Below are 113,898 nucleotides of genomic sequence, written 5' to 3' on the forward strand. Positions count from 1 at the left end.
CGTCGAGCACCTACCTGATCGGGGCGGTGACGCTGGGCGTGTCGTACAGCAACACGCAGTACAAGGCGAGCAGCTTCTCGCTCTTCAAGGGCAAGGAGACCTTCAACTCGGCGGGCGCGACGGCCTCGTGGCAGGTCAACCCGGCGCTGCGCGTCGCGGCGGGCTACGACTACACGGCGGGCACGTCGATCCAGGGCCAGTCGAGTCCGAAGTACAACCAGTTCAACCTGTCGACGTTCTACTTCCTGTCCAAGCGTACGGCGCTGTACGGTCTGGTCGGCTATCAGAAGGCGAGCGGCAAGACCCTTGACCAGTACGGCAACATCGTGAACGCGACGGCGTCGATCGGCGACGTGGCGAACGGCATCTCGTCGGCCGGCGACACGCAGACGCTGGTGCGTGTGGGTATCCGTCACACTTTCTAGGCATCGGTATTGAGGCGCACGCGTCTGCGACCTTTTGGACGATGAGCTACAGCAGGTCAGGCAGCCCGGGGTGTTGTAACCCCGGGCTGCTTTTTTTCAATGTACGCCCTCAACCGCCTGAATCATCCCGATCAACGACTTGCCCCGGGCGCCTCCGGCTCCCGAGATTGCGCATAGCAGCCAAGGGCGAAAGAAGAGCAGAATTTTTGCAACATTTTTATTTCGCCGCCGCAATGGGTTGGGCAGCGTGTATGCGAGGCATGACCGGCACTTTTTTTGATTGTTTCGAGTGCGGTTTATACGCTTCAGTCTCTCATTGACGCCGGATAGGCGAGAGGAGCAAAGGTGGCGCGACAGCCTGTGGCGATGACCCGGATGGCGCTCGGCACGGTGCATTCCATTATTGTGTACGAGCTTGCGCCTTGCAATCGAGGCGTCGTCATACTCTGGCAAAACGAGCGGACGGTAGGACGCCGCCGCCTGCGAGCCGATGAGTAATTTTCACTGCGCCATTGAGTTGCCATTGGTGTTCATTTAGGTATTATTCTGGATATTTTTTTAAAAATACTGATTTAGACAAACCTGTCTGGTTGACTTTTCATTTAAAATGACTACGTTTTTTGTTGGAGAGGGAATAACGTGAGCCAGGCATTTTTATGGCCCATTGTTTTAATCGAGGCAGATACATTGAATGAAGAGTCGAGTGTCGACGGGGGTTGTCGTGGGTGACTGGATCGAGATCATGATCGGGTTGATGATCCTGAATTTTGTGCTGTTCATCGTATCCTGCCTGCTGGAACTCCTTTCCATCAACAAGGAATCGCGGCGGCTGGACGAAATGCTCGACGGGCAACGCAGGGCGGCGGGGCTGGAGAGCCGCAAGCCGTCAACCGCAGCGAACCGTTGGCGTCGCTAGTCTCAGGTCTTGCGCCAAACTGTCGTTAACCCGATTGGCGCTCTCCCGATCGCCACTACAATCGATCGCCGCCACCTCGCGCCCCTTCGCCAGGCTGGGCGGCGCAACCATCGTAAATAGAGGGGACAACATGATTCGCACGTATGCCGTGCTGCTGGTTGCCATACTGCTTGCCGTGCTGGCAGGCTGCGGCAACAAGGAAGGCGACGAGTTTGTCGGCAAGTGGCAGAGCACCAAAAGCCGGGAAAGCATAGAGATCTCCCGCAACGACGACGGTTTCATCATTGCCAATACCACGTCAGGCGGTATGAAGGGCGCGATGGCCTCGGCCTCCTATCGTAATGGCGTACTGGAGGTCAATGCGACGGGCGGGGCTGAGAACGTCATCTACGACAAGCAGCACGACAGGCTCGTGTTGCCCACCATGACGGGCATGACGCCGTTCGAGCGGGTAAAGTAAACCCACCCCGCGCGGCGGGCGTGGCCGCCAGGGTCGGAACGCCCCCTGCTACTATACGGGTCGCCGCATCGGCGCTGCGTCCGTCCGGATGTGCAGCGCGGCCGTTACCGTCAAATCCATCATGTCGCTGATTCGCTTGCTTGATCCGTGGGAGCCGTCATTCGCTCTGGTCGCCGTGTTCGTCGTGGTGGCCGTGCTGTTTGCGCGCGGCTCGCGCCGCCTGCGGATCGGCATGGTCCGGCGGGTCGCGTTCTGGACCGGCCTTGGGCTGTTCTATATTGCGCTGCACACGCGGCTCGACTATTACGCCGAGCACCAGTTTTTCGTGCATCGGCTCCAGCACCTGATGCTGCACCACCTGGCGCCGCTGATCCTGATGGCCGCCTATCCGGGCGCCGCCCTGCGCGCCGGCTTGCCGCTGCGCTGGCGCAGTGCGCTGCGGCGCTGGCAGCACCGCAGGTTCGTGCGCTTCGTCGCGGCGATCGTGCTGCATCCCACCTTCATCTCCGCTGCGTTCGTCGTGTCGGTGGTGTTCTGGCTAATTCCGTCGGTTCAGTTCATCGCCATGCTGGACTGGCGCATCTACACGTTCATGAACTGGTCGGTGGCGGTGAGCGGGCTGCTGTACTGGTGGATGCTGCTCGATCACCGTCCCAGCCCGCCGAGCCGTACCCGGCCCGGTCTGCGGGTGCTGTCGCCGGTCATTACGATGACGCCGCAGATTCTGGTGGGCGCGATCATCACGTTTTCCTCGCATGACCTCTATCCAGTGTTTACGCTCTGCGGCCGCGCGTTTACGTCGCTGCCCGCCGTGCTCGACCAGAGCCTGGGCGGTCTCATCATGTGGGTGCCGGCAGGGGTGCTCGAAGCGATCGGCGCGATGATGGCGCTGCGTCACATGATGCGGCTGTCGACCCTGCCCGCGCGGGTGCCGCCCAAGGCCAAACGCGGCGGGCCCGGCGGCAAGGCGGCGCTGCAGGGGTGAGTGAGGCGGCAGGCGCGCTTTTTAGGGGCGCTCAGCCACTTTGTCGTACCGCCGGCCGCCTGCGATAAAGGTATGAAGATACCGCTGATGATTCCAGATCTCGAAACCACGGTCGCGATCGATGTGAAATCGGCGTCGATTTTGCCCCTGTCCGTTACCCTCCAAAGAGGGCGGCGACGCGTCCCATCCCCCTGCTAGCGACTTTCGTTTCAGATCGTCCTGGGGCATATTCTCAAGAGAACATAGACAGCCGGAGGGCAGAGCCTCGCCTCGCAAGCGCGCTCGCCCTCGTGCGGAGACAATCGCCACCGTGGGGAGTCAGGTACGTGTCGAGACAACGGGTTCTAACCTTGCGCTATCGGCTGGCCCGGCGGCTGGTCGAGAGGCGGGCACAGATGTTTCGGTGGATCGGACGGCACCCGTTGTTCGTGGGCATGTTCGGCATGCTCTCCGCCAGCCTGATGGCGGCGCTGACGTTCCAGGCGTTCTACAACGGCCGCGCGGAGGAACTCCGGCACGCCGCCGAGAACTCGCGCAATCTTGTTGCGATCATCGCCGCGGATCTGCAACGCAGTGTGGCGATCTACGATGTCTCCTTGCAAGGCGTGGTGGCCGATGCCGAGCGCCAGGAAACGTGGACCCTGCCGTTGTACATTCGCCAGCGCGTGCTGTTCGATCGCGGCATGAACTCCTGGTTCTTTGGCGACGCCTACGTGCTTGACGCGCAAGGCTACGTGAAAGCGTCGCAGAGCGGACGGACCTATCCTGGCGTCTCGTTCGCCAGGCGCGACTATTTCCTCGTGCATCAGTCCGACCCCTCGCTCGGAATGTACATTTCCCGGCCGTATGCGTCGCAAGTCCGCAATGGCGCGCTGGCGGTGGCAATGTCGCGGCGTATCAACGGTCCGAATGGCGCTTTCGCCGGGGTCGCGCTAGTCAGTTTCCGGATCGAGTATTTCGGGCAACTGCTGGAACGTATCGATCTCGGCCCGCAAGGCGGCGCCTTCATCATGCTCGACGACGGCACGCTGCTCGCAAGCCGGCCGGCGACGCGCGGCGGGGTTGGCGCCAACTATTCGAATACGCCTAATTTTCCGGCGCTGGTTCACGAGCAGTCGGGCACCTTTGTGTCGAAGGCGAGCGCCGACCGCGTCGAGCGCATCTATACCTTCGCGCATGTCCCGGGCGCGCCGCTGATCGTGGGAATTGCGCCGGCCGTGCACGATGTGCTCACGAGCTGGCGGCGGCGCAGCGAGCTCGCGCTGTTGATGACGGTGCTGCTCGGCGGCGCCTATGTGGCGGTGTCGTGGCTGTTCGCGTTCGCGCTGCGCGACAAGGTACTGGCCGAGGCCGAGTTGAAGCGGATTGCCTCGACCGACGCCTTGACCGGCCTCAATAACCGCCGCGCCTTCGACCGCCGGCTCGCCCAGGAGTGGCGGCGCGCGCTGCGCGAGCAGACGCCGCTGGCGCTGCTGTTCATGGACATCGACTATTTCAAGCGTTTCAACGACACCTATGGCCACGCGATGGGCGACGAGGTGCTGAGCGTCGTGGCCGAGCGCATTGTGTCCGGCACCCGGCGTCCGCTCGATTTTGCCGCACGCTATGGTGGCGAGGAGTTCGCGGTCGTGTTGCCTGACACCGCGCTCGAGGGGGCGCTCAAGGTGGCGGAAAAGATCCGCAAGCGCGTCGAATCCGCGGGCCTCGAACACAAGGGGGCGCAGAGCGGTCACGTGACGATCAGCGTGGGTTGCGCCGTGTGCCACCCGCCGGAGGGCGGCAGCGCGGCGGACCTGCTGGCCGCCGCCGATGCCCAGTTGTACGCCGCCAAAGCCGCGGGGCGCAATCAGGTGCGATGGCTGCAAACCGGTGTTGCAGACGGCGCCGGGGCAGTCGTGGCGAGCGTGCAGAAAAGCGCCGCGGCCGCAACGCCCGCGGCGGACGGCACGATGAGCCGCCGGGATCATGTGTGAACACGACCCCGCGCAGACTGGAATTACCAGTTTAAATTCGCCTGCAAACCATCCGTATAATCATTCGCAGTGCATAGGGAGTGAAAATCACCTAAGCTTTTAGCGCAGGTAAAGGTTACGTCCAACGATTGTTAAATCGCATCGGGTTGGAAAGCGTTACCGTCTGATGCATTGGTTCGGACAAAAGCACGCTCGGTCGCTCCGGCTAAGGCTCCACAGGTTCGAATTAACAATGTAAAGTTACGCCCGCTGGCTTTGAGCCAGATAATCAATGTTTAAATCGAGGGCAAAGGTAAATGGACGGCATCGCGAGGTGGAAATCGTTGCCGTGTTGCCAGTCCATTATGAACACCCGATCCAAAGGGAATGCCTGTGCGTATAGTTTCCATTTTCGGCACCCGGCCTGAAGCGATCAAGATGGCTCCGCTCGTGAAGCGGCTCGAGGCCGATCCGGACGTGCAGTCCGTGGTCTGCGTGACGGGCCAGCATCGCAGCATGCTCAAACAGGTGCTCGACCTGTTCGGTATCGTCCCGGCTCACGATCTCGAAGTAATGACGGCGAACCAGTCGCTCAATGGCCTGGCCTCGCGCCTGTTTGCGGGGCTCGACGATATACTCGTAGCCGAGCAGCCGGACCGCGTGCTGGTGCACGGCGATACGGCTACGAGCATGGCCGGCGCGCTCGCGGCGTTTCACCGGCGCATTCCGGTTGGCCATGTCGAGGCGGGACTGCGCACCGGTAACCTGATGGAGCCCTGGCCTGAAGAGATGAACCGGCGCGTGGTCGACGTGGTCAGCGACTTGCTGTTTGCGCCCACCGCCAGTTCGAAGGCCAACTTGCTTGCCGAAGCGCTGAGCGGTCAGGTGATCGTCACCGGCAACACGGTGATCGATGCGCTGCGCCTGATGTGCACGCGGCTCGATCAGGACGCGCCGCTGCGCGAGGCGATCGACGCACGCCTGCCGGCCATCGACCCCAGCTTGCCGTTGCTGCTGGTCACCGGGCATCGCCGCGAGAGCTTCGGCGATGGCTTCGACCATATCTGCGCGGCGCTCGCCACGCTCGCGCAGACCGGCAAGCTGCAGATCGTCTATCCGGTTCATATGAATCCGAACGTCCGCGGTCCGGTGCTGGCCGCGCTCGACAATATTCCCAACGTGTTTCTGACCGCGCCGCTCGAATATCCGGACTTCGTGCGCCTGATGCAGCGTGCCAGCATTGTGCTGACCGATTCCGGCGGCGTGCAGGAGGAGGCGCCTGCGCTCGGCAAGCCGGTACTGGTGATGCGCGACGTGACCGAGCGCCCCGAAGCGCTGGCGGCGGGCACCGTGCGGTTGGTCGGCACCGAACGCGATTCGATTGTCCGCGCCGTGCTCGAACTGGTCGACAACGAGCAGGAGCGGCGCGCCTTTGCGCGACGCGTCAACCCGTATGGCGACGGCCACGCTTCCGAGCGCATCGTCGCGGCGCTCACCGGTAAGCCGTTCGAAGCGTTTCCGAGCGACACCTTGCCGGGCTACCGTCATCCGCTATTCGTGTTGCAGGGCGGGACAGCATCGATGTAAGGCCCGCGCTGCAGCAACCGGCCTGATCTGCCGGTGCGATGCAGGTAACGCGCATCGCGCGCGCCAACTGCGAGATCCACACATGTATTCGATATGCCGGGCAATGAGCTGCGCGTTGTGCACTGCAGACGCCTGCTCCTTTGCCGATAACACAGATAACAAGGAACCCAGCCACGTGAGAGCCCAACCGATTTGGCGTCCCGATACGCCCCGCCTGTCGCACACTGCATGGCCTCGCGCCGCCAGCGCGCTGCGCATGACAGCGCTCGCAACCCTGCTCGCTGCACCCGCAGCGCAAGCAGCGCCCGGCGATCTCGCCGCTGCATTCGCGCAGCTTGGCCAAGGGCGGGTCGAATCGCGCACGGTGTCGCTCGCGGACCTCGGCTTGCGCGAGCCGCTGTTGCTGCGCGCCCCCGATGCGAGCCAGGAGCTGTATCTGCCGGTGCCGGCTGGCTTGCCTATCAGCGGCGCGGCCTTGCAGATCGACGGCAACTATCTGCGCGGCGATGGCGGCCGGACCACCATGCTGCTCACGCTCGACGGCTCGCCGGTGGTCGCGCGCAGTGTCGGCGAAACGCAGGGCGATGGCTCGATCAACATTGGTGTCGACGGTGCGCCGCGGCCCTCGGGTTTCGTGCGCGTCGGCATGCAATGGTCGTCGGTGCTCAACGACAACTTCTGTACCGATCAGACCGCGATCGGCAACCTGTGGCGCATCGCGCCGACATCGCGTCTCACCTATCAGTTCGATCCCTCGGCGATCCACGACGTGCGCACCGCGTGGAGCGCGCTACCTGCCGCGCCGGTGGTGCTGGTGGGCGGCAAGCGCCTGAGCGCAGCCGGCTACGACGCGGCGTGGCGGGTCGAGGCCCTGCTGATGCGCGCAGGGGCGAGCCCTGTGACGCAACTGTTGCCCGCTGTTGGCGACACGGTGAATCTGGCCAACCTGAGCGTGCCGGCCGCACTGCAAGCGGTGCCGGCATTTGCTGCACTGGCTGCGGGCGGCCAGCACAAGATTGCCAATCCGGCCGAACTGGGGGCCTTGCTCGCGCTAGCGCCGGCACCCGGTTTTGCACCGAGCGTGGTGGTGGCGGACGACACGCTGCGCGGCTCGGTGAATACCGCACTCGATGCGTTGCGCGCCCAGGTGGCGGGCGTCTCGGCGGACGCCGCGAGTGCCTTCGACACATGGCGCAGCGGCACACTTGGGCCGCTTGGCGCGCCGCTCGTGGCGGGTGAGGTGCGCCTCGCGCAAGTGGGCGGCCGTGCGGCGGTGGTGGTTGGCGACAGCAAGGGTGTGGCGGCCCTGTCGCGCACGTGGACTCCCATTGACGTCTCAAACCGCCTCGTCGTGCATGAGCTGGAGGATGCGCCGAACGTGAGTGCCGGCGGCACCACCGACAAGCTCGCGCTCTCGCTGGTGGGCGGCGAGCCGCGCTCGCTCGACGTGCTGACCAGCGCCGCGTGGGAGGCGCATTTCGATCTGGCCGCTGCGTCGCGCAACGGCAAGGTGCCGCGTAAAGTGGTGCTGGATCTGGCCGCCGCGCCTGCCTCGAATCGCAACGCACAGACCGCGTCGATCTTTTTCAATGGCGTGCTGATCGGCTCGCAACTGCTCGATACAAACGGCCGCGCCCAACGCGTGGTAGCAGACATCCCGGTGTACGCGCTCGGCGCGACCAACCTTCTGCGCGTGGTGTTCCAGCGGCAGCCGGAGGGCGGCTGCCAGCCGCGGGCGCAAGGCTATCCGGCGGCGGTCCTGCCCGGCAGCTATCTGCAGCTTGGCGAGGCGCCGCTCGGCGACGATTTCACTGGCATGGTGGTGCGCTTCTCGGGTGGTGCGGACCTGCTGGTGCCTGACGCGTATCTGAGCGATCCGCTCGGCTCGTTGCCGCGTGTCGCACGGGTGGCCAACGCCGCTAGCGTGTCGCCGGCCCGCGCCACGCTGACGGTGGTGCCGGACGGGCAGAGCGCAAAGGCCGGCAATGCGTTTCTTGCCTTCGACGTGGCGCTCGACAGCGAGACTGCCCACGCGAGCTTCGCGGCCGACCGCCTGACGCTCACCGGCCGCTCGGGCAACGTGCTGGCCGATCTGTCCGGACTCGACAAGCTTGGGGTGATCGAAGTCGTACGGGCGGGCGGTGCGCCCGGCGTCGTCTACCGTACGCTCGGCGCGGATGCGCCGGTGCTGCCGGCCACGCTCGCCTCCTTGCACGGCGACGTCGCGCTGGTCGATGCGAGCGGCGTGCTCAAGCAGTTCGACACCCAGCACGAGGGCGCCGTGCCGGCCATCGACGACCAGCGTAGCTGGTTTATCAGGCATTGGATCAGTTGGGTACTGCCGACGGTCGCAATCGTCCTCCTGCTGCTACTGTTGGCAGCCGCGCGCATCGCCCGGCGCCATGCCGCTGCACGCAGCGCGGCGCAGACGCAGCCGCCGGCCGATCCGGCCAACCCGGCGGACAACCAGCAACAAGGCTGACCGTGAGCTTCGACGCCTTCAAATGGTGGGCCGATTATTTCGCGGGCCACTACTACCACGGCATGCAGACCGCCACTGCCGTGGTGGCGGTGATCATCCTGATCTCGAGCCTCGACGATCTGTTCATCGACGCGTGGTACTGGATACGCCGCACGTATCGCTATCTGACGATCGAGCGGCGTTACCGGCCGCTTACCGCCGAACAGCTCTATACGCGCGAACAGCAGCCGCTCGCCATTATGGTGCCGGCCTGGCAGGAGGACGGCGTGATCGGCGCGATGGTGTCGGATCTCGTGCGCGTGCTCGACTACCAGAACTACGCGGTGTTTGTGGGCACCTACCGCAACGATGCGGCGACGATTGCGGAAGTGGAGCGCATGCGGCGCCGCTACAAGCAACTGCATCGTGTCGAGGTGCCGCATGACGGACCCACCTGCAAGGCCGACTGCCTGAACTGGATCATCCAGGCCATCTTCCGTGACGAAGAGGCGAGCGGCGTCGAATACGCCGGTGTCATCATGCATGACAGCGAGGACGTGCTGCATCCGCTCGAGCTGCGCTTTTTCAACTATCTGTTGCCGCGCAAGGACATGATCCAGTTGCCGGTCGCGTCGCTCGAAAGAAACTGGTACGAACTGGTTGCCGGCACGTATATGGACGAGTTCGCCGAGTGGCACGCGAAAGACCTGGTGGTACGCGAGAGCCTTTCGGGCGCCGTTCCGTCGGCAGGGGTGGGCACGTGTTTTTCGCGGCGGGCGATTCTCGGCCTGTGCGAGGCGACCCAGAATCAGCCGTTCAACACGGAGACGCTGACCGAGGACTACGACGTGGGTGAGCGGCTCGGCCGTATGGGCATGCAGTCGATCTTCGCGCGCTTTCCGGTGCAGTTCTCGACGCGCCGCAAGTCGTGGTTCGGCCTCGGCCCCGAGCGCGATGTGACGGTGACAATGCCCCTCTGTGTGCGCGAGTTTTTCCCCAACACGTTTCGCACCGCTTACCGGCAACGCGCACGCTGGACCCTCGGCATCGGCCTGCAGGGCTGGCAGCAGACCGGCTGGAAGGGCTCGCTCGGCAATCGTTATCTGCTGGCGCGCGACCGCAAGGGTATCGTCACCGCGTTCGTCGGCATTGTGGCGTATGCGCTGCTGATCCAGTTCCTGTTCTTCACCTACGCCGATATGCTCGGCTACATGCCGCATCTGATCGTATCGCCGTTCAACGAGTCGCGCTTTCTGATCGCCGTGTTGTGGGCGAACGGCTTTGCCTTCCTGCTACGCATCGTGCAGCGCGTGTATTTCGTCACCCGCCTGTATGGCTGGGAGCATGGCGTGTTGTCGGTGCCGCGCATGGTCGTGGGCAACTTCGTCAATTTCGTGGCCGTCGCGCGGGCGTGGAAGCTGTTTATCGGGCACCTGTTCACCGGCACGCGGCTGGTGTGGGACAAAACCATGCACGACTTTCCGTCATCGGACGGTTTCGACGACCACATCCCGCGTCTCGGCGAATTGCTGGTGTCGTGGCAGGCAGTGGGCGCGGAACACATCGAAAAGGCGCTCGGCGACGACTACGCCAAGGAGGCGCCCTTGGGCCGCGTGTTGATGGCGCACGGTTGGCTCGACGAGGAGACGCTCGCCGAGGCGATCGCGTTCCAGGCCGATCTGCCGCGCGGACGGCTCGACGCTGCGCTGCTGAAGGCCCATGCGGCGCAGTTGCCGCTCGAATTGATCGTGCGCAACCGGGTCTTGCCACAGGGGTTAGATGCCGCTGGTAACGCGGTGCTGCTGGTGGCGAGCCCGCCGACCGAGGAGGTACGCGCCGTCCTGCGGACGGCGCTCGCGCAAGCATTCGTGCTGCGGATCGTGCGCGAAGGTGAGATTGCGGACGGCTTGCGCTTGCTGCTTGGAGTGCCGGTGGTGGCGCGTCCTGCTGGGGAGCGTGCTGCGCCGTCTGCGGTTGCCGGCACAGGGACAGGCGAAGACGTCGGCCAGACGCTGCTATCAATGCCGCCATCGACGCCATCAACGACGCCGTCATTAACGCCCCAGTCGGTGCCGCTGCTTGGCGATCTGCTGATCGAGCGCGGCTATGTGCGGCGAGCGGCGTTCGAAGCGGCGCTGCAGCGCTATCGTCCGGACGCGCATGGCCGCATTGGCGACTACATGGTCGCGCGTGGTGTGATTTCGAACGACGCGCTCCATCGCGCGATTGAGGAACAGCAGCGCTTGCGTGACGAGGTGACAGCCGCGCGATGATGAACTCCAAATCGAAGTGGCTGGCGCGTGGTGTGCGTCGCATATCAGGCGTGTCTTCTGGCAGCTCTGTACGAGCATGGTCGCGGTTGTGCAATGGCGCGCCATGGATGTTGCTCGTGGGCGTGCTTTGGCTCGGCGCACCGGCTTCCGCGCAGACCGTGCCGTCTGGCGGCAGCCAGCCGCTGCCGTTAAGCGGTGCGGCTTACCGGGTCGCGCAGCAAGGCTACGACGCCTACCAACGGCATGACTATGCAGCAGCCGAGACCCATGCGCGCGAGGCGATCCGCCAGCGGCCCGATCTCGCCTCGTTGCGACTCCTGCTGGCGAATGCGCAGGCGGCGCAGCGCCGCTATAGCGATGCTAGCCGTACGTTGAACGATGCCATCCGCCAGTTGGGACCGGATGCGGCGCTGGTGGCAAGGCGCCGTGCAGTGGATGCGCAGATCGCCGGCGCCACGTCGGCACGCAAGGGCGGCAATGGCCGTACGGCGGGACGTACTGTGGGACGCACGGCGGTTGTGGCCGGGGCCGGCTCGCCGGATCAATTGACTGGGCGTGCCTACCTTGCCGCGCAGCGTGCGTACAAGGCATATGCGGACAAGGACTACGAGGGTGCGCTCAACGCAGTGAACGAAGCCGTTAGCTTGCGTCCCGACGTCCTGCGGCTGAGGTTGCTGGCGATCGATGCGGCCAATGCCGCAGGTGATCTCGATGCCGCCTGGCAAGAGGACCTCGATGCGGTGCAACGCTTCGGCGATAACGACGCGTTGCGCGGGCGGCGTTTGCTGATTGGTGCGCGGCTTGCGCCGAAGCCGGGCGGCGCGGCACTCGCTGCCTATCAGGGCGGCGCGTATGCGGAGGCCGCGACGCTGGCGCGTGAGGCGATTGGCTATGCGCCGGACAAGGCCGGCTACCGGATGCAACTGCTCGCCGCGCTGCTCGCGCAAAATGACCTGCCTGGGGCTGAGCAGGCCGCCACCGAGGCCATCGATGCGGGCATTCAACCCGCCGCGACGTTCCACGTGCTGCGCGGCTATGCACGCGCCGCGCAAGGGCGTGCGATGGATGCGGATGCCGATTTCGCGCAGGCGCTGCAAGGATCCGCTGATACTGCAGCCAACGCAGCCAACGCAGCCAACGCAGGAAGCGAACGCGATGCGCGTATCACGCGCGCGATCGTCGCTGACGTATGGACCGCCGAAGGCGAGCCGCAGCGCGCGCTCGATCTGCTGGCGCCGCTCAAGCCGGCCGGCGACGATACCGACACGCTCATCGACGCACGCCGTTTCGAGGCGCGCCAGAAGCTGGCGTCTGCCGCGACGGGGCAAGCCAGCGCGGAACCGTCGTTGCAGGTCGCGAACGCGGCGCGCCCGATCCTCGATTGCATTACCGACGCCTATGGTTCGTCCTGCTACGTATATCCAGCCGACCCGGGTTTCGCCGCGCGCCGTGCGTCGATTCTTGCCGCGCAGCGGGGCGACAAGGCGGCAGCGCTGGCCCATGCACGCGAGGCGGTGGCCGCCGCGCCACGCAACGCGCAGCACCGTGTCGAGCTGATCAATGCACTTGACGACGCGGGCGACCATCGGGGTGCGCAACAGGAAGCACGCGCGGCGCTGCACGACGGGCTGCTCGACGCGCTGCTGCCGCTGCAGGCCGCCTATATCGCACAGCGAGCCGGCAACGACCGCCGCGCGTTCGCTTACTTCGCACAGGCCGACGAGGCCGGACAACTGCCGGCGCGTGCGAGCGGCGACGCCGGTTACAGCGCGTACCGGGCCTGGTTCAATGAGGCGGCGGCGCGCTACATAGAGCGTGCGATCGACTATGGCACGGCGCCGCCCGACGGCGCTGCGCCCGCTACGCAGCAGCAGTTACAGGATCTGCGCAATGTGCACGCGGACGCGACCCGTACATGGGGTTTCACCACTTCGCTCAACTATCGCGGCGCAGGCTTGCAGCCGGGTGTCGCAAGCGGTTCGGCGCCCGGCACCTACAACAACTGGCAGGCGGGTCTAGAAGGCTACTGGCGGCCGTTCGGCGCGCTCGGCGATCGCATGTTCGAGGTCTATGCCCGTGCGTACGACGACTTTGCCGCGAAGGGCAATGTGCCGAGCGGCATTTCGACCGCGCTCGGCGCTGTCGGCGTGCGCGCCAAGCCGTTTGAGTCGGTCGATGCGATCGTTGCGTTCGAACGTCTGATTCCGCTTGGATCACGTGCGCCCGAAGACTGGCTGCTGCGGCTCGCGTATTCGGGCGGCCTCGGCACCGAACGGCGCCTGGATGTGCCGTCGTGGTGGACCGTGCAGGATTACGCGGAAGTGGGTCACTACGTGAGCCACGGCTGGAACTATGGCACCGGGTATGTCGAAGCGGGGCGTACCTACCGGCTCGATCAGATCAGCCCCAAGCTCACGGTGTTTCCGTACGGTGTGATCGGCGCTGACTACGATTCGAGTATCAATCACCAGATTCCGCTCGGCATGGGCGTCGGCGTGTCGACACGCTACTGGTTCCGCGACAGTTTCTATGACTCGCCGCGCTCGTTTGTCGATGTCTCCGTGCAGTACCGCTGGCGGATCACGGGGGACAATCGCGCGGGTGGGGTGTTCTTCGGCGCGGTTCTGTCCTATTGATGGAGTGCTGCCAATGAGGTCGAGTGTTGGGGGCCCACCAGTCGACGTGAATCGTGCGGACGGTAGCCACGCGGACGGCAACGTGGGCAAGAACGCGCGCGGCATGGCGCTGCCACGGCTGCTGACTGCCGCGCTGTGCGCGCTCGCCGCTGCCGGTTGCGTGCCGACCTTGCCGGAGTCCGCCCACGCCGACGCTCTGGCGCAGGGCATCGTATGGCAGTTGGACAACGAGCATCTAAACCCGCATGGCGACTGGAATCGGCTCGGCGTCAGTGAGTTGCTGGTGCAATGGACCGCCGTCGACGATGTCGCCTTCGTTGCGGGCACGGCTTTGCCGGCGCCGCGCGTGCCCGACTGGGTGCGGATTGCGAATGAGCCATGGGCGCGCGATGTGATCGTCGGCCTCGCCGGCTACGCGGACGAACAAAAGGCGCGCGCTCATGTGGCGGAACTGGTGGAGCGGTCGCTGCGGCTCGCTGCGGTGCGCCCGCCGGTGCATGTCACCGGCTGGTACTTTCCGGTAGAGGTGGATCCCAGTTGGACCGACGCGGCGAGCATCGCGCCGCAACTCGAACGTCTGCCAAAGCCACTCTGGATCAGCGTGTACGACAACCGCAATATCGGCGGGGCGGCGCTCGCGCAGTGGCTCGGTAGCTGGCTGCCGGGCGATGTCGGCGTGCTGTTGCAGGACGGCTGCGGAGTCTATGCGCGCGGCCCGGCAGCGGCACGTGAGTATGCGGACGCGCTGAGCGCAAAACTTGGCAACAAGCGCGTGCGCATCATTGCCGAAGCGTTCCGGCCGAAACAGGGCGGTGGATTTCGTGCAGCCACAGCGGCCGAGCTTGCGCCGCAGCTAGAGGCATATCGAGGCTACCGGGTCTATCTGTTCGATGGACCCCATTACGTGTCCGACGAACTCGTAGAGGGTTTGCTGCAGCAAGGGGCGGCGTCGAAGTAGGGCGGACAATCTGGGCGGAACCTTCGGGTTTTCATACCTCGCTTCGTAAGGGCTATCACTCACGGGCCAGACGAGTCCTAAGATGAACGCGCGGGTGGGCTCTTGTTCACCCGGCCAGATCCGCCGTGTTCACCTGAGGACGTAACGACGCGAATCGCGAGGCAGGCCGCGTGTTACGCCGACCCCATCGTCGACGAGATATCCCATGCTGAGTACTCGAAATATCGCTTCGCCCCCAGTGAGTGGGACTAACAGCAACCCCGTCGACAGCCAGCAGACGCAGCAGAACAAGAAACCCGATACGCGGCCGCAGACCGATTCGAGCGCGGTGTCATCCGAGCGTGTCCGCTTGCAAGAGGGTTTGGCCGCGCAGGCGCAAGGCAGCACCAGTTCGTCTCGCGGCGGGGCGGCGTTCGCGGTGAGTACAGCGACATCCTCGACGCCCCATGGCGGCGACGCATCGGCCAGACCTCCGCTGCCGCCAAAGTCGGCCAGGCGGATGCAATTGGCACGGGACGAGGCGCAACAGGGAGGGCTAGCGGGTTTGCCACAGACCACTGCCGTATCGGCGACACCCCCGCCCGTGCCGCCAAAGTCACCCCTGCGGGCGCAATTGGCACGGGACCCGGCACCGCAGCCACCTCGCGCACCACAAGAGCGGCCACAGACCTCGCAGGCCTCGCGGGCCTCGACATCGCAGCCAGCAAACCACACGGAGAGCGTCGCCGGCCCGTCGAACACAGGGCCGCGGGCTCCCCAGGAGCATCCGGCCGGCGACGCCGAAGCCGCTCCTGAGCAGAACACGGCCCCCGAAGATCCCGGCTTCAAACTGCCGGCCAAGCGCCAACGACTGGGGCAACCTGTCGATCGCGACAAGCCGGGCTTTTCGCTGCTCGAAACCAACAAGCTGCGCCCGGGTGCATCCGTGGCGGCTGCGGTCGGCATCAGCACGCACACCACGGCAGGCGCGATGGAGGGGGCATTGGTGGGCGGCGGCATGACGGCAGCCCACGAAACGCTCGGCGCGGCGATCAACGGTCATGCGTTTTTCGCCGCGTCGGAGCGTAAGAAGCGCTACGGCACGCAGCTCGACAGCCTGCTGAAGGATGATCTGCAGAAGTTCGAGACCAAGCGAGCCAGCGGAGACAAGTTCCATCCCGATACGCTAATCTTCAAGCGCAAGAATGCCATCAAGAAAGTCGGCGACGTGCGTAACGGCGGTGCGGCGCACAATAGCCACGTTGGGCTCGAATACGACATGGAGGCAGTGCAAAAGCTCGCCACCTCGGACGATCCCGCTTTGAAGACCGAGAGTGCTCACGCCAGGAATGTGCTGCTCACCGCATTCATTAAAGACGAAGTGTCGGGAAAGCAACGCAATCGCGCGGCGTATGAATTTATCCGCAATACCGTAGCAATCGGCGCCGCGACGGCGACTGCGATCGGCACACATGGCGCGTCGGTGGCGGTGGCCGGTTCGCATGCGGCCGGTGTAGCCGCGGGCCAGCGCATCGCGGGTAGCGCGCTGTCGGGTGTCAGCTCGCTCGATGTCGCGAAGGGTATTCGCGGCCTCAAGCAGCGTCTGCGCAACGACAAGGCGGAGGTGGTCGGCAGCCATGAGCTCCGGGCGCGTCACGCTTTTGCTGAGGAGTACGCAGGCCCGGACGCCACGGATGCGAACCAGCGCGTCATCGACGGTCTGGGCGACGGGAGCGACAAGCTGATCAAGGATGCTCATCTCGCGTTCCGTCAGGAGGCGCGGGCCAAGGCCAGCAAGGAGACCTTCGGCAGATTCTTCCCGGGTTCGATGATCAACGACAAGAAATCGACTGCCGCGAAGAAGGAAACGCGCGATGTGGTGGGCAAGCACGCGTACGCCGTGGTCGACTACCACATGGGTACAAGCGACCCGGCTAAATCCCCCCGGCTTGCTGAACAGTGGAACCAGATCATGAGTAAGGAGGGCAGCACCCGCAAGTCGCGCGAGAAACAGTTCTCGGCGATGATCGATAACGATCCCGGTATGAAGACTGCGTATCAACTCCTACGCGACACCGGCATGGGCCGTGGCGAATCGATCTACACGATGCAGCGGATGATCGAGATGTCGATGGAAAGGCGCATAGCGTCGAACCCGGCGATGAACAAGGTCGGCGGCAACCCCGATTTCGCCAAGGACGACGCCGAACAGAAAGCCACCACCAGCCGCTTGACGACAGCGTTCGCACGCCGTTGAGACGAACGCGGCGCTAAGGACAGGTCGTCGCTTCGGCCGAAGCCTCTGCACCGTCGAAGCGGTTCGAGTAAGCGCGCGATTGCATTTCGGCGAGCCGGCTCAAGGTGCGCGAGAGGTCATGCGCACCTTCCAGGCCGCTAAGCGCGGTGGCAATCGGCTGATCCGAGGCGATGAACAGCGCACGTTTGCGGTCGTAGAAAATATCGACCAGCCACACGAAACGTTGCAGCGTCTGCGCTTTGGCAAGCGCATCCGTATGCAACTGATCGACGATCAGGCCTTGCCAGCACTCGGCCAGATCCAGGTAGTCGAGATGCGAGCGGCTGGCGATGCAGAGTTCGTCGAACCCCGCCCACAGCAGCGCCGCGCCGGCAGCTTGCACGTGCAATGGACGGCCAGCCGCAGAGAGCGTCTGCGGTCCTAAGGCCTCTTCGCCTTCTGCCTGCACGAAGAGCCGCCGCACCTGCTCGCTGGTGCTTGCGTCGAGCGGCGCAAAAAAGCGCGGCCGTTGCGCTGCCGCGCCGCTAAAGCGATAGTCCCGCGCGCCGTCGAAATGAATCACCGTGAAGTGCTGTTCGATGCGAGCGATGGTCGGCTGGAAGCGCTCGTGGAATTCCGGATTCGGCAGCAGACCCTGCGGCGCATAGTTCGACGTCAGGACGATGCGCGTGCCGAGTTCAAGCGCGACTTCGAGAAAGCGGCCAATCAGAAACGCATCGGCGATATCGTGCACATGGAATTCGTCGAAGCACAGCAAGGTGACGCCATCCAGCCACTGCCGCGACACCGAGCCGAGCCGGTCGTCGCCGCGTGGTTCGTTGACGAGCCGCCGGTTCATCTCGCGCAGAAACTCGTGGAAGTGGATGCGGCGCTTGGCGCACCCGGCCAGCTCGAACACGGTATCGACCACGAGGCTCTTGCCGCGTCCCGGCAAGCCATGGCAATAGACGCCCAATGGCGCTCGTGCGTGGCCCGCTGCTTTGCGCCGCGTGGGGCCGCCGAGCAGCGTCACCAGTGCGGCGATCGCCGCGCGCTGGCTGGCGTCGGGCACGATCGCACGGGACGCCAGGGTGCTCACGACGTGAGCGTCGTCAATCATGGTGCTGGGACTCCGCGGGGGGAACGAGTTTTGGGGCGGCGCTAGAGCAGCACTTCGCGCGCCAGGCGCGATCTTCGCATGAACGTGCCGCGCTTGCCTTGAATCTCCCCGTCTGCTCGATTCACGTCCCTGGTAAAAATACCGATGGGCAAACAAAAGCCCGCCTGGCGGTCGCCTGTGCACGCAAATCGCATAGACCCGATATGAGGAAATGATCATAACGCCACTTGTTACGATCCTATCATTCGATGTACGATTGTTGCGAATAAACCATCAGCCGTTGCTGTGCGCTGCACAAAATCACGGACACCCAATGCCTGAAGCCCCTTCTTTGTCTTCCTCGGTCATCGCGCTGCGGCGCGGCGTGGCCGTTCATCCAGAACGCAATCCGGGCGTGCCGTTCGACGCCGCCTGGCTCGACGGTCTGCGCGTCAATCAGTCTGCGGTCGAGCGGCGCACGGCCACACTCGGTACGCGCCGCACCGTCAAGAAAGATGCGCAGGCGGCCTGGCTGTTAAAGGCCGTCACCTGCATCGACCTGACCACCTTGAACGGCGACGACACCGAAGGCCGCGTGCGGCGCTTGTGCGCGAAAGCGCGCCAGCCGGTGCGCGCCGACATCCTCAGCGCGCTTGGCATTGCGCCGCAAACCATCACCACCGGCGCGGTGTGCGTGTATCACCGCTTTGTCGCGGCCGCGGTCGATGCGCTGCAAGGCAGCGGCATTCCGGTTGCCGCGGTGTCCACGGGTTTCCCGGCTGGACTGATTCCACATCCGCTGAAGCTGAAAGAGATTGAAGCCTCGGTGGCCGATGGCGCGCAGGAGATCGACATCGTCGTGACCCGCGAGCATGTGCTGACGGGCAACTGGCAAGCGCTCTACAACGAAGTGCGCGACTTCCGCGCAGCCTGCGGTCCGGCGCATCTGAAAGCCATCCTCGCTACGGGCGACATCCGTACGTTGTCGAACGTGGCGCGCGCCTCGATGGTCTGCATGATGGCGGGCGCGGATTTCATCAAGACCTCGACCGGCAAGGAAGGGGTCAATGCGACGCTCGACGTGTCGCTGGTGATGGTGCGCATGATTCGCGACTATCACGAGCGCACCGGCGTCGTGATCGGCTTCAAACCGGCGGGCGGCGTTTCCAGCGCCAAATCCGTGCTGACCTATCAGATCCTCATGAAAGAGGAGCTGGGGCGCGCATGGCTCGAACCGGAGCTGTTTCGTATCGGTGCATCGAGCCTGCTGGCCGACATCGAACGCCAGCTAGAACACCACGTGAGCGGCCGTTATTCCGCCTTCAACCGTCACCCCGTTGCCTGAGCAGACCGATCCCATGAGCGTAGCCGAATATTTTTCTTCGATGGAGTACGGTCCCGCACCCGAGGACGATCAGCCCGCGCGCGCCTGGCTCGCGCAGCACGAGGCGAGCTTCGGGCATTTCATCGGCGGCGCCTGGCGCGCGCCGGCCTCGGGCGAGCGCTTCGAATCGCGCGAACCTGCCACGGGCGAGTTGCTGGCGCAGATCGCCCAGGGCGATGCGGCTGATATCGATGCGGCGGTGGCGGCCGCCCGCGCCGCGCAGCCTGGTTGGCTGGCATTGGGCGGCGCTGGACGGGCGCGTCATCTGTATGCCTTGGCGCGCATGGTGCAGCGCCATAGCCGGCTGTTCGCCGTGCTTGAAGCGCTCGACAACGGCAAGCCGATTCGCGAGACGCGCGACATCGACGTGCCGCTGGTGGCCCGCCACTTCCTGCATCACGCAGGCTGGGCGCAACTGCAGGACAGCGAGTTCGCCGACTTTGCACCGTTAGGCGTGGTCGGCCAGATCGTGCCGTGGAATTTCCCGCTACTGATGCTCGCATGGAAGATTGCCCCGGCCATCGCGACAGGCAACTGCGTGGTGCTCAAGCCGGCCGAATACACGCCGCTCACCGCCTTGCTGTTCGCCGAACTGGCGCATCGGGCCGGCTTGCCGGCGGGCGTGCTGAATGTCGTCACGGGCGATGGCCGCACCGGTGCGGCGCTGGTCGAGCATCCCGAGGTCGATAAGCTTGCCTTTACCGGCTCAACCGAAGTGGGCCGGCAGATTCGTTCGGTCACGGCGGGCTCGGGCAAGTCGCTGACACTCGAACTGGGCGGCAAGTCGCCGTTCATTGTCTTCGACGATGCGGACCTGGACGGCGCGGTCGAAGGTGTTGTCGACGCGATCTGGTTCAATCAAGGGCAAGTGTGCTGCGCGGGTTCGCGTTTGCTGGTGCAAGAAGGCGTCGAAGCGCGTTTCATCGAGAAGCTCAAGCGCCGCATGGAAACCCTGCGGGTGGGTTCGTCGCTCGATAAGAGCATCGATCTCGGTGCGATTGTCGACCCGGTGCAGCTCGAACGGATTCAATCGCTGGTCGAAGCGGGCCGTCGCGAAGGCTGCGCGGTGTGGCAGTCGCCGGATACCACGTTGCCTGCGCAAGGCTGCTTTTACCCACCGACTCTGGTGACCGGGGTGGCGCCGGCATCGACGCTTGCTCAGGAAGAGATCTTCGGCCCGGTGCTGGTGACGATGAGTTTCCGCACGCCGGATGAGGCGGTCGCGCTGGCCAACAACACGCGCTATGGTCTTGCGGCGAGCGTCTGGAGCGAGACGATCGGCCGTGCGCTGGATGTCGCGCCGCGTTTGGCAGCCGGTGTTGTCTGGATCAATGCCACCAACCTGTTCGATGCGGCGGTCGGCTTTGGTGGGTATCGCGAGTCGGGTTATGGCCGTGAAGGTGGCCGCGAGGGCATCTACGAATACCTCAAGCCGCGCGCGTGGCTTAAGCTCGCCGAACGTCCAGCGCACGCGGCATCTGTGCGCGTGGGTTCGGCAGAGGCGTTCGCGGCGGCGTCGAGCGCGGCCCAGCCGATCGCGGCCCGTTCGAATGTCACGCCGATCGATCGTACCGCTAAGCTCTTTATCGGCGGCAAGCAGGTGCGCCCCGATGGCGGCTATTCGTTGCCGGTTTATGGCCCAGATGGTGGGATCGTCGGCGAAGTGAGCGAGGGCAACCGCAAGGACATTCGCAATGCCGTCGAGGCGGCGCGCGGCGCGGCGAAGTGGTCGCAGGCCAGCACACACAATCGCGCTCAGGTACTGTATTACTTCGCGGAGAACCTGGCGGTGCGGGCCGACGAATTCGCCGGGCAACTGGTGGCGCGCACCGGTGTGACGGAAGCTGCGGCGCACGCGGAGGTCGAAGCTGCGGTGACACGGCTCTTTACCTACGGCGCGTGGGCCGACAAGTTCGACGGTGCGGTGCATACGCCGCCGCTGCGCGGCGTAGCGCTGGCCATGCATGAACCGCTCGGCGTGATCGGCGTGGCGTGTCCCGATGAGGCGCCGTTGCTTGGCTTCGTCTCGCTGGTGGGGCCAGCGCTGGCGATGGGCAACCGCGTCGTGGTACTGCCCAGCGAAACCGCTCCCTTGACCGCAACGGATCTATATCAAGTGGTCGAAACGTCGGACATGCCTGCCGGCGTGCTGAACATCGTGACGGGCGAGCGCGCGGCCTTGCTGCCCGCGCTGGCGAAACACGATGATGTCGACGCGCTCTGGTGCTTTGGCTCCGCTGCGGATTCTGCGCTGGTCGAGCGCGTGTCCGTAGGCAATCTGAAGCGTACCTTCGTCGATCATGGCCGACAGTTCGACTGGTTCGACCGCTCGAGCGAAGGACCGGCTTGGCTGCGGCAGGCCGTGCAGGTGAAGAATATCTGGATCCCTTACGGAGACTGACCGTCCGGGCTGGACGGGCAGCAGGCAGATCGAACATGGAGGAGACACTGTGCTAAAGAATCTGGACCCGCTGTTGAACGCCGATGTGCTGCACGCGCTGCGCGCGATGGGCCACGGCGACGAAGTGGTGATTTGCGACGCGAATTTCCCGGCCGACTCCGTTGCGCGTGCAACGGTGCTGGGCAAGCTGTTGCGTATGGATGGCGTTGATGCCGCGCGCGCGGTTCGGGCGGTGTTATCTGTGCTGCCGCTCGACACCTTTGTCGAGCATGCGGCGCTGCGCATGGAAGTGGTGGGCGAACCGAATACGATTCCGGTTGTGCAGCGGGAAGCGCAAGCGGAATTGAATGCCGCCGAAGGGCGTGACCTGCCGTTTGGCTCGATCGAACGGTTCGCTTTCTATGAGCGCGCGAAAGCCGCCTATTGCGTAATCGTCACCGGCGAGCGGCGCGGCTACGGCTGCTTTGTGTTCAAGAAGGGTGTGTTGCTGGCGCCGGACGCGGCACATGCGGAGCAGGGAAAATGACTATGCAGTCCGAACCGAATGGGCGCGTCGTCATTCTCGGCATCTATGTGACCGACCTGACGTTCCGCGCCGAACGGATGCCGCTGATCGGCGAGACTATCGCCGGTTCGGCATTTGCAATGGGGCCGGGCGGCAAAGGCTCGAATCAGGCCGTCGCGGCAGCGCGGGCCGGCGCCCAGGTGGTGTTCTGCACGCGCATCGGCAACGACGCATTCGGCTCCATCGCGCGCGCGACGTGGGCCGCTGAAGGCATCACCGCCCGCGCCACGGAAGTGCCGGGCGTCTCCACGGGCGCAGCCCATATTTTCGTCGACGACACCAATGGCAAGAACGCGATCATCGTCGCGGCAGGTGCAGCGGGGACGATGAGTGCGGCCGACGTCGACGCCATCGAAGCAGACATTGCCGCAGCCCAGGTGTTCGTCACGCAACTGGAGCAACCGCTCGCCGCCGCGCGGCGCGGTCTCGAAGTCGCGCGCCGGCATGGCGTGACCACCGTGTTCAATCCTGCGCCCGCCTTGCCGCTCGACGACGATATTTTCCCGCTGTGCGACTACATCACGCCGAACGAAACCGAGGCCGCTGCGTTGACCGGTGTGCCAATCCAGAACGCCGACGATGCGCGCCGCGCCGCCGAGATGCTGCTGGCCAAGGGCGTGGGCACCGTGATCGTGACGCTCGGCGAGGCTGGGGCGCTGCTGCACTCGGCAACCCAATCGGTGCTGGTGCCGGCGTTCCAATGTGGCCGGGTGGTGGAAACGGCAGGGGCGGGCGACGGTTTCACCGGCGGTTTCGCTGCGGCGCTGGCGCGCGGCGCCGACCCGGTGGAGGCGATGCGCTTCGGTTGCGCGCTAGCCGGCATCTCCGTAACGCGCCCCGGTACGGCGCCGTCGATGCCGACCTTGGGCGAAGTGAACCAGCTATTGAGTCAAGCGGGCCAACCGGTGTCTGCGCACTGAGCGCATCGGTGAAGCCCACTCGATGAGCATGGCCTTCGAGACGCATGAAGCGCACCTCGAAGGCCTACTGAAGTTTGCTGCAGTTTGAAGGAGTCTCTCTTCACCATGAAGTCCTCGTTCGCTGTTGGAAAACTGTTCGGCGACCGGCAACTGAATTTCCTGCTGGCCGTCAACGTCCTGGTGGTGCTGGTTGCGACAGCGCTATCTCACGGCCAGTTCGTGGATATCGACAACCTGCAGTCGATGGGCGGCCAGTTGCCCGAACTCGGCCTGCTCGCGCTTGGCATCATGCTGTCGATGATCTCCGGCAACGGCGGTATCGATCTGTCCGGCGTCGGCCTCGCCAATCTGTCGGGCATGGTCGCAGCACTGCTGGTGCCGAAGTTCATCAGCGCCGACGCCTCGCCCGTTGCTTATACCTCGCTGTTTTGCGCAATCGTCGTGGCCATGGGGCTGCTTGGCGGCTTGCTGAACGGCGTCGTGATTGCGAAGCTGCGGCTCACGCCGATTCTCTGCACGCTCGGCACTCAGTTGCTGTTTACCGGCATCGCCGTGGTGTTGAGCAATGGCGCATCGGTGCCGGTGGAATACGTCGACCAGCTTTCGGATATCGGTAACGGCACGGCGTTCCAGGTGCCGATCTCCTTCCTCATCTTCATCGCCGCGATCGTCGTACTGGGCTGGCTGCTCAAACGCAGTCCGTTCGGGCTGCGGCTGTACCTGATGGGCACCAATCCCAAAGCGGCGTTTTATGCGGGGATTCCGCGCGCCCGCATGCTGATCGTCACTTATACGATGTGCGGCGTGCTGGCCTCGCTGGCCGGTCTGATCAGCGCCACGCATACGTCGAGCGCGAAATGGGATTACGGCAATTCGTATTTGCTGATCGCGATCCTGATCGCGGTGATGGGTGGTGTGAACCCCGCCGGCGGCCGTGGCCGCATCATCTCGGTGTTTTTTGCCGCCACGGTGCTGCAGTTCCTCGCGAGCCTGTTCAATCTGCTCGGCGTGTCGCAGTTTTTCGGCGATTGCGCGTGGGGTTTTCTGCTGTTGCTGTCGCTGGCGTTTGCCGGTGGCGAGCGGGTCAGCGCGATCTTCGGTTTTGCACGCTCGGACGCGGGCGCGAAGCGTTAGCGGCTGCGTCGGCGGTCGGGCGAGGTTGAGTACGGGTTTAGTACGCGGCGGACATCGGGGCCCTGGATGTTCGCAACCGTGAAGCAGGGCGACAGCGAAAGAAAAAAGGAGACATGGCATGAAATTGAATCGACTGAGCGTCGCGATCGCCGCAGGCGTTTTCGCGGTAGGGGTCATCGCTGCGGCGCAGGCCGCGACCAATGAGACGATCGTCACGGTGGTCAAGGTAACCGGTATTAACTGGTTCAACCGGATGGACGACGGTGTCAAGCAGTTCGGTAAGGACAACCCTGGTGTCACGGTATATCAGACCGGCCCAGGCCAGGCCGACGCGGCCCAGCAACTGAAGATCATCGAAGACCTGATCGCCAAGAAGGTCGACGCGCTGGCGGTGGTGCCCTACGATCCGCCGACGCTCGAGCCGGCCCTGAAGAAAGCGATGGATCGCGGCATCAAGGTTGTCACGCATGAGGCCGACAACGAAAAGAACACGATGGTCGACATCGAAGCGTTCGACAACACGGCATATGGTGCAGGCCTGAACGAGCGCCTCGCCTCGTGCATGCACGACGAAGGCAAATGGGCTGTACTGGTCGGTTCGCTCGGCAGCCGCTCGCAGGTGCAATGGGCGGATGGCGGCATCGGCAACGCGAAGGCCAAGTATCCGAAGATGGATCTGGTCGAGCCGAAGCTCGAAACCAATAACGACGGCGAGCGCGCCTATGAAGTCGCCAAGGAAGTGCTACGCAAGCATCCGGACTTGAAGGGCTTCCAGGGTTCGTCGTCGCTGGACGTGATCGGCATTGGCCGCGCGGTGGAAGAAGCCGGTATGCAAGGCAAGATTTGCGTGTATGGCACGGGTCTGCCGACTGAGGCCGGCAAGTTCCTCGAAAGCGGCGCGATCAACGGCATTGCCTTCTGGGATCCGAAGCTGGCGGGCATCGCCATGAACAAGATCGCGCTGATGCTGATTCAGGGTAAGACGGTTCATGATGGCGACGACCTGGGCATTCCGGGTTACACCAAGGTGACCGTCACCAAGGGGCCGGGCAAGGGCATTATCGTGCGTGGCCAGGGTTGGGTGAACGTCGACAAGTCCAACTACAAGAACTTCCCATTCTAGGCGCGACTTGCGTTGTTGCGGTGCGCCGGGCCATGCCACGAGTAGGAGAACTGGGTGCGGTCCGGCGTTTGCTGAACAGGTTGTCGATTCCTGTGTAACGGTGTGCCTGTAGCTGATCACGGGCGCATCTTTGAAGGTTGTGACGGAACTATGAATTCAGACGCTGCTTCTGTGCCGTTCCTGCAGGTTGTCGGTGTGCACAAACGCTTTACCGGCGTGCACGCACTGCGTGGCGTGAGCCTGTCGTTCGAGCGCGGGCAGATCTATCACCTGCTGGGCGAGAACGGCTGTGGCAAGAGCACGCTGATCAAGATCATCTCGGGTGCGCAGCCGCCCGACGAAGGCGAACTCGTGATCGAGGGCGTGCGGCACGCGCGTCTGTCGGCGCTGGAATCGCTCGCGGCGGGCATCGAGACCGTGTATCAGGACCTCTCGCTGCTGCCCAATATGAGCGTGGCCGAAAACGTCGGGCTGACCTCCGAACTGGCCGAACACAACGGGCGCCTGACCCGCACCTTCGACCGGCGCGCGCTGGCGAATACGGCCGCGCGGGCGCTGACGTCGGTTGGCCTTCCCGGCGATCCGACGTTCCAGGCGACGCTTGTCGAACAGTTGCCGCTCGCGACGCGCCAGCTTGTCGCCATTGCGCGGGCGATTGCGAGCGAGGCGAAGTTCGTCATCATGGACGAGCCTACGACCTCGCTCACGCAGAAGGAAGTGGATAACCTGATTGCCGTGCTGAGCAATCTGCGGGCACATGGCGTGACGGTGCTGTTCGTCAGCCATAAGCTCGACGAATGCTACGCGATTGGCGGCGAGGTGATCGTGCTGCGCGATGGCCAAACCATGGCGCAGGGGCCGATTACGAACTACACGAAGGCTCAGATTAGCGAGTTGATGACTGGGCGGCATCTGTCCAGCGAGCGATATCGCGAAGGCGCTTACGGGGAAGAAGTCGTGCTGGACGTGAAGGGGCTTACGCGCAACGGGCAGTTCGCCGATGTGTCCTTTGCGCTGCATCGCGGCGAGATTCTCGGCGTGACAGGCCTGCTGGATTCGGGCCGCAATGAACTGGCGCGGGCTCTAGCGGGCGTGGCGCCGGCACAGCATGGCGAGATCGTGCTCGACGGCAAGCACATTGCGTTGCGCACGCCGTCCGACGCCAAGGATCACCGCATTGGTTATGTGCCGGAAGACCGCCTCAACGAAGGGCTGTTTCTCGACAAGCCGATTCGCGACAACGTCATTACCGCGATGATCTCGAGTTTGCGGGACCGCTTCGGCCAGATCGACCGGGCTCGTGCACAAGCGCTCGCGGTCGAGACCGTCAAGGAGTTGCAGATCGCCACACCGGATGTGGATAAGCCCGTGCAGTCGTTGTCGGGCGGCAACCAGCAGCGTGTGCTGATCGGCCGCTGGCTCGCCATCGATCCGCGCGTGCTGATCCTGCACGGCCCGACGGTGGGCGTGGACGTCGGCTCCAAGGACATCATCTACCGGATCATGCAGCGCCTGTCGCAGCGCGGCATTGGCATTATCCTGATCAGCGACGACCTGCCCGAACTGCTGCAAAACTGCGACCGTATCTTGATGATGAAGAAGGGACGCGTCGCCAACGAATATCAGGCCGACCAGTTGAACGAAGCTGACCTGTATCACGCGCTGCTGTCGGAAGCTGCATAAAGGAATGTGACTCGCATGAATCCGCGCATGAACCAGACCATGACCACGCCAACCGTCATCGACGTCGCACCTGAGGTGAAGCCGCTAAGCGTGCGAGCCAGGCTCGCACGCAACCCCGAGTGGTTCACGGCAGGGCTGATCGTCGTGATGTGCATCGTGGTGGGCGCGATCAATCCGCGCTTCTTCCAGCTTGCGACGCTGTTCGACATGCTGCATTCGGCGACGACGGTGTCGCTGTTCGCACTCGGCACGCTGGTCGTGCTGGCGTCCGGCGGTATCGACGTGTCGTTTACGGCGATCGGCGCATTGACCATGTATGCGATCACCAAGGCTGTGTTCGCCTGGTGGCCCGATGAACCGTTTGCGTTGATTCTGATTACCGGGGCGCTCGGGGGCATCGTGCTCGGTCTGATCAACGGGATGCTCGTGCATCGTCTGAAAGCGCCTTCGCTGATCGTCACCATCGGTACGCAATATCTATATCGCGGGATTCTGCTGACCTTTATCGGCACCACGTTCTTCATGAACATTCCGCACAGCATGGACCGCTTCGGCCGCATTCCCCTGTTTTTCTACCAGACCTCGGACGGCTTGCGAGCAGTGCTGCCGGTTTCGGTGCTGGCACTGGTGGCAGCGGCCGTGCTCACATGGTGGCTGCTGAATCGCACCATGATGGGCCGCGGCGTGTACGCGATGGGCGGCAGCCTCGCGATTGCCGAGCGTCTCGGCTACAACCTGCGCGCGATCCATCTGTTCGTGTTTGGCTATACGGGCATGCTGGCGGGGATCGCGGGGATTTTGCACGTGTCGAATAACCGGCTCGCGAATCCGTTCGATCTGGTCGGCTCGGAACTCGATGTGATCGCGGCGGTGATTCTGGGTGGCGCGCGTATTACCGGCGGCACCGGCACCGTGGTCGGCACCTTGCTGGGGGTGGTGCTGGTCACGCTCATCAACAATGTGCTGATTCTGGTCGGCGTGCCTAGTACCTGGCAAAAGGTTATTATCGGCGCGTTCATTCTCCTCGCCGGCACGCTCTTCGCGTTGCAGCGCAAGAGTTGATGCGTTCGACGCTCAGATAGTGGGCGCTGGACGAGCTGCCAGCGCCCTCGCCAACACCGACGTGCTACAGCGCGTACTGCAACGCCAGGTCGAAACCGAGCACCACGAACGAACAGCCAATACCGGCCAGCACATTCGCGACCCGATGTTCGAAGTCGGGGTGCCGGGTGATGCCCGCGCACGCGAGAAACACCACTTCCACGAGGATCTGCAGGCCGACGAAGGTCAGCATGAGCAGGAATTCATAGCCCATGTACCTGAAGTTCGCGAAGTTCATGCCGTTGTCGTAGATCCAGCGCCCGACCCGATGCGCCTCATAGGCCAGCAGCAGGATTGGGAACAGGTAGCTCGCCACATAGGTTGGCATTGTTGCGTGGCGCAGCTCGAGATGAAAATGGTGAGAGTGTTGAGCGGTTTGCATGTCTCCTCCGTTTTCGCGTCAGTCTCGGACCAATGCTGAGAGTTTGACCGACGATCCTTGGAAAGGTGCAATTCGAACGCTACGGTGCTCTATCAGGACGGTCGATTCGTCCTGCAGACGCAGCGGCCCGGTAAAACTGACTCGGGATGCATAGTTGGTTTACCCGCGCGGCTTACCCGCAGTTCGGTGTTGCCGACACGCAACACGCACTCACCTGGCCACCTAGTGGCCACTTACCTGGGATATCTGACGAACCAGGCTCTACGGCCAAGCGACTGGACGCGTCTTAACTCGAGAAACAGTTTTATCCATCGCCATGCTACGCCGATTGTCGCGATGTCGCTTGCCAGCGCGGCGAACAGATCGAGCAAAAGCGTCCCCAGAATCACCGGTTGTTCGAGAACCGATTTTTGCCATGCCCACTCGGGATGGCATGATAGCGGCTTGCCTTTTCATGGCGCGAATGATTCCTTTAGCCAATCGATGTCCCGTCTAAGCGGCGGCATCCGCATGCGTTGCAATCAATTCGAGCGACACACTATGGACAATCTTCAGTATCGCCTCGACGCAGGCCAGGAACCTCCATGGCTCGCCATCGCCCGCATGGAAAGCGGCGTGGCCCAGTATCCGGTGGGACAGAGCAATCCTCGCGTCACCGAATACCACGCTTACACGAATATTCGCGGCTACGACGACAAAGCCTCCTGGTGTTCGTCGTTCGTCAACTGGTGCCTTGCGCAACTCGAGATTGCCGGTACGGGTTCGGCACTGGCACGCTCCTGGCTTGAATGGGGCGAACCGCTTGCGCAGCCGGTTTTAGGATGTATCTCCGTCTTGTACCGCGACGAGCCGGATAGCTGGAAAGGGCACGTTGGTTTTTTTCTCAGGGAAGACGCCCACAGCGTTTACCTGTGGGGAGGCAATCAGCTCGGCCGCGTCTGTGAGAATGCTTATCCGCGTGAATCTGTATTGGGTTATCGCTGGCCTGGCGAACGCCTCGTTGGTTAATATCGCTGACTTCACATCACACGAGGACTGCGGGGATGCTGATTGAAATACGCGAGGCAAGGGCCGACGATGCCGAGGCTATCGCGTCGGTCCATGTGGCGACATGGCAGGCGGCCTATGAAGGGATCGTGCCGGCGCAGTTTCTCACGGCTCTGAGCGTCGAAGCGCGCACTGAGGGGTGGCGAAAGGCGCTTGAGAAAGGACGCATCCGCGTGTTGCTGGCGCATGCAGGCAACGTGCCCGTTGGCTGGATCTGTTTCGGCGCTTGCCGCGATGCGGACAAGGACAGCCAATGGGCGGAAGTGGAAGCGTTCTATGTGCTGCCCGCATTCTGGGGGCAAGGCGTGGGCAGGCGCTTGAACGACGCGGCACGAGCGGTGCTGCGCGAGGCCGGCTACAAGAACGTCGCGCTTTGGGTATTGGCAGAGAATCTCCGCGCCAAGGCGTTCTACGAACGGGTTGGCTTCGTCGCGGACGGAGCGAGCAAGTCGATCGAGATTGGCGGTGCGTCGCTGGCTGAACTTCGCTACTATCGCGCCTTGGCCGACTAATCGCACGAGCAATTCTTTGCCAAGCCTGGGTGAATTCAATACGCATAGAGATGGGGTGGAACCGACGTGTAATCGCCCAGGCTCTGAGTCTGACCGGGCCAACCATTTCGCATCATCTGAGCCGGCTGGTCGATGTGGATCTGGTGACCATGGACAAAGAGGGCAATACGCATGTCTATAGCCTCAATGCCAGCAACCTGCAGAATTTCCAGAAACACTTCGAGCTGACGGCGATTACCGAGGCGCAGAGCAGCCCTTTCCCGGCCAATGCGGACGCCGAAACGCAGCGGATTCTCAAGTCCTTCGTTGTTGGTGGACGTCTCGTCAAGATTCCGGAGATGCTCAAGAAGCGCCGCGTGATTTTGCGCTGGCTGGTCGAGCAACTGGATCCGGTCCGCGAGTACAGCGAGAAAGAGATCAACACCTTCCTCAAGAAATTCCATGAGGACTGCGCGACTCTGCGGCGGGAACTGGTGGACGGTCAATTGATGACCCGCAAGGATTCGATTTACCGGAGGGCTTAAGCGCGAGGCGTCGAGCATCGCTCTGCCATAGGTTTGACGCCTCCCACCGCTTTGGCGCATCATGCGCATCCTAAGCGGTCAAAAGCCGAGAGAGACAAAGGATCGATAAAACCATGAACGTATCCGTCGTCAAACTAACCATCGCAGCAACCTGCTGCATTCTTGCCGGCGTTGCGGCAGCCCAGGCTACCGCGGGTGCTGTCATCCGCGTCGACTCGCCGGCCGGCATCGCATCGGGTTCGAACCGGACCGAAGCACGGCAAACCGGCAAGTTCTCAGGCATCAACCTGCATGCGCCCGTGCAGGTGATCGTCTCGATTGGGGCAACCCCCTCGATCTCGGTGTCCGGTCCTGCCGACGTCGTGCCGCTCATCCTCACCACCGTGAGCGACAACGTATTGACCATCGCGCTCAAGGATTCGGTCATCTTCACGAAGCCCGTCAAGGTCGTGATTACGAATCCGTCGTTGCAAGCCGTCGATATTTCGGGTTCAGGTTCGCTGAACGCATCCGGCATTAGCGGCGATTCGCTGAACCTGAACGTCTCGGGCTCGGGTACGGTCGTGGCAGCCGGTAGCGTGAAAATGGTGAACGTGGCGATCAAAGGCTCCGGCGATGTCGATGTTCGTGCGGTGCAGGCCAAGGCGTTGAACGCAAGCGTGAAAGGCTCGGGCGATCTGCGCGGCTACGCGTCGACCTCGGCGATTGTCGACGTGACAGGTTCCGGCGATGTGCGGATTCGCGGCAACCCTCCCGCGCGGATTGTCAACCGGTCCGGTTCCGGGGATGTGATTTTCGAATAGATGAGTAGCATTCGCTGAGTATGCCTGCGGCGTCTAAACAAATGTAAAAACGTGTGGGATTCCTCATCGAATAGAGAAGTCCCACATCTTAAACATACGACGTCCGCTTTACACGCGCATTAAGGTGCGGCAAGATTGAATCGAGACGGCGGGGTGAATAAAACCAGAATTTTTCCGTCTCCTTGCGGCGCTTCCTCGATTTAACAAAAATCAAATCAAACTAATGCGCAAAATCATTCAAGTAGCGGCCGCCGCAATGGTGGTAGCCGGCCCATGTGCTCAGCTTCAGGCAGCGGAGTTCCAGCCTAATTTCACCATAATTTCCGACGACATCACCTATACGGTCAACGCGGACGCGACGTATACGAAAGATGAGACTGAAACCCTGCGGCTCAACACTGAGCAGAGCGTAAAACAGGGTAGCCAGATCTCGTTGCGCTACAGCACGTCGCTGGAAGATCTCGAAGTCCGCGATGCCTATACGACCACCAAGGACGGTAAGCGCATCGATGTGACGCCTGACAAGATCATGGAGCAGCAGAGCGCGGAAAGTGCGGGCGCGCCGATGTTCGACGACAGCAAAGTGAAGACCGTGATCTTCCCGGCTATCGAGCCTGGTTCGACGATCACGCTTAGCGAGCACCGAACGCGGCGCAAGGCGATGTTCCCGGGCCAATTTTCGGAGATCGAATACTTCCGTGACCATTCCGATGTTCGCTCCGCGGTCGTCACCGTGCGTGCTCCGGCCTCGCTCAAGCTGTACATGGATGCGCCCGGCATGAACGGCGGCCAGGTAACGTCCGACAAGCCCGATACGCAGGTGTGGCGCTGGACGCTGGAGAACAAGCCGGCGCATGCGCCGGAACTGGATTCAGTGAGCGCGAACGACCATAGCCCTCATGTTGCCGTCACCACCTTCCCGAGCTTCGCAGCTGTGGGCGCCGCGTATCAGGAGCGTGCCGCGCCCAAGGCAGCCGTGACGCCGGCAGTTCAAGCCCAGGCGGACCTGCTTACCAAGGGCATTACCGATCGGAAAGAGCAGGCTGAGGCGCTTTACAACTGGGTTAGCACGCATGTTCGTTACGTCGCCATCACGCTCGAGTTCGGCGGTGTCGTGCCTCACGACGCCGATGCGATTCTCAAGGCGGAGTACGGCGACTGCAAGGATCATGTGACGCTGCTGGAAGCGTTGCTTGCCGCTAAGGGCATCAAGAGCACGCCGGTACTGTTGAACAGCGGCAATCAATATTCGCTGCCGGGTGTGGCTGCACCGCTTGGCGTGTTCGATCACGTCATCACCTATCTGCCGGATTTCAAACTGTACGTGGATTCGACGGCCGGCCTCGCGCGTTTCGGTACCTTGCCCGGACCTGAACTGGGTAAGTCCGGATTGGTGATGGACGATGGCAGCGGCAACGCGAAAATAGTCGAGTTGCCTAATGGCACGCCGGACAGTGCGCAGGACCGGACAACCACGCGCATCACGCTGAACAGCGACGGCGACGTGAAGGGCACCAGTGAGGTTGAAAGTACAGGTTCGCTCGACTGGATTTCACGCGAGGTATTTGCCTCCCTCGCGCCAGGCGTCGAGCCGCAGATCGCGAGCCGGCTCATGTCCGTGACGGGGCAGAACGGCACCGGTAGCTATCAGCACGGCGATATGCATGACCTGACGAAACCGTTAGCTTACCGAACGGAGTTCCAGGTGCCGGGCTATGTGCAATTGCCGGGGCCGGGCGCGACGCCGGTGCCCGCAGGTCTGGGCAGCCTTAACGATCTGGCCTTCACGTTCGAGGGCCTGGGGCCGGAAAGGCGCGATTTCGCCATGCCGTTCCTGAATCGCCACGTCACCGAGACGACCATCATCACGCTGGCAGATGGCATGACGGTGCCGAATTTGCCCAAGCCGGTCAAGATCGTATCGCCGTTCGGAACGTACTCGGCGACTTACGTGGCCGATGGCCGTACGATTACTGTGACCCGTGATCTGGTCATATCGAAGCAGAGCATCCTGGTGCAACCTGACGAGTATCCGGAGTTGCGGAAACTGGCACTCGCGGTGACGCGGGATCTGCGCACCCAGTTGCTGTACAACTAAGTGAGTACGGACGGCGCGGGCCACCGCGCCGTCAATCTAAAAGTCCAGTTGCAACTGGATATCGCCATCGTCGAGCAGGCCGACGCGCCTGAAGCCGAGGCGAACGTACAACTTGCCCGCCGCTGAGCCGCCCCCGGCCCATCCACCGAATAACGTCCTGCAACACGCTCATTTCCGCCCATCGCACGGCGTGCGCTTGCATTAACCTTGTTATGGGGCGCTCCGGCCGCAGGATGGGCGTCCCGATGACGCGTCCGCACCGGAAAAGCCTTCCCAGACCTTACAAAAGCTGAACCCAGCAATCCCAACTCATGACTTCGGCATCGACGTTAGCGCCCTCCAGCACAGCCCCTCATCAGTTGGCGGTTTCGCTCTGTTCGGCCGGGAAATTCGCCGAAGCTGCAGCCTTGCTGCAACCGGTGCTCCAGTCGCGCGACAGCGCCGACCAACACGTCCTGGTCGAAACCTTGAACGTCGCAGCCGTCTGTGCACTCGGTCTGAATCAGTGGACGGACGCAGAAAATTATTGGCGTGAGTCGATCCGGCTTCAGCCCGATTTCGTCGACGCCTATAACAACCTCGGCATTCTGCTGAAGGGGTTGAACCGGCTGCAGGAAGCGGAAGCGATGTTTCGCAGCGTGGCGACGATCCGTCCCGACCAGCCGCAGGCCTACAACAATCTCGGCGCGGTCCTGTACGGTCTCAAGCGGTTCGACGATGGCGAGGCGGCCTACCGCCAGGCGCTCGCGCTGCGCCCCGACTACGCCGAGGCGCTCTACAACCTGGGTATCGTGCTCTACGATCGCCGCCGCTTCGACGAGGCCGAGGACGCGTACAGGCAATCGCTGGCGGTGCGCCCGGACTGTGCGGAGGCGCATAACAACCTGGGCAACGTACTCAAGGAACTGGGCCGCCTGAGCGAGGCAGAACAGGCTTACCGGCAAGCGCTAACGGTTCGCCCGCAGTATGCCGAGGCCCTCAACAACCTTGGCAGCGTGCTGAAAACGCTCCAGCGGCTGCCCGAAGCGGAACTCGCCTGCCGGCTCGCCGTGACGATTCGGCCGAACTATCCCGAGGCGCACAACAACCTGGGCAGCGTGCTGGGCGACCTCAAACGGCCGGTCGAAGCTGAGACTTCTTACCGCCAGGCCCTGGCGCAGCGCTCCAATTACGCGGAGGCGTACTACAACCTCGGCATCGTGCTACACAAGCAGGAGCGACTCGCCGAAGCAGAAACGGCATATCGCCAGGCGCTTGCCCTCAATCCGGGTGGGGTCGAGGCGCACAACAACCTGGGCGGCGTGCTGCAAGCCCTCGACCGCTTGCCTGAGGCTGTCGCGGCTTACCAGCAGGCGCTTGTGTTGCGCCCGGATCTCATTGAAGCGCATTACAACCTCGGCAACGTATTCAAGGAGCTCAATCGTCTTGCCGAGGCCGAGGTTTCTTACCGACGCGCGATTGCCATCCGTGCCGACTATGCCGACGCCAGATTCGCACTGGGGACGTTGCTGATCAGCCTCGGTCAGTTCGAAGAAGGCTTTCAGCTTTACGAGTGCCGCTATCAGAAGCAGGACTTCATCTACTGCAAAACGCCGGCCTTGTTGCCTTGCCCGCAATGGCACGGCGACACGCTCGCCGGCAAGTCGGTACTGATCTGGCAGGAAGACGGTATTGGCGACATCGTGCAGTTCGCGCGCTATCTGCCGCTCATCAAGGCGCAGGGCGCTGCCCATATCACGGTAGCCTGCCTTCCTGCGCTGCACCGCTTGCTGGCGGCGCTGGATGGTGTCGACGCCGTGTTCGATCACGAAAGCGCGTTGGCGAAGGCGGCGGGATTCGATTGCTGGACCAGCCTGCTGAGTGCGCCGCTGCATTTCACTACCACCTTGGAGACGATTCCGCCGGTCACGCAACTGAAGCTCGCTACGCCGTTACTCGAGCATTGGCGCGCGCGGCTGGCGACGCTGCCCGCGGGGCGCAAGATCGGCGTGGTCTGGAAGGGCAACCCGAGGCACCAGAACGACGCGAACCGGTCGCTGCCGTCGCTCACCGCGCTCGCGCCGCTGTGGAGCGTCCCGGATGTCTGTTTCGTGAGCCTGCAGAAAGGACAGGGCGAGGACGAGGGCCAGTCGCCGCCCGCCTGCCAGCCGTTGCTGCATCTCGGCTCTGAGGTGGCGGATATCGCGGACAGCGCGGCGATCATTGCCGGGCTGGATCTCGTGATTTGTGTCGACACGTCGATTGCCCACCTCGCTGCGTCATTGGGCAAGCCGTGCTGGGTGATGCTACCTGGTCAGGGGCTGGATTGGCGCTGGATGCATGAGCGTACCGATTCGCCGTGGTATCCGCAGACGCTGCGGCTGTTCCGGCGCGAGGCCGAGGAGGGCTGGCCGGCGGTGATCGAGCGTGTACGGGCAGCGTGCCTGGAAGAGCTTTCGGTTGTGCTTGCTTCGGATGACTGATGATGCCGCCCGCTTTGGGGTATCGCGGTTGCATAAGTTGAGCAGGGTTGGCGGGTAAGGCTGGCGCCGGAAAAATCCGCTACGTGCTATTTTGCGAAGACATCGGCCGTTAGCATTGCGGGCGATGCGGATTGCAATCCATCTCCTCAACCGAAAAGCCATCCCCCACTATCATGAGCTTCTCTGTAGACACCCTCGACCATCTCGTCCTAAACGTAGCGGATGTGGAAGCCAGTGCGCAGTGGTATGTCCGCGTGTTGGGCATGCAGCGCATCGATTTCGAGTCGCGCAGCGGCGTGCGCGTGGCCGTTCACTTCGGCGCGCATAAGATCAATCTGCGCCCCAAGGACTACGACACGGTCGCCTGGTTTACCGCCGTGGCGCCGGTGCCGGGCAGTGCGGATCTATGCTTTGTGACCCAGGCGAATCCCAATGAGGTCAAGGCGCATTGGCTTGCGCTAGGCGTCGAAATCGAAGAGGGCCCGTCGCCGCGCTCCGGTGCACGCGGTCCGATGACCTCGGTCTATTGCCGCGATCCGGACGGCAACCTGATTGAAGTGGCCACGTATCCGTGAGCCGTTGACGAACTAACAAGCAGCGCGCGCCGCGAGACTCATTTACGCCGGCGCATCTCCTGTCCCTTCTCGGTGATGATCGAATCGAAGTCGTCGACCTGCGAGAAGCGCACCGCCTTGACGACGCCAAACTTGCTCGTATCCACCACGAGGTGCCGCTCGACGGCGCTCGCCATGGCCGCCTGCTTGAGCGCGACCTCGTGGAAATTCCAGCACGTGACGCCGCGCGCCTGATCCACACCGCCCGCGGAAATAAACGCCTTGTTGATACCCATGCGGCGCAACATCTCGAGGCTCTCTTCGCCGGCGAACGAGTCCGACGACGGCACGTACACGCCGCCGAGCAGAATCATCCGCACATTCGGTTTGCGCCGCAGGATTTCCGCGACGTTCAGCGAATAACAGACCACCGTGACATGCCGCTCGGTGGGAATCAGCCGGGCGAGCGTGGTGAGCGTGGTGCCGCAATCGATGAAGAGCGTTTCGTTGTCGGAAATCAGTTTCGCGGCGAATGCCGAGGCCTCGGCCTTGGCTTGCGCGAAGTGATCTTTTTCCTGTTCCAGCGAATAGCCGGCGGTGTTCGGCACGTCCGTCGCGCTGACGATATAGCCGCCCAGATAGGTGAACTGTCCGGGGCTCGCGGCGACGTCACGGCGTACCGTCATCTCCGAGACGCCAAGCAGCGCGGCCGCGTCGCGCAGGCGCATCACGTTTTGTCTGGCCAGCGCGTCAGCGAGCGCGCGAAGGCGATCAGTTTTCAGCATGGAAGTCCTGGGGCCCGTGACGCACAGGTGCGTTATATTTTGTTCGAAATCGTGAAAGGATTATAACAAGAGCCGAGGTGTGCGGCGAGCCATCGGTCGAGCAATTGGCTAGCCGATCGGGGGTGTTTTGTAGGAGAAATCTTTCCTGATAGCGGGCTGGTGGGACGTGCTCCTGCTTGGAGAAGTGCGCCATTGGGCATATTCTGACAGGCAATCCCCGGGAACTGACAGGGCGTCGCCCGGTCTTCTCCTTATTCACCTACAGGAGCCTTCCCATGACGCGTCCCGTCGATTCCGGCGTAATCTTCATCGCACGTTTGGCTCTCGCCGTTCTGTTCCTGTGGGGCGGCGTGATGAAACTGCTGGGGTACGCGGGCTTTGTCGGGTATCTGCAGGGCAAGGGCGTGCCGTTCGTGCAGATCGCGGCGCCGCTCGCCACCGCCGTCGAGGCGCTGGGCGGCCTGCTTCTGGTGCTCGGCTTCAAGATTCGCCCGCTCGCGCTCATCATGGCCGTGTACACCGTGGCAACCGCTGTCCTTGGACACGATTTCTGGAATATGACGGACCCGGCCATGCAGCACGACATGGTGATCCACTTCTGGAAGAACATCGGGATCGCCGGTGGTTTTCTGCTGCTGTTCGTGACCGGTGCGGGCGGTATCAGCATTGACGGCGCCCGCGCGCCGCGCAGTGGCTTGCACCGCTGACAAGCTATTTCGATCCAGGGTGTCTGCTAGGAGTCGAGCATGATTCAAAACTTTGAACAATCGATTGGCGGCAAGGCGATGGCCTTTTGCGCGAGTCTCGGCGAAGGGCCGACGCCCCATCGCGTGATCATCAGCCGGGCGGATTCGGCGGAAACACTGGTGATTCTCGACGCCTCAGGCTTCTTGAGTGCGCTCAAGGCGGAGATCGAAGAACCGGCCAAGCTGATCGCCGATGCGATCAGCAAGGTGCAGAGCGAAGGTCTGATCGAGCGCGCGCTCGATTCGGGAGAGATTCAGGAGGCGTCGCTGTAGCGCTGAGAGTGGCGCGGCGCGGCGGCCCGCCCGTGTCAATTCCATAGAGCCTTCGCTTGGCGCTCTGCGATCGCTTCTGCGGCGCGAGCCGCATCGGGCTTTACCCGCCGCCCAGCGCCTTGTACAGCGTCATCCGGTTGTTAAGCCGGTTCAACTGGTTCTGCGCCAGCGCGCTTTGCGCATCGCGCAGCCGCTGCTGCTGGTCGAGCCATGGTTGCACGCCGCTCGCACCCGCCCTGAAGCGCGAGCGCGCGAGTGTTTCCGCCCGCTGTGCCTGGGCGAGCGACAGCACCCGCTGCTCAGCCTCCTGTTCGAGCTGCACGCGGTTGGACAACGCATTCTCCACTTCACCCAGCGCGCCGTAGAGCTTCTGACGGAAGTTGACGACCGCTTCCTCGTACTCCGTCTGCGACACTTTGATCTGCAACTGCATCGTGTTCCACTGGATGAACGGCAGCGCGAGGCCGAGGCCCAGCGTGGCGACGGGATTCTGCAGCACGCGTTCGAGGCTCGCGCTCGAGGTGCCGAGCGAGCCGGTCAGCGAGAAGGTCGGGTAGAAGCTGGTGCGCTTGATCTCGACGTTGGCGAACGATTCGCGCAGCCGAAATTCGCTGGCGCGCAGGTCGGGCCGGCGGCCGAGCAGGTCGGCGGGCAGTCCCGCCTGAACGCCGGGCAGCGGCTGGTCGGGCAGCGCGGTTGGCTTCGCCGCAGCCATCTGCGGCGGACGGTTGAACAGGATCGCGAGCGCATTGCGGCTCTCGGTGCGCTGCTGGATCAATTGGGTTTGTGCGGCGCGCTGCGCCGACAGATTCTGCTCCGCTTGCGCGACGTCGAGCCCCGACACCGCGCCGGCTGCATAGCGCGACTTGACGAGCGCGAGCGTCTGCCCGGCGTACGCGATGTTGGCGTCGCCGAGCGCGATCTGCTGGTTCAGGTAGCCGGTCTGCCAATAGAGCGATGCGGTCGTGCCGATCAACGACAACTTGACCGCTTCGCGATCGGCTTCGGTTGCTTCCACCTCCCAGCGGGCGACGCTGCGTTGCGCCGCAAGCTTGCCCCACAGATCCAGCTCGTAGCTGAGCGAGCCGTTTATGTTGCTGGTCCGGCTCATCTGGTGGGTATCGAGCGTGCGCGAGACGTTGCCGTTCGCGCCGAGCGTGACGTTGGGCGTGAGATTGGTATCGGCGAGTCCGGCCTGAAGCTGCGCGCGATACACGCGAATCGCGGCCGCGGCGAGATCGTTGTTGGTGCTCAGCGCTTCCTCGATCAGGCCGTCGAGCACCGGATCGCCGAAGCTGCGCCACCAGAGCGCGGTGGCGGGCGCGGCCGCCGGCGAGGCGGGCGAGCTCCAGCTCGCGGGCATCTCGACGGGCGGCAGCGGCTGGCCGCGCAAGTTCGCGCAACCGGCGAGGACGGCCGCCGCGCAGGCGAGCGCGACCACGGTGCGTTGGAATCGGGTCATCGGCGTCATCGTGCGAGGTTCCTCAATCGCGCGCGAGCGCATCGATCGGATCGAGCCGCGAGGCGTTGCGGGCCGGCATGAAGCCGAACACAATGCCGATCAGCGTCGAGCATACAAAGGCGGAGACGATCGAGCCGGCTGAGAAGACCATTTTCCATTGGCTGACAAAGAGAGAGAACAGAAAGCTCATGCCGAACGACAGCACGATGCCGATCGCGCCGCCCATCAGGCAGACCAGTACGGCTTCGACAAGAAACTGCTGCATGATGTCGGTCTGCCGCGCGCCCACCGCCATGCGGATGCCGATCTCGCGGGTGCGTTCGGTGACCGACACCAGCATGATGTTCATCACGCCGATCCCGCCGACCACGAGCGAGATCACCGCGATCAACGACAGCAGTAGCGTGAGCGACTGGCCGGTCTTCTGGACCGTCTTCACGACGCTGTCCATGTTGTAGGTGAAAAAATCCTTGCGGCCGTGGCGCTGCTTGATCAGTTTCGTGAGGCTTAGTTCGGCCGCATTGCTAGGCTGGCCGTCGCGCACCCGCACGGTGATGCTGTCGAGGTACCGTTGGCCGAACAGCCGGCCGCTCGCGGTGGTGTAGGGCACCCAGACGTTGAGGCTCTTCACGTCGCCGAACGCACTCTTCTTGTCGGCGGTGATGCCGATCACGACGCACGGCAGGTTGTCGATCAGGATCACTTCGCCGAGCGGGCTCGGGTTCGTGCCGAACAGCTTGCGCCGCGTGTTCTGGTCGATCACGGCCACCTGCGCCTGGCGCCGCACCTCGTCGGGCCCGAAGCCGATGCCGTGTGCCATCTTCATGCCGCGCACCTGGAAGAAGCTGTCGCCGACACCGCTGATCAGCGCGTTGACGTCGATGTTCCGGTAGCGCAGCAGCAGGCTGCGGGAGGTCTCGGGCGTCACGCTGTCGACGTAGTGCTGTTCGCCGAGCACGGCCACATCGGCGGGCACGAGCGTCTGGATCGTGGCGGCATTGGTGTCGCCCCAGTCGGTGCCTGGATAGATGGCGATCGTATTGGTGCCGATGGCGCCGATCTCGTCGAGCATATAGCGCTTCGCGCCTTCGCCGATCGCGACGATCGACACCACCGAGGTGATGCCGATGATGATGCCGAGCATCGTCAGCAGCGTGCGCAGCCGATGCGAAACCAGCGCGACCCACGCCATCTTGAACGCTTCGGCGAAGCGGCCGAAGCCGGCCGACAGGCGGTGCGTGCGGCGAGACGCGGCGCTGCTCTCGGCCGCCTCCGATCCGCCGTCCTCGTCGCCGCGCAGGTTGCGGCGGTCGCGGACGATTTCGCCGTCGCTGATCTCGATGATGCGCCGCGCGTGCGCTGCCACGTGCTCGTCGTGCGTGACGATGATCACGGTATGGCCGAGCGCGTTCAGTTCGCGCAGGATGCGGATCACGTCCTGGCCGCTTTTCGTATCGAGCGCGCCCGTTGGTTCGTCGGCGAGGATCACTTCGCCGCCGTTCATCAGGGCGCGGGCGATACTCACGCGCTGCTGCTGGCCGCCCGATAGCTGGCTCGGCCGGTGGCCGGCGCGCTCGGTAAGGCCGAGACGCGCGAGCAGTTGTTCGGCCCGCTCGCGTCGCTCGGCATGCGTGCTGCCCGCGTAGACGGCGGGCATTTCGACGTTGCCCGCAGCCGTGAGGTGCGGCAGCAAGTGGTAGCGCTGGAAGATGAAGCCGAAGTGCTCGCGGCGTAACTGCGCGAGTTCGTCGCCCGTCAGCTCGCCGGTTTCGCGCCCGCCCACCTTGTAGCTGCCTTCGCTCGGATGATCGAGGCAGCCGAGGATGTTCATCAGCGTCGATTTCCCCGAGCCCGACGCGCCGATGATCGCGACGATCTCGCCCGCCTCGATGGTGAGATTGACGTCCTTCAGCACCACGACGTCCTTGTCGCCCGCGGGAAAGCGGCGCGTGACGTTCGTCAGTTGCAGCAACGGTTGCGACATCGTCAGATCCCCGCGTCGGACCCGGCGGTTCCGCCCCCGGCCTCGGCCATCTCGGAGGCTTCGCCGATGATGACGCGCTCGCCTTCCTTGAGGCCCGCCAGCACTTCCACGTTCACGTTGTTGTTGATGCCTGCGCGCACATTGCGGGTGTCGACCCGGTTGTCGCGGTCGAGCACGCGCACCGGGTAGGTGCCGTCCTTGTTCTTGTCGCCGAGCGCCGCGACCGGGATGCTGAGCGCGTTGCGCGCGGTGCCGAGCAGCACGTTGACCTGCGCCGTCATCGAAATGCGCAGAAGGTGGCCCGGATTCGGCACCTCGAACAGCGCGTTGTAGAACACCGCCGTGTTCGATTTTGCCGACCCGCTGCTCATGCCGCCCATACTGCCTTGCATGTCGAGGAAGTTTTGCGGCGCGGGCTCGATCGCTCGCAACTCGCCGTAATAGCGCTTGTCGGCCTCGCCGAGAATCGTGAAGTACGTGGTCTGGCCGGGATGGATGCGGATCACGTCCGCTTCGGACACCTGCGCTTTTACCGTCATCGTGTCGAGATCGGCGAGCTTGAGGATCACGGGTGCCTGTTGTTGCGCGATCACGGTCTGGCCTTCCTGCGTCACGATCGCGACCACTTCGCCGTCCATCGGCGCGACGATGCGCGTATAGCCGAGGTTTGCCTGGGCGGTCTCGATCTGGATGCGGGCGGCGCGGATCTGCGCGTCGAACGAGGCGATGCTCGCGCGCTGTACCTCGAGATTGGCCTGTGCGGCTTCGTAGTCCTGCCGCGAGGTGGAGTCGTCGGGCAGCATCTGCTGCTGGCGCTTGAACGCGAGTTCGGCCTGGACCAACTGGGCGGCCGCCGAGCGCTTCTGCGCGATCAGATTCTGTTCGTTGGCCTCGGCCTGACGCAGCGCGTTCTCCGAGATGACGGGGTCGATCTCGGCGAGCCACTGGCCCTTCGCCACCTTGTCGCCGAGCTTGACCTTGAGCGACTTCAACTGCCCGGACACCTGCGCGCCGACGTCCACCTGCTGGAACGCCTGCAAGGTGCCCGTGGCGAGCACGGCGTTTTCCAGATCGGCGCGGGTGACCTTCGCACTGAGGTATTGCGGACCCTTGTCCCTGGAAAAGAAATGCAGGTAGAGCGTGACAAGCAGGATCAGCGCGGCAAAACCGGCCACGACGCCGATCCAGCGGCGTTGACTTTTTTTCATGGGATAGCGTGTGGTCCGGATGAGTGACCGGATTGTAATGAAATCGCAAGAATGGTGTTGGAATACAGAAGGGTCTGGCAGTTCCACTGGCAGACAAAACTCGTCAACTTTTCGACAAATAATGACAAGTCGCGGTGAGGATGGGGCGCCGTGTCGCGATGAGAAACGTGCTTGGCGGTCCTGGTAGCAGAGCAGCTTCCGAAAGCGGGAGACGTGGGGACGATTGTCTTCGCTGCTCATGACGCTGGACGCACGAGCTCCATTCACAAAGCACAACGCCCACGCAGCGTAGGCCGCATGGGCGTTGTATTTCTTAGGGCTTTTCTCTTGCTTTAAGTGCGTTCGGTGGCCGGTATAGGCTTCAACGCACGCTTGCTGGCCTCCTCAGGTTGCTGCGCATGCGGTTCCGGATGGACGAGGCACGCCAGCACGAGTGCGGTGAGCAGTAGGCCCGCGGAGATCGCCGTGGCCGCTTGCATGCCGAACACGATATGCGCTGCGCCTGCTCCGCTCACCAGCGCACCGAACGCCGCCACGCCTACCGCGCCGCCTGCTTGCCGCGCGGTGTTCAGAACCGCGGATGCCGTGCCGCCACGCTGCCGTTCGACCGAGGCGAGGACGGCAGTGGTCATGGCCGGCACCGCCAGGCCCATGCCGGACGGAATCAGCAGGAACGGCAGCAGCAGTCCGATCAGCGGTGTGGCCGCACCCACCAGGTGCAGCAGTCCATAGCCGATACCAGCGGTCAGCGCGCCGCAGATCATCGGCACCCGCACGCCATAGCGCCCGACCACCCAGCCGCTGAGCACGTTCGACACAAGGAACCCACCCGTCAGCGGCAGGAACGCGAGTCCGGCCTGCAGCGGCGTGTAACCGCGCACGTGCTGCAAATACAGGCTCAACACGAACACCATGCCGTAGTACGTCAGGTTCACACAGATGCCGAACAACACGGCCGCGCTGAACGTGCGCTTGCGGAACAGGGAGAGCGGCATCATCGGCGCGGCGACGCGGGCTTCGGTCAGCACGAAGGCAATCCCTGCGATCAGCGCAAGCCCAAAGCCGCCCGCGACAAGCGGATCGGTGAGGCCGAGCGGACGCCATTCGATCACGGCGCCGGTAAAGGCGGTCAGCGCGACGATGGCGAGGCACTGACCCGGCAGGTCGATACTGCGCGCCGGTTGCGCGGGGCTTGCCGGGGACTCTGCGTGTGCCGCGCGGGGCGAAGGAACGTACGCAAAGGTGGCGAGCAGGCCGGCTGCGCACAACGGCAGATTGACGAGGAAGATACTGCGCCAGCCGAAGGCGGCGATCAGCAGACCGCCGACCACCGGACCGGCCGCGATGGAAATGGCGCCGGCGGCGGTCCACAGACCCACGGCGCGCGCCCGCAGTTTCGGATCGTGTCCGCATGCCTGATTAAGCAAGGCCAGCGAGTTTGGCAGCATCGCTGCAGCACCGATGCCCTGCAGCGCACGCGCCGCGACTAGCGTGGCGCCGTTGAGCGCGAGTCCGCAGGCCAGTGAGGCGAGCGCGAAGATCACGATACCGCCGGCGTACATGCGGCGTGCGCCGAGCCGGTCGCCGAGCACGCCAGCGGACAGCATCAGCACTGCGAAGGCGAGGGCGTAGGCGTCGACGATCCATTGCAGGCCTGCGACGCTCGCGTGCAGGTCCGCGCCGATCTTGGCGAGCGCAATGTTGACGATGGTCACGTCGAGTTGCGTGACGACGAACCCGACGCTGACCGTCGCGACGAGGCGAGCGATGGCGGGGGTGAAGGGGGCGGTGGTCGTTTTCATGAGACCCATAGTAGCCCCGCCGGGTACCCGACGTTTCGGTGCGTCGTGAAGTGTCGATGTGCGGGGAGTCGGAGGGGCGTCTATTACTTGCTGGCCCGATTAGCTCACCGACCCGCCCCCGCGATTAGCCCCCGATTAGCGGCCCGACGCTTGCGCCTGCGGCGCATCCTTGATGAAGAAAGTGGTCAAGGCTCCCACCATGCACACGGCGCCGACATACAGCGCAGGCGCCATCGGATTCGACTTCATCATCAGCGACACGACGATCGGCGTGAGGCCGCCGAACACGGCATAGGCGACGTTATATGAGAACGAGATGCCCGAGAAGCGCACCGCGGCCGGAAACGCCTTCACCATCACGAACGGCACGGCGCCGATCACGCCGACAAGGAACCCCGTCAACGCATACAGCGGCAGGAGCTTGGAGGGATCGACGGCGAGTTGCGCGAACATCACGTAGTACGACGCGGCCAATGCAAAGCCGCCGATAAACAGCGTGCGCCCCGCGCCGATGCGTCCCGCGATCGAGCCGGCCACCACGCAGCCGAGCGTCAGGCACAGCGTCGCCACGCCGTTGGCCAGCAGGGCCGTCGCAGGGGCGATATGGAATTGCTTTTGCAGCAGCGTCGGCGTCATCAGGATCACGACGACGATTGCAGCGGACAGCATCCACGTCAGCAGCATCGACACGATGACCGCGCGGCCATGGTCGCGCAGCACCGCTTTCAACGGAATCTCCGCCGCAAGCGACTTGCGTTGCTTCAGCTCGGCGAACACCGGTGTTTCATGCAGCCAGCGGCGCAGGTAAACCGAGAACAGGCCGAACACGCCGCCGAGCAGGAACGGAACCCGCCAGGCAAAGGCGGTGATCTCCGCCGGCGCGAAATGGCGGTTGACACCGGAGGCGACCAGCGAGCCGAGCAGAATGCCGGCGGTCAGCCCAGCCGTGAGGGTGCCGCAGGCATAGCCGACGTGACGCTGCGGCACATGTTCCGAGACGAACACCCACGCGCCCGGCACTTCGCCGCCCACTGCCGCGCCTTGCAGCACGCGCAGCACCAGCAGCAGTACCGGCGCCAGCAGGCCGATGCTGGCGTAGGTGGGCAGGAGGCCCATCAACAGCGTCGGCACCGACATCAGCAGCACGCTCAGCGTGAACATGCGCTTGCGGCCGAGCAGGTCGCCGAAGTGCGCCATGATGATGCCGCCCAGCGGCCGCGCCAGATAGCCGGCGGCGAAGATGCCGAAGGTCTGCAACTGGCGCAGCCAGTCGGGGATCGCCTGCGGGAAGAACAATTGTCCGATCGCCGGGGCGAAGAACACGAAGATGATGAAGTCGTAGAACTCCAGCGCGCCGCCGAGGGCGGCAAGGCCGAGCGTTTTGTAGTCGCTCGCCCCGAGGGTGCGTGGGGTGACAGCCTGCTGTGCTCCACCCAGATTTGTTGCTTGCATTGCTATGTCGTTTTATTGAATGGAAAGCCACGCTTGGTGCGTGGAATGCGGCGGTCGTCGGGCGAGAAGTGCGAAGCGCTGGGTAGAGCACGGAACACGGGCGCGCTTGCCGGGATACGGCCGGCGCGATGACGACAAACCATTGATTCTATCAGCCTCAAATGTGCCGTTCTGCGTCGGTAGGACTCGCAGAGGACGCAATGGGCACTATCTCGAAGAAAATTGCTAAAAATGGGGCCGCAGCATATCAGGCGAAATGCAGGCGAAAAGGCTTCCCGACTCAATCGAAAACCTTCCACGAGCTCAAGGACGCGAAGACGTATATCAGAGCCACGGAGCGGGCGTTCGACCTCGGGGAGATACCGTAGGGCGCGAGATGAACTTGCTATTCGGGGCAATCAATAAGGCGAGGGCAGAATGGGGCTGCTCTCAGATACCCGATTGTAAGGTCACGCGTCCGAAGGCCCCGCCGCACAGAGACCGGGTTCTATCAGACGAGGAGGAAGTCATCTTGGTCGCTGCCGCGCGGGCCAATTCGAACGAGTATCTAGCTCCGGTGATCGAATGGGCGCTTGCGACCGCGATGCGCGCTGGTGAGATCGTCAACCTGCTGTGGTCGGATATTGATTGGAAGAAGCGTACTTGCCGCGTGAGGGAGGCGAAGAACGGGACGCCTCGTAACGTGCCGCTACGCCAGTTCCTCGGCAATCGCTTTCACTGGCGCGATCGGCTTGAGTATCGGGCTTCGGTTGCGCAGTGGAAGGCGGAACTGGTTGCCCAAAGACCTAAACCGTCGAAACTGGTGACTAACCCACGGCTGCACCACTACGTGCAAGACCGTTTGGAGGGCAAGGTTCGCGACGCTGATGGCCGTGAGATTGCTGGGCCTCGGCAAGCGCCGTTCAAAGGGAGAAACAAGCCGCATCGCGGTGACCGTAAATGGGTTAATGGCTGGTCGCCCGAACAGATTTCCAAACGGCTGCAGTTCGACTTCCCGGATGACGAATCTATGCGCATCTCTCACGAAGCAATTTACCAGGCTCTCTATATCCAGAGCCGAGGCGCCCTCAAGCGTGAACTGGTCAGCTGTCTTCGCACAGGGCGGGCGTTGCGCGTACCGAGGGCCAGGGCACAAGCCAAGGCCTGGGCGCACGTTAGCGAGGATGTGATGATTTCCAGTCGGCCTGCAGAAGTGCAGGATCGTGCTGTGCCAGGCCATTGGGAGGGTGACCTGATCATCGGCCTGAACCGATCTGCTATTGGGACGCTGGTGGAGAGATCAAGCCGTTTTACCATGCTCGTGCACCTGCCTCGGGAGAAAGGCTATGGGTTGACTCCCCGGACGAAGAATGGTCCCGCGCTGGCTGGCTACGGAGCTGTCACGATGGCCAATGCGCTCAAGAAGACCGTGACTGACATGCCCGCCCTGTTGTGGCAGTCATTGACTTGGGATCGTGGCAAGGAACTATCCGATCACGCCCGCTTCACCGTTGAATCCGGGGTAAAGGTATTCTTCGCCGACCCGCACAGTCCATGGCAGCGTGGCACGAACGAGAACACGAACGGCCTTCTGCGACAATACTTTCCAAAGGGCACAGACCTATCCAGGTGGAGCGCTCGAGAGATCCAGGCCGTTGCCAATGCACTGAATACCAGGCCCCGGAAAACGCTTGGTTGGAAGACTCCTGCCGAAGCTCTGGACGAGTATCTAAAATCTGTTCAACAATCTAGTGTTGCGACGACCGGTTGAATCCGCCCTGGTAGCGTGGGTCGCGTTGCGGAGCGCTCACGTTTCCATTCACCGAACGTGAGCAGCAAAGCGGCCAGCGTACGTAATGCGCAACGCATGCCTACGTGGGAACTTGAAGCTCGTCTGTCGGACGACGCCGATCGACGAGTAAATTAGGACTGCTCCTATGTGACGGCGGCAGAGCGACTCCCAGAATCGCCTCCGACCTATCAGTTGAGAGCCATCCTCATGCGTATTGCCATCCTTCAGCGCGACCCTCTGCAGCGCCAGTTGATCGAAAAGATCCTGGAGCAGGCGGGTCATAGCTGCCTGACTTACGACGACGGACTGAGCATGTCGAAGGCGCTAGCCTGTTCGACTGTCGATCTGCTTGTACTCGACTGGAACGGCGTGCGCCTGTCCGGCGCCGACGTGTTGAAAGCGGTGCGCTCCGTGGGCGGCGACCGGATGCCGGTGGTCTTCGCTTCGCGCGACACCTCCGAGGAGAGCGCGGTCCGCGCATTCCTCGCCGGCGCGGACGACTACGTGCTGTTGCCGGTGCGCCCGGCCGAGTTCCGCGAACGCATCGCCGCGTTGCTGCGGCGGGCTTACCCGGACCGGCACGGCGTCGCAAATTTCGATGTCGGTCCGTACCACTTCGACGGGCGTCGCCAGCTCGTCACATTGCGTGGTGTGCCGGTGCCGTTGTCAGGCACGCAGTATCGTCTGGCGTCGTTGTTCTTCGCCAATATCGGCCGCGTGCTGTCGCGCGATCACATCTTCGCGATGGTGTGGGGCCGCGAATTCCGCGAGTTCACCCGCACCATCGACAGTCACGTGTCGCGCCTGCGCCTGCTGCTTGAGATCGGTGAGGAAAACGGCTTTCGTCTGCAGCCGGTCTATAAGAGCGGTTATCGTTTGCTGAGCCTGCACGATGGCGCGCAGATCAAGAAAGAGTTGCCGAGACCTCGTCTTGCGGTTGCGTGAGCCGCAAGAGCGGCTCTCCTAGATCCACCGGCGTGACTTTCCCAGGTCCGCCGGCACGATTATTCCAGATCCGCCAGCGCCGCTCGTTTATAGCTTCGGCAGCGCAGGGCGCGTTTCGAGCGAATGGCGAATCAGCGCTTCGACCGCCTTGCGCTCGTCGCCCACGAGCGGCAAACGCGGCGGCCGTACCGGCTCGGTGCCGAGTCCCACCATCGCCTCGGCGAGCTTGATGTTCTGCACCAGCTTCGGCGAGACATCGAGTGCAAGCAGCGGCGCAAACCAACGGTAAATCGCGCGAGCCTCTTCCACGCGTCCTGCCTTGATGAGCTTGTAGATCGCCACGGTCTCATGCGGAAACGCGCATACGAGGCCGGCCACCCAGCCGTGTGCGCCCATCAGGACCGCTTCCATGGCGAGGTTGTCCACGCCGCACAGAATCGCGTAACGGTCGCCGACCACGTTGATCAGATCCGTGACGCGGCGTACGTCGCCACAGGATTCCTTGATCGCAACGATCTTCTTTTCGTCGGCCAGGTCCGCGAACATGTCGGGCGTCGTATCGACGCCGTACGCGAGCGGGTTGTTGTAGATCATCAGCGGCAGGGCGCTGGCGTCGGCGACGCTACGGAAATGCTGCAGCGTCTCGCGCCGGTCCGACAGATAGCGCAAGCCCGGCAACACCATATAGCCTGCCGCGCCATGCTTCACGCCGGCTTCGGCCTGGCGGCATGCGTCGAGCGTGCTGTTTTCAGCGATCGTCAGCAGCACCGGCACGCGGCCCTTGGCGGCGTCCACGGCGATATCGAGCACTTCCAGCTTTTCGTCGAGCGACAGCGTCGAGGCTTCGCCGAGCGAGCCGCATACGATGATCCCGTCCACGCCAGCGTCGATCTGCGCTTCAATGTTCTTCCCGGTCCATGCGCGGTCTATGCTGAAATCCGCGTTGAACTTGGTGGTGACTGCAGGCAATACGCCTTCCCAGATATGTGCCACGGCTTCTCTCCTGAGTGTGATGAGTTGCTCGCAGTGTAAGCAGGGAAAATGCCGCCGTCTTGCGCTAACGACGCGTGCTGGATGACGATTTCAGCATAGGCGATGTGCAGGGGTGTCGTCGGAAAGTCCTCGTATGCCGTTTGGATAAGGCTTTCCTGCGACATTTTTGCTGCTAAGGGCACAGCGCTGCGGAAGTTATTTCCTGGCATATGGGCGCCTGGCCGGTAGGACGTCGCACGGATGCCGTGTGCGTCCTGCGCCGGGAGTGCTCTGGTGTCCTGCTGGCGCATTCTCGACTATGCTGAAATCGTCACATTCCGCGCTGAATGATGCCAAGACTGGCCGTCCTGCCGTTCCTAACATTACGGCATGAAAACCTTGAACGTGATTGATTCGCACACCGGCGGTGAACCGACCCGCCTGGTTGTGTCCGGTGGCCCCGATCTCGGCAACGGGACGCTGGCCGAGCGGCTCGACGTGTTTCGCACGCGTTTCGACGACTGGCGCGCCGGCATCGTCACCGAGCCGCGCGGTTCGGACGTGGTGGTCGGCGCGTTGCTGTGCGAGCCGGACCACGCGGATTGCGCGGCCGGCGTGATCTTCTTCAATAACGTCGGCTACCTCGGCATGTGCGGTCACGGCACCATCGGGCTGGTGGTGTCGCTTGCCCATATGGGACGCATCGGTCCGGGGCAGCATCGCATCGAGACGCCGGTCGGCATCGTCGAGGCCACGCTCAATCCGGATGGCAGCGTCGCGGTGCGCAACGTGCCGGCCTATCGTTACCGCCAGGCGGTGAGTGTCGACGTGCCGGGTTACGGCGTGCTGACCGGCGATATCGCCTGGGGTGGCAACTGGTTTTTCCTCGTCGCCGAGCACGGCCACACGCTCGAAGCGCGCCATATTCCCGAGTTGACCACCTTCAGTTCGGCGATCCGCGACGCGCTGACCGCCCAGCACATCACCGGCGCGGACCGCGCGCTGATCGACCATATCGAGCTGTTCGCTCCCGGTTCGCGCGACGGGATCGATAGCCGCAGCTTCGTGCTGTGCCCCGGCAATGCCTACGACCGTTCGCCGTGCGGCACCGGCACCAGCGCCAAAGTGGCGTGTCTTGCCGCGGACGGCAAGCTTGCGGAAGGGGCAGTGTGGCGGCAGGAGAGCATTATCGGCAGTGTGTTCGAAGCCACCTACCGGCACGTGGTTGACGCTAGCGGCGAGCGCATGAGCGTCGTGCCGACCATCACGGGTCATGCGCACATCATGGCGGAAGGGCGTCTGTGTTTCGACGAGCGCGATCCGTTTGCATGGGGTCTGCGCACGGCATGATGGCAGATGTGCTTATCGTCGGCGCGGGGATTGTCGGTGCTGCATGCGCAGCGGAACTGGCCGCGCGTGGCATGCGGGTGGAGGTGCTGGAGCGCAACGGCATAGGCGGTGGCGCGACCGCGGCCGGCATGGGGCACATTGTCGTGATGAACGACTCGCCCGCCGAGTTCGCGCTGAGCGCCTATTCGCGCGAACTGTGGCTCGACCTCGCGCCGCAATTGCGCGAGCGCGACGCCTTCGCGCGCTGCGGCACGCTGTGGGTCGCGGCTGACGATGAAGAATGGCAAGCCGCCCGCGCCATGCACCAGGCGTTTGTTGTGCGAGGCGTGGCGGCACAGTTGCTCGATAGCGCGGCGCTGCGAGCTTGCGAGCCGGCGCTTGCGCAGGGCATGGCGGGCGGCCTGCGCATCGAACACGACAGCATCGTCTACGCACCGACTGCAGCCGAATGGTTGCTGACGCAATCGCCTGCGGCCAACCATATCCGCGTACGGCTCGAAACGGAGGTGGCCGCCGTCGATGCGCATGGCGTGACGCTTGCCAATGGCGAGCGCAAAACGGCGGCCCATGTGATCGTGGCAAACGGGATTGCCGCGCGGACGCTGGTGCCGTCGCTGCCGCTTCAGCCGAAGAAGGGCCATCTGCTGATCACCGATCGCTACCCCGGTTTGATTCAACATCAACTGCTCGAACTCGGCTACATCAAAAGCGCCCATCATGCGGCGGGCACCTCGGTGGCCTTCAATGCGCAGCCGCGGCCGACCGGCCAGTTGTTGATCGGCTCGTCGCGCCAGTTCGAGACGACCGATCCCGCCGTCGATATGCCTGTGCTCGCGCAGATGCTGCGGCGGGCCGCACGCTATCTGCCGGCCTTGCCGACGCTCAACGGGATTCGCGCCTGGACCGGCTTTCGCGCAGCCACGCCGGATGGCTTGCCGCTCATTGGCCGCATGGATGACGCTGCGCCTGGCCCGTGGCTGGCCGTTGGACACGAGGGGCTTGGCGTGACCACCTCGCTTGCGACGGCGAAGCTGCTCGCAGCGCAGATCACGGGGGGCGCGGCGCCGATTCCATTAGAACCGTATTTGCCGCAGCGTTTCGCGTTGGGAGCCTGCCATGTCTAGTCGTCGCGCGAACGAACGGATCCGCGTGACGATCGACGCTCGCACTTTAGAGGTCGAGGCCGGCACCCTGGTCGTGGCTGCGCTGGCGCTAGCGGGCTTGCGCGGCACGCGCACCTCCGTCAGCGGACAACCACGTACCGCCTTGTGCGGCATGGGTGTTTGCCAGGAGTGCCGCGTCACTATCGACGGCCGCGCGCATGCGCTGGCCTGCCAGACCGTCTGTCGCGATGGCCAGGTCATTCAGACGACGGGGGCCGTGTGAGCGTGAATCAACACTATGACGTCGTGGTGGTGGGCGCAGGGCCGGCCGGGTTGAATGCCGCGCGTGCCGCGGCGCAGGCCGGCGCGCGGGTTGCCGTGCTCGACGACAACCCGCGGGTTGGCGGCCAGATCTGGCGGCAAGGACCTGGACATGCGCCGAAGGCACCGTTGCGCGAGGTCCACGCCGCACTACAGGCGTATCCGAATGTCGCGGTTTGGTCCTCGGTGCGCGTGGTGGCGCCGTTGGCGGGGCGGGCGTTGCTGCTGGAGTCGGCTGAGCACGGCGGCATGCGCATCGGCTACGGCCAACTGATCCTGGCGACCGGCGCCCGCGAGCGCTTGTTGCCGTTCGCCGGCTGGACGCTGCCCGGCGTGACCGGAGCCGGCGCGCTGCAGGCGTTGATCAAGGGCGGCACGCCGGTGCGCGAGGAGCGGATTGTGATTGCCGGTAGCGGGCCACTGCTGTTGGCATCGCTGGCTACCGCGCGGGCTGCCGGAGCCGAGGTGGTCGCGGTGATCGAGCAGGCCCCGGCGGCCTCGCTGGCGCGTTTCACCGCATCGCTCGTGGCGACGCCTTCGAAGCTGATGCAGGCAGCTCAACTGACGCGCGGATTCGTTGGGCTGCGTTACTGGAGCGATAGCGTGGTGCGCGAGGCGCGTGGCGCCGGCCGGGTCGAACAGGTGACGATCCTGCGCGGCGGGCGCGAGGTGACGCTTGCTTGCGACCGTGTTGCATGCGGCTATGGTCTGGTGCCGAACGTCACGCTTGCGCAAGCGCTCGGCTGTGCGCTCGACGAACGCGGCGCTGTGCGGGTGGACGACACGCAGCGGACGTCGGTAGAGGGCGTGCTTGCTGCCGGAGAATGTACTGGCGTCGGCGGGATGGAGCTGGCGCGTACCGAAGGCGCAATCGCGGGATGGGTGGCGAACGGCGCGCCGCACGACTTGACCACGCTGCGCGCGCAACGCTCGCGTTGGCAGCGCTTTGCCGAGCGCGTCGACACGGCGTTCGCGCTAGGCGCCGCGGCCCGGGCGCTGCCGCCCGCGGACACGCTACTGTGCCGTTGCGAAGACGTGACGATCGGAGACGTACAAGCCTATCCGCATTGGCGCGATGCGAAACTGCACACCCGTTGCGGCATGGGCGCATGCCAGGGGCGGATCTGCGGGACGGCTGCCAGCACCTACTTCGGCTGGCCAGCGGCGCAGCCGCGTCCGCCGTTCCAGCCGGCGCAGATTGCCACGCTGATCGAGGCAGGCGAATCCGCCTCGGTGCAGGCACAGTGAGCCCATGCCGCTGATTTCTACATAGCCGCACGCGGCCCTATAATCGACCGCACAAGACCACTGCATCAGATGCACGGGACACGCAACATGAACACGCTGGCTCACCCGCTCGACCCGGCCGATGCCACGCTGACGGGCATGCTCTCGCATTTCACGCTGCTCGAGCCCGTCTTCGATGCGATGCCGGACGTCGTGTTTTTCGTCAAGGACGTCCACGCGCGCTACGCGTTGGTGAACCGCACGCTGGCTTCGCGCTGCGGCTACAAGGACAAGACGGCGCTGCTCGGCAAGACCGCCGAGGACGTGTTCCCGCGCCGCTTCGGGCGCATCTACACGGCGCAGGACAAGGCGATCATCCACGTCGGCAACCAGATGGTCGATCAACTGGAGCTGCATCTCTATCCCGGACGGCAACCGGGCTGGTGCCTGACCTGCAAGCAGCCGCTGCGCGATCCGGCGGGCCAGGTGGTGGGACTGGCGGGAATTTCGCGCGATCTGAAAGCGGACGAGGGCAGCCATCCTGCCTATAGCCGGCTTGCGGCGGTCGTGCAGTACATTCAGGACAATTACGTGCAGCCGCTGAATCTGAAGCAACTGGCGGCGATGGCGGATATGTCGGTGGCGCAGCTCGAGCGCTACTTTCACAAGGTGTTTCATCTCACGCCGCGCCAGGTGCTGCTGAAGACGCGGCTGGATGCGGCCACCGCGCTGCTGGTGTCGCACGACAAGGTCACGGACGTGGCCGCGCTATGCGGCTATACGGATCACAGCGCGTTCACCCGCCAGTTCAAGGCTACCGTCGGCATCACGCCGACCGAGTACCGCATGCTGCTGCATGGGACCACGGCCGGCTAACCTGGCAACTGAGATGGCAATCAAGATCGCAACCGAGCTCGCAACTAACACGGCCAACTGAGCGCCCGCATTGCATGGCACGCCGTCGCCCGAGTCACCACTATTACGTCTATGTCGTCGCGTTGTCCGACACGGTCTGGAACGAGGCGCGTTTTCGCCGCGCCAATCCGGATTACCGGTTCGAGCGGCCTTGCGTGTACGTGGGGATGACGGGACTGGACCCGGATCTGCGCTTCGACCGGCATAAGGCCGATATCCAGGCGAATCGCTATGTGCGCGATTATGGCCTGCGGCTCATGCCGGAGCTATATGAGGTGTTCAATCCGATGCCCTACGACGGCGCGCGGGACATGGAGGTGGAATTGGCGATCGGCTTGCGTGAAGCGGGTTACGCGGTGTGGCAGGCTTGATGAACGGCTTGGCGGTCAGATCCGCGATAAGTGCAGGTTCGGGCTCGCGGCCGGCTTAGCGGCCTAGGCTGGTTTGGTAGCCCAATTAGTGACCGGCTCAGCGGATGCCGAGGCCTCGCAGCACGGCATTGCCTTCCGGCGTCAGGCGAATAATGCTAGGCGCACCGGCTTCGCTTGCCACGGTCTCGACGAGACCGGCTTCGTGCAGCATGGGAATCTCGGGCTTGGCGAACGCGTCGATCGGCGCATGCAGCAACAGCAGCAGCGTCGCGAGTTCGTGGTGGCTCAGCAAGCGGCGCAACATGGTCGGGCGCTTGGCCGGCGCTGCCGTGTCGTTCGCGTCGCGATCAGTCTTGTTCATGGTACGCACCTCCTGCTTTTTCATTGTCCGGTGGATGATGGGGCCCAAGTCTTAAACGATTCTTAAGACTCGGACCTGAATCGGCAAGTTCGCGTTATTTTCGATCCGGCGTCGATTACAACCGCTTACGTCAGGGTGCGCAGGTTTTGCTCGCGCCCTCAATCCAGAGGTTGTCGGCGTGGCGCTTGCCGGCATAGAAGCGGTAGGTGGTCGCGCCATTGTCGGCGCGGATCTTGACGACGTTCGAGTCGCCGAAATCGAGCATTTGACCTTCCGGCAGCGGGGTGGTCTTGAAGGTCGCGTGATGTTTGGCGGCTTCCTGCGTCATGCACGCCACCACGTCGTTGACGGGGCGCTGCGTGTTGCCGTCGATCACGGGCTCGCCCGAATCCGGGTTCTGGAAATACGCGCACGCGCTGAAAAGCAGGGGAACGGACAGGACTACGGCAAACTTCTTCATAGGTCTCCAGAGGTATCGGTTCTTGCGGCCTGCAGGCCCGCCACCCGGGCGGGCGACGGCCGCAGACAGCGCGCCGCGTCGCACGGCGCATCAAAACGCGATTATATCGGCGCAAGAAGCGTACCTCGGGGACGCCGCTCAGAACGTAACCGCAATCCCCAGCATGCCGACGAACTGCGCATTCGTCGATGATGGCGTCGAGTTTTGCGAGTCGCCGACGGCCGGCGTCGCCTCCACGATATCGCCGGCGCCCTTCGCACCGAGCGTGTCGCCGCTGGCGCGCTGATAAGCCTCCACCGCATACAGGGTGGTGCGCTTGGACAGGTGATAGGCCTGTTTCAGCGAATACTGCTGGTAGCGCGCGGCGCTGGTGATGCCGTTGGCCTGCGACGCCATCGTGTACGAGAACGCGCCGGCGACATCGAAGGCTGGCGTGAAGCGATACGTGGCGAGCGCTGCGTAGGTGTTGAAAATGGCGGTGTCATGGAAGATCGACTGTCTGCCTGCCACGTACTGAACGTTCGTATACGTGAGACCCATCATCAGGTTGCCGATCGTGTAGTCGGCTGCCGCGGCGATGTGCTGGAGCGCCTTCGCCGAAACATAGCCTGTATTCAGTGATGACGTGCCGAAGCTGCCCGTGGAGGCCGGATCGAAGCCGGTGGTTTGCTGCGCGTTGTCCATGCGCAGGTAACCGGCCGCGAGGTTGACCGGACCGGTTGCGTAGCGGACGCCCGCGCTGATGGTCTGGCCCTTCCCGGTACTACCGGCAATGCCGCCGAGCGCGTACATGCCGCTCGCCTGCAGGCCGTTCCAGTTCGGCGTGGTGTACTGGAGCGAATTGTTGATGCGGATCGTGGTATCGAGCCCGTCGATATCGCCCGGGTGTGCGCCCGTCGCGCCGGTCAGCCAGTTGCTGGAGGCGAGCGGGCCGACAAACAGGTAGTACGGCGTGTACTGGCGGCCCATCGTGAATGTGCCGTATAGCGGGTTCTGCAATCCCACCAATGCTTCACGATTGAAAATCTGCGTAGACGAGGACAGCGCGCCCGTATTCGGATCGAAGCCGTTCTGCAGGTCGAAGATCACGCTGGTGCCGCCGCCGATATCTTCGGTGCCGCGCAGACCCCACTTCGACGCGTACAGGTTGCCCTGGCGCAGATAGACGTTTGAAGCACCCTTCTGGTTGTTGGCGTAGACGATGGCGTCGTCCACCGCCCCGTACAACGTGACACTGCTTTGCGCGAAAGCCGGGCTAGCGAGCAGGGCTGCGCTGGCCGTGAATGCGAGTTTCTTAAGTTTGCCGCCTGATTGCTTCATCTGCTGTCTCCTTCGTTGTTGAAAAGATCGCCAAGGTGAATCGGTAGTTGTTATCGAGACCTTATTTCGGCTCGTTGCTTGTCAAACAATGCTTCGGTGCTAAAACAAATTAGTCGAACAATCTGCAAGGCTAGTTGCCGCTGTGCTTACGGTGTTGCGCCTGCGCGGCCAGCCGGACTGCGGCGTTCACCGCCCCATAGCCGTCGTAGCCGCCGCGTCGCTCGACGACTTCAAGAAAGAAGCGCTGATCGAGCTGGGCCGTGTATGCATGAAAAAACTCGCCGCCATGTTCGTCGCGGTCGTACAGGATGTTGCGCACGCGCAGTGCTTCGAGCGTCTCGTCCGGCAGCGCGTAGCGGGCGGCCAGGTCGTCGTAGTAGTTGCGGGGGATGGCCAGAATCGGCAGGCCGGCGGCGACGAATTGCGGAATCGCCGAGAAAATGTCGTCGCTGCGGAAGGCGACATGATTCAAGCCGGAGCCACGATAGGTCTGCAGTGCCTCGGCTACCGCCGTGTGCCGGTCGAGCGACGCATTCAAGGCGATGCGCACTGAGCCGTCGCGGCTGCGCAGCGCACGGCTGCGCATCAGTCCGTAGGGGTCCGGCACCACCCAGCTTGGCTCCGCTTCGAAGCCCAAGGCGGTGCGGAAGAACAGCACCCACGTGTCCAGCGCATCGGCGGGCAGCGAAAGGGCCACGTGATCGATTTCGGTCAGCAGTGCTGGCGCTTGCTGTGACGGTTTTTCGTCCAGCAGGAAATCGGCTTCGAACAGCGTGGGTGCATCGGGCGTTTCGTCGACGAAGTAATTAAGGCTGCCGTCCGGCGCCCGCACCGCAGGTAGCACCCGCTCGTTCGGTCCCACCTGACCCGAGAACGGCGTATAGCCGAAGCCCGCCGCGCGTTCGAAGGCGAGCTTCGCATCGTCGACGCGCAGCGCCGAAGCGCACAACGACAGTCCGTGTTGCTGAAAAAAGGCGCTGGCGAACGAGTCCGCTTCGGCGTTTAGTACGATCGATGCGGCGCCATGCTGGTACAGCGTCACATCTTTCGAGCGATGCCGTCCGGCACGCTGGAAGCCCAGCTTGCCGAGCCAGTCGGCGAGTTGGGTGCGCGCTGTGTCGTCGACAGCGAATTCGAGGAACTGGAAGCCCACATGGGTGGGCGCCGGCGACGGCTGAAACAGCTGAGTGGCCGGCTGACCCTGCTGGATCAGCTTGTTGCGGGTCTGCTCTTCGAGAAACAGCAGCGAACGATACCCGTCCGCGGCTGTCACCGCCGTCGGCGCAGCGCGAAAGCCATCGTTGAAGATCTCCAGCGAGAGCGGCCCCTGGTAGCCGGTTTCCACCACGCGGGCCGTGAAGCCGGCCAGATCGAAATCGCCCTGGCCCGGAAAGCAGCGGTAGTGGCGGCTCCATTCGAGTACGTCCATTGCCAGTTTCGGTGCGTCGGCAATCTGCACGAAGGTGATGCGCTCGCCGGGAATGCTGGCGATCTCGTCGACCGGGTCGTTGATCGACAGGGTGTGGAAGCTGTCGAGCACGATGCCGAGGTTCGGATGGTTCACCGCATTCACCAGCCTCCAGGCATGCCGGTAGGAATTCACATGACGCCCCCACGCCAGCGCTTCATAACCGGCGATCACGCCCGCCTGCTGCGCCGCCAGCGCCAGCGAGCCTAGCTGCTCGACGATCAAGCCGTCGTCGCGCAGCGTGTCCGCCGAGACGTTGCTGCAAACGAGCAGGCGATCGGCGCCCAACTCATGCATCAGGTCGAACTTGCGCTTGACGCGATCGAGATTGCGCGCGAGCCGCTCGGCGCTTACCCCTTCGAAGTCGCGAAACGGCTGGAACAGCATGATTTTCAGGCCGAGGTCGGCGGCCATGCGGCGCACGTCGGCCGGCGAGCCGTCGAAATAGAGCAGGTCGTTCTCGAAGATCTCGACGCCGTCGAAGCCGGCCGCCTGAATGGCGGTCAGCTTCTCCACGAGCGTTCCGCTAATCGACACGGTGGCAATCGAACGTTGCATGACGGCTCCTGCGGGCAAGGAAAAAAAGGCGGGAAACGGGGCCCAGAGCGGGGTCTGAGCGGCGCCAGCGAAGCGGATGGCGCTTAAAAATGGTCCACCCGGTTACTTGTCTATCTCGAACTCATGGACACTTTTCGCCACTTTAGTTCAAGTTTTGGCGATTCTATACAAACTAACTAGATCGTACAAATTAGAGAAAACCCCAGAAGACCGAAGCGCCCGATCTGGCGCACACTAGGGGCACAGTGGGGAAAAGTGGCCGAGTTGGTGCCAGGTTGATTGTGTCGGCCGCGCTACCCGCACCCGAATTTCATGGAGTCGCCGCAATGAGTTTCGCCTCGGTACTGGTCCTGAACGGACCCAATCTCAACCTTCTCGGCACGCGTGAGCCGGCTATCTACGGCTCCGAGACGCTGGATGACGTCGCGCGGATGTGCCGCGACGCAGCGCTTCGGCTCGATCTTGCGCTCGAGTTCCAGCAGTCGAACGCCGAGCATCAACTGATCGACTGGCTGCACGCAGCCCGCACGAGGGTGGATGGCGTGGTCATCAATCCCGCGGCGTACACGCACACTTCCGTGGCGCTTGCCGATGCGTTGAGTGCGATCGACAAGCCGGTGATCGAGGTGCATATCTCGAACGTGCATCGGCGTGAAGCGTTCCGGCACCACTCGTATGTGTCGGCGCTGGCGGAGGCGGTGATCATCGGCTGCGGCACGCAGGGCTATGTGCTGGCATTGGAGCGCATGGCGACCATCCTGAAAGCGAGGACTGCGAAATGACGATAACTGCTGACAAGCAATCGTATCTGGTCGGACTGATCGGCTCGGGTATCGGCGGTTCGCTCACGCCCGCGATGCACGAGGAAGAGGGCAGGCAGCTCGGCCTGCAGTATGTCTATCGCCGCATCGATCTGGACGCGCTCAAGCTCGACGTGGCGGCGCTGCCGGAGATTCTGGTCGCAGCTGAAAGGATGGGCTACAACGGCCTGAACGTCACCTATCCGTGCAAGCAGCAGATCATTCCGTTGCTCGACGAGCTGTCTGCCGATGCGCGCGCCCTGGGCGCCGTCAACACAGTGCTGCTAAAAGACGGCAAAAGGATTGGCCACAACACCGACTGGTCCGGCTTCGCGCGAGCCTTCCAGCGCGGCTTGCCGGATGTGTCGCTCGAACGCGTGGTGCAACTCGGCGCCGGCGGTGCGGGCGCGGCCGTTGCCCATGCGGCGCTGACAATGGGTGCGCGAACGTTGACGCTATTCGATGTGGACGCCGCCCGCACCTCCCAACTCGCGGACGAACTGCAGCAGCGTTTCCCGTCCGCGACGGTGCGCGCAGGCGAGTCGCTCGCCGATGCGCTCGCGCAGGCGCAAGGCCTGATTCACGCAACGCCGACTGGCATGGCGAAGCTGCCGGGCCTGCCGTTGCCGGCGGAGTTGCTGCATGGCGGCCTGTGGGTTGCCGATATCGTCTACTTCCCGATTCGCACGGCGTTGCTGCAGGCTGCGGAGGCGGTCGGCTGCCGCACGCTCAGCGGCGGCGGCATGGCGGTCTATCAGGCGGTGGACGCGTTCCGCATTTTCACCGGACTGGAACCGGATGCCGAGCGGATGTTCGCGTACTTTCAGACGCTGCTGCCCAAGCCGTAGACGGGCAACGAAACGCATAGCAGGGCCATGCAGCACACCCAATAAAACATGGTGGAGACAGACATGCCGCAACCGATTCATCCAACCCAATCCGATCTGCCGGAGTCGCCGCCGCTGCAATCAGGCGCTGCTGCGACCAGCGTGCGCCGCACGAAGGTGCGCTATCGCATCCTCGGGCTGCTTGCCGTCGGCACGATGATCAACTACCTCGACCGCACTGTGCTCGGCATCGCCGCGCCGCAGTTGACCAAGGAACTCGGCATCAACGCTGCGCTGATGGGCCTGATGTTCTCGGTGTTCTCGTGGAGCTATGTCGCTTCGCAGATTCCGGGCGGCCTGTTTCTCGACCGCTTCGGCAGCAAGGTCACGTATTTTCTGTCGATGAAGTTCTGGTCGCTGTGTACGCTCGCACAAGGGCTGGTGCACGGGATCGCGCCACTGTTCGCGTTCCGGCTCGGCCTCGGTGTGGCGGAATCGCCGTGCTTTCCGACCAATAGCCGCGTCGTGGCGACGTGGTTTCCGCAAAACGAACGGGCCATGGCGACGGGCACTTATACCGTCGGCGAATACATCGGCCTCGCGTTCTTCAGTCCGTTCCTGTTCGCGCTGATGGGCGCGTTCGGCTGGCGCTCGTTGTTCTATGTGGTGGGCGGAGTGGGGCTGGTATTCGGCGTGATCTGGTGGTTCAGCTATCGCGAGCCGCGCGACCATCCTGCCGCCAATGCCGCGGAACTCGATTACATCGAGGCGGGCGGTGGCCTGACGCATCGCAAGCAGAAGGCGGGCGCCGTGCATACGGGCGGCGTGCACACGGGCGATTCGCATGCGAGCGAAGCGACGTCAAATACAAAGCCGAAATCGAGCGGCTTCGAATGGCGCACCATCGGTCAACTGCTCAAGCACCGCCAGCTCACCGGCATCTGTCTCGGCCAGTTCGCCGGCAATTCGACGCTGGTGTTCTTCCTGACCTGGTTCCCGACCTATCTGGCCACCGAGCGCCATATGGCCTGGCTCAAGATCGGCTTCTTCGCGATCATGCCGTTTATCGCGGCGTCGATCGGCGTGATGTTCGGCGGCACTTTCTCCGACTGGCTGTTGCGGCGTGGTGTCTCGGCCAACGTGGCGCGCAAGCTGCCGATCATCGCCGGCCTGCTGCTCGCGTCGACGATCATTCTCGCCAACTACGTCGAAAGCAACGTGACGGTGATCGTGATTCTCTCGGTGGCGTTCTTCGCGCAGGGGATGGCGGCGCTCGGCTGGACGCTGGTGTCGGATATCGCACCGGACGGCCTGCTCGGCGTGACGGGCGGCATCTTCAACTTCGCGGCCAATCTGGCGGGCATCATTACGCCGCTGGCGGTGGGGCTGATCGTGGCGTGGACCGGCTCGTTCGTCGGCGCGCTGGTGTTTATCGGCGTGATCGCGCTGATCGGGGCGCTGTCGTACATCTTTGTCGTCGGCGATATCAAGCGGATCGTGCTCGCCGAATGAGTCTTGCATGCGAGGCGCGAGGTGAGTGCGGGCCGAGTGCAAGACTCGGGCGGGGGCCACCCGTACCCGTGGCCCACTGCCGCTTTGCTTTGCCTCGCTGCCTGCCGATCAGTCCGTGTTGCGCAAGAAACGCAGCACGGCATCCACCACCATCGCCCGATGCCGCGTGCGCAGCCGCGGATGCGACGGATCGCGGCCGAACGCCGTGCCGAACGTATGGCGATTGCCGATGCGATGAAAGCACAGCGAACTAATCAAAAGGTGCAGGTCGATCGCATCCACGTCGCTGCGGAACTGGCCGCTCGCGACGCCGCGCGCCAGCAGGTCTTCGATCGTGTCGATTGCACTGATGTTGCGGCTCTTGAACGTCTTCAACTGCTCGACGTACTTCGCGCCGTGGATGTTCTCGATGGTGACGAGACGCACGAAGTCGCGATGCCGGTCGTGATAGTCGAAGGTGAATTCGACCAGCTTGCGCATGCCTTCCAGCGGATCGAGTTCGCTGACGTGCAGATCCTGTTCGAGCGCGCGAATATCGCCGTAGACCTTTTCCAGCACCGCCTGGTACAACCCCTCCTTACTCTCGAAGTAGTAGTACAGCATGCGCTTGGTGGTATTGGTGCGCTCGGCGATGGCGTCCACGCGCGCGCCGGCCAGCCCCATCGCGGAGAACTCCTGGGTCGCGACTTCGAGGATGTTGCGCTTCGTCTCTTCGGGGTCGTACTTGCGACGGGTGTCGCTACCTCGGGCGTCGCTACGCGGAGGTTCGGACGGGATGCCGGTCTGATCGGGCGCGGCGGCCTTGCTTCCCTTTTTCATTGTGTATTCGAGCGGCGATGACGGCGCATTCTAGCATGTCGAAATTCGCGCTTCGCCGCAGCTCTGCAGCGCGCTTCGCAGCAGCTTTGCGCGGGTTTGCGTCGTCAGGCAAGGTATTGGGCGCGCCCTCAAGAGGAAGCGCGGCGGCGCGCTGCCAGGGCGTCGCGGGCCTGCATGGTGGTGTAGGTCAACTGGGCGGCGGCGAGTCCCAGCGTGCCGAAAGTGTGCGTGAGACCGAAGCTGGCGAACGCCTCCGGCACCGGCCGCTCGCCGGAGATGGCGGCCGCCAGCAGTTCGCCGGACACCGTGGTGGGCGCCATGCCATGCCCGCCGAAGCCGACCGCGTACCAGACGCCGTCGGCGCTGCGGCCGATTTGCGGCATCTTGTGCCGCGCATAGCTCATCAGGCCGCCCCAGGCATGCTCGATCCGCACGTCGCGAAGTTGCGGATAGACCTTCAGCAGATCGCGCTGCAACAGCCGGGCGATCGCTTCCGGCTCGCGATTCAGCACGGAGATGCGGCCGCCCCACAGGATGCGCGTGTCGGGCAGGGGGCGGTAGTAGTCGAAGGCGAAGCGGGTGTCGTAGATCGCCGCGGCGGTGTCGATGGCTTCGGTCAGGCGCGTGCCGAGCGGTTCGGTGGCCATCACGTAGGTGGCGATCGGCAACACGGCGCGCTCGACCTTCGGGTAGACGTTGCGCACGTAGCCGCCGCCGGCCATCACGACCTGGCGCGCCTCGATCGCGCCGTCAGCGGTTTCGACCAGAAAACCGCTGCCTTGCCGCTGTAGCCGTAGCACCGGCGAGTGTTCGTAAATCTGCGCCCCTGCGGCGGCGACGGCCGCCGCGATGCCAATCACATACTTGAGCGGGTGAAAGTGAAACGCGTTGCGCTCTAACAGGCCGCCGTGATAGCGGCGCGTTTTCAACTGTGCGGCGAGCGTGGCTGCATCGACCGGCTCCCAGTCGACGCCGAACGAGTCCCGCATCAGGCGGCGCTGCGTTTCGAGGCGAGCCGGCTCGTCGAACCAGTTGGCGAGGATCACGCCGGCGTGAGTCGCGTCGCAGTCGATGCCGTAGCGGGCGATGCGTTGCCGCATCAGATCGACCGCATCGGTGGTGAGCGTATAGAGTTCGCGCGCCCGCACGGGGCCGAGGATTTTCAGCAGATCGGCGCAGTCGAGACTGTAGCCGCCGAACACGAAACCGCCATTGCGCCCCGACGCGCCGAAACCCACCTGCTGTGCTTCGAGCACGACCACGTCGCGCACACCGCGCTCGAGGAGGCCCAGCGCCGTCGAGAGACCCGCCAGCCCGCCGCCGACAATACACACCTCGGCCGCGCGCTTGCCGGTAAGACGGGCACGCTCGGGGCGAACCACGGTGGCTTCGTAATAGCTTTGCATAAAGAGGAAAGAGGAGTTGGCCGGCGCCCGCTGTTTCAGCAGGCGCCGGCTCGAGAAAAAGGACTCAGGATACCGGCAACAGCTTGCCGCTGAACACCACCGGCCCGCTTGGGCCGTTCGGGTTGGGCGAGCCGCCCGGCGGTTCGATCGAGATGGCGAGCGCCGCGTAGCTTTCCGGCCGCTGCTGCCCAGCCGGGACCTTGCCGTTGCCGCTGTTGGGCAGCACGCCGAGCGAGACCGGATGGCCGCTGGCCGGGATGCCCCACAACTGCATGGCGCGGTCGGGCGGCAACTGGGTGTCGCCGATCCGGTGCAGCGTCATGGTCGAGTGCGCTTCGTCCCACGCCACCAGCATGACTGGTTGCGCATCCTTGTTGTTGAGCACTGCAACATGCGACACCTCGGTCTCAGGCTGCTGCGCGACCGTTTGCGCGCCTTGCGGCGTGACCGTCCCGAACGGCAGCAGCGAACGCACGGCCACAACCATGGCGATGGACGCAAGCGCGGTGACGCCGATCGCCCAGCCGCGCCAGAACGCCAGATTGTCGAACCAGCCGCGCGCCGGACGGGCGGCCGGAGCCGCCTGCACCGGCGGCCGGCTCGGCGCCTGGCCACGGGCGGCGACAAAGCCGAGGCGCTGTTCGATCGCTTTCCAGACTGCCGCGGAAGGCATCCGCGCCGGCACCAGCTCGGCCATCGGCGCGAGGCGCTGCTGCCATTCTTCCAGCGAACGACGGATTGCCACGTCGTGCTCGGCGTAACGTTGCAGGCGTCGCCGCGCGCCGCCGCGCAAGGTGCCAAGTGCATATTCGGCGGCCAGCAGGTCGACCAGTTGAGGGTAGCGGTGCAGATTCATCGCGCACCCCCCAGGCAGCTTTTGAGTTTGGCGAGGCCACGCCGGATCCAGGATTTGACCGTGCCGAGCGGGACGGTCAGGGTTTCGGCAATCTCGCTATGGCTCTGGTCGCGCAGATAGGCGAGCGCGACGGCTTGCCGCTGCGCCGGTTCGAGCTGCTGCATGCACCCGTCCAGCAGCCGTGCCTGCATGCTCACGGCCGACAATGCTTCCGGATCGGGGTCTCCCGTCGCCACCAGATCGTCCAACGCATCACTCCATTCTGTTTCCTGCGTATCTACCCGCCGCAGGTGGTCGAGCGCACGGTTGCGTACGATCGCTGACATCCATGTCATGGGAGCCGACAAACCGCGCCGGTAGTCGCCCGCAAAGCGCCAGATATTGACGAAGCTGTCCTGCAAGACCTCTTCGGCCCACTCGTGCTTGCTCAATATACGGAGCGCAAGGCCAAACAGTTTCGGGGCAGCGATGTCATATAGCTCCCGCAGTGCCGCAGCGTCCTCCCTGGCGACGCGTTCGAGGAGCACGGCGAGCGTTTCCGGCGTTAATTCTCGAGTGTTGGCGGTCATGGACGAATGAGTGATGGCGTGCGGAGGTATGTTAATCAATTTCCCTCTGAGGTTATATCCGGGTTTTTTTCAACGCTGATCTGCATCCGTTCCGCCCGCGGCGACGTATAGGGGTGCGTAGGCAGTCCTGCGTGAAGAGCCGAGTTTCGTTCGAGGGCCACGCAGGGAAGGGAGGACGGGGGGTAGTCGTGGTGACCAGGGCTGGAGTCCGGCGCCGAGAGGCGCCGGCACAGTTCTACGCCGGGTGGGACAGCCAGGGCCCAGGACCCAGCGGACAGGCCGTCCGGATGGGTCCGGACAGGCGCTTTAAAAACGCGTTTGAGGCCAGCCGCGTCTGCAGGGTTTCGCCGGTAGCGTAAAGTGGGTTGCGCGCGCGGAAACCAACAATATCTCACTACATTTGCCGTTCCGCCACGACTCGCTGAAGCGGTGTTGTTGGCGCGAGACTCTGGGGGTTTTCCGGAGCCTTTGCGTTTTGCCGATCCGCGCTACACTGCATTAAATGCAGGCTGGATTGATCGCTCGGCGCCTGCGAGGGAGATGCCGCCATGAATCGGCCACTCGTAAGGTTTCCGCTTCGCGTTGCCGGCGGTGCGTCGGTGTGGAAGTGGATCAAATGGTCGCTCATCGCGGCCATTCTGGTGGCACTGGCCATCCTGGCCAGACTTTGCCAGATCGAAATCGAAACCTCCCGCCTGCAGGCGCGCTACCTCTCCGAGTTGACGCGCGACGTGGACTTCACGCTCGCAGATGGTGCAAGCCCCAACATCCGCTTCCCCACCACCGGTCCCTACGACGAGCGGCTCGGCTATGCGCTGATGCCGTCGTTCCAGCAACGCCTGAGTGCCCGCGGTTTTGTGGTGGCCTCGCAGGCGCGCGATTCGGAACGGATGCTCGCGCTCGCGGATGACGGTCTGTTCCTGCCCTACCAGGAAAAAGACCAGGCCGGCTTGCAACTATTCGACGGCACTGGCCAACCGCTTTTCAACGCCGCCTATCCTGGCCGGATCTACAGAAGCTACGACGCGATTCCGCCGCTCGTCGTCAACTCGCTATGTTTTATCGAAGACCGCGAACTGCTCGATCCCAGCCAGCCGAACCGCAATCCGGCGATCGACTGGGGGCGTTTCGGCCACGCGCTGTTCGACCAGGGCGCACGGTTTTTCAACCACCATCAGGCGCAACCTGGCGGCAGCACGCTCGCTACGCAGATCGAGAAGTTCCGCCATTCGCCGGATGGGCGTACCGCGACGCCGCCCGAGAAACTGCGGCAGATCGCGTCTGCCTCCGTGCGCGCCTATCTGGATGGTCCGCAGACCATGCCGGCGCGGCGCGAAATCGTCGTGCAGTACCTGAACTCGGTGCCGCTCTCGGCCCAGCCGGGCATCGGCGAGATCAACGGCATGGGCGACGGCCTGGCCGCCTGGTATGGGCGCGATTTTGCCGAGGTCAATGCGATTCTTAACGCGCCATCGTCGGCGGACAACCTGACCGAGCAGGCGCTGGCATTCCGCCAGGTGCTGTCGCTGATGATCGCGCAGCGCGCACCCTCGTATTTTCTGAATCATGGCTACAGCGAACTTGAACGCATGACCGATAGCTATCTGCGGCTGCTCGCAACGGGTGGTGTCATCTCCCCGTCATTGCGCGACGCGGCCCTGAATGCACAGATCGCGCTCAAGCGCACGCCGGTACACCAAACCGATGAGTCGTTCATCAGCCGCAAGGCGGTGACCTCGATGCGCTCGCACTTGCTGGCCGCGCTCGGTTTGCGCAGCTACTATGAACTTGACCGGCTCGACTTGCAGGCCACCGGCACGCTCAATAACGCGGTTCAGCAGGCGGTAAGCGACCGGCTGGCGAGCGCGGCGACCAAGGACGGCGCGCAGGCCGCGGGGCTGTTTGGATTCGAAATGCTACGCCCCGGCGACGACCCCTCGAAGATCACCTACAGCCTGACGCTCTATGAACGGCACAACGGTGCGAACCTGGTGCGAGTGCAAACCGACAGCGTCAACGAACCGTTCGATATCAACTCGGGCGCGCGCCTGAACCTCGGTTCGACGGCCAAGCTGCGCACGATCATCACCTACCTGCAGATCGTCACCGACCTGCACGACCGCTATGCGTCGATGAGTCCAGCGGAACTCAAGCGCGTCCAGCCCGATCCGCAGGACGTCTTGACGCGTTGGTCGCTCGACTATCTGGCGCATACGCCGGACCACTCGCTGCAAGCCATGCTCGATGCGGCCGTGGAGAGAAAATACTCCGCCAGTGCGGGCGAAACCTTCTATACCGGCGGCGGCGCGCAGACCTTCACCAATTTCGAATCGAGCGACAACAGCCAGATCCTGACCGTGCACCGCGCGTTCCAGCATTCGGTGAACCTCGTGTTCGTGCGGCTGATGCGCGACATCGTGCGCTACGAAATGATCCAGACCTCGGGGCCGTCGACACAATGGCTCGACGATCCCGCAGCCCGCCAGCTTTACCTGAGCCGCTTCGCCGATCAGGAAAGCCGCGTGTATATGAAGCGTTTCTACACCAAGTACCACGGCAAGATGCCCGACGACGCGCTGGCGATCATGCTGCACAGCGTGCACAAATCGCCGCCGAGGATCGCCACCGTGTTGCGCAGCGTGGCGCCCAACGGCTCGCTCGGCTGGTTCGACACGCAAATGCGCGAGCAGCTAAAAAACACCCCGGCGCAGTGGCTCAGCGACGACGATCTGGCGAAGCTCTATACGAAGTACGCAATGGACCGCTTCAATCTGAACGATCGGGGCTACATTTCGCGGGTGCATCCGCTGGAGCTGTGGCTGGTCAACTATCTGCGCGAGCATCCCGATGTCACGCTCGACCAGGTTCAGGAGGCGAGCCGCGGTGTGCGGGAGACGACGTATTCATGGCTCTTCAAGACGCGCTATCACGCGACCCAGGACCGCCGGATCAAACGCATGATCGAGTTGCGCGCCTATGACGCGATCGGTAAATCGTGGCAGGCGCTCGGCTATCCGTTCGCCAATCTGACGCCTTCGTATGCAGCGGCCATCGGCGCCTCGGGCGACCGGCCGGCGGCGCTCGCGCAACTGATCGGCGTGATCGAAAATGGCGGCAACAAGGTGCCGACCGAAAGCATCACGCAACTCGACTTTGCCAAAGATACGCCGTACGAAACGCATTTTGTACGCGCGACGGTGGCGCCGCAGACGCAGTTGTCGCCGGAGATCGTCAGCGTCGTGCATGAGATGTTGAACGATGTGGTGCAAGGCGGCACCGCCAAGCGTCTCGCGGATGGCATGGTCTTCCCCAACGGCACGACCTTGCCGGTATATGGCAAGACCGGGACGGGCGATCAGCGCTTCGAGGTGTTCGCCAAAGGCGGCCGGCTGATCGAGTCGCGCAAGGTCAACCGTAGCGCGACCTTCGTGTTCATGATGGGCGATCGGTTCTACGGCACGCTGACCGCTTACGTTCACGAGCCGTATGCGTCGCACTATGAGTTCACGAGCGCGATGTCTGTGCAATTACTGAAGTCGCTGGCGCCGGCGCTGCAGCCCTTGCTCGATGAACCGAAGGCGCCGGCTGCACCCGCCGTGCCGGCGGTGAAGCGGAGCTAATAAGGGGCCCGTCAGCGGCTCAGGGACATGCGTATGCCGCGGACGCTGCCGCCCCTCAGAACCCGGGCTCCGTCGCCGGCTTCAGAAACAGTTCATGCACCGGTGCGAAGTGCGCGTAGAGCGGCAGGATCGCGCCGCCCATGGCGCGCGCATCGGCGCCGATGGTGCCTTCCAGCAGTTGCGGGCGCGCCATGCCCTCCCATTCGAAGCCATCCAGCACGCGCTCGGTGCGGCGGATGATTTCGCGCACCAGTTGCCGGTCGAGTTCGCCGTCGATCACCACGGCTTCGAGATCGAGCAGGGCGGTTGCATTGATTAGCGCGCCGGCAATCGCAGGACATGCCGTGTCGAGCCAGCGTTCGGTATGCCGCCACCACTCCGGCGCCAATGCGCGATGATCGTGCGCCGCGGCGGCCGGCGCGCCGGCGTCGCTCAGCCTTTGTTCCAGCACGAACCCCGAGGCCGCATGCAGCAACTGACGCGCCGGTTGACGCACGCCTGGCCATGCTGAGGAATCCTGCGGTTGACCTGTGGCATCCATCAGCGGAATCGAGCCGACTGCGCCGGCGTTACCGTGCGGGCCGCCATGCAGCCGGCCGTCGATCACCAGACCGCCGCCGATGAAGGTGCCGACGAACAGGTAGAGAAAGTTGTGGATGCCGCGCCCCTGGCCCATCACGAGCTCGGCGGCGCAGGCGGCGGTGGTGTCCTTGGCGAACTCGACGGGCAGGCCGGTCATGGCGGCGATGCGGGCGCGGATGTCGATGTCGTGCCAAGCGTCGAGCGCATCCGGCGGCGCCCCCAGGAAATCGCGCCAGCCGCCGAGCCAAAGCGGCGCCGCCACCCCGACGCCGACTACTTGCTTGGCCCGCTCGCCGAGCGTTTCGTTAACTCTTGCGAGCTTGGCCTCCAGCGCGGGAAACAGCACACGCGGATCGGGATACGCATACTCGAGCACATCGCGGCTGCAGACGTGGCCGACGAAATCCATCGCCAGCACATCGAGGCTGCGACGCCCGACCTTGATGCCGATCGTATAGGCGCCCTCTGGCCGCAGCGCAATCGGCACCGAAGGCTGCCCGATGCGCCCCCGCACGCGCGGCTGGCGCGCCAGCAGTCCGTCGTCGATCAGACGGTCGACGATCATCGAGACGGTCTGCATCGACAGGCGCGTCAGCCGGCTGACGTCGGCTTTGGCGAGCGGGCCGTGCAAACGGATCGCCTGCAGGACGATCCGTTCGTTGAACTGGCGCATGCCGACCTGATTCGAGCCGACGGTACGTTTCAGGGGCGGGCGAGTGCCGGTGGTATCCATCGCGAGGCGCCCGTCAGCAGGATGCGTGCGTCATGCGATCGCCTTGACGTCCGCTTCCTTCGCGCCGGTCATGATGGCGACCGCTTCGGACATATGAATGTCCTTGGTGTTGACGAGCGCCGCGCGCCGTCCCAGCCGCTGGATATGGATGCGATCGGCAATCTCGAACACGTGCGGCATGTTGTGGCTGATGAGGATGACCGGCAGGCCGCGGTCGCGCACGCGCCGGATCAGTTCGAGCACCATGTTGCCTTCCTTCACGCCGAGCGCCGCAGTGGGTTCGTCGAGAATCACCACGTGACGGGCAAACGCCGCGCTGCGCGCCACCGCGACGCCCTGGCGCTGGCCGCCGGATAAAGTTTCGACAGCCTGGCGCATCGAACGAATGCCGATCTGCAGGTCCTTCATATGGGCGGTCGCCTCTTCGAGCATGCGGCGCTTGTCGATCATCTTGAAGATCGAACCGCGCCAGCCGGGTTTGACCAGCTCACGCGCCAGAAACAGGTTTTCGGCGATGCTCATGGCGGGCGCCACCGCGAGATCCTGATAGACGGTTTCGATGCCCTGGGCGCGTGCGTCGAGCGGGCTGCGGAATTTGACCGGCTTGCCGTCGAGCAGAATCTCGCCTTCGTCCGGCACGGTCGCGCCGGAGAGTGCCTTGATCAGCGACGACTTGCCCGCGCCGTTGTCGCCGATCACGGCCATGATTTCACCGGGCAGCACTTCGAAGTCGCAGCCGTCGAGGGCGGTGACGTGGCCATAGCGCTTGACGAGACCACGCGCCTCTAGAACCGGCGTCACGTTGGCAGCAGTTTGGGGTGTAGGCATGACAGGCTCCTGGTGGCTCATCGAGCGCCGCGGTGGGACAGTTTGTCGGCGGCGACGGCGAGAATCACCAGCATGCCGGTGATCAACACCTGGTACACCGACGACACGCCGATCAAGGTCAGGCCGTTGCGGAACACGCCGACGATCAGCGCGCCCAGCAAGGTGCCGGTGACCGAGCCGCGTCCGCCGAACAGACTGGTGCCGCCGAGCACGACTGCGGTAATGCTGTCGAGATTCTCGGTTTGCCCCGCTTGCGGGTCGCCCACGCCGGTACGCGACACCGACAACAGGGCGGCGATGCCGTAGATCGCGCCGGCCAGCGTATAGACGGTGAGCAGGATGCGTTGCGACGAGAGGCCCATGAGACGCGCGGCTTCAGGGTTGTTGCCGAGCGCATAGAGATGCCGTCCGGGGACGGTGTCGCGCAACACGAACCAGGTGGCCAGATACATCAGCAGCGTCAGGACCGTGCCGTACGTCACCTGGGCAGGGCCAATGCTGAACGTGTTGCCGAGGAACATCATCGCGTCAGGCAGGTTCGAGACGCTTTCCGCATTCGAGTAGATCTGCGTGAGCGCGAAGGCGATGTTCAGGGTGCCGAGCGTGACGATAAACGCCGGCAGTTTGATACGCGTGATCAGCACGCCATTGAGCGCGCCGAACAGGGCGCTGGCGCCAATGCCACAGATAATCGCGAGGATGGGCGGCACACCGAGATTGACCGCGAACTTGGTCATGATGATCGAGCCGAACGCCATCACCATGCCGCAGGACAGGTCGATGCCGGCGGTCAGCACGATCAGCGTCTGGCCGATGGCGATGACCGCAACGACCATGGTCTGCTGGAGGATCAGCGAGAGGTTCTGGAACGACAGGAAGCGGTTGCTCTGCGTGATAAAGAACGCGCAAGCCAGTAAAAGGGCGATCAGCGGACCGATTTCGGCAAGCGAAGGCAGTCGCTCGGACAGGGCGCGGTGGCCGCTAGCCGGGGCAGAAGGAGTCGACATGATGGGTTTCCTCGATGCTAAAGCGTGGCTTGGGGGCCACGCGGCAAATCGGCGGGAGACCCATCTACGGGTCTCCCATTTGCCTGGGAATGCTTATTGGCCCCAGCAGTTCGCCAGACCGAACGTCGTGTCCTTGCTGTCGACACCGCTCATTGCCCTGTCGGTGATCAGCGTGACGCCGGTGTCGTGATAGCCCGAGACCTTCTTGCCGGTCTTGGCGTATTCGACGCCCGCATCGACGCCAAGCGCGGCCATCTTCAGCGGATACTGCTGCGACGTGGCGGCAATGGCGCCGGCCTTGACGTTGCGCACGCCTTCACAGCCACCGTCGATCGAGACGATCATCACGTCCTTATCCTTGCCGGCGGCCTTGAGCGCTCGATACGCACCGGCTGCGGCCGGCTCGTTGATCGTATAGACCACGTTGATGTCCGGCGACTTCTGCAAGCAGTTCTCCATCGCCGTTTGTCCCTTCGCCTGATCGCCGCGTGTGTCCTGGCTGCAGACGATGGCGGGGTCGCCTTCCTTGACGCCGAAGCCCTGCAGGAAGCCGTTGTGGCGCAGCACCCCGACCGAGACGCCCGGTGCGAGATCGAGCGTGGCGATCTTCGCCGGCTTGCCGCCCATCGCCGACTTCGCGTACTGGCCGATCAGGACGCCGGCCTTGAAGTTGTCGGTGGCGAAGAGGGCGTCCGTGGCGTCTTGCGGTTCGGTTGGCGTATCGAGCGCGATCACCATCACCCCGGCGGCGCGGGCTTTCTTGATGCTCGGCACGATCGCCTTGGTATCGCTCGGCGTAATCAGAATGGCCTTGGCGCCCGCCGTCATCATGTTTTCAATGGCGGTAACCTGGCTCGCGTTGTCGCCGTCGAACTTGCCGGCGGCGGTCAGCAGCTTGGCGCCGTCCTTTTGTGCCGCGGCTTCGGCGCCCTGGCGCATCTTGACGAAGAACGGGTTGGTGTCGGTTTTGGTGATGAGGCCGACTACGGGCTGATCGGCGACGGCCAGCGTGGCGCTTGCGCACCAGACGGCGGATGCGGCGACGCACAGCGTGGCGAGACGCCGGGCGGCGGGATGCCTGCGGGAATTCTGATTCATGGGATGTGCTCCTCCGGATAATTGACAACGACGTTTTTGGACTAAGGTCGATTCAATAGCTGACGGGCGCTGGGTGCGCCTCTGGTGGCCTTGTGCTACCTGCGCCGGGTGACGCGGGTCTTCGGTCGGCCGCTTTTTGATTAAATCACTTTGGTTTATTTAGTACAGCAGGGCGGGCGACGTGCGTCAAGAAGGGGGAATTGCTGCGGTGCGGTTGCGCAGGGCCGGTTGGTGTGCGCGCAATAGCTCGGCTGGCGTGGCGTTGAAGGGATTGGTGCGATGCAGGAAAGAGGGAGGAGGATTGGGGTAAATCTGGAGGATAAATCTGGATCTATTTTTGATTTGTTGCGCCGCCGCAAGAACGGTTTATAATAGGGTTATTACCTAGGTAGTTAACCCTACCCTGAACTGGAGCTTGCCATGAGCCACATCACCACCACTTCCGCCCCCGCCGCTAACAGCTGGCTTGCCCGCCTCGGCGCACTCGCTCGCCGCGCGCTGCAACTGCATCTGCAAACCTGCGCCATCATCGCTGAAGCGCATCGCCGTCCGGAATAAAACCGGACGCCGATTGTGGTCGGGTTGCATCCCGATCGCGCCCCAGCTGTTACAGATCCAGAATCACCGTCGATTCTTCGCCGGTCTCCGTCTTCGCGGGTATGGCGCTGCAAATCAGTGCGTGGCCCGGCTCGATCTGCGCCTCACACGGCGCCGGGTAGGTGACTGCACCGGCGAGTAGCCGTGTCGAACACGTCCCGCACGTCCCCGATCGGCAGTTCGACTCCGCCGTCACACCATTTGCCTCGGCAAGTTCGAGCAAACTGCCCGCTTCCTGCGACCACTTCGCTTCACGTCCGGTACGCATAAACACAACCTTTGACGACTGCGCGGCGTTTTGAGCCGACGCTGGCGCTGCCAGGCGTGTCCCGTTTGCGATGCTTTCGCTGCGCTTGACGCTCGCCGGTCCAAACGCTTCGGAGCGAATCCGCTCGTCCGCAATGTTGAGCCCGCGCAGGCCGTTGTAGAGATCCTGCATGAAAGCGCCTGGACCGCAGAGATAAAAATCGTAGTCGCCGAATGGCAAGACGCCTTTGAGAAACGCGATGTCCACGCGTCCGAACGAGCGCGCCTCGGCCGGGTGTCCTGCCTGCGTCGCGGGCTGGCTGTCGAGCAGGTGCACCGACAAGTGCGGATGTGCCTCTGCCGCCGCCATGAGTTGGGCGGCGAAGGGATGCTCGTTGGCCTGGCGTGCGCCGTGAATGAAGTGGATGCGCTCGGGTTGGGTTGCCCCGCTAGTGTCCGCGAGTAGCGTATTGAGCATCGCGATCATCGGCGTGATGCCGATCCCCGCGGACAGCAACACAACTGGGCGTGGGCTGCGGCGTTCCAGCTTGAAAGCGCCTGCGGGAGCCCTTGCCTCGATCACGTCCCCTTGCTGGACATGCTCGTGCAGCCATGTGGAGGCGACCCCTTCGCGTTTGACTGTGATGCGGTAGTGCTGTCCATGGTCCGCATCCGAGAGCGTATAGGTGCGCGTCGACGGCGCAGCAAGTCCGGGTACGTGCAGCCGGATCGGCAGAAACTGCCCCGGCTCGAAGTGAGGCAGCGACGAGCCGTCAGCGGACTCCAGATAGAACGAGCGCGCCGATGGTGTCTCGTCGCGCACCTCGACCACCTTCAGCTTGCGCCAGCCGGTTGCCAACGGAGCCGCTGCGCCCGACGGTGCCCAACTGCCGGTTTTCTCGAGTTGCGGCGCATATTGCACCGGGGACCAACGAAACGGCAACGCACGCCGGATGCGCCGAACCTCGCGGATGTGAAAGCGCATGAGCCGCTCGGCGCCCGCAAACGTTTCGAGCTCCGAACCTTCCCAGATAACCTCGGCATCCACGGCGAGATACAGCAGATCGCCGCTTTCGAAGTCGATCACCAGCAGACCCGCGCGCGGATCCTGCAGCAGATTGCCGATAGTATTGAAGAACAGGTTGCCGCTGAAATCCGGCGTGGTCAGTGTGCGCTCGTTATCCACGCGAATGAAGCCAGGCTTGCCGCCACGATGCGAGACATCGGCGCCGCGTCCGAAGCCCGCATTGTCGGATGCATTGGCGCTGGCGATAAAGAAAGTATCCGCACGGGCGAGCAGTGCGCGGTCGGCCGGGCTGAGCGCCGGCGACGATTCTGGCGCCTCATCCGGCACGATATGCGCTTCGTCTGGAGCAGAGGCGGTGAAGGTCGGCACACGGCTCTGGATATATTTCGCGCAGTTGCCGAAGCTCTGGCTCACGCTCACCGTGAGCGTCTCTTCATCCATCGCCGTGATCACCCCATTGACCCGGTTGCGTCGACGCGTGGCGGGCTGAATGCCGAGCCCGCCGATCAGCGCGCCGACCTGCCATGCCGCAGCCAGAGGATCGCCGGCCGGAGCGCGTCCGACGATGCGCAGAGTGCGCTCGTCGGGTGTCGAGACGAATCCCGGTGCGCCGACGCGCAGCGACGCCCACGGCTGACCACTTGCGTCGAGCCCGCCCAGCACCATGAACGGCTGCTCCGCGAAGAACCGGCGATGCTGCTCGGGCATGTAGTCGCGGATTCCCCGGCGGGCGTCGACGTCCATCCGCTCCCGCACGCCTGCGCGCTCCTGCGCCTCGAGTTCACCGGCATGAAAGGGCGATTCGGCGGCGCGCCAACCAGGTGCAAAAGCAGGCGTTGACATGATGGACTCGCTGGGTGGGTTAAGAGAGCGGCGCTCGGTACGAGGCTATTCAGCCTCAGCGAGCAAGCCAACCTTGCTGGCGGGCATCGGCAGAAAGCGCGGCAGCGCTTCGACGCGCTTGAGCCATGCGCGGATATGCGGATACGGTTCGAGCGAAATCCCGCCTTCGGGGGCGTGCGCGATGTACGAATGAGCGGCGATGTCGGCAATCGTCGGCGTTGCGCCGATTGCGAACGGCTTGTCGCTCAACTCGGCGTCGAGCACCGTGAAGAGGTTGACTGCAATCGTTTGGGCCGTCTCCAGGTTGTGCGGTGCGCCGAATGCAGTCACCAGACGCGCAGCGCATGGGCCGTAGGCGATCTTGCCCGCGGCGAGCGAGAGCCAGCGTTGCACGGCGGCGGCGCCGAGCGGGTCCTGGGGCAACCACGATGGATCCGCATATTTGCGCGCCAGGTAGACCAGAATCGCGTTCGAATCGCTCAGCACGATCTCGCCGTCTTCTATCACGGGCACTTCGCCGAACCGGTTGAGCGCGAGGTGGGCAGGCTTGCGGTTGTCGCCGGCCTTCATGTCCAGCTCGATGACCGTGAAGGGCAGGTCGAGCATGGTCAGGAACAGCTTGACGCGATGACCGTGGCCGGACAGCAGGGTGGTATGCAGCCGGATGGGTTGGGCAGGCCTGGCAGAGGACATCGAGCGCTCCTTGAAGCAAAGTGAAATGAGAATGGGCAAGTCAGGCCAGCATATTCTCTGCGGACTGACCTGAGAAGACGGATAATCATGGTTACTCTTTCCTCTCAAAGTGGACAATCGAATGGCTAGCGCGAGCGATGTGAATCTCAACCGGCTGGCGGTTTTCGTGGCGGTGATCGAGGCGGGTTCGCTGACGGCGGCGGCCGAACGGCTTGGCATTGCCAAGACCATGGTCAGTACGCATATGCAGCGGCTCGAGGCGGAGGTGGGCGCGAGCCTGCTGGTGCGCACCACAAGGCGGGTCAGCGTCACCGAGGCCGGCAGGGCATTCTACGAAGCTAGCCGGCAGATCATTAGCATTGCTGACGAGGCGCTGCAGGTGGTGGAAGAAGGCGGCGGCACCTTACGCGGCACGCTACGGGTGGCGACACCGATAGATTACGGCGCGATGGTGGTTGCGCCGGCGCTGGTGGCGCTGCGGCAGGCGCATCCGGAACTGTCTATCGAACTGGTGTCGAATGACCGGGTGGTGAATCTGCTGGCTGAGGGCGTGGATGTGGCGATCCGGGTAGGAAGGCTGGCCGATTCGAGCCATCGGGCCGTGAAAATCAGCAGTTATGTGCGCTGGGTGGTCGCAAGTCCTGCGTTTGTTGCTGCCTGGGGGAAACCGGCTACGCCTGCGGCGCTGACTGGGATGCCGTTTGTGGGGATGGCGGTGTTACCGAAGCCGTTGACGATGCCGCTTGAGAATTCGCGCGGCAGGAAACAGACGGTGCGGTTTGCGCCGGGGTTTCTTGCGGATACCGCGCCGGCTTGCCGGGCGGCGGTGCTGGCGGGCGGCGGGGTGGCGTGCCTGACGAATTTTTCGGTGGGCGAAGATGTCGCGGCGGGGCGCTTGATCCGCTTGCTGCCCGATTGGGCTTCGCCGCCGGCGGGGATTCATGCGCTGTTTCCATCGGCACGGTATCCGTCGGCGAAGGTCAGGGCGTTTGTGGATGCGTTGCGGGCGCATGTGGGGACGGAGGTGGCTTGAAAAGGGGGCTGCAGGGGCTGAGCCGTCAGTGCAACACCAACGGGCAACGCCGGCCCGCAAACCGCCGGGCCGTCCCTCCAATGGCGCTGAGCGGGGTTTATCCCATCACCACGTTCGCGAGCTTGAACTGATACGACACGGCGCTCGTGCCGGCACCGCCACCCGTCATGACGATGTCCGCGCGTGCGATGCCGAGCAGCGTCAGCTCCGTGTTGATATCGGAGAGCACCGCCGAGTTCATGACCGCACCTTGCTCGACCTGCGAGGCGGTGCCGATCCACAGCGTCGGCTTGAACTCGAAGACTGCTTTTTGTCCAGGCACGATGCCGGTCTTCTGGGCAAGCAGGCGGCTATCCTTGAACACCGACGCGGTGATCGCGCCCGTGCGCAAGTCGTTGCGCAACTGGATTTCGCGCGAACTCGGCGAGGCGCCGGCGAGCCCCAGCACATTGCCCGAGGCGACGCGCGAGACGCTGAACATCTCGCCGTTTTGTGCAGGTTTCTGCGGCATGTAGTTGCCGTCCGCGTCGCTGGCGGAGAGGGTGGTGCGCATCGGAAACACGAACGGATGGTTGTCGCCACGTCCGCAGTTGGTGATGACCTTCCACGCAACCGCCAGTTCGTCGAAGTCGGTGGAGACGTTCTTCTGGAAGATCACGATCTGGCTGTTGTTGACGTCGTTCGACAGATTGATGAAGTTGAGCTTGATGTCCATGACAAACCCTTTCTGATAGGTAGAGGGGCGGCGGCAGGTCTGCCGCCGCCAGCATGCGGCTTACGCCATCACGACGCGTTCGAGCCGGAACGTGAACGGCAGCGAGCGCGGGCCAGGTCCGCCGCCCGTCAGCACAATGTCGGCGCTGGCAATACCGAGCAGCGACAGCTCTGTGTTGATGTCGGAGATCACCGCCGAATTCAGCAACGCGCCCTGTTCGATTTGCGACGCGACGCCAATCCACAGCGTCGGCTTGAACTGGAACACGGCTTTCTGGCCTGGGGCGATCGAAGTCTTCGTCGCGAGCGGTGAGCCGTCCTTGTAGATGGTGGCGTTGGCCGCGCCGCTCGCCAGGTCGTTGCGCACCTGGACCTCGGAACTGTTGCCAGGCTCCGGGGCGAGCGTCAGCACGTCGCCCGAGGTCGAGCGCACGACCTGAAACACCTGGCCGTTGGCCGCGCTCTGCTGCGGCATGTAGTTGCCGTAGCTGTCGCTCGCGCTGACGGTCATCGTCATCGGGAACTTGAACGGATGGTTGTCGCCCTGGCCGCAGTTGCGAATCACTTTCCACGCGATCGCCAGTTCGTCGAAGTCGGTTGCGACGTTTTTCTGGAAGATCACGATGCTGGAGTTGTTCGCATCGTTGGAACGGTTGATGAAATTCAGCTGGATGTCCACTTGCTTGCTCCTTGAGTTGAGAAAACGGCAATCGGTTTGCCGCGTACCTTGCCACCGGCCTGTCCTCGCGGACAGGTCGTCGAACGAAACCGGAAGGGGAATCCCGCGTTGCGCGGGCGGTGCCGTGCGCTAGAGATGAACCACGTTCTCGAGCGCGAAACCGAACGGCTGCGCCTGCGCGCCGCTGCCGCCGCCTGTCATGACGATGTCCGCCGCGACGATGCCGGCAAGCTGCAGCAAGGTGCTGTCGCTCGACATCACCGCCGAACTCAGCGCGCGGCTCTCGTGTACCTGCGAGGCGACGGCGATCCAGAGCGCCGGAGTGAAGCGGAATTCCGCTTTCTGCCCGGGCGCGACGGCCTGTTTTGCGGCGATCAACTTGCCCGAGCTGAAGGCGTTGACGTTGACGGCGCCGCGCGGCAGCCGGTTGACGACCTGGATATCCGCGCCGCTACCTGCGCCATCTGCGCCGCTGGTCCCTGCGGCGTCGGGCGCGAGCCGGCCGCGCCCGCTCGGATGAGCGTTGATGACAAAGCGCTCGCCGGGGTGCGCCGCGACTCTCGGCGAAAAGTTGCCGTGGTCGTCGCCTAGCGCGATCTCGAGTGCCGTCGAAAATACGAACGGGTGAAGGCAGTCGCGCCCGCAGTAGCGGATGACCTTCCATGCGATCGCGAGCTCGTCGAGATCGGGCACGACGTTGCGCTGGAACAGCACCACCTCGCTGTTGCCGCAATCGTTCGAGCGGTTGATGAAGTTCAACTGGATGTTCACGACGCGCGCTCCATATCGTCAGTCAGATTGGTGTCGGCCCATTGCGCGAGGGCTGGAGCCACACCGCCCGCGAGCGATGCGACGTGCAGCGCATGCGCGCGGCTTTGCGCCTGCACGTCGCCGGAGAACTTGCCGAACGCCATCGCAAGGTCCGCTACGCCGCGGGTGTGGGACAGGTCGTCGAGGTACTGCGCGGCGGCGTCGGCGAGTGCGCCGGCGTGCTGCATGTGCCCCTGGGCGAGACGGGTGGCGAGATCGGCATTTAGCGTGGCGAGTTGCTTGACCGCCGCTGCCGTGTCCTTCAACGCCAGCCGGTCGCGCTGTTCGCGCCAGCTTTCGTCGAGTGCGGACTGGCAGACGGTTGTGTAGCGCTGGCCGGCCTGCAGCGCGGTGCGCGCGAACGCTCGCCATGCGCCGACGTCGGTGACGGCGCCGGGCAGTCCTGCCGGATTGGCCGACTGCGTGACGACTTTGCCGAGAAGCTCGAAGGCAGCGAGATTGGCGGTTTCCCATTGCGCGATTAGCGAGGAAAGCATGGTGGATCCTTGTGGTGGGTTGCGGGTTCGAGATGAAACCGTGCCGTGGCGATGGACGGTGGCTTTCGCGGTGGCGCTTACGGCCGCGCTTCGCCGAGCCGCTGGATCATCTTCATCACCGCCGCCATTTGCGGCGCTTCGCGGGTGTAGAAATCGGGATGCTCCGGATCGGCGCTCGTGTATCCCCAGAAGTCCCAGCAGCCGAGCGGGTTGACGGCTGACTTGTTGCCGACCTGCGGATAGATCACGATCAGGCGGTTGGTATCGGCGATCTCGTTGTAGCCGGCGCCGCGCACGAAGCGCTCGCCGATCGCGTCCACGTTCTGCGCGCAGCCGTGGAACACCACGTGCACCGCGCACGCTTCGTGTTCGCACTCGGCCGGCACGTAGACATAGCCGGTGTCGGCGAGCAAGGCGCGCCCGGTGGGATCGAACGGGCGCTGATCGAAGGCGAGCAGCTTGCCGCTTGCCTGGGTGGCAGGTGGATTGAGCGGCGTGGCGGGTTTCGCGTAGATCCAGCGCACGATTTCATGCGACTGTTCGAGGCCGCAGTTATTGATGAACGGGCTCTTGTTCGCGCCGCATGCCGAGTCTTCAGGACGATTGGTGATCAACGCATGGCCGGCATCGGCATTGCGCTGATACTCGATGTTGGCGCGCGGCACCTGGGCAAGCTCGTAGAATTGCTCGGCCTGATCGACCACGCGCGTCGAGACGATTGTGTCTTTCGCACCACTGAACAGATAGATGCGTTGATCGCGCAGGCCGGTAGTGCTGTCGATCAGGCCGGCTTGCGCATAACGGCGTGCATCGCGCCATGCGCCGGCCGCGGCCGGTGCGTCGCCGAGCGGCTGCATGCACAAGGTCACCGCGGCGACCGCAGGGGTGACGAATTCCGACTCGCCCGCGCAATGGAATGCGCCGCCTGCGACGATGCCGGCGCCGATCAGTTGCGTCGAATAGGCGACATCGAACTGCGCGGCCATGAACGCACCCGACGACAATCCCGATACCGACGTGCGCTGCAGATCGGCGCCAAAGGCGGGCAGCGGTGGGCTGCCGGCGGCATGGACGGAACCGACTGCCGCGAGTGCGAATGCGAGTCCTGCAACGCGTGCGCGCAAGCGCGGCCGTGCCTGGATTGGTGTGTTCAATCCTTTGAACTGCTGGGCTGCGTTCATGCCTTTGCTCCTGTCGTCGTGTTAGGCGTCGGCGTGTTGTGCCGGGTGGTTCGTGCCGTGTTATGCCGCACTTGCAGCGTACGTTTGCAACGGGACCTGTTGAATAGGGCGGAAGGCCGGGTCGAAGGCATGGGACTGATGGCCTGGGCGAGACGGCCCGGCGCGGGCCTGGGTGCGATGGATCGGGGCTCTGCACCCACTAGTGCGTGTCGCCGCTCGTGCAATACGTCACGGGAATCGACACGCGGTGGTCGTTGGTCGTGACCTCGATCGGCTGGTTGCCGGCGGTGTAGCGCAAGCGCAGCACGCCGCGTGGTCCATAGCCGCTATCGATGTCGGCGGCGAAATCCTTGCCGTCGCTGATGTGCGCAAGGCTCAGGCCGCTTAGCATCGCTGGCCGGCGTTGCGGGTCGTCCCAGTTAGCGCTGTCCGCAGACCTGTAGAAGCCGGGCAACGTGCCGTTTGCATAGAGGCTTACTAGCGTTTGTGCGAGCCGCGCCGTGCAGCGTTCGCACAATGCCGGCAGGTGTGCGGTTTGCAGTGCGCTGTTGATGCTGGCGACTTCGGCGCTGCAGTTTGGTGGCGCGATCTGGGGAGCGGGTGTGGCAAGCGCCGCTGTCATCGCGACACTTGCGACGGCTGCGAGGAAGGCGGCAATAGCCGGTTGATTGGGTGTGCGCAGCCAACGGCTGCGGCGGCCGTAGCGGGACGGAATCATGAAGGTGGCTCCTTACGGAATGGTGATTGCAAAAGGACTGCTAAGAGTCTGAAAGAAGACTAAGAGCGAACTACGAGAGAAACAGCTTGCGTTCGGCCTCCCGGCGGCACGTGAGGCCCACGAGTGGCTTGCCACCGGCCTTGTTCCAGACCAGAAACTGGTCGGCGGCGCGCGCGGTCGCGCCGGCGTTCAGGTAACGCAGCAAGGTCGACGAGCGCAGGCGTCCCGCGCCGAGGTTGAAGACAAAGGCCATCAGCGCGTCGAATTGCTGCTGTGTGACCGGCACGCGTATCAGCTTGCGCAGCGCGAGTTCGGCGCTGCGCAGGTCTTTCTTGAGCAGCGCTTCGGCCTGGCTCGCGGTAATCGGACCGGCAAAGCGTTCGTTTGGCAGGATCAAATGGCCGTAGCCGATGGTCGGCTTGCCGACCGCATCGAGGTAGCGGGTCAGACGCAGGCCCTCGAAGTGCTTGATCAGATCGATGCCTTGCGCACCGGTACGTTCGGGTTGGTCAGGCATGGGAGTCCTCCTCGTCGCCGTGCCGTGCGCGCGGCAGCAAACGGTGCGTGTATTCGTCGATCACGCGCATGATCGCTTCGGGCGGATCGAGCGCCGCGAAATGCATTTCGATGTCGATGTGCTGGCTGTCACGCAGTGGCGCGTTGCCGCTGGTGTTGTTCTTCGCAGACGGTGGTGCAAGCGTCACGAAGAAGCGGCCGCGCTGGTCGTCGCCCGCGAAGCCGCCTGCGGACAGTGCTTCGGCGAAGTCGGCCCGCACCGTCAGATGCACGACCATCCGCTCAAGTGCGAGCCCGCGCGGCGTGGCGAGCGCGACGAGCGGCAGCGGCATGGTGTGCTGCGCGTCGAGCGCAACTTCGACCTCGCGCGGCGACAGCAGGCCGTCTTCGTTCTGGTCGAAGAACTGGTCGAGCACCGTGGTGTACTGCTGCGCGAGCAACTGGTTGGCCGAGGCCGCCGCGTGCTGCATGCCGCGGGTTATCTCGTCGAGCGCAAGGCCGCGCGGAGGCGGGCGGTCCGCGCCGGAGGGTGGTGGAGCCGAGGGCGGCGAAGCGGGAGGTGGCGAACCAGCAGGCGGCGCGCCGTCCGCCGTGGTATCGCGCGAGGCGCGGCGCCGCTTGAAGAAGCTGAACATAGTGGGCTCCGTTGCCGCTCGCCGGCGCACTTAGTGGGACGGGCCCGGTTGCCCGCCACTTGCCTGCGCCGGGCCGTCTGCCGCCTGGCCGACCAGCTTGCCGTCAGTCGGCGTGGCGGGCAGCGGCTTCACGTCTTTCGACTTGTCCTCGGTGACGACCGGCTTGGTCGCGGCCTCGGTCAGAAAATCGATGACCCGCATCAATGCTTCCGGCGGCGACTGCCGCTTGACCTGGGTGTGAATCGAGTACTTGGCGCGTGTGTCCGTGCTGCGCGTCTGCTCCGACTTGTGCGACACACGTCCCGAGATGCTGACGCTGACCGGCCCCCAGCCGAGCTTGGCCTGCACCTCGCCGCCGGCTTCGGTCGACGAGGCGTCTTTCTCCGACTGCGTGATCTCCATCTCGAAGTCGATCGTGCCTTCTTCGATGGCGATGATCGGATGCACGATCGCGGCCAGCAGCGGAATGCGCATGGTCTTCTGGATCACGCCTTTAGACACGCCGCTTTCGTCGACCAGGGTCTCGTCGTAGTCGAATTGCACCGCTACCGCCTTGCCGTTCTGAATGCAAACCTGCATCAAAAAGTCGGCGTAACTTTTTGCCGCCTGGGTTTGCGCGCTAATCATTGCTTTCAACGGCCCTGCAATCATTTGATCCATCGGCAAAGCGTTAATGACCGAACCGATAAAATTGGCATCCATAAAAATTCCCCTCATGTGGCGACAACGGGGATTCGCTGTCTTTATTCAAGTTACATAAACAATGATCGGTGGGGGAGAGGCCGTCAGTCATGCTCGACAGCCCATGAAATTGACACGGAAATTATTCATGAAAGAGGTACATATCCGAATTAGAACGTTTGTCACGGATCGACGGACCTAGTGCGCCCTTTTTAAAACCGGGGTAAAAGCGAGCCGAAGGGACGCGAATAATCCCAATCCGAGCGTTCCGTTACCGAGGAAACATCGCAAATGAACGTCCTGATGATCGATAGTCCGCCGCTTTTCGTAGCCGGGGTCGCCGATGTGCTATGGAAACGTGACAACAATTGGCATGTCTGGGCCGCCCAGCATCCCGAGGATATCTACCGGCTGCGCGACAGCCTGCCTCCGGGCACCCTTGCGGCGGTGACGATCGAGTGGGATGACCATGCGGCCCAGGTGGGTTGGCCGAAGGTGCTGCGCGACGCGCTCGGCGCCGTGCCGTGGCTGTTCGTGGTCCGTACGCTATGCCGTCAGGCCATTGCGGACGCGCTGCTGACGGGGGCGGCAGGCATCGTCGAGCGGCACGCGAGCGCCGACGAATTCGCCGATGCGCTTGGCCGCGTCGCGGCGGGGGCGATCTACGTGCCGGCCAGCTACGGCATCGGCGCGCAGGCGGAGCGTCCGCACGGGCAAGCCGGTGACGAGCGTTCGTTTGAGCGCCTCACGCCGCGGCAGCGCGAAGTCTTACGGCTGCTTGCCGAAGGCAAGTCGAACAAGCAGATCTGCCGGGTGCTGAACGTTGCGGAGGGGACGATCAAGAATCATCTGTATGCGCTGTTTCGCCAGATCGGCGTCAGCAACCGCACCGAAGCCGCGCTGTGGCTGGCCCGGCATGTGGCGGCGGATGCCTCGCGTGCGCAGAGCGCATCGTTCGTCGACGTACACGGGTGAGAGCGGGCAGCGTGGCGGCTGCCCGACGACGCGAGCGGCCGATTGCCGCCGGCTCACGTGCTCCAGCAGCCGCAGTCCCGCTTACGTGGGTGGGTTGGCGCGCCTGGGATCCTCGACGATGAGCGTGGCGAGCGCCCGTTGCATCGGCTCGGAGCCCACGCTGACTTCGCCGGCAAAGGGCCGGTCGACGGCCAGCACGAAGAAAAACGCGAGCCCGAGCGTGGTGGCCCAGATCGACACCAGCACGACGTTAAACCGCGTACCAGGTAGCGCGTATAGCAGCACCAGCGACATGCCGCTCGCGATCAGCATCACGCCCCACAAGGTAACCGGCATCGCCGAATCGAGGTCCTGCAGACGCCTCTGGCGGTACTTCACCATCTCGTTCACACGGGTCAGCACCTCGGCGAGCAGCACATGCTCGCGGTCGTCGGAAGGCTCGATCTGGTTCACTGCCGCGAACATGGTGTCGAACGCGGCTTCGGTGCCGGTGTCCGATCTGGCGTGCTGCTGCATCAGCGGCCATTCGTCGTGCACGACGCGCTGCAGGTAGATTCCCAGGTCGTGGCGCGCCGTGAGGGCACGCGGCGTGCGGAACGACGCCAGATCGTGGGAGAGTTCAGTGGCGCAGGCAGCCTCGGCCGCGACGTTGTCGGAGGCGGCTTCGTACGAAGCCCAGACCGAGATCGCAGAAAACGCGACGAGCAGCGAGTTGATCGTCGTCACCGCCGACATCATGGCGATCGTCATGCCGCGTTGTTCGGCGTCGAGCCGCACTGGAAAGAAGCAGCGGAACAACGCATAGCCAGCAAGGGCGATGGCGAGCGTCGCGGCGACGATCAGCGCGCCCATCTCGGCAGAGGGCAGGTTGTAGAGAAATAGCATGGCGTTACTCCTCGGTGCTTTGAAAGTTCTGTAATGCGGCGGGCGGCGCGGCGGCGCTATCGGCGGCGAGCATCGAACGGGTGAAGTCGGCCAGACGCCGCCGGAGCGCTTCGCCCGATGCGGACGTATCGAGCGATTGCTGCAGATCGAGCAAGCTCGCGGCCAGTTCGCTCTGCCATTGGGTGCGTTCGTGCGCGGCGCGCGAGCGCTGCGTTTGCAGGGCGGCATCGGCGTCGCCCGCGCGGTCGCCGCGCACCAGCGTTTCCAGCGTGTCGACGAGCCGTTGCAGCAGGCGATGCACGGCGGTGGCTGAGAAGCCACCTAGCATAGCGAGTGCCGGTTTGCCGAAGCTGTGCATGCTGCCTTGATCGAACAGGCGTGCGGGCAGCATCTCCACGAGGATGAGTCCGGCGATCAGGCCGAGAATCAGCCGTGCGCCGTACGAGGCGTCGTATTTCGGGTCGTAGGTCGACGCGGCGATATAGCGGTGCGCCTGAAACAATGTCGCGAACGACGCACCGAGGCCGGCGCAGAACAGCAGAAACAACACGTTCCACAAGAGCCGCGTGCCGTTCGACTGGAGAAAGCCACGATCGATGTTTTCGCTCGACACGTCAGGTGACAGTCCAATGACAATCACCGCAATCAGAAAGCCGAGCGCAGCGACAGTGAGCAGCCTGATCAGCGGGACGGGTCCGAGCCATGCGAGGGCGCGGTGGTCGTGATGCTGCGCGTCGAGCAAGGTGACCGCTTGCGGCGTGGCCGGAGCGATGGCCGTCGCCAGCTTGCGATGCATGGCGGCGAGCGCATAAGCGTTATCGCGCGTCGATTGCTGCGCCGCAACCGGAATGCCCGGAGCCGTCTTGCTGAGCAGTGCGCTTAGCTGCGCGATCAGTTCCGGTGCGACCGGCAGCCCGTGATGCAGGGCGTAGCGCGCCATCGCTTCGCACTCGTCGCGCAACTGTGCGGCGAGCGTGCTTGCATCCGGGCTGGTTATCGGAGTGGGCTGCGCGGGACCACGCAGCCGCAATAGATCGGTGAAACGGTGCGTGCTCATGGTACTGGCCGAAGACGGTGGGTGTTGCCGTTGCAAATCGAAGCAATGCCGCTGCTGCGAATCAGCTTCGTCATGGTGTGCTCCAGTGGAATGCGTGCGGGACAAGAAGGCGCTTTTGCGCGCTTCGGACCGTGGGTCAGGCGGTGCGAAGCGGCGCTATGACTTTGCCTCGTCGGCGTTGCGCTCACAATCCGGCAGAAGTCATGGATTGCGATAGGAAGGAGTACCCATGAAGGGTGTTTCGAGCGGACGAGCGCGATGAGTCCGTGCCCTGGATGGGCTAAACGCGGATAGGGGACCTACAGTATGGAGTTATGAATTTTAATTGACTTATGAGCGGCGAATTGCCGTGCGCACCTTGCAATTTTTCTTATATTTCGTAAGGTTCAGGCGATTCGCCGACTTCGCTGGATTTGCAATAACGGTTGGCAGCGGATTAGGTGCGAAGCGACTCTACACTAGATAACTTTTGTCGACTTGATAAATCTTGCGATTTGCAACGATATGAATGCGGCTTTTTGAGGCGTGATAGCCGGTTTTGTGTCTCCGATTTTTACCGGCCTTCGAGAAAGTCGAGTGGATGCCTTACCAGAAGCTGCGAAGTCTTCGCGCCATAGGGCGGAAAACTTGAATTGCCGAAATCATATTGCCGGCCGCCTTCGTCCGATCGCGCATGGTCTTGCATGAAGCGACTGCTTCATATAACGTTCGCTTCATTCGGTGTACAGGTGGGAGGAGCAGCAAGGCCTACGCCTGTTATGCCAAACGACTATCCCGCAGCGTTTGCGAGGTACGAGGCGAGCATGCGCGAGTTTGTCAGCGAGGCGCAAAAGATGGCTCAAAGCGTGAGCTGGTTCATTCCCCGCACGAGGTCCAAGCTTTGGTTGAGCAAGCGATTGTGGTCGTGGTTGCCGCAGTTGACGCTAAAAGAGCTGATGATCGAGCACCCCGCGAGGATCGCAAGCATGGTCGAACTCAAGCAATATGCATGACTTTTCATGAAGCATGTTCGAGCGAGGGATTAGATGGCCGGTGCGCTAGATCAACAAGCCACCGGCGACTTCGACACGCTCTGCATTCACTGCGGAGCGATGTCGTCGGAACGGCTCCGGCGGCGCCGGGACTCCAGCCAGACGACCAGGACCAACGCGCTACCGCCAGCCAAGGTATTGCCAAGCAGAAAACCCAGCGCCGGTTGGATCTGCGTGAAGTACAGCGTATAGACCTGTATGACGATAAAAGTGACTGCATAGCCGCGTAGCATCGCGAAGCGCAACCGCACGCCGGTAGCCAGCAGGGCAAGATTCCCAAGCAGCCATAACGCGTTAAACAGCAGCAGTTCCATGCCCCCGGCTTCATGCCACGGTCCATCCATAGCACCGAAGTTGCCGAAGATGGATAGCAACCAAAGCGCCATCTCCGCGAAGAAAATCCCGCAGGCTATCCATACTTTGGCGAACCCGCTCCAGACGGCAAGCCATCGTTGTTCGGCGCGGAAATGCAGAACGCCTGCGCCAACGATCGCAACTGCCGCGCCGAGAAATCGCAGCGGATAGTTCATCCCGAACCAGTAGGCCTCCCACCCCGCGTCATAGCCGGTGCAGCCGCCGAACCAGGTAAAGAACACGACGGTGCTAAGCACCATCAGCAGGATATTGTTGAGGGCATAGCTAAGCACTAGCAGCAGGACCAGATCGATCAGCAGCAGGGCCGGCCAGTTCCCCGATCCCGTTGAGAAGATGATGCCGAGCACGAAGCTCAGGCCGATCAGGTCGATGCCGCCAAGCAGTTCGAGTACCCGGGGCGGCCAGCGATAGCCGCGCTTTTTCAAGGTATCGCCGCCCGCAAACAGCAGTGCCAACGCGACCGTGAGAGCAACAGCCAGATGCACTAGCGTGAAATGCATCACGTCGTGGAGCAACTGGTACAGACCGGCGGCCACGCTAATGCCCCCAAAGATCGAGAACCAGCGGCCGAGTGAATGCCAATCCCAGTTCTTCAACACATAACGTTCGGCCAGATGGGTATGCTGCTGTGGCGTGACAGCCCCCTCGCGGAGCCACTCATCGAGTTCGGCGCGGACCAGCCGATTGCGCGACAGCGGGCTCATGGCGTCACCGCCTGGGCCGTCGAATGCTCCCGTCTTCCCCACCACTCGAACGCCAGGCCGAGCAATAGTCCCAGCAGGCCGCCGAGGAACAGGAACAGTCCTGAGCCGAGTTTGTCCCAGGCGGTTTCAAAGAAGCAGGTGTACAGGCAGATACTGAGGAATACGATGCCGAAGCCGCTGAAGCGGCCATCCTTGAGCCGTGCACCCAGCACGATCTCCGTGACGCAGGCGATGGCAAAGAGCACGGTCCACAGGATTCGATAATCGCTGAACCGCGCGAGGCTCAGGAACCACAAGGAAGTGTTGCCGTATAGCAATCCGAGGATCAGATAGAGCCGGCCGAACCCGGCGTAGCGCGCGAGCCGTCCGTCTTCCGCGCGCAGATGCCAGACGCCGAAGGCTGCGACGACGAACGCGACGACTGCCATCAAGGGCGGATCGGCAATATCGGCGACGTATTCGCCGGAACCCGCGTATGCCGAGCCGCTACCCAAACCGTGGAAGATTGCCAGCAAGCCCAGCAGCAACGGCCAGCGTAGCGCGTAGCGATAGGCAATCCCCAGGCTGGCCAGGGCCGTAAACAGCAGGCCTGACTGGATCAGCATACGCTCGTCGAATGTGTCGCCTGCTGCGAACAGAACCACGGCGCCGAACACGTCTACCAGACCGAGCGTCGTTAAAGCGGCGCCGGTAACCGGGTAGGGGCTGCTGGGGTCTCTTGTCATGCGTACCCCCAGATAGAGCAAGGCGATTGCGGCGGCCGCAACGAGGAATGCCGACACGAACTTGCTATGCATCGATAGCCCTATCATCGAGAACAGGGCGCCCGCCAGCAGTAGCACGCTGCCCAGGCCCAGCCACCTTAGAAAGACCGCGAGCAACGAGCCTTGCTGTTGGTAGCGTTGCGCGAGACGTTCGGCGGTTGCTGCGTCGATGCGCTGCTCCTGGCGCCACAGGGCGATCTCGTTCAGCAGGATTTCTGCGTTGGCTTTCTTCATGGTGCGGTCCTTTCGCGACGCGTGGGTGCCCATTCAATCCGAGCCCCGACATCATAACGTGCAACTATTGCAGCGTTGCCTTGATCAGATCGCACGTCGCATCGCACCGCATCATCTCATCAGATCGTCCCGAACAGCGCCCTGGGGCGATCTTTAAGGGTTGAGGTCAACAGCCTTAACGCGCTCACCAGTTGATCGCGGCTCGTGGCGCAGGCGAGGTTGATGCGCACGCCGTGCTCGATCTCCGAGCGATCTACGGCAAATGCCGACGACGGCATCACCACCACACCGCGTGCTTTCGCATTGGCCGCAAAATCGTCGGCACGCCATGGTGGCGGCAACTTGAGCCACACGAACATGCACGCTGGATCGGTCTGCAGCAACGCTTGTGGCAGCAGCTCGCGCGCCAGATCCTGACGTGCGCGAATTTCGGCGAGCTGCGCGTCCATGATGTGGCGTGCGGTGCCGTCCTCGATCCAGACCGAGGCGATCAGCATCGACAGCGGCGCCGGCATCCATGCCGTGGTGCGCACCGCCTCCGCACACAATGCGGAGCTATCCGGCGGGCTGAGCAGATAGCCCAGCCGCAACCCAGGCGCGAGGATTTTCGAGGTCGCCGCAATGTGAAACGTCAGTTCCGGACAGAGGCTGGCGATGGTCGGCAGGCGCTGCGACACCAGTGGCCCATACACATCGTCTTCGATGATCGCCACGCCATGACGGCGCGCAACGTCGACGAGCGCCATGCGACGCTCGAGACTCATCGTAATGACGGTGGGGTTCTGCAGGTTCGGCACCGTGAAGATGGCCTTTACCGGCATACGCTGACACGCGCGCTCGATTTCGTCGGTCAGCAGGCCGTCGCGATCGCTAGGAATGCCGACGATCTCAAACTGGAATACCGGCGCGAGCGCCTTCAGGCCGTAGTAGGTGAGTCGATCGGCAAGGATGACGCCGTCCGTGCCGATCAGGCTGTTCAGCACCGCGTATAGCCCGTGCTGCGCGCCGCTTGTCACCACTACGTGATCGGACGGGGGCTCGAAGCCTGGCGCTGCCATCCAGCGGGCCCCGGCGGCGCGTGCCCATAACGGCCCTTGCGGCGGCTGGTATTCCTGCAGTTGCGGATAGCGGGGGTCGCGCGGCAATTCCGCGAGCGTGCGCGCAAGACAATTCAGAAATTCGCCGGTGGCCGGTCGATTGACGGTCAGGTCGATCGCCGCATTGCTCGCGCCTTGCGCGGGCTCGACGCTTGGCATCGCGCCGCCCGTGACCAGCGAGCCGCGCCGCTTGCTGCCGATCACCAGCCCGCGCAACTGCAATTCCTTGTAGGCCCGCGAGACCGTCGAGACGTTGATCCCCAACTCGGTGGCGAGCTGCCGCTGGGGCGGCAGGCGGCTGCCGGGCGGGTACACGCCGCTGCGGATCTCATTCTCGATCGAACTGGACACTTCGACATAGGTAGCGCGCTTTGGCTCGCCCGACGTGCCGTTGGCGGCGCGCGCCGTATTTTTGCCAGAAGCCATAAGAATGGATGTCTCCATACAAAACCAGCTTTGTCCGCGATTGTGCGGAGTTTGGCCGATTCTATACCACAAATGGCGGGCTGAAACCCCTCTGGGCAAGGGGCGGCCGGCGCAGGCCCGGCACAGCAAGGACCGCACCAGAGGCCATCCAGGGAAAATGCCAGGACCATACAATGTGTTTTTTATTTGCACACAAAAAATTGTTGTGTGATTCTAGTTGCCATGGTTTGTCTGGTGGGCACTTGCTTCGACACCGCTGGACAAAGTCGAGAAACCGGTCAGCAGGAGTGTTCCGATGAGCGTTGCGCAGGTCCCTGAATACGCTTCGCCAGGCGGCGAGCGCACCCTGGCAGGGCACGCTTGATGGCCGATATTGCCATCGTGGGCGCGGGATTCATCGGCCTCGCGAGCGCCGCGGCGCTGATGCGCGAGGGCCATCGCGTCACGCTGTTCGATCCGTCCGGCGTCGGGCAAGGGGCATCGTTCGGCAATGCGGGGACGTTCGCGCACTACGCGTGCATTCCGGTGAACAACCCGTCGGTATTCCGCGATCTGCCGCGCTTTCTGTTGTCGAACCAAAGTCCGTTCCGCTTGCGTTGGGGGTATCTGCCGCACCTTGCACCATGGCTTGCCCGGTTCATGATGAGTTCGTTGCCGCGCCGCAGTGCGGCGAGCTCCGCAGCACTGGCCGCGTTGCTCGGCCATGCGCAGGAGGGTTACGCGCCGCTGCTTGAAGCTGCGGAGCTGGCGCGCTTCGTCCGGGCGCGCGAGTGCCTTTATCTTTATTCCAGCGCGGCTTCGTTCGACGCGGCGCGTGCCGCCCTCGATCTGCGTCGTCAGTTCGGCGTCGCCTTCGAGGTGTTGTCGGGCGCTGACGTTCGCGCGCTCGAACCGCAGTTGGCGCCGATTTTCGAGCGTGGTGTGCTGTTCAGCGACAGTTGGCATTTCTCCAGCCCGCAGGGCTTTTTGCGAACGCTCTATGAGCGTCTCGCGGGGGAAGGGTTGACGCTGGAGCGTTCAAACGTCAGCGCAGTACAACCGGCGGCGGCGGACGGAGCGGAGTTGACCGTTGACGGTGTCGCCAGACGCTTTAGCCACGTGGTGATCGCCAGCGGCGCACGCTCCGCGCAGTTCGCGAGGCAATGTGGCGATAGCGTGCCACTGGATACCGAGCGCGGTTATCACGTGCGCTATCCGGGCATGCAGCAACTGATTTCGCGGCCCGTCGGCTGGGCCGAGCGAGGTTTTTACATGACGCCGATGAACGATGGCCTTCGCGTCGCGGGCACGGTCGAACTGGGCGGCTTCACGGAAACGCGCAATCGCTCGCTGCTCGACCTGCTGACGTTCTCGTCGAAGCGCGCGTTGCCGGCGCTCGACAATCCCGACAGCAGTTGGCTTGGCTTTCGTCCGACGCTGCCGGACGGCGTGCCGGTACTCGGCCGCTCGAGCGCGAGCGAACGCGTGATCTATGCATTCGGTCACCAGCATCTTGGACTCACGCTGGCGGGCATCAGCGGCCGGATCGTTGCGGACCTGGTCGCGGGGCGCGCAGCGCCGCTCGATCTCGCGCCGTATGCTGCCACGCGGTTCCAGTAGCCGGCTGGAGCCGTGCGGCACCAGGCTGAGGTTTTACGGCAGGAATTCACAGGACGGTCTCGACGCGTCGCGCATCGAACCGACAGACCTAGAGAACGCGCGACGTCACATCTCGCAAGGAGCGCATCATGAATCGCCGCTATTGGCTGTTGAGTTTGGCCGTTTGCGCGCTAGGCACGCAAATGACGCCGTCGTGGGCCGCCGATCCAGAAGTCGTCAAGATCGGTTTTGTCGGACCGTTGACCGGTCCGGTGGCGCGCGTCGGGAAGGATCTGCAGTACGGCGCGCAATTGGCGCTCGACGAGGAGAACGCGAGGCACCCCACGGTCGGCGGCAAGCCGGTCACGTTCGTGCTCGACGTGCAGGACGATCAGGCGGACCCGCATGTGGCGGTGCAGGTCGCACAGAAGCTGGTCGATGACGGCGTGGTGGGTGTGATCGGCCACTACAACTCGGGCTGCAGCATTCCGGCCTCCGCGGTTTACCATCAGGCGGACGTCGCGATGATTACCCCAGGCTCCACCAATCCCGACCTGACGAAACAGGGCTACAAGAACGTGTTTCGGACCATGGGGCACGACGGCATTGGCGGCGTTGTGGCAGGTCACTTCGTGGTTGAGCAGATGAAGGCCAAGCGTATCGCGATCATCGACGATCGCACGGCCTTTGGCGAGGGCCTTGCCAACGCCTTCGAAAAAGGCGTCAAGGAAGCGGGCGGCAATGTGGTCGACCGCGAGTTCACCAACGACAAGGCGGTCGACTTCCGCTCCATTCTGACGACGCTCAAGAGCAAGAACATCGATCTGCTGTTCTTTGGCGGACTGGACGAACAGGGTGCGATGCTGGTTAAGCAGATGCGCTCGCTGGGCATGAACGCCCAGTTGTTCGGTGCCGGCGCATTGAAGAGCAACGCGTTCCTGCAGATCGCCGGTGCGGCTGGGGATGGTACGCAGGATCTGGAGCCCGGCCCGGCACTCGATAAGCTCCCCGCTGCGCAGGACTTCGGTAAGCGCTACAAGGCGCGCTTCAACCAGGATGTCGAACTGTATGCGCCGTTTGCGTACGACGCTGCGCTCGCCTTGATCAAGGCCATTCACAATGCGGATTCGCTTGATCGTGCGAAGATCGTCGATAGCCTGTCGAAAGTCACGGTCACGGGTGTGACAGGCAAGATTACTTTTGATCCGTACGGCGATCTGATCAAGCCGCCTTACACGCTTTTCCAGGTCGAGCAAGGGCAATGGAAGAGCATCAAGACGGTGGGCGGTAGCGGCGTTTAGTTATACGGGACGGAGGTTCCCGGAAGCTTGTTTCCGGGAACGCCATGTCTACCACAGCCATTGTCATAAGCAAAAGAGGCAGTGAACCAGCACCGAACATCCCGGGGTGAAGGTCTGGTCCGCGTGGCTTCGAATGAGTCGAATGGCGTAGCTGAGCGTGATCAACGTGGTTGGGGGGAGGCTCATCACGACTTCGTGGGTATTGGCGCAGACGATTCCTGACTTGAAGGTCCTGGCTTCTCCGCTCAGGTTCAATCCTGGGGGGAACGAGTGGCCTTGCTGGTGGCCCATCCACCGTGCCTTCTCCCGGTTATGGTGGATGACATTGGCTGCATTGGGATGCTCCGGGTTCGCAATGGCAGACTGGAGATCAAGACCCACCTGGTTGTCCATCGTCACGCCGAACGGCTGGTAGAAGGCAACGGTGACGCTCGGCAGAACATCAGTGGACTGGCTATAGTCGGCACCCCCATGCGCTGCGATGATGTAGTTGTACATTTTCGACTCCTCTGAACGAGTAATGGACCAGGCAAGTCAGAGCGTATTGGGCTGGGCTTTACCGGGAAATGGGTCATATGGATCTGGCGTGTCACGGGTCGGGGAGCATGGTTGTGCAGACGTGGGGCATGTGTCATATCACCTGATTGGGTCTGTGGGGGGCGTAGAACAGTGGGCTCTACGACCCCCCGGAATCACACGGCTGCCTTGTGCGAGAATCGGAAGTCACAGAAAAATCTTCCGGGGTTCGCCCGCTTATGAAAGGCACACAGGATCTTCTGCAGGCCCTCAGGCGGCTAGCGAGAACGGATAACCGTCCTTCGGCGCCTCTGCGTGCGACCACGCGATTGTGTTTCCGGCTGGATGGCGCGGCGACGTCGTCAACCAGCCGGATCGCCGCGCCGGTTTTTATCGGGCACTGATGCTCGATTTTTCGGAGGCTCGTACTCGGTGCGCACCGTGCTCACCCCGAATGGCGGGCGCCGTCGCGTGCATGGAACGTCGAAGTGCCGCTCGATTCGTTGCTGATCGGGGCCATCCACCATGCGGCTGACGGCATCGCCAGCGAATCGATCCCTTCCATCCTCGCCGACCATCGAATCATGGAGGTCCTGCTGATACTTGGCATGCGAGGCGTGCTGCCGCTACGTCCGCTGGCCGGAACGCAGTCAATGACGGAGGCGGTCCGCGAGCTCGTGCGCTGGCGGCCGGATCATCCCTGGACCGCCGAGCTGCTATCGGCGGAGCTGGGCACGAGCAACGCCACCCTCAGGCGCAAACTGACGTATGAGGGCCAATCGTTGCGCGCGTTGCTCGCCAAAGAGCGAATGACCGCGGCGGCGGCAATGCTCAAGGCAGAGCGCGTATCGCTTCGCGATGCAGCGCTGGCATCTGGCTATCGCTCGCCTCGACGATTCGTTGAGCGCTTCCGGCATATCGAAGGCGCAGACCCCCGCACGATTTCGGACGAGCTACCGTAGCGCTTGAGCAGGTAACTGGAGTGGAACGGCCGCGGCGAAAGCCGAATTTTTCTCGCTCTCCTGCGGCCTCGCAATAGCTGAGCAGATCAGGGCAATCTTTGAGCGTTCGAGTGCACGTTCTGGTCGATCATGTCGGTAAATTGTCGTCATGACAATTTGGCCAGAACGAAGATGAACAACACGGTACGGCTCTGTGCGGCAGCGGCCATCTCAACCTTCTCCACGATCAGCGCCTTGGCGTCCTCCGACGCGCTGCAAGTCGAGGTGACGTCGCAAGCATCTCGCCAGGAACTCGCGCCGGCGAACGCTTCCTGCGTGACCTCAAGCGCCGGCGGTACGATGCCGGGCGCGAACAGGAGCCTCCCGTTGAAATGGTCGGCAGGACCAGCCGGCACGAAATCATATGCGCTGACCATGGTCGATCTCGACGTGCCACGTGACCTTTCAACATTGAACAAGGTGGGAACAAGCATCGCAGTCGATGCGCCGCGCATGGAGTTTGTTCACTGGATATTGGCCAATATTCCCAAGGATCGGACTACGCTCGCCGAAGCCGAGGATGGCGAGGGGCGCCTCCACGGCGGTTTGCCGCTTGAACAGACGGCATATGGCCTCAGAGGCCAGAACGGCTTCGCGGCATTCATGAAGGATGGACCGTACGGTGGATATATGGGCCCGTGCCCTCCGTGGAACGACGAGCGTGCCCATCGTTACCAGGTGACGGTGTACGCGCTGGATGTCGACCGGCTCCGGCTGTCGAGGACGTTCACCAGAGCGGAACTGCTTGGCGCGATGAGCGGACATGTGCTGGCAACAGGGAGCACCGAGGTCGATTATTCCGTCAATCCCAAGGCGAGATTGGAATAAAAAAATTTCGCAGATCCGCGACGGATTTCTATTCGAGCGGCGTTAAAGAAAGGCTAAGACCGCCTGCGAGACAAACAATGCCAGCGACGAGACGTAGTTCAGGGGGGCGCGAGACCGCCCGGGGTTGGGGAGCGTATCTTCACGCGCTTGTCAGCGCTGCGGTTGCGTTGAGCAGCGCCGTTGCTTTAGCGGACGGTGCACTTCCGGCAACTGCTGGTCCGGTATTTTCGAATGCCGGCCCAGATGCGGATGCATACGGCGCGAAGCTCGGCTACCCAGTTGGACTCCCGCTAAGGCGCCAAGCTTATCAAGTGGGGAATTACACCCACTACGATAGTTTTTACCCGTCCAACTTGATTGCCAAAGCTTCAAGTCCGTCGAAACTGAACCGCTCCGGGCAAGCGCTCGACTTCACTTACAGCTACCAGAATCAGACCTTCTCGCTGCGTGATTACCTGTCACGAAATCCGACGACTGGCCTGTTGATCGCTCGCGACGACACGATATTGTTCGAACAGTACCAATACGAACGCACCGACCACGACCGGCTCATGTCCGAGTCCATGGCCAAGACGTTCGTCTCGATGCTGGTCGGTATCGCACTGTACGAGCACAAGATCCGCTCAATCGACGACCCGGCCCAGGCGTATGTGCCCGAACTTCGAGGCAGTGAAATCGGCTCGGTTTCGATCCGCGCGTTGCTGCATATGGCGTCCGGAATCGGCTTCTCGCAGAACTACACCGATACGGACGACAACACGACACTGCACCGCTCGTTGCTCTCGACCAAAGGGCCTGGGCCGGTCGCGGCGGTCAAACAGTTCAATACCCGGGTTGCCGCGCCGGATACAGTCTTTAACTACGCCAGCCTTAATACCGAAGTGCTGGGGCTCATCGTGTCTCGTGCGACTGGCACGACGCTATCCGACTATCTCCAGACCCGTATCTGGCAGCCGATGGGCGCCGAAGCCGATGCCCGCTGGGTGACGGACAACACCGGGCAGGAAGTGGCCTCGTGCTGCTTAAACGCGACCTTGCGCGACTATGCCCGCTTTGGGCTGCTTCTAGCCCATGGCGGCGCATTCAACGGCAAGCAGATCATTCCCCGCCAATGGATACTGGATGCGACGAAGCCAGCGGCTCCTGGCTCCTTCCTTGCGTTCGACAAGGGGCGGCATCCCGGCGGATATGGATATCAAATCTGGTTGATGCCCGGCTCACGCGGAGCGTTCGCGCTAGAGGGTGTCTATGGCCAACGTATCTTCGTCGATCCGCAATCCGGCCTGGTGCTGGTCCACACAGCAGTGCGAACTCAGGCGACGGGTGCGCCCGGCGAGGCCGAATTGCGTGCGCTCTGGCGTGGCTTGCTCACACATTCCGCGGAACAAGGGGAGGGATAATGAAGTCGTTCGTATTCCATATCAGTATGCTATCGGCGATTCTGTTCGCCGTTGTGCTTCATATCGTCCCAGCGTTCGCCGAGGATGCCGCGCCAGCGAGCGATACCGGCGCCTCCGTTGCGCCTGGAAAATATCCGTTGGTACGCACGCCGGTTCCCGTCATTCAGGACGGCTGTCTGGAGATCATTACGGCTGCGGGCAGAGGTGTTGTTCCGATTCATGTATCGCGCGACTGGTCCACACCCCAGCCTGACGTGACGCGCGCCGTCATCGTCATTCACGGCTGGGTTCGACGCGATCTGACTTCGGGCGAGCGCGCCGCGATCAAGGCAGGCCCGGCCGCGCAGGATGCCATCATCATCACGCCGCAGTTCCTGGTCGCGGCGGATATCAAGGCCCATCAGTTGCCAGCCGACATGCTGCACTGGGGAACAGATGGGTGGAAGACCGGTTACGATGCGCACGGGCCGGCACCGATCAGTTCGTTCAGCGTGATCGACACCATCTTCGCGCGACTCGCCGACAGGACACTTTTCCCGGCGCTCAAGCAAGTCGTGCTCGCCGGGCATTCGGCAGGCGGCCAGTTGGTCCAGCGATATGCGGCGGTCGGTCATGGGCAGGCGCCGCTGCTGGCGCGCGGGATCGCTATCCGTTATGTGGTGGCCAACCCGTCTTCCTATTTGTACTTCGATACGCAGCGGCCGGTTACTACCAGCGAATCGTCGTGCGCGAAATTCAATCGCTGGGAATATGGCTTGAGTGGCGGTCTGCCGCCTTATGTGGAGCAGCCAGTTTCGCCATCCGAACTTGAGAAGCGCTATCTGGCGAGCGACATTGTGTACCTCTTCGGCATGGACGATAACGATCCGAACCACGCAGAACTGGACCGTTCGTGCGGAGCTGAGGCCGAAGGGCCAACGCGTTTATCGCGCGGGCTAAATTACGTCGCTTATCTGCGGTCGCAAGACGAAGGGCATTTTAGCCAGCGCGTTCTCGAAGTGCCAGGTGTCGGACATAGCAGCTCGCGCATGTATCCGTCGACTTGTGGAATGGCAGCGCTGTTTGATCGGGAAGGATGCGACGCGATGAGGTCGTCTCAAGCGACCTCTGGGGAGGCCGCGTCGCCTTCTTCGCAATAGCAGAGCTTTGCAGCGGCTTGCCGTCTCTATTGCTGGAGAACCTGCGCCAGAAACCCCATGCTGCCGGCTGGTTCCACCATCGATATCCGGTCAGGCACGGAGACTGGCAGCATCGGGCGCCGGGCGCCCGTCCGTCTTTACAGATAGCTGCAGACGTAGTCGAGCGTTTCGACCACATCGATATCGAAGCGGCTCTTGCCGGGCACGGAGAACGACTCGCCCGCGCCATACGTCTTCCACTCATCACTACCATCGAGGCGGATGCGGCATTGGCCGGCCTGCACCTCCATGAGTTCCGGCGCGTCGGTGCCGAAGTTGAGCGTGCCCGGCAAGATCACGCCTAGGGTCTTGCGCGTGCCATCGGCGAAGAGAACGGTGTGCGAGACACACTTGCCGTCGAAATAGACGTTGGCTCGTTTGATAACGGAAACCTGATCGAATTGCGTTGCGGCCGTCATGGCGGTCTTCCTCTGGTTCATCGTGAATGGATGCGTTGGCGCCGCGTAGCGGCAGCAGGCGGTGCGCGATTTGCGCGGATCGTTTGCGTAGGCTTTCGGTTGGGCGCCAGTCCGCCATCATACAGGCGGTTGGCGACGACCCTGATTACTCAGCCTGGCGCCAACGACCCGAGTCTGGGCACACAATGACTCGTTCGCCGTTCAACAAGACGTGCTCCTCATCCAGTTGTGAGGAGGTCGAAGGGTCGACGTCGAAGGTAACCCTAAGTGCGTCCCCAACGCGGGCATCTTCGATGGGCAGCTCCCAGGTCAGGAAAATCTGGATCCAATCCTCGTCCGGCGCGAAGTCGGCCACATTAAAACCGCTACTGCCGCGCCGAATCACACCGTGCGGCTGACCAGTGTCGAACACCACCGCCGTTCCCCGCCTCAGCGGAATGCGACGGTCCAGCGACGGAAAATGCAGGTCCAGTCCCCTGTCCTCGCTCAGGAAGAGGTTGCAGAAGGCCGCGCCGCCATATCGCTCGCCGTCATGGTGGTACCGCGCGCCGCGGCAAGCCATCAGGGCTACGTCACTGGCGGCAAGCACCCCGGGCAGTCCAAGCGCGCCCGTCCAGTCGGATGCTGCCTGCACGCAGCGCGGGTAGTCCGGCCAGCGAAACTGTGCTCGTGCCAAAGGCATGACTTCGACGTCGCCGGGCTCGAGAGCCAGGTTTGACGAAGTCTCCCTTTGCCAATCTGCAAGCAGGCGGGCAGGGGGCGGGGCGATGTCGAGCGTGTCCGATAGCACGACGTCGCTTACGCATCGGCTGCGGATGGCGTCGTCACTCCAGTAGTAGGAGGTCAGCATGGTTGGTACTGGATGCGGTTGGGCGAGGGGTTCATCGCGGCCATTGTAACGATTCGGAGTGGACGCCTGGCATACCGGCCATGCACTGAGGTCCAACGGGAGTGGCATCGCGCGCGTCTGAAGAGGCCAAGGGCGGTCGCACATCTGCGAAATGGCGTCAGCTCGCGAAACAGGAATTTCTTGTTGCTGCTGGAAATCCCAAGGCGATTCTGGTCTTTACCGCGTTTTTCCCGCAGTTTGTGGATCGATCTGCGTATGCCAGGAGCTTCACGGTGCTTGGCTCGACGTTTCTATTGCTCGAGCTGGTGGCGATTGCCATCTACGCCGTGATCGGAAGCCGTCTTGGGACGCTGGCAAATGGCTCGCGAGGATTTCGCTGGTTTAATCGCGTGAGTGGCTCGGTCATGATTGGCTTCGGCCTGCTACGGGCGTTTTTGCGTCGCCCTGCGACCTGATGGTGGTTGCGCCGGTACGGCGCAACCACCATCAAGTATCGGCTCAGGTCAGTTCGGTACAAGCGTATTGAACCGCGTGCCCGGTATCCATGCCCAGGACGCAATCACCTTCGCACCCGCGGGTCCAGCCGTGGTGACGTGAACGACGTTCGCCGGCATCCGGTAGCTTTCGCCTGCATGAACCACTCTTGTGGGTTGACCGTCGATCTGCACCGTTACCTCTCCCTCGAGCACATAAGCGACCTCGGGTCCCGCCGCCTTGTGCCGCGGCTTGGATGCGTTGGGTGGAAATTCGGCAATGCCCATCGCCAGTTGGCGACTCGTCCCCGGAACGGGAACCCGTTGCAATACGACGGTGTCCTTGGCGGCTGGCGCGTTGTCGGTAGCCTTAGCCGATTGAAGGCTCACGAGGACCAGCAGGGTAAGGAGGATGTAGCGATAGCTTTTCATCGGTGTGAGCCTGTTCAATGCTGGCCGTCGGTCAGTGTGGTGAGAATCCGGTATGCAGCGGTTACGCGTTCATCGATGGGGAAGTTCTTGTTGGCGAGTATGACGATCCCCACTCGCTGACCCGGAACGTACGCGACGTAAGCCCCGAAGCCGTTGGTCGAACCGGTCTTGTTGATCCAGGCGTCCTTTTGTGGCGCCTGCGGCGGCACGATTGCCGTGACTGGCGTTGCGTTGAAGATCATCGCCGACGAGTTTCCGTCCAATAGCTTCTTCAACGTAACCGGATACGGATATTGCTCCCATATCAGGTCCTGGGTCATTACACCTGCCTTGAAGTAGCCCGTGTGGGTGTCCGTGATCGCACGCTGGAGTTTCTGGTCCAGAGGGATCAGGCCCATGTTGGCTTCGATAAAGCGGACCATGTCGGCAGCCGTCGTTTTGATGCCGTACGCTTCCGAAGACAGCAGCCCGGGCGCCACCCTGATCGGAGCACCTTCCGTTGTATAGCCTTGGGCGTAGTCGTTCAACCGGGCAGCCGGAATCTTGATGTAACTGCTGTTCATGCCAAGCGCCGGAAACAGGCGCTGCTCCATCAGCTCGCTAAAATCCTGCCCCATGCTGCGCGCCGTGATCACCCCGAGTGTGCCGATGCTGAGATTGGAGTAGGTCCGGTAAGTCCCTGGTGCGTAAGTGGGCCGCCACTCCTTGAAATACTGCGTCAACTGATCCGGGGTGTGGACGTTGTCCGGCACCTGCAGGGGCAGCCCGCCGGCAGTGTGCGTGCCGAGCGCAACGAGCGAGACCTTGCCGAATTCGCTATTTTGCAGAGACGGCAGGTACTTGTCCGCCGGGTCTGACAAAGACAAATGACCGCTCACCTGCGCCTCGGATGCGAGCGTCGCCGTGAAGGTCTTGCTGACCGAGCCGAGTTCGAACAAGGTGGTGTTGGTAACCGGTGTTCTGGTTTTCGTTGACGCTACGCCGTAGTTCAACACGTAGCTCTTGCCGCCAACGATCACGCCCACAGCCATGCCGGGAATGCCGTAGTGCGCCATCACCGGCTGTACGACCTGCGTCACGACACTTCTGATCTTGTCCTGCGGATCATCGGCGGCGCGGCTCGCGGCCGGTGCCGTACACGCCAGGATAGTTGTGACCAACAGGGTCGTGGCTCTCAAGTTCAATTTTCGATCCTTCAAATTTATAATGCGTCTGCCTGGACCCGTCCAGGCAGACGCGCGAGGCACGATTATTCGGTGTTTCCGCCTCGTCGACTATCGACGATTCCTTGTCCGAGGCGATAGAAAATCTTATGTGCGATCGTGTGACTTCCTTCATGGACAACAATCCTGTCACTGCAGTCTTGATAGACTTGCGCTTCCAGAAAGAAAGCGGGGAAAACGGGTGAGCCTCGAGGAATACTACAGGCGACTAGATCTGCCGGGCACGGCGTCACCGGCAGACGTCAAACGCGCCTATCGACGGCTGAGAGCGAAGTATCACCCGGACCGCAATAAGGGGCGCGAATCAAACGTCGAACCGGCGTTCAAGCGTATTCAGGAGGCGTTCGAGATCCTGACAGGCAAGCGTAAGCCGCCAGTGTTCAGCCCGGCGCCGGAGGCTGCCGAGGACCGCGACAAGGAGGCCCCGTCGCGCGAGCGCCGCGGCGGACCGCCGATGCGCGGCGCGAACTGTCTGGTCGAACTTTTCGTGCCGCTCGAATCCGCAATCTATGGCGGCGAGGTCGAAGCGTGCTATGCGGTGAGCGGGCCGTGTCGCCAATGTCAGGACAGAGGCTCGGAGTGCGCGCGCTGCTACGGCAGCGGTCAGTCGGTCTCCGGCACGCGCTGCAGCGCTTGTGCGGGAACCGGTCGTCCGCTGGCCGGGGACCGCTGTCCAACGTGTCTCGGTGCCGGTATCGCGACCTACCGGAAGTCAGAGAGCGTCAAGGTCCCCGCAGGGGCGTGGGACGGCCAGCGCCTGGTCGTCGAAAGCGGGGGGCATCCCGGGCCGAATGGTGGGCCGCCGGGGGATGCGATCTTCTCGGTCGTGATCGTGTGCGATTCGGCCTTTCGTCGCAACGGGTTGAATCTCGCTTGCGAAATTCAGGTGGATTTCGTCACGGCCACGCTCGGCGGCATCTTTGAAGCGCAGATACTGGGGCGCACGCTGCCAATCACGATTGCGCCGAACGCGCACGCGGGCAGCACGATCCGTCTTCCCCGGCATGGGCTGACGGATCGCAACGGCTTGCGCGGCGAGCTCTCGCTGCAACTGGTGCTGGCGATGCCTGCTGCGGCTTCACATCTGACCGGCGACGAGCGAGAGCGGCTGCGCGAGATGTTTGCGGATGCGGAGCGGCGAGCAAGGCGGGTTTTGTAGAGAGAGGTGCGTTTATTGCGCTGCTCATTACGCGCAGCGAACTCAGCGTGCCTGCAATGATAGGACTGGTCATGTTGATGGGCATTGTGACCAAGAACTCGATCCTGCTGGTTGAATACACCATGGTCGGTGTTCGTGATCGGTCTCCGGCGGCCTGGCTGCAGCCTTGCGCGAGCCATGTGCGGCTCGCGCAAGCGCAGTCAGATGCGTTCAGGCGCATTTAGGGGTGAGGAGCGCGCCACCGTTCAGAAGCTGTGCCGGATGCCCGCCATGACGCCGAGCTGGCCCATGCCCAGCCCAGGTGTGGTGCCACCACCGCCCTGGCTCACCGTATATGCAGCCTTCGCGCTATTCCACAGATACGCGCCTTGCAGATAGACCGCCGATTGCTTCGACAACTGGTAGGTCGTGCGTAGCGCGGCGATCGTGCCTCGCGTATCGTCCTGGGCGTTGACGATGTGATACACGCCGCCATCCACGGTGAACGCCGGTGTGACCGGATATGAGCTTGTGAGATAGAACTGGTCCGAGTGCACGTTGGGGGTGGTGGGCGAGACCGTGTCCACCCGGCGGCCAAGCCAGCCGCCGCCAATGCGCAGATCGCCGATGTGGGCATAGCCGTTCAGTTGCATGCGCACGTCGGTGTCGCCGGAATTCGTCAGAGCGAAGGTCGGCGTGCCGTCATAGAGGTTGGCCGCCGCGCCCGCACCGCCATTCTGCTGATCGTAAGCCGCGGCTACACCATAGCCGTTGCGGTCGTAGCGCAGCATCGCCGACCATTCGCGGCAGGTCTGCGCGCTGCCCGGCACCGGTCCCGCGCACGTGCCTTGGCCCGGCGAGTTGCCGGTGCCGGTGGAATCGCGCCCGAACGACCACGTCGCGCCGAGCGTGAAGCCCGCATAGCTGCCCTTGTAGACGACCGTGTTGTCGCTGCGCGCGCTCGGCAGATACTGGTCGAACGAAGCGGTGCCACCGTAGATGTCGGGACCCAGCAGATCTGCGTCGGCGATGGCCCAGTACGTCATGGTGTATTGGCGGCCGAAGGTGAGGTTGCCGTATGGGCTGCTGAGGCCCACCCATGCCTGACGCCCGAACAGGCGGCCGCCCTGGTTCAATGTGCCACTGCGCATATTGAAGCCGCTTTCGAGCGCGAAGATCGCCGCGACGCCGCCACCCAGGTCCTCGTTGCCACGCACGCCCCAGCGTGAAGGCATTTCGCCGGTGATGCCGGGCATGCGCACCACGCTGTCGCCGGCCGCGTCCACGTGCGAGACGTATTCGATGCCGGTATCGACGATGCCATACAGTGTGACGCTGCTCTGCGCCCATGTCGTGGCGCTCATGCCCGCGAGCGCGAGTCCTGCTGCGATTCGAAGTTTCATGCTTTCCGTGATCTCCTGTGGCGCCGGTTTCGATGCGATGACATCGTCCGGTCGTGTTATCGATCCGTTTGAGGACGGACCGGTGAATTTACAATTGAGTAGTAATACTAAGCGTGTGATAAAGCTTGCCGGACATACGAGAAGCCCGCGAAGTCAGAGATGCATCGGGTCCGCGACGGTAGCTTCCCAGGTGAAGGCGCTGGCGTCTTCACCTGGGGCCATCTTGGTCGTTAGCGGCGCGACGCTTTTGTTCTCCCGGGAATGTGCCGGCGCACCACAGCGAGCGCGAGCAGCACTAGCGCCATCGCGGCGCCGAGCATCAGCAGATAGCCCGACGCGCCGGCCGCCGTGATCACGAGCGCGCCGGCGAACGCGCTGAGGATCGCGCCGATGCGGCCGAATGCGAGTGCCGAGGCGGTGCCGGTCGCCCGCACGCCGGTCGGATAGACAAAGGCGCACAGCGCGTACATGGTCGACTGGACCGCGTTGACGAACAGGCCGTGCAGCCCGAGGCCAACGATCAGCAACGCGGTGTGCTGGGTCGCGCCAACGCCGAGCATGATCCACGCGCTCACCGCACCGCCCGCGCAGCACAGCAGCAGCGGCCAGCGCGAACCATAGCGCGAGATGGCCAGCGCGCAGACGAGTGCGCCGATCACGCCGCCGAGGTTGTAGGCGGAGAGACCGTATCCCGCGAGCGACACGGACAGCCCCTCGTTCGTCAGCATGGTCGGCAGCCAGCTGAATGCGCTGTACACGGCGAGCAGGCACATGAAGAACGCCGCCCAGATCGCGGCCGTGTCGCGTGCGCGGCCGTCGCGAAACAGTGCGGTGAAGCCGATGTGCTGTTCGGCGCGTTGCTCGCGCACGTCGGTGAAGGCCGCATCGGGCGGAACCGCGCGTCCCATGCGCGCCAGCAGCCGGACGAGTTCGGGCCAACGCTGCGGGCGACGCGCGAGAAAGCGCGGCGATTCGGGCAGGGTAGCGAGCAGTACGACGGCGAGCAGAAGGGGTAGCACGCCGCCCGCGAAGAACAGTCCGCGCCAGCCGTACGCAGGTAGCACCTGACCCGCGAATAGTCCAGCCACCATGCCCCCGAGCGGCACGCACACGATCGTCGCCGTGACGGCGAAGGTGCGATGACGCGCGGGCGTGAACTCGGCAGTGATCGTCGTGGAAGTGGGCAGCGCTCCGCCGATGCCGAGGCCCGCGACGAAGCGCAGCGCCGCGATGGTGGCGACGTTCGGGGCGAGACCGATCGCGCAGGTGGCTGCGCCGAACACGAGCACGCTGCCGATTACGGCCCAGCGTCGGCCGAAGCGGTCGGCGAAGAGACCCGCGAACGCGCTGCCGATCCCCATGCCGATGAGCCCTGCCGCGACCACGGGTGCGAACGCGTTGCGCGTGATGCCCCACTCCTTGATCAGCACGGGAATAGCGAAGCCGATCAACTGGCTGTCGAAGCCGTCGACGACGATCGAGAGCGCCGCGAGTACTGCCGCGATCCGCTGTAGCAGCGCATAGGGACCGTCATCGAGCGCGTGGCCGATATCGACGGCCGTGCCGCTGTACGTGAGCGCGGCGCTGCCGGCGCCATCGAGCGGCGCGGCGCCCGCAACTGGGGCAGGGGGGAAGTGACTCATCGGTTGTCTCCTTGCTGCGCGTCGAGCGCGCATGCTTTTGTCGTCGTCGTGCAAGTATGGGCGGCGGTGCGCACGAACTGTATTTCCGATTCGCGCAAAAGCCATGTCGTTTGGGCATGGCCTGCGTGCGCGGTCAATGCGTGCGTGCCCGGTCAGAACGGATAGTGGCGTGGCGTCGTTTGCAGCGTGATCCAGCGCAACTCGGTGAACTCGGCAATGCCCGCCTTGCCGCCGAAGTGCCCGAAGCCGCTGTCCTTGACGCCGCCAAACGGCATCTGCGCTTCGTCGTGCACGGTGGGGCCGTTGATGTGGCAGATGCCGGATTCGATGCGCCGCGCCACGTTTAGCGCCCGCGCCGTGTCGCGGCTGAACACGGCCGACGAGAGCCCATACGGATTGTCGTTCGCACAGGCGATCGCGGCCTCTTCGCCGCGCACGCGCACGATGGCCTTGACGGGGCCGAACGACTCGTCGTGGTAGATGCGCATCTCGGGCGTCACGTGATCGAGCAGCGTCGCGGGCATCAGCGTGCTGTCGGCCTTGCCGCCGCATACGAGCGTGGCGCCCTTCGCGAGCGCATCGTCGATCAGCGCGTTGCAGCGCTCGACGGTGCTCATGTCGACCACGGAGCCGAGCACGACCGGCCCCTTGCGCGGATCGCCGAGCGGTAAGGCGCGAGCGCGTGCGCCGAGGCGTTCGACAAACGCACTGGCGATATGCTCGTCGACGATAATCCGCTCGGTCGACATGCAGATCTGCCCGGAGTTCGCGAACGCGCCGAACACCGCTGCGTTGACGGCGGCGTCGAGGTCGGCGTCGTCGAGCACGACGAACGGCGCCTTGCCGCCAAGTTCCAGTACCGCGGGCTTGAGATGACGCGCACATTGCTCCGCAATCAGACGGCCCACCCGTGTCGAGCCGGTGAAGTTCACGCGGCGCACCTTCGGATGCGCGATCATCGTTTCCACGATCGTCGCTGCGTCCGCAGGTGCATTCGTCACGAAGTTCACGGCGCCGCGCGGCAGGCCGGCCTCCTGAATCGCTTCGACGATGAGGCCGTGCGTCGCCGGACAGATCTCGGAGCCCTTCAGCACGACGGTGTTGCCGCAGGCGAGCGGCAGCGCGATCGCGCGCACCGCGAGGATCACCGGCGCATTCCATGGCGCAATGCCGAGCACGACGCCTGCCGGCTGGCGCACGCCCATTGCCAGATTGCCGGGGACTTCGGAAGGAATCAACTCGCCGCCGATCTGTGTGGTCATCGCGGCTGCTTCGAGCAAGCCTTGCGCCGCGAGATGCACGTTGAAGCCCGCCCATAGACCCGAGGCCCCGGTCTCTGCCGCCATCGCAACAGTAAACGCCTCAGCCTTCGCTTCGAGCGCATGCGCGGCCTTCGTCAGCAAGACACGGCGTTCGCCCGGCCCGAGTGCCGACCATACAGGGAACGCACGCGCGGCGGCATCTACTGCCGCCCGGGCGTCTTCGATAGAGGCGGCAGGCGCGCGCGAAGCGACGCTTCCATCGAGCGGGTTGCGGCGCTCGAACGTTGCGCCGTTGCGCGCCGCTACCTGTTCGCCGTCGATCAACATTGACACGGTCTTCATCGTTTGTCTCTCAAGGGGATGCGTTATGCGACGAGCACTTCGACGAGCGCAGGACCAACGCTGGCAAGCGCGCTGCGCAACGCGTCGCGCAACTGCGCAGCCTCGCCGACGCGCACGCCGGGGCAGCCCATACCGGCGGCGATCGTCACGAAGTCGAGACCCGGCAGGTCGGTTCCCTGAACCGGATCCTCGGGGCCGAAGCCGAATTCCGGGGCGAAATCCTGCAAGGCCGCGTAGCGCGTATTGTTAAGGATGACGAATGTAATGGGCAGATGGTGCTGCACTGCGCTCCAGAGCGCCTGGATCGAATACATGCTGGAGCCGTCGCCGATCAGCGCGATCACGCGTTCGCCGCGGCGCGCGAGCGCAACACCGACCGCCGCCGGCATGCCAAAGCCGAGGCCGCCGCTGTCCATCGTGAGAAAGCCGCCCGCGCGCTCGATCGGCAGGTAGGTCTGCATCACCGGTCGCGCGCTCGGCGCTTCCTCGACGACGATGTCTTCAACGCGGCGAGCTTCGGCAAGCGTCTGCAGCGCAAATGCAACAGACATGCGCTCGCCCGGCGCGGTCGACGGCAGCGCGCGCGGCGGCGCCGGCCGCGGGGCGGGCAGCGCGCGTTCGTGCGGCGCAGGCCGATCGAGCAGATCGCGTACGCCGAGCCGCACATTGCCGACCACGGCCACACCTTGCGGCGTCCATGCGGCCGTGCCCGGATCGTCTATCAACTGGCACAGTTGCGCGCCGGGTGGCACGTGCGGGCCGTGTCCCGCGACGTGATAGGTGAAGGCGGGTGCGCCGAGCGCGAATACGACATCGTGGCCGCCCAGCAGCTCGACGATGCGCTCGCGCATGGCGGGCAGGAAACCGGCAAACAGAGGATGCGTCTCGGGGAAGCTGCAGCGCCCCGTCATCGGCGCGACGAACACGCGTGCACGATGACGCTCGGCCAGACGCACCACGTCCTCGACGGCGCCGGCCCGATCGACAGCTCCACCGACCACAAACGCGGGACGCTCACACGCATCGAGCAGCGCGCCGATGCGCGCGAGCATCTCCGGATCGGGCCGCGTGACGTGCGCGACCGCGCGCTCGGGCACCAGCTCGGCGGGCTGGTCCCAGTCGTCGACGGGAATCGAGACAAACACCGGACCGCGAGGCTCCTGCATGGCGATCGCGTAGGCACGCGCAATCGCGAGCGGCACGTCCTGCGCGCGTGCAGGTTCGATGCTCCATTTCACATAGGGCTTCGGCAGCTCGGTCGCCTGCGACGCGGCGAGGAACGGCTCGAACGGCAGGATCGAGCGCGCTTGCTGGCCGGCCGTGATGACGAGCGGCGTTCGGTTGCGGAACGCCGTGAAGATATTGCCCATCGCGTTGCCGACGCCGGCCGCCGAGTGCAGGTTCACGAGCGCCGCATTGCCGCTTGCCTGCGCGTAGCCATCGGCCATGCCGACGACGACGGCCTCCTGCAGGCCGAGCACATAGCGGAAATCGGCCGGGAAATCGCGGAACATCGGCAGTTCGGTCGAGCCGGGGTTGGCGAAGACCGACGTCATGCCGACGCGGCGGGCGAAGTCGATCACGGCATCGCGCACGGTCGTGCCGTGTGCGATGCCGTTCGGTTTGTCCTGCCGGGGCGCGCTGCTTGTCGTTGATGTCATTGAAAACCTCCTGTTACCTGAGCGCGTTGTGTCGATGGGGCATTATCACGAGGCTCGGGGTAATCCGAAATTGCCTATTCGGCAAAAAGACATTACCTTTGGGCATGACTTTCAATCTCCAACAACTGCATGCCTTTGCCACCATCGTAGCGGCCGGTAGTCTCGGTCGCGCGGCCGAGACGCTGCATGTCACGCAGCCCGCACTCAGCCGGGCGATCCGCCGGCTCGAGGATCAGGTCGGCGCGCCGCTATTCGAGCGCCATTCGCGCGGTATGCATCTGACCGCCGTCGGCGAGGCGCTGCTGCCCCACGCAATCCTGCTGCAGCGCGAAGCCGAGCAGGCGCGCGAGGAGATCGACGCGATGCGCGGGCTCGCACGCGGCACGATCCGCTGCGGCGCGGTCGGCAGCATTGCGAGTCTGGTGTTGCCGCTCGCCGTGAGCGGCGTGCTCCAAAAGTGGCCTAAATTGCGGGTCGAAATCATCGAAGGCGTCTGGGACCGTCTGGCGGACGCCTTGGTGCGCCGCGAGATCGACCTGGCGCTCAGCATGGCCGTGCCCGATACGGATGAGATCGCCGCGATCGGAGACTGCCGCTGGGAGGATTTCAGCTATGTCGTGGCGGCGCTCGATCATCCGTTGCGCGGCAAGCCGAAGTTGACGCTCGCCGACACGCTCGACGAGCAATGGGCGATTCCACCGCGAGGTACCGCGCCGTTCGAGCACATGCAGCAGGTGTTCGCCGAGCATGGGCTCGGCTTGCCGAACGTGGTGGTCGAGACGCGCTCGGTCACGGTGTTGAAGAGTCTGGTTGCGCGCTCGGGCTTCCTGAGCTGGATGGCTTCGACGATGTACGAAACGGAGAGCAAGGCGGGGGTCTTCGATACGCTCGAATTGCCCGGCGTGGTTGGCAGGCGCACGCTCACGGCATTCCGGCGCCGTGATGGCATTCTGCCGAGCCCCGCCGTCAAGCTGCTCGAACAATTGCGGCAGTTGACGGCGGTGACGCAGTAGAGAGTGCGGGGAACGGCCCTCAGATCGACTTTACTTCACCGCCGTCCATGCGCAGCGTCGAGCCGGTCATCCAATGCGCGGCGGGCGATACGATGAACGCCATCAGCTCGGCGATCTCCTCTGGCGTGCCGTACCTCGCGATGCCCGCCTCGAGCGGAAACTTCGCCGTGGCTTCTTCGACAGTCATGTTATGCAGTGGCGCCCAGTGTTCCAGGTAGGACTGCCGCCGACCTGTCATGACCGGGCCGGGCAGCACACTGTTGACCTGTACACCGTCTGCGATCCCCCGGTCTGAGAAGGCTTTGGCCAGCGCCACGATCGCCGCGTTGATCGTGCCGACCGCTGCGTACGGCGCTTTGGGAAACAGCGCCGAATTGCCCGACATCAACACGACAGAACCTGAGGTTTTCTTCAGCGACGGCCACGCGGCCACTGTCAAGCGCCGCGCGCCGTGCAGCTTCAGCGCGAGGCCGCGTTCCCATTGTTCGTCGGTCATGTCGAACACGTCGATCTGCGGCACGGCGCCCGCGATATTGAGCAACGCGTCGATCTGGCCGAAGCTTGCAAGAGTCTGGTCGACAACCTGCTGCGCAGCCTGCGGTTCGGACAGATCGAGGTCGATTGCAAGAGGCTCTGCACCGGCCTTTTTTACGTCGGCAGCGGTCTGTTCGAGATTCTCGCGGCTACGCGCAACCAGCACGATCGCGCCGAAATCGCGCGCAAGTCTAATGGCGGTTGAACGGCCGATTCCCTGGCTTGCACCAGTGACGATAGCGACTTTACTGGACATTTCCTTTCTCCTTGAGGGGCGAATGAGCGATTCCAATGCAGTGTCAGCGAATGGCCGTCTTGTCAGCGATTCAGGAACTCGTTAATGGCGGCTGCAATCTCTGCGGCATGGGTTTCCAGCGCGAAGTGTCCGGTGTCGAAGAAGCGCAGCACCGCAGCCGGCAAGTCGCGCCGAAATGCTTCGGCCCCTGCGGGCAGAAAGAACGGATCGTTTTTTCCCCACGCGGCAAGAAAGGGTGGTTGGTAGGTCCTGAAGTACTCCTGAAAAGCCGGATACAGCGCAACGTTGCTTCGATAGTCGCGGAACAGATCGAGCTGGACTTCATCGGCGCCCGGACGGTTCAGGTAGAACTCGTCGAGCGAATAGCCGTCTGGCGATACCTGCGCCGTATCTGCGACGCCGTGCGTGTACTGCCATACGGTGGTCTCGTGCGTGAGCAGCGCACGAAGCGCCTCGCGATTCGCGCTGGAAGGATCGTGCCAATAGGCGCGAATCGGATTCCAGCCCTCGCTCAAGCCTTCTTCGTAAGCGTTGCCGTTCTGCGAGATGATCGCGGCGATCCGCTCGGGATGCGCGAGCGCGAGCCGAAAGCCGGTGGGCGCGCCGTAGTCGAAAACGTACATTGCAAAGCGATCGAAGCCGATGTGTTCAGTGAAGCGCCCGATAACTTTGGCGATGTTGTCGAAAGTGTAGGTAAACACCTCGCGACTCGGCATGTCCGACTGCCCGAAGCCGGGCAGGTCCGGGGCAACGATATGAAAACGTTCCGCCAAGCGGGGAATCAGGTCGCGAAACATGTGGCTCGAACTCGGAAAGCCGTGCAGGAGCAGCAGTTTTGGGGCGCTTGAGTTGCCCGCT

General features: G+C 63.5%; 104 protein-coding genes and 2 pseudogenes (1 of these 106 only partly in view). 56 read left to right on the forward strand and 50 right to left on the reverse strand.

From position 1 onward, the window contains the following. The 11 genes from BLQ92_RS07280 to BLQ92_RS07330 all read left to right on the forward strand — a co-directional run. Positions 1-425 (forward strand): porin (locus tag BLQ92_RS07280; protein ID WP_143016523.1); only part of this gene is annotated, 425 nt, incomplete at its 5' end. Positions 426-1,146: 721 nt separating this feature from the next. After that, the gene (locus BLQ92_RS07285; protein ID WP_143016524.1) at positions 1,147-1,341 is read left to right on the forward strand and encodes a hypothetical protein; all 195 of its coding nucleotides are present in this window, start codon (positions 1,147-1,149) and stop codon (positions 1,339-1,341) included. A 130-nt stretch (positions 1,342-1,471) separates the two neighbouring features. Then, positions 1,472-1,801: a hypothetical protein gene (locus BLQ92_RS07290; RefSeq protein WP_090683015.1), complete on the forward strand. Its 330-nt coding sequence runs from the start codon at positions 1,472-1,474 to the stop codon at positions 1,799-1,801. 121 nt (positions 1,802-1,922) lie between these two features. Next, positions 1,923-2,786, forward strand: a complete 864-nt coding sequence (locus tag BLQ92_RS07295) for a cytochrome c oxidase assembly protein (protein WP_208449395.1) — start codon at positions 1,923-1,925, stop codon at positions 2,784-2,786. Between the two features lie 395 nt (positions 2,787-3,181). Next, the gene (locus BLQ92_RS07300; RefSeq protein WP_090683019.1) at positions 3,182-4,759 is read left to right on the forward strand and encodes a sensor domain-containing diguanylate cyclase; all 1,578 of its coding nucleotides are present in this window, start codon (positions 3,182-3,184) and stop codon (positions 4,757-4,759) included. 366 nt (positions 4,760-5,125) lie between these two features. Beyond that, complete coding sequence (gene wecB / locus BLQ92_RS07305) at positions 5,126-6,325, forward strand: non-hydrolyzing UDP-N-acetylglucosamine 2-epimerase (protein WP_090683021.1); 1,200 nt, start codon at positions 5,126-5,128, stop codon at positions 6,323-6,325. Between the two features lie 256 nt (positions 6,326-6,581). Then, complete coding sequence (locus BLQ92_RS07310) at positions 6,582-8,807, forward strand: cellulose biosynthesis cyclic di-GMP-binding regulatory protein BcsB (RefSeq protein ID WP_175772821.1); 2,226 nt, start codon at positions 6,582-6,584, stop codon at positions 8,805-8,807. A gap of 2 nt (positions 8,808-8,809) precedes the next feature. Next, positions 8,810-11,059 carry a glycosyl transferase family protein gene (locus BLQ92_RS07315; RefSeq protein WP_279607946.1) on the forward strand — a complete coding sequence of 750 codons (2,250 nt, stop codon included), beginning with the start codon at positions 8,810-8,812 and terminating at the stop codon, positions 11,057-11,059. A gap of 107 nt (positions 11,060-11,166) precedes the next feature. Continuing rightward, the gene (locus tag BLQ92_RS07320) at positions 11,167-13,695 is read left to right on the forward strand and encodes an NfrA family protein (protein WP_244106410.1); all 2,529 of its coding nucleotides are present in this window, start codon (positions 11,167-11,169) and stop codon (positions 13,693-13,695) included. 103 nt (positions 13,696-13,798) lie between these two features. Continuing rightward, positions 13,799-14,653, forward strand: coding sequence for an alpha-amylase family protein (locus BLQ92_RS07325; RefSeq protein WP_425194961.1), 855 nt, complete (start codon positions 13,799-13,801; stop codon positions 14,651-14,653). Positions 14,654-14,858: 205 nt separating this feature from the next. Beyond that, on the forward strand, positions 14,859-16,889 hold the full coding sequence (locus BLQ92_RS07330) for a hypothetical protein (protein WP_143016525.1): 2,031 nt from the start codon (positions 14,859-14,861) through the stop codon (positions 16,887-16,889). Between the two features lie 13 nt (positions 16,890-16,902). On the opposite strand, the gene zapE is transcribed toward BLQ92_RS07330, so the two are convergent. After that, positions 16,903-17,988, reverse strand: a complete 1,086-nt coding sequence (gene zapE, locus BLQ92_RS07335) for a cell division protein ZapE (RefSeq protein ID WP_090683026.1) — start codon at positions 17,986-17,988, stop codon at positions 16,903-16,905. A gap of 313 nt (positions 17,989-18,301) precedes the next feature. Between zapE and deoC the strand changes: the two genes are divergently transcribed. The 8 genes from deoC to BLQ92_RS07375 all read left to right on the forward strand — a co-directional run bounded on the left by deoC (position 18,302) and on the right by BLQ92_RS07375 (position 28,239). After that, positions 18,302-19,312: a deoxyribose-phosphate aldolase gene (gene deoC / locus BLQ92_RS07340; RefSeq protein WP_090683028.1), complete on the forward strand. Its 1,011-nt coding sequence runs from the start codon at positions 18,302-18,304 to the stop codon at positions 19,310-19,312. Positions 19,313-19,325: 13 nt separating this feature from the next. After that, complete coding sequence (locus BLQ92_RS07345) at positions 19,326-21,752, forward strand: aldehyde dehydrogenase family protein (RefSeq protein WP_090683029.1); 2,427 nt, start codon at positions 19,326-19,328, stop codon at positions 21,750-21,752. Positions 21,753-21,801: 49 nt separating this feature from the next. Then, positions 21,802-22,278 carry an RbsD/FucU family protein gene (locus tag BLQ92_RS07350; RefSeq protein WP_090683031.1) on the forward strand — a complete coding sequence of 159 codons (477 nt, stop codon included), beginning with the start codon at positions 21,802-21,804 and terminating at the stop codon, positions 22,276-22,278. After that, positions 22,275-23,237 (forward strand): ribokinase, encoded by a 963-nt coding sequence (gene rbsK, locus BLQ92_RS07355; RefSeq protein ID WP_090683033.1) that lies wholly within the window; start codon positions 22,275-22,277, stop codon positions 23,235-23,237. Before BLQ92_RS07350 ends, rbsK begins: the two co-directional genes overlap by 4 nt. Before the next feature lie 105 nt (positions 23,238-23,342). Next, positions 23,343-24,371, forward strand: coding sequence for an ABC transporter permease (locus tag BLQ92_RS07360; protein WP_090683035.1), 1,029 nt, complete (start codon positions 23,343-23,345; stop codon positions 24,369-24,371). A gap of 118 nt (positions 24,372-24,489) precedes the next feature. Further along, on the forward strand, positions 24,490-25,494 hold the full coding sequence (locus BLQ92_RS07365) for an autoinducer 2 ABC transporter substrate-binding protein (RefSeq protein WP_090683037.1): 1,005 nt from the start codon (positions 24,490-24,492) through the stop codon (positions 25,492-25,494). 150 nt (positions 25,495-25,644) lie between these two features. Then, on the forward strand, positions 25,645-27,177 hold the full coding sequence (locus BLQ92_RS07370) for a sugar ABC transporter ATP-binding protein (RefSeq protein ID WP_090683039.1): 1,533 nt from the start codon (positions 25,645-25,647) through the stop codon (positions 27,175-27,177). A 27-nt stretch (positions 27,178-27,204) separates the two neighbouring features. Beyond that, the gene (locus tag BLQ92_RS07375) at positions 27,205-28,239 is read left to right on the forward strand and encodes an ABC transporter permease (RefSeq protein WP_244896627.1); all 1,035 of its coding nucleotides are present in this window, start codon (positions 27,205-27,207) and stop codon (positions 28,237-28,239) included. Positions 28,240-28,303: 64 nt separating this feature from the next. Here the strand turns inward: BLQ92_RS07375 and BLQ92_RS07380 are convergent, their stop codons facing one another. Continuing rightward, a complete protein-coding gene (locus BLQ92_RS07380) occupies positions 28,304-28,660 on the reverse strand; it encodes a hypothetical protein (protein WP_090683043.1) in 357 nt (118 codons plus the stop codon). Between the two features lie 540 nt (positions 28,661-29,200). Here BLQ92_RS07380 and BLQ92_RS07385 point away from each other — a divergent pair. The 8 genes from BLQ92_RS07385 to BLQ92_RS07415 all read left to right on the forward strand — a co-directional run bounded on the left by BLQ92_RS07385 (position 29,201) and on the right by BLQ92_RS07415 (position 36,681). Next, positions 29,201-29,668, forward strand: coding sequence for a TIGR02594 family protein (locus BLQ92_RS07385; protein WP_090683045.1), 468 nt, complete (start codon positions 29,201-29,203; stop codon positions 29,666-29,668). Between the two features lie 35 nt (positions 29,669-29,703). After that, positions 29,704-30,219, forward strand: coding sequence for a GNAT family N-acetyltransferase (locus BLQ92_RS07390; protein ID WP_090683047.1), 516 nt, complete (start codon positions 29,704-29,706; stop codon positions 30,217-30,219). A 50-nt stretch (positions 30,220-30,269) separates the two neighbouring features. After that, a complete protein-coding gene (locus tag BLQ92_RS07395; protein ID WP_090683049.1) occupies positions 30,270-30,743 on the forward strand; it encodes a DUF2087 domain-containing protein in 474 nt (157 codons plus the stop codon). 113 nt (positions 30,744-30,856) lie between these two features. After that, positions 30,857-31,546, forward strand: a complete 690-nt coding sequence (locus tag BLQ92_RS07400; protein ID WP_090683051.1) for a GIN domain-containing protein — start codon at positions 30,857-30,859, stop codon at positions 31,544-31,546. 223 nt (positions 31,547-31,769) lie between these two features. Then, entirely contained in the window at positions 31,770-33,644 is a 1,875-nt protein-coding gene (locus BLQ92_RS07405; RefSeq protein WP_090683052.1) for a DUF3857 domain-containing protein, read from the forward strand. Beyond that, positions 33,645-33,770: a hypothetical protein gene (locus BLQ92_RS41060; protein ID WP_279607947.1), complete on the forward strand. Its 126-nt coding sequence runs from the start codon at positions 33,645-33,647 to the stop codon at positions 33,768-33,770. A gap of 185 nt (positions 33,771-33,955) precedes the next feature. Then, positions 33,956-36,106, forward strand: coding sequence for a tetratricopeptide repeat protein (locus BLQ92_RS07410; protein ID WP_090683054.1), 2,151 nt, complete (start codon positions 33,956-33,958; stop codon positions 36,104-36,106). 173 nt (positions 36,107-36,279) lie between these two features. Beyond that, complete coding sequence (locus BLQ92_RS07415) at positions 36,280-36,681, forward strand: VOC family protein (RefSeq protein ID WP_090683055.1); 402 nt, start codon at positions 36,280-36,282, stop codon at positions 36,679-36,681. A gap of 38 nt (positions 36,682-36,719) precedes the next feature. Here BLQ92_RS07415 and BLQ92_RS07420 read toward each other — a convergent pair whose 3' ends face one another. Next, complete coding sequence (locus BLQ92_RS07420) at positions 36,720-37,445, reverse strand: DeoR/GlpR family DNA-binding transcription regulator (RefSeq protein ID WP_090683057.1); 726 nt, start codon at positions 37,443-37,445, stop codon at positions 36,720-36,722. A gap of 275 nt (positions 37,446-37,720) precedes the next feature. On the opposite strand from BLQ92_RS07420, the gene BLQ92_RS07425 reads away from it, so the two are divergent. Further along, positions 37,721-38,152: a DoxX family protein gene (locus BLQ92_RS07425; protein WP_090683058.1), complete on the forward strand. Its 432-nt coding sequence runs from the start codon at positions 37,721-37,723 to the stop codon at positions 38,150-38,152. Positions 38,153-38,191: 39 nt separating this feature from the next. Continuing rightward, complete coding sequence (locus tag BLQ92_RS07430; RefSeq protein ID WP_090683060.1) at positions 38,192-38,464, forward strand: hypothetical protein; 273 nt, start codon at positions 38,192-38,194, stop codon at positions 38,462-38,464. A 100-nt stretch (positions 38,465-38,564) separates the two neighbouring features. On the opposite strand, the gene BLQ92_RS07435 is transcribed toward BLQ92_RS07430, so the two are convergent. The 5 genes from BLQ92_RS07435 to BLQ92_RS07455 all read right to left on the reverse strand — a co-directional run bounded on the left by BLQ92_RS07435 (position 38,565) and on the right by BLQ92_RS07455 (position 46,372). Next, complete coding sequence (locus BLQ92_RS07435; protein WP_482051961.1) at positions 38,565-39,926, reverse strand: efflux transporter outer membrane subunit; 1,362 nt, start codon at positions 39,924-39,926, stop codon at positions 38,565-38,567. Between the two features lie 22 nt (positions 39,927-39,948). Further along, complete coding sequence (gene macB, locus BLQ92_RS07440) at positions 39,949-41,910, reverse strand: macrolide ABC transporter ATP-binding protein/permease MacB (RefSeq protein WP_090683063.1); 1,962 nt, start codon at positions 41,908-41,910, stop codon at positions 39,949-39,951. Positions 41,911-41,912: 2 nt separating this feature from the next. Beyond that, on the reverse strand, positions 41,913-43,118 hold the full coding sequence (gene macA / locus BLQ92_RS07445; RefSeq protein WP_090683065.1) for a macrolide transporter subunit MacA: 1,206 nt from the start codon (positions 43,116-43,118) through the stop codon (positions 41,913-41,915). A gap of 332 nt (positions 43,119-43,450) precedes the next feature. Next, positions 43,451-44,920, reverse strand: coding sequence for an MFS transporter (locus BLQ92_RS07450; RefSeq protein WP_175772823.1), 1,470 nt, complete (start codon positions 44,918-44,920; stop codon positions 43,451-43,453). Positions 44,921-45,055: 135 nt separating this feature from the next. Next, positions 45,056-46,372 carry an MFS transporter gene (locus BLQ92_RS07455; RefSeq protein ID WP_090683069.1) on the reverse strand — a complete coding sequence of 439 codons (1,317 nt, stop codon included), beginning with the start codon at positions 46,370-46,372 and terminating at the stop codon, positions 45,056-45,058. A 376-nt stretch (positions 46,373-46,748) separates the two neighbouring features. Here BLQ92_RS07455 and BLQ92_RS40585 point away from each other — a divergent pair. The 3 genes and pseudogenes from BLQ92_RS40585 to BLQ92_RS07465 form a co-directional block, all read left to right on the forward strand. Continuing rightward, positions 46,749-47,066: pseudogene (locus BLQ92_RS40585) on the forward strand (tyrosine-type recombinase/integrase); the annotation flags it as partial. 33 nt (positions 47,067-47,099) lie between these two features. Next, positions 47,100-48,122, forward strand: a pseudogene (locus BLQ92_RS07460) (IS30 family transposase); the annotation flags it as partial. A gap of 228 nt (positions 48,123-48,350) precedes the next feature. Then, positions 48,351-49,088: a response regulator transcription factor gene (locus BLQ92_RS07465; RefSeq protein ID WP_090683072.1), complete on the forward strand. Its 738-nt coding sequence runs from the start codon at positions 48,351-48,353 to the stop codon at positions 49,086-49,088. 87 nt (positions 49,089-49,175) lie between these two features. Here BLQ92_RS07465 and BLQ92_RS07470 read toward each other — a convergent pair whose 3' ends face one another. Further along, positions 49,176-50,081: a dihydrodipicolinate synthase family protein gene (locus BLQ92_RS07470; RefSeq protein WP_090683074.1), complete on the reverse strand. Its 906-nt coding sequence runs from the start codon at positions 50,079-50,081 to the stop codon at positions 49,176-49,178. 369 nt (positions 50,082-50,450) lie between these two features. On the opposite strand from BLQ92_RS07470, the gene BLQ92_RS07475 reads away from it, so the two are divergent. The 6 genes from BLQ92_RS07475 to BLQ92_RS07500 all read left to right on the forward strand — a co-directional run bounded on the left by BLQ92_RS07475 (position 50,451) and on the right by BLQ92_RS07500 (position 55,347). Continuing rightward, entirely contained in the window at positions 50,451-51,410 is a 960-nt protein-coding gene (locus tag BLQ92_RS07475) for a 4-hydroxyproline epimerase (RefSeq protein WP_090683075.1), read from the forward strand. Next, a complete protein-coding gene (locus BLQ92_RS07480) occupies positions 51,407-52,534 on the forward strand; it encodes an NAD(P)/FAD-dependent oxidoreductase (protein WP_090683077.1) in 1,128 nt (375 codons plus the stop codon). Before BLQ92_RS07475 ends, BLQ92_RS07480 begins: the two co-directional genes overlap by 4 nt. Continuing rightward, positions 52,527-52,796 (forward strand): (2Fe-2S)-binding protein, encoded by a 270-nt coding sequence (locus tag BLQ92_RS07485; RefSeq protein WP_090683079.1) that lies wholly within the window; start codon positions 52,527-52,529, stop codon positions 52,794-52,796. Before BLQ92_RS07480 ends, BLQ92_RS07485 begins: the two co-directional genes overlap by 8 nt. 2 nt (positions 52,797-52,798) lie before the next feature. After that, a complete protein-coding gene (locus BLQ92_RS07490) occupies positions 52,799-54,082 on the forward strand; it encodes an FAD-dependent oxidoreductase (protein WP_090683984.1) in 1,284 nt (427 codons plus the stop codon). Between the two features lie 87 nt (positions 54,083-54,169). Further along, a complete protein-coding gene (locus tag BLQ92_RS07495) occupies positions 54,170-54,937 on the forward strand; it encodes an AraC family transcriptional regulator (RefSeq protein WP_090683986.1) in 768 nt (255 codons plus the stop codon). 74 nt (positions 54,938-55,011) lie between these two features. Then, a complete protein-coding gene (locus BLQ92_RS07500) occupies positions 55,012-55,347 on the forward strand; it encodes a hypothetical protein (RefSeq protein ID WP_090683080.1) in 336 nt (111 codons plus the stop codon). 97 nt (positions 55,348-55,444) lie between these two features. On the opposite strand, the gene BLQ92_RS07505 is transcribed toward BLQ92_RS07500, so the two are convergent. The 4 genes from BLQ92_RS07505 to BLQ92_RS07520 form a co-directional block, all read right to left on the reverse strand. Further along, positions 55,445-55,708 carry a hypothetical protein gene (locus BLQ92_RS07505; RefSeq protein ID WP_090683082.1) on the reverse strand — a complete coding sequence of 88 codons (264 nt, stop codon included), beginning with the start codon at positions 55,706-55,708 and terminating at the stop codon, positions 55,445-55,447. Positions 55,709-55,838: 130 nt separating this feature from the next. Next, positions 55,839-56,168: a hypothetical protein gene (locus tag BLQ92_RS07510; RefSeq protein WP_090683084.1), complete on the reverse strand. Its 330-nt coding sequence runs from the start codon at positions 56,166-56,168 to the stop codon at positions 55,839-55,841. A 138-nt stretch (positions 56,169-56,306) separates the two neighbouring features. Then, entirely contained in the window at positions 56,307-57,488 is a 1,182-nt protein-coding gene (locus BLQ92_RS07515) for a porin (protein WP_090683086.1), read from the reverse strand. Between the two features lie 130 nt (positions 57,489-57,618). Next, positions 57,619-59,514 carry a bifunctional sugar phosphate isomerase/epimerase/4-hydroxyphenylpyruvate dioxygenase family protein gene (locus tag BLQ92_RS07520; RefSeq protein WP_090683087.1) on the reverse strand — a complete coding sequence of 632 codons (1,896 nt, stop codon included), beginning with the start codon at positions 59,512-59,514 and terminating at the stop codon, positions 57,619-57,621. A 326-nt stretch (positions 59,515-59,840) separates the two neighbouring features. Here BLQ92_RS07520 and aroQ point away from each other — a divergent pair, with 326 nt between their 5' ends. From aroQ to BLQ92_RS07535, 3 genes are all read left to right on the forward strand, one after another. Then, a complete protein-coding gene (gene aroQ / locus BLQ92_RS07525; protein ID WP_090683089.1) occupies positions 59,841-60,296 on the forward strand; it encodes a type II 3-dehydroquinate dehydratase in 456 nt (151 codons plus the stop codon). Beyond that, positions 60,293-61,162, forward strand: a complete 870-nt coding sequence (locus BLQ92_RS07530) for a shikimate dehydrogenase (protein WP_090683091.1) — start codon at positions 60,293-60,295, stop codon at positions 61,160-61,162. Before aroQ ends, BLQ92_RS07530 begins: the two co-directional genes overlap by 4 nt. Before the next feature lie 63 nt (positions 61,163-61,225). Beyond that, positions 61,226-62,653: an MFS transporter gene (locus BLQ92_RS07535; protein ID WP_090683092.1), complete on the forward strand. Its 1,428-nt coding sequence runs from the start codon at positions 61,226-61,228 to the stop codon at positions 62,651-62,653. Positions 62,654-62,761: 108 nt separating this feature from the next. Here the strand turns inward: BLQ92_RS07535 and BLQ92_RS07540 are convergent, their stop codons facing one another. The 4 genes from BLQ92_RS07540 to BLQ92_RS07555 form a co-directional block, all read right to left on the reverse strand. Beyond that, the gene (locus tag BLQ92_RS07540) at positions 62,762-63,472 is read right to left on the reverse strand and encodes a TetR/AcrR family transcriptional regulator (protein WP_090683093.1); all 711 of its coding nucleotides are present in this window, start codon (positions 63,470-63,472) and stop codon (positions 62,762-62,764) included. A 128-nt stretch (positions 63,473-63,600) separates the two neighbouring features. Next, positions 63,601-64,878 (reverse strand): NAD(P)/FAD-dependent oxidoreductase, encoded by a 1,278-nt coding sequence (locus BLQ92_RS07545; protein ID WP_090683095.1) that lies wholly within the window; start codon positions 64,876-64,878, stop codon positions 63,601-63,603. A gap of 64 nt (positions 64,879-64,942) precedes the next feature. Continuing rightward, positions 64,943-65,734 (reverse strand): anti-sigma factor, encoded by a 792-nt coding sequence (locus tag BLQ92_RS07550; RefSeq protein WP_090683096.1) that lies wholly within the window; start codon positions 65,732-65,734, stop codon positions 64,943-64,945. Next, the gene (locus tag BLQ92_RS07555; protein ID WP_090683098.1) at positions 65,731-66,303 is read right to left on the reverse strand and encodes a sigma-70 family RNA polymerase sigma factor; all 573 of its coding nucleotides are present in this window, start codon (positions 66,301-66,303) and stop codon (positions 65,731-65,733) included. Before BLQ92_RS07555 ends, BLQ92_RS07550 begins: the two co-directional genes overlap by 4 nt. 548 nt (positions 66,304-66,851) lie before the next feature. Here BLQ92_RS07555 and BLQ92_RS07560 point away from each other — a divergent pair. Continuing rightward, a complete protein-coding gene (locus BLQ92_RS07560) occupies positions 66,852-69,923 on the forward strand; it encodes a transglycosylase domain-containing protein (RefSeq protein ID WP_090683100.1) in 3,072 nt (1,023 codons plus the stop codon). A gap of 55 nt (positions 69,924-69,978) precedes the next feature. Here BLQ92_RS07560 and BLQ92_RS07565 read toward each other — a convergent pair whose 3' ends face one another. The 4 genes from BLQ92_RS07565 to BLQ92_RS07580 form a co-directional block, all read right to left on the reverse strand. Beyond that, entirely contained in the window at positions 69,979-71,238 is a 1,260-nt protein-coding gene (locus BLQ92_RS07565) for an ROK family transcriptional regulator (RefSeq protein ID WP_090683102.1), read from the reverse strand. A 30-nt stretch (positions 71,239-71,268) separates the two neighbouring features. After that, a complete protein-coding gene (locus BLQ92_RS07570) occupies positions 71,269-72,066 on the reverse strand; it encodes an ATP-binding cassette domain-containing protein (protein ID WP_090683104.1) in 798 nt (265 codons plus the stop codon). Between the two features lie 17 nt (positions 72,067-72,083). Next, a complete protein-coding gene (locus BLQ92_RS07575) occupies positions 72,084-73,073 on the reverse strand; it encodes an ABC transporter permease (RefSeq protein WP_090683106.1) in 990 nt (329 codons plus the stop codon). 93 nt (positions 73,074-73,166) lie between these two features. After that, complete coding sequence (locus tag BLQ92_RS07580) at positions 73,167-74,171, reverse strand: sugar ABC transporter substrate-binding protein (protein WP_090683107.1); 1,005 nt, start codon at positions 74,169-74,171, stop codon at positions 73,167-73,169. A gap of 420 nt (positions 74,172-74,591) precedes the next feature. On the opposite strand from BLQ92_RS07580, the gene BLQ92_RS39870 reads away from it, so the two are divergent. Beyond that, entirely contained in the window at positions 74,592-74,729 is a 138-nt protein-coding gene (locus BLQ92_RS39870; protein ID WP_175772827.1) for a hypothetical protein, read from the forward strand. Positions 74,730-74,778: 49 nt separating this feature from the next. On the opposite strand, the gene BLQ92_RS07585 is transcribed toward BLQ92_RS39870, so the two are convergent. Both BLQ92_RS07585 and BLQ92_RS07590 read right to left on the reverse strand, forming a co-directional pair. Next, complete coding sequence (locus BLQ92_RS07585) at positions 74,779-76,884, reverse strand: 2Fe-2S iron-sulfur cluster-binding protein (protein WP_090683109.1); 2,106 nt, start codon at positions 76,882-76,884, stop codon at positions 74,779-74,781. A 45-nt stretch (positions 76,885-76,929) separates the two neighbouring features. Then, positions 76,930-77,577 (reverse strand): glutathione S-transferase family protein, encoded by a 648-nt coding sequence (locus BLQ92_RS07590; RefSeq protein WP_090683111.1) that lies wholly within the window; start codon positions 77,575-77,577, stop codon positions 76,930-76,932. 121 nt (positions 77,578-77,698) lie between these two features. On the opposite strand from BLQ92_RS07590, the gene BLQ92_RS07595 reads away from it, so the two are divergent. Next, positions 77,699-78,610 (forward strand): LysR family transcriptional regulator, encoded by a 912-nt coding sequence (locus BLQ92_RS07595; RefSeq protein ID WP_090683112.1) that lies wholly within the window; start codon positions 77,699-77,701, stop codon positions 78,608-78,610. Between the two features lie 97 nt (positions 78,611-78,707). Here BLQ92_RS07595 and BLQ92_RS07600 read toward each other — a convergent pair whose 3' ends face one another. The 9 genes from BLQ92_RS07600 to BLQ92_RS07640 form a co-directional block, all read right to left on the reverse strand. Continuing rightward, on the reverse strand, positions 78,708-79,325 hold the full coding sequence (locus tag BLQ92_RS07600) for a hypothetical protein (RefSeq protein WP_090683114.1): 618 nt from the start codon (positions 79,323-79,325) through the stop codon (positions 78,708-78,710). 60 nt (positions 79,326-79,385) lie between these two features. Then, complete coding sequence (locus BLQ92_RS07605; protein WP_090683116.1) at positions 79,386-80,003, reverse strand: hypothetical protein; 618 nt, start codon at positions 80,001-80,003, stop codon at positions 79,386-79,388. Between the two features lie 129 nt (positions 80,004-80,132). After that, positions 80,133-80,774 (reverse strand): hypothetical protein, encoded by a 642-nt coding sequence (locus tag BLQ92_RS07610; RefSeq protein ID WP_090683118.1) that lies wholly within the window; start codon positions 80,772-80,774, stop codon positions 80,133-80,135. After that, positions 80,771-81,310, reverse strand: coding sequence for a hypothetical protein (locus tag BLQ92_RS07615; RefSeq protein ID WP_090683119.1), 540 nt, complete (start codon positions 81,308-81,310; stop codon positions 80,771-80,773). Before BLQ92_RS07615 ends, BLQ92_RS07610 begins: the two co-directional genes overlap by 4 nt. A gap of 77 nt (positions 81,311-81,387) precedes the next feature. Then, positions 81,388-82,491 (reverse strand): extracellular catalytic domain type 2 short-chain-length polyhydroxyalkanoate depolymerase, encoded by a 1,104-nt coding sequence (locus BLQ92_RS07620; protein WP_090683121.1) that lies wholly within the window; start codon positions 82,489-82,491, stop codon positions 81,388-81,390. Positions 82,492-82,690: 199 nt separating this feature from the next. Beyond that, positions 82,691-83,209 carry a hypothetical protein gene (locus BLQ92_RS07625; protein ID WP_090683122.1) on the reverse strand — a complete coding sequence of 173 codons (519 nt, stop codon included), beginning with the start codon at positions 83,207-83,209 and terminating at the stop codon, positions 82,691-82,693. Between the two features lie 70 nt (positions 83,210-83,279). Continuing rightward, positions 83,280-83,726: a lysozyme gene (locus BLQ92_RS07630; protein ID WP_090683124.1), complete on the reverse strand. Its 447-nt coding sequence runs from the start codon at positions 83,724-83,726 to the stop codon at positions 83,280-83,282. After that, the gene (locus tag BLQ92_RS07635) at positions 83,719-84,360 is read right to left on the reverse strand and encodes a DUF2589 domain-containing protein (RefSeq protein ID WP_090683125.1); all 642 of its coding nucleotides are present in this window, start codon (positions 84,358-84,360) and stop codon (positions 83,719-83,721) included. The genes BLQ92_RS07630 and BLQ92_RS07635 overlap by 8 nt, the downstream gene beginning before the upstream one ends. Positions 84,361-84,390: 30 nt before the next feature. After that, entirely contained in the window at positions 84,391-85,062 is a 672-nt protein-coding gene (locus BLQ92_RS07640) for a DUF2589 domain-containing protein (protein WP_090683127.1), read from the reverse strand. Positions 85,063-85,332: 270 nt separating this feature from the next. Between BLQ92_RS07640 and BLQ92_RS07645 the strand changes: the two genes are divergently transcribed. Continuing rightward, positions 85,333-86,016 (forward strand): helix-turn-helix transcriptional regulator, encoded by a 684-nt coding sequence (locus BLQ92_RS07645; RefSeq protein WP_090683129.1) that lies wholly within the window; start codon positions 85,333-85,335, stop codon positions 86,014-86,016. 81 nt (positions 86,017-86,097) lie between these two features. On the opposite strand, the gene BLQ92_RS07650 is transcribed toward BLQ92_RS07645, so the two are convergent. Beyond that, a complete protein-coding gene (locus BLQ92_RS07650) occupies positions 86,098-86,901 on the reverse strand; it encodes a bestrophin-like domain (protein ID WP_090683133.1) in 804 nt (267 codons plus the stop codon). A 4-nt stretch (positions 86,902-86,905) separates the two neighbouring features. Then, on the reverse strand, positions 86,906-87,958 hold the full coding sequence (locus BLQ92_RS07655; protein WP_244106417.1) for a hypothetical protein: 1,053 nt from the start codon (positions 87,956-87,958) through the stop codon (positions 86,906-86,908). Between the two features lie 803 nt (positions 87,959-88,761). Between BLQ92_RS07655 and BLQ92_RS07660 the strand changes: the two genes are divergently transcribed. Continuing rightward, positions 88,762-88,950 (forward strand): hypothetical protein, encoded by a 189-nt coding sequence (locus BLQ92_RS07660; RefSeq protein WP_143016526.1) that lies wholly within the window; start codon positions 88,762-88,764, stop codon positions 88,948-88,950. An 86-nt stretch (positions 88,951-89,036) separates the two neighbouring features. On the opposite strand, the gene BLQ92_RS07665 is transcribed toward BLQ92_RS07660, so the two are convergent. The 3 genes from BLQ92_RS07665 to BLQ92_RS07675 form a co-directional block, all read right to left on the reverse strand. Beyond that, on the reverse strand, positions 89,037-90,068 hold the full coding sequence (locus tag BLQ92_RS07665) for a hypothetical protein (RefSeq protein WP_090683137.1): 1,032 nt from the start codon (positions 90,066-90,068) through the stop codon (positions 89,037-89,039). Continuing rightward, entirely contained in the window at positions 90,065-91,066 is a 1,002-nt protein-coding gene (locus BLQ92_RS07670; protein WP_090683139.1) for a DUF2157 domain-containing protein, read from the reverse strand. Before BLQ92_RS07670 ends, BLQ92_RS07665 begins: the two co-directional genes overlap by 4 nt. Before the next feature lie 119 nt (positions 91,067-91,185). Further along, positions 91,186-92,589, reverse strand: coding sequence for an aminotransferase-like domain-containing protein (locus BLQ92_RS07675; RefSeq protein WP_090683141.1), 1,404 nt, complete (start codon positions 92,587-92,589; stop codon positions 91,186-91,188). Between the two features lie 363 nt (positions 92,590-92,952). Between BLQ92_RS07675 and BLQ92_RS07680 the strand changes: the two genes are divergently transcribed. Together BLQ92_RS07680 and BLQ92_RS07685 are read left to right on the forward strand one after the other, a co-directional pair. Further along, complete coding sequence (locus tag BLQ92_RS07680) at positions 92,953-94,188, forward strand: NAD(P)/FAD-dependent oxidoreductase (protein WP_090683143.1); 1,236 nt, start codon at positions 92,953-92,955, stop codon at positions 94,186-94,188. Between the two features lie 128 nt (positions 94,189-94,316). Continuing rightward, on the forward strand, positions 94,317-95,468 hold the full coding sequence (locus BLQ92_RS07685) for a branched-chain amino acid ABC transporter substrate-binding protein (protein ID WP_090683145.1): 1,152 nt from the start codon (positions 94,317-94,319) through the stop codon (positions 95,466-95,468). Between the two features lie 63 nt (positions 95,469-95,531). Here the strand turns inward: BLQ92_RS07685 and BLQ92_RS07690 are convergent, their stop codons facing one another. Further along, a complete protein-coding gene (locus BLQ92_RS07690) occupies positions 95,532-95,966 on the reverse strand; it encodes a hypothetical protein (RefSeq protein ID WP_090683147.1) in 435 nt (144 codons plus the stop codon). Positions 95,967-96,472: 506 nt separating this feature from the next. On the opposite strand from BLQ92_RS07690, the gene BLQ92_RS07695 reads away from it, so the two are divergent. Further along, the gene (locus tag BLQ92_RS07695; RefSeq protein ID WP_090683149.1) at positions 96,473-96,946 is read left to right on the forward strand and encodes a helix-turn-helix domain-containing protein; all 474 of its coding nucleotides are present in this window, start codon (positions 96,473-96,475) and stop codon (positions 96,944-96,946) included. 146 nt (positions 96,947-97,092) lie between these two features. Here the strand turns inward: BLQ92_RS07695 and BLQ92_RS40590 are convergent, their stop codons facing one another. Then, positions 97,093-97,362: a hypothetical protein gene (locus tag BLQ92_RS40590; protein ID WP_244106427.1), complete on the reverse strand. Its 270-nt coding sequence runs from the start codon at positions 97,360-97,362 to the stop codon at positions 97,093-97,095. Here BLQ92_RS40590 and BLQ92_RS07700 point away from each other — a divergent pair. The 3 genes from BLQ92_RS07700 to BLQ92_RS07710 all read left to right on the forward strand — a co-directional run bounded on the left by BLQ92_RS07700 (position 97,286) and on the right by BLQ92_RS07710 (position 100,352). After that, complete coding sequence (locus tag BLQ92_RS07700; protein ID WP_244106425.1) at positions 97,286-97,813, forward strand: YbhB/YbcL family Raf kinase inhibitor-like protein; 528 nt, start codon at positions 97,286-97,288, stop codon at positions 97,811-97,813. The genes BLQ92_RS40590 and BLQ92_RS07700 overlap by 77 nt on opposite strands. 167 nt (positions 97,814-97,980) lie before the next feature. Beyond that, positions 97,981-99,213, forward strand: coding sequence for a serine hydrolase domain-containing protein (locus tag BLQ92_RS07705; RefSeq protein ID WP_175772829.1), 1,233 nt, complete (start codon positions 97,981-97,983; stop codon positions 99,211-99,213). Next, on the forward strand, positions 99,213-100,352 hold the full coding sequence (locus BLQ92_RS07710) for an alpha/beta hydrolase (RefSeq protein WP_175772830.1): 1,140 nt from the start codon (positions 99,213-99,215) through the stop codon (positions 100,350-100,352). The genes BLQ92_RS07705 and BLQ92_RS07710 overlap by 1 nt, the downstream gene beginning before the upstream one ends. Before the next feature lie 137 nt (positions 100,353-100,489). Here BLQ92_RS07710 and ppnP read toward each other — a convergent pair whose 3' ends face one another. Together ppnP and BLQ92_RS07720 are read right to left on the reverse strand one after the other, a co-directional pair. Further along, positions 100,490-100,810 carry a pyrimidine/purine nucleoside phosphorylase gene (ppnP, locus tag BLQ92_RS07715; protein ID WP_035500356.1) on the reverse strand — a complete coding sequence of 107 codons (321 nt, stop codon included), beginning with the start codon at positions 100,808-100,810 and terminating at the stop codon, positions 100,490-100,492. 145 nt (positions 100,811-100,955) lie between these two features. Further along, positions 100,956-101,660 (reverse strand): hypothetical protein, encoded by a 705-nt coding sequence (locus BLQ92_RS07720; RefSeq protein ID WP_090683153.1) that lies wholly within the window; start codon positions 101,658-101,660, stop codon positions 100,956-100,958. Positions 101,661-101,761: 101 nt separating this feature from the next. Between BLQ92_RS07720 and BLQ92_RS07725 the strand changes: the two genes are divergently transcribed. Next, positions 101,762-102,115 carry a LysE family translocator gene (locus tag BLQ92_RS07725; protein ID WP_090683155.1) on the forward strand — a complete coding sequence of 118 codons (354 nt, stop codon included), beginning with the start codon at positions 101,762-101,764 and terminating at the stop codon, positions 102,113-102,115. 48 nt (positions 102,116-102,163) lie between these two features. Here the strand turns inward: BLQ92_RS07725 and BLQ92_RS07730 are convergent, their stop codons facing one another. The 3 genes from BLQ92_RS07730 to BLQ92_RS39875 are packed head-to-tail and all read right to left on the reverse strand — an operon-like array spanning position 102,164 to position 103,903. Beyond that, positions 102,164-102,565: a cupin domain-containing protein gene (locus BLQ92_RS07730; protein ID WP_090683156.1), complete on the reverse strand. Its 402-nt coding sequence runs from the start codon at positions 102,563-102,565 to the stop codon at positions 102,164-102,166. 14 nt (positions 102,566-102,579) lie between these two features. Further along, positions 102,580-103,764, reverse strand: a complete 1,185-nt coding sequence (gene ampC, locus BLQ92_RS07735; RefSeq protein ID WP_090683158.1) for a class C beta-lactamase — start codon at positions 103,762-103,764, stop codon at positions 102,580-102,582. After that, positions 103,670-103,903 carry a hypothetical protein gene (locus tag BLQ92_RS39875; RefSeq protein ID WP_176860730.1) on the reverse strand — a complete coding sequence of 78 codons (234 nt, stop codon included), beginning with the start codon at positions 103,901-103,903 and terminating at the stop codon, positions 103,670-103,672. Before BLQ92_RS39875 ends, ampC begins: the two co-directional genes overlap by 95 nt. A gap of 66 nt (positions 103,904-103,969) precedes the next feature. Between BLQ92_RS39875 and BLQ92_RS07740 the strand changes: the two genes are divergently transcribed. Both BLQ92_RS07740 and BLQ92_RS39250 read left to right on the forward strand, forming a co-directional pair. Further along, on the forward strand, positions 103,970-104,947 hold the full coding sequence (locus BLQ92_RS07740; RefSeq protein WP_175772831.1) for a DnaJ C-terminal domain-containing protein: 978 nt from the start codon (positions 103,970-103,972) through the stop codon (positions 104,945-104,947). Positions 104,948-104,961: 14 nt separating this feature from the next. Beyond that, positions 104,962-105,171, forward strand: coding sequence for an efflux RND transporter permease subunit (locus BLQ92_RS39250; protein ID WP_143016529.1), 210 nt, complete (start codon positions 104,962-104,964; stop codon positions 105,169-105,171). Positions 105,172-105,192: 21 nt separating this feature from the next. Here BLQ92_RS39250 and BLQ92_RS07745 read toward each other — a convergent pair whose 3' ends face one another. The 4 genes from BLQ92_RS07745 to mdlC all read right to left on the reverse strand — a co-directional run bounded on the left by BLQ92_RS07745 (position 105,193) and on the right by mdlC (position 111,237). Further along, complete coding sequence (locus BLQ92_RS07745; RefSeq protein WP_090683161.1) at positions 105,193-106,329, reverse strand: porin; 1,137 nt, start codon at positions 106,327-106,329, stop codon at positions 105,193-105,195. A gap of 230 nt (positions 106,330-106,559) precedes the next feature. Beyond that, positions 106,560-107,972, reverse strand: a complete 1,413-nt coding sequence (locus tag BLQ92_RS07750; RefSeq protein ID WP_090683163.1) for an MFS transporter — start codon at positions 107,970-107,972, stop codon at positions 106,560-106,562. 152 nt (positions 107,973-108,124) lie between these two features. Beyond that, a complete protein-coding gene (locus BLQ92_RS07755; protein ID WP_090683165.1) occupies positions 108,125-109,576 on the reverse strand; it encodes an aldehyde dehydrogenase in 1,452 nt (483 codons plus the stop codon). Positions 109,577-109,599: 23 nt separating this feature from the next. Further along, positions 109,600-111,237, reverse strand: coding sequence for a benzoylformate decarboxylase (gene mdlC, locus BLQ92_RS07760; RefSeq protein ID WP_090683166.1), 1,638 nt, complete (start codon positions 111,235-111,237; stop codon positions 109,600-109,602). 104 nt (positions 111,238-111,341) lie between these two features. Between mdlC and BLQ92_RS07765 the strand changes: the two genes are divergently transcribed. After that, the gene (locus tag BLQ92_RS07765; RefSeq protein ID WP_090683168.1) at positions 111,342-112,250 is read left to right on the forward strand and encodes a LysR family transcriptional regulator; all 909 of its coding nucleotides are present in this window, start codon (positions 111,342-111,344) and stop codon (positions 112,248-112,250) included. Positions 112,251-112,269: 19 nt separating this feature from the next. On the opposite strand, the gene BLQ92_RS07770 is transcribed toward BLQ92_RS07765, so the two are convergent. Both BLQ92_RS07770 and BLQ92_RS07775 read right to left on the reverse strand, forming a co-directional pair. Continuing rightward, positions 112,270-113,040 (reverse strand): SDR family oxidoreductase, encoded by a 771-nt coding sequence (locus BLQ92_RS07770; RefSeq protein ID WP_090683170.1) that lies wholly within the window; start codon positions 113,038-113,040, stop codon positions 112,270-112,272. A 62-nt stretch (positions 113,041-113,102) separates the two neighbouring features. Further along, a protein-coding gene (locus tag BLQ92_RS07775; protein WP_090683172.1) for an alpha/beta fold hydrolase crosses the window boundary here: on the reverse strand, positions 113,103-113,898 show its 3' portion. 59 nt of this gene lie beyond the right edge of the window; only the last 796 of its 855 coding nucleotides appear in the window; its start codon lies off the right edge, out of view — the gene reads right to left on this strand; it ends in the stop codon at positions 113,103-113,105.

The organism is Paraburkholderia phenazinium (assembly GCF_900100735.1).
GTDB classification, from domain to species: domain Bacteria; phylum Pseudomonadota; class Gammaproteobacteria; order Burkholderiales; family Burkholderiaceae; genus Paraburkholderia; species Paraburkholderia phenazinia.

Bases quoted from the DNA above. Each gene is read 5' to 3' on its own strand.
- BLQ92_RS07290 (WP_090683015.1), top strand. From the start codon at position 1,472: ATGATTCGCACGTATGCCGTGCTGCTGGTTGCCATACTGCTTGCCGTG.
- BLQ92_RS07295 (WP_208449395.1), top strand. From the start codon at position 1,923: ATGTCGCTGATTCGCTTGCTTGATCCGTGGGAGCCGTCATTCGCTCTG.
- BLQ92_RS07300 (WP_090683019.1), top strand. From the start codon at position 3,182: ATGTTTCGGTGGATCGGACGGCACCCGTTGTTCGTGGGCATGTTCGGC.
- wecB (WP_090683021.1), top strand. From the start codon at position 5,126: ATGCCTGTGCGTATAGTTTCCATTTTCGGCACCCGGCCTGAAGCGATC.
- BLQ92_RS07310 (WP_175772821.1), top strand. From the start codon at position 6,582: ATGACAGCGCTCGCAACCCTGCTCGCTGCACCCGCAGCGCAAGCAGCG.
- BLQ92_RS07320 (WP_244106410.1), top strand. From the start codon at position 11,167: ATGTTGCTCGTGGGCGTGCTTTGGCTCGGCGCACCGGCTTCCGCGCAG.
- BLQ92_RS07325 (WP_425194961.1), top strand. From the start codon at position 13,799: ATGGCGCTGCCACGGCTGCTGACTGCCGCGCTGTGCGCGCTCGCCGCT.
- BLQ92_RS07330 (WP_143016525.1), top strand. From the start codon at position 14,859: ATGCTGAGTACTCGAAATATCGCTTCGCCCCCAGTGAGTGGGACTAAC.
- zapE (WP_090683026.1), bottom strand. From the start codon at position 17,988: ATGATTGACGACGCTCACGTCGTGAGCACCCTGGCGTCCCGTGCGATC.
- deoC (WP_090683028.1), top strand. From the start codon at position 18,302: ATGCCTGAAGCCCCTTCTTTGTCTTCCTCGGTCATCGCGCTGCGGCGC.
- BLQ92_RS07345 (WP_090683029.1), top strand. From the start codon at position 19,326: ATGAGCGTAGCCGAATATTTTTCTTCGATGGAGTACGGTCCCGCACCC.
- rbsK (WP_090683033.1), top strand. From the start codon at position 22,275: ATGACTATGCAGTCCGAACCGAATGGGCGCGTCGTCATTCTCGGCATC.
- BLQ92_RS07360 (WP_090683035.1), top strand. From the start codon at position 23,343: ATGAAGTCCTCGTTCGCTGTTGGAAAACTGTTCGGCGACCGGCAACTG.
- BLQ92_RS07365 (WP_090683037.1), top strand. From the start codon at position 24,490: ATGAAATTGAATCGACTGAGCGTCGCGATCGCCGCAGGCGTTTTCGCG.
- BLQ92_RS07370 (WP_090683039.1), top strand. From the start codon at position 25,645: ATGAATTCAGACGCTGCTTCTGTGCCGTTCCTGCAGGTTGTCGGTGTG.
- BLQ92_RS07375 (WP_244896627.1), top strand. From the start codon at position 27,205: ATGAACCAGACCATGACCACGCCAACCGTCATCGACGTCGCACCTGAG.
- BLQ92_RS07380 (WP_090683043.1), bottom strand. From the start codon at position 28,660: ATGCAAACCGCTCAACACTCTCACCATTTTCATCTCGAGCTGCGCCAC.
- BLQ92_RS07385 (WP_090683045.1), top strand. From the start codon at position 29,201: ATGGACAATCTTCAGTATCGCCTCGACGCAGGCCAGGAACCTCCATGG.
- BLQ92_RS07390 (WP_090683047.1), top strand. From the start codon at position 29,704: ATGCTGATTGAAATACGCGAGGCAAGGGCCGACGATGCCGAGGCTATC.
- BLQ92_RS07395 (WP_090683049.1), top strand. From the start codon at position 30,270: ATGGGGTGGAACCGACGTGTAATCGCCCAGGCTCTGAGTCTGACCGGG.
- BLQ92_RS07400 (WP_090683051.1), top strand. From the start codon at position 30,857: ATGAACGTATCCGTCGTCAAACTAACCATCGCAGCAACCTGCTGCATT.
- BLQ92_RS07405 (WP_090683052.1), top strand. From the start codon at position 31,770: ATGCGCAAAATCATTCAAGTAGCGGCCGCCGCAATGGTGGTAGCCGGC.
- BLQ92_RS07410 (WP_090683054.1), top strand. From the start codon at position 33,956: ATGACTTCGGCATCGACGTTAGCGCCCTCCAGCACAGCCCCTCATCAG.
- BLQ92_RS07415 (WP_090683055.1), top strand. From the start codon at position 36,280: ATGAGCTTCTCTGTAGACACCCTCGACCATCTCGTCCTAAACGTAGCG.
- BLQ92_RS07420 (WP_090683057.1), bottom strand. From the start codon at position 37,445: ATGCTGAAAACTGATCGCCTTCGCGCGCTCGCTGACGCGCTGGCCAGA.
- BLQ92_RS07425 (WP_090683058.1), top strand. From the start codon at position 37,721: ATGACGCGTCCCGTCGATTCCGGCGTAATCTTCATCGCACGTTTGGCT.
- BLQ92_RS07430 (WP_090683060.1), top strand. From the start codon at position 38,192: ATGATTCAAAACTTTGAACAATCGATTGGCGGCAAGGCGATGGCCTTT.
- BLQ92_RS07435 (WP_482051961.1), bottom strand. From the start codon at position 39,926: ATGACCCGATTCCAACGCACCGTGGTCGCGCTCGCCTGCGCGGCGGCC.
- macB (WP_090683063.1), bottom strand. From the start codon at position 41,910: ATGTCGCAACCGTTGCTGCAACTGACGAACGTCACGCGCCGCTTTCCC.
- macA (WP_090683065.1), bottom strand. From the start codon at position 43,118: ATGAAAAAAAGTCAACGCCGCTGGATCGGCGTCGTGGCCGGTTTTGCC.
- BLQ92_RS07450 (WP_175772823.1), bottom strand. From the start codon at position 44,920: ATGAAAACGACCACCGCCCCCTTCACCCCCGCCATCGCTCGCCTCGTC.
- BLQ92_RS07455 (WP_090683069.1), bottom strand. From the start codon at position 46,372: ATGCAAGCAACAAATCTGGGTGGAGCACAGCAGGCTGTCACCCCACGC.
- BLQ92_RS07465 (WP_090683072.1), top strand. From the start codon at position 48,351: ATGCGTATTGCCATCCTTCAGCGCGACCCTCTGCAGCGCCAGTTGATC.
- BLQ92_RS07475 (WP_090683075.1), top strand. From the start codon at position 50,451: ATGAAAACCTTGAACGTGATTGATTCGCACACCGGCGGTGAACCGACC.
- BLQ92_RS07480 (WP_090683077.1), top strand. From the start codon at position 51,407: ATGATGGCAGATGTGCTTATCGTCGGCGCGGGGATTGTCGGTGCTGCA.
- BLQ92_RS07485 (WP_090683079.1), top strand. From the start codon at position 52,527: ATGTCTAGTCGTCGCGCGAACGAACGGATCCGCGTGACGATCGACGCT.
- BLQ92_RS07495 (WP_090683986.1), top strand. From the start codon at position 54,170: ATGAACACGCTGGCTCACCCGCTCGACCCGGCCGATGCCACGCTGACG.
- BLQ92_RS07500 (WP_090683080.1), top strand. From the start codon at position 55,012: ATGGCACGCCGTCGCCCGAGTCACCACTATTACGTCTATGTCGTCGCG.
- BLQ92_RS07505 (WP_090683082.1), bottom strand. From the start codon at position 55,708: ATGAACAAGACTGATCGCGACGCGAACGACACGGCAGCGCCGGCCAAG.
- BLQ92_RS07510 (WP_090683084.1), bottom strand. From the start codon at position 56,168: ATGAAGAAGTTTGCCGTAGTCCTGTCCGTTCCCCTGCTTTTCAGCGCG.
- BLQ92_RS07515 (WP_090683086.1), bottom strand. From the start codon at position 57,488: ATGAAGCAATCAGGCGGCAAACTTAAGAAACTCGCATTCACGGCCAGC.
- BLQ92_RS07520 (WP_090683087.1), bottom strand. From the start codon at position 59,514: ATGCAACGTTCGATTGCCACCGTGTCGATTAGCGGAACGCTCGTGGAG.
- aroQ (WP_090683089.1), top strand. From the start codon at position 59,841: ATGAGTTTCGCCTCGGTACTGGTCCTGAACGGACCCAATCTCAACCTT.
- BLQ92_RS07530 (WP_090683091.1), top strand. From the start codon at position 60,293: ATGACGATAACTGCTGACAAGCAATCGTATCTGGTCGGACTGATCGGC.
- BLQ92_RS07535 (WP_090683092.1), top strand. From the start codon at position 61,226: ATGCCGCAACCGATTCATCCAACCCAATCCGATCTGCCGGAGTCGCCG.
- BLQ92_RS07540 (WP_090683093.1), bottom strand. From the start codon at position 63,472: ATGAAAAAGGGAAGCAAGGCCGCCGCGCCCGATCAGACCGGCATCCCG.
- BLQ92_RS07545 (WP_090683095.1), bottom strand. From the start codon at position 64,878: ATGCAAAGCTATTACGAAGCCACCGTGGTTCGCCCCGAGCGTGCCCGT.
- BLQ92_RS07550 (WP_090683096.1), bottom strand. From the start codon at position 65,734: ATGAATCTGCACCGCTACCCTCAACTGGTCGACCTGCTGGCCGCCGAA.
- BLQ92_RS07555 (WP_090683098.1), bottom strand. From the start codon at position 66,303: ATGACCGCCAACACTCGAGAATTAACGCCGGAAACGCTCGCCGTGCTC.
- BLQ92_RS07560 (WP_090683100.1), top strand. From the start codon at position 66,852: ATGAATCGGCCACTCGTAAGGTTTCCGCTTCGCGTTGCCGGCGGTGCG.
- BLQ92_RS07565 (WP_090683102.1), bottom strand. From the start codon at position 71,238: ATGGATACCACCGGCACTCGCCCGCCCCTGAAACGTACCGTCGGCTCG.
- BLQ92_RS07570 (WP_090683104.1), bottom strand. From the start codon at position 72,066: ATGCCTACACCCCAAACTGCTGCCAACGTGACGCCGGTTCTAGAGGCG.
- BLQ92_RS07575 (WP_090683106.1), bottom strand. From the start codon at position 73,073: ATGTCGACTCCTTCTGCCCCGGCTAGCGGCCACCGCGCCCTGTCCGAG.
- BLQ92_RS07580 (WP_090683107.1), bottom strand. From the start codon at position 74,171: ATGAATCAGAATTCCCGCAGGCATCCCGCCGCCCGGCGTCTCGCCACG.
- BLQ92_RS39870 (WP_175772827.1), top strand. From the start codon at position 74,592: ATGAGCCACATCACCACCACTTCCGCCCCCGCCGCTAACAGCTGGCTT.
- BLQ92_RS07585 (WP_090683109.1), bottom strand. From the start codon at position 76,884: ATGTCAACGCCTGCTTTTGCACCTGGTTGGCGCGCCGCCGAATCGCCC.
- BLQ92_RS07590 (WP_090683111.1), bottom strand. From the start codon at position 77,577: ATGTCCTCTGCCAGGCCTGCCCAACCCATCCGGCTGCATACCACCCTG.
- BLQ92_RS07595 (WP_090683112.1), top strand. From the start codon at position 77,699: ATGGCTAGCGCGAGCGATGTGAATCTCAACCGGCTGGCGGTTTTCGTG.
- BLQ92_RS07600 (WP_090683114.1), bottom strand. From the start codon at position 79,325: ATGGACATCAAGCTCAACTTCATCAATCTGTCGAACGACGTCAACAAC.
- BLQ92_RS07615 (WP_090683119.1), bottom strand. From the start codon at position 81,310: ATGCTTTCCTCGCTAATCGCGCAATGGGAAACCGCCAATCTCGCTGCC.
- BLQ92_RS07620 (WP_090683121.1), bottom strand. From the start codon at position 82,491: ATGAACGCAGCCCAGCAGTTCAAAGGATTGAACACACCAATCCAGGCA.
- BLQ92_RS07625 (WP_090683122.1), bottom strand. From the start codon at position 83,209: ATGATTCCGTCCCGCTACGGCCGCCGCAGCCGTTGGCTGCGCACACCC.
- BLQ92_RS07630 (WP_090683124.1), bottom strand. From the start codon at position 83,726: ATGCCTGACCAACCCGAACGTACCGGTGCGCAAGGCATCGATCTGATC.
- BLQ92_RS07635 (WP_090683125.1), bottom strand. From the start codon at position 84,360: ATGTTCAGCTTCTTCAAGCGGCGCCGCGCCTCGCGCGATACCACGGCG.
- BLQ92_RS07640 (WP_090683127.1), bottom strand. From the start codon at position 85,062: ATGGATGCCAATTTTATCGGTTCGGTCATTAACGCTTTGCCGATGGAT.
- BLQ92_RS07645 (WP_090683129.1), top strand. From the start codon at position 85,333: ATGAACGTCCTGATGATCGATAGTCCGCCGCTTTTCGTAGCCGGGGTC.
- BLQ92_RS07650 (WP_090683133.1), bottom strand. From the start codon at position 86,901: ATGCTATTTCTCTACAACCTGCCCTCTGCCGAGATGGGCGCGCTGATC.
- BLQ92_RS07655 (WP_244106417.1), bottom strand. From the start codon at position 87,958: ATGAGCACGCACCGTTTCACCGATCTATTGCGGCTGCGTGGTCCCGCG.
- BLQ92_RS07660 (WP_143016526.1), top strand. From the start codon at position 88,762: ATGCGCGAGTTTGTCAGCGAGGCGCAAAAGATGGCTCAAAGCGTGAGC.
- BLQ92_RS07665 (WP_090683137.1), bottom strand. From the start codon at position 90,068: ATGAGCCCGCTGTCGCGCAATCGGCTGGTCCGCGCCGAACTCGATGAG.
- BLQ92_RS07670 (WP_090683139.1), bottom strand. From the start codon at position 91,066: ATGAAGAAAGCCAACGCAGAAATCCTGCTGAACGAGATCGCCCTGTGG.
- BLQ92_RS07675 (WP_090683141.1), bottom strand. From the start codon at position 92,589: ATGGCTTCTGGCAAAAATACGGCGCGCGCCGCCAACGGCACGTCGGGC.
- BLQ92_RS07680 (WP_090683143.1), top strand. From the start codon at position 92,953: ATGGCCGATATTGCCATCGTGGGCGCGGGATTCATCGGCCTCGCGAGC.
- BLQ92_RS07685 (WP_090683145.1), top strand. From the start codon at position 94,317: ATGAATCGCCGCTATTGGCTGTTGAGTTTGGCCGTTTGCGCGCTAGGC.
- BLQ92_RS07690 (WP_090683147.1), bottom strand. From the start codon at position 95,966: ATGTACAACTACATCATCGCAGCGCATGGGGGTGCCGACTATAGCCAG.
- BLQ92_RS07700 (WP_244106425.1), top strand. From the start codon at position 97,286: ATGCCGGGCGCGAACAGGAGCCTCCCGTTGAAATGGTCGGCAGGACCA.
- BLQ92_RS40590 (WP_244106427.1), bottom strand. From the start codon at position 97,362: ATGGTCAGCGCATATGATTTCGTGCCGGCTGGTCCTGCCGACCATTTC.
- BLQ92_RS07710 (WP_175772830.1), top strand. From the start codon at position 99,213: ATGAAGTCGTTCGTATTCCATATCAGTATGCTATCGGCGATTCTGTTC.
- ppnP (WP_035500356.1), bottom strand. From the start codon at position 100,810: ATGACGGCCGCAACGCAATTCGATCAGGTTTCCGTTATCAAACGAGCC.
- BLQ92_RS07720 (WP_090683153.1), bottom strand. From the start codon at position 101,660: ATGCTGACCTCCTACTACTGGAGTGACGACGCCATCCGCAGCCGATGC.
- BLQ92_RS07730 (WP_090683156.1), bottom strand. From the start codon at position 102,565: ATGAAAAGCTATCGCTACATCCTCCTTACCCTGCTGGTCCTCGTGAGC.
- BLQ92_RS39875 (WP_176860730.1), bottom strand. From the start codon at position 103,903: ATGAAGGAAGTCACACGATCGCACATAAGATTTTCTATCGCCTCGGAC.
- BLQ92_RS07745 (WP_090683161.1), bottom strand. From the start codon at position 106,329: ATGAAACTTCGAATCGCAGCAGGACTCGCGCTCGCGGGCATGAGCGCC.
- BLQ92_RS07750 (WP_090683163.1), bottom strand. From the start codon at position 107,972: ATGAGTCACTTCCCCCCTGCCCCAGTTGCGGGCGCCGCGCCGCTCGAT.
- BLQ92_RS07755 (WP_090683165.1), bottom strand. From the start codon at position 109,576: ATGAAGACCGTGTCAATGTTGATCGACGGCGAACAGGTAGCGGCGCGC.
- mdlC (WP_090683166.1), bottom strand. From the start codon at position 111,237: ATGACATCAACGACAAGCAGCGCGCCCCGGCAGGACAAACCGAACGGC.
- BLQ92_RS07765 (WP_090683168.1), top strand. From the start codon at position 111,342: ATGACTTTCAATCTCCAACAACTGCATGCCTTTGCCACCATCGTAGCG.
- BLQ92_RS07770 (WP_090683170.1), bottom strand. From the start codon at position 113,040: ATGTCCAGTAAAGTCGCTATCGTCACTGGTGCAAGCCAGGGAATCGGC.